103 protein-coding genes, 8 pseudogenes and 1 riboswitch (2 of these 112 running past the window's edge) are annotated in these 113,669 nt (G+C 70.1%); of the genes and pseudogenes, 86 read left to right on the forward strand and 25 right to left on the reverse strand.

Annotation, left to right across the window (positions count from 1 at the left end; all coding sequences use genetic code 11):
* The 3 genes from ACIPEK_RS19690 to ACIPEK_RS19700 all read left to right on the forward strand — a co-directional run.
* A protein-coding gene (locus ACIPEK_RS19690; RefSeq protein WP_401997811.1) for a M16 family metallopeptidase crosses the window boundary here: on the forward strand, nt 1-121 show its 3' end. The gene continues 1,262 nt to the left of window position 1, outside the view; 121 of the gene's 1,383 nt are visible here — the last part of the coding sequence; its start codon lies beyond the left edge, outside the window; the stop codon is at nt 119-121.
* 345 nt (nt 122-466) lie between these two features.
* Nucleotides 467-633: riboswitch (cyclic di-AMP (ydaO/yuaA leader) on the forward strand.
* 13 nt (nt 634-646) lie between these two features.
* Entirely contained in the window at nt 647-1,447 is an 801-nt protein-coding gene (locus ACIPEK_RS19695; protein ID WP_401997564.1) for a M23 family metallopeptidase, read from the forward strand.
* Between the two features lie 224 nt (nt 1,448-1,671).
* Nucleotides 1,672-2,349 (forward strand): GntR family transcriptional regulator, encoded by a 678-nt coding sequence (locus tag ACIPEK_RS19700; protein WP_401997567.1) that lies wholly within the window; start codon nt 1,672-1,674, stop codon nt 2,347-2,349.
* 142 nt (nt 2,350-2,491) lie between these two features.
* Here ACIPEK_RS19700 and ACIPEK_RS19705 read toward each other — a convergent pair whose 3' ends face one another.
* A complete protein-coding gene (locus ACIPEK_RS19705; RefSeq protein ID WP_093898943.1) occupies nt 2,492-2,773 on the reverse strand; it encodes an HPr family phosphocarrier protein in 282 nt (93 codons plus the stop codon).
* 172 nt (nt 2,774-2,945) lie between these two features.
* Here ACIPEK_RS19705 and ACIPEK_RS19710 point away from each other — a divergent pair, with 172 nt between their 5' ends.
* From ACIPEK_RS19710 to ACIPEK_RS19730, 5 genes are all read left to right on the forward strand, one after another.
* Nucleotides 2,946-5,897 (forward strand): GNAT family N-acetyltransferase, encoded by a 2,952-nt coding sequence (locus tag ACIPEK_RS19710; RefSeq protein WP_401997570.1) that lies wholly within the window; start codon nt 2,946-2,948, stop codon nt 5,895-5,897.
* 129 nt (nt 5,898-6,026) lie between these two features.
* On the forward strand, nt 6,027-6,623 hold the full coding sequence (locus ACIPEK_RS19715) for a DUF5998 family protein (protein ID WP_401997573.1): 597 nt from the start codon (nt 6,027-6,029) through the stop codon (nt 6,621-6,623).
* Nucleotides 6,623-7,810, forward strand: coding sequence for an alkaline phosphatase family protein (locus ACIPEK_RS19720; RefSeq protein WP_401997576.1), 1,188 nt, complete (start codon nt 6,623-6,625; stop codon nt 7,808-7,810). The genes ACIPEK_RS19715 and ACIPEK_RS19720 overlap by 1 nt, the downstream gene beginning before the upstream one ends.
* A gap of 81 nt (nt 7,811-7,891) precedes the next feature.
* Nucleotides 7,892-8,542, forward strand: a complete 651-nt coding sequence (locus ACIPEK_RS19725) for a thymidine kinase (protein ID WP_093898947.1) — start codon at nt 7,892-7,894, stop codon at nt 8,540-8,542.
* Between the two features lie 43 nt (nt 8,543-8,585).
* Complete coding sequence (locus tag ACIPEK_RS19730) at nt 8,586-9,464, forward strand: PaaX family transcriptional regulator C-terminal domain-containing protein (protein WP_401997579.1); 879 nt, start codon at nt 8,586-8,588, stop codon at nt 9,462-9,464.
* 21 nt (nt 9,465-9,485) lie between these two features.
* On the opposite strand, the gene ACIPEK_RS19735 is transcribed toward ACIPEK_RS19730, so the two are convergent.
* Nucleotides 9,486-10,262: a VOC family protein gene (locus ACIPEK_RS19735; protein WP_401997582.1), complete on the reverse strand. Its 777-nt coding sequence runs from the start codon at nt 10,260-10,262 to the stop codon at nt 9,486-9,488.
* Between the two features lie 233 nt (nt 10,263-10,495).
* On the opposite strand from ACIPEK_RS19735, the gene ACIPEK_RS19740 reads away from it, so the two are divergent.
* Nucleotides 10,496-11,323: a sulfurtransferase gene (locus ACIPEK_RS19740; protein ID WP_383078761.1), complete on the forward strand. Its 828-nt coding sequence runs from the start codon at nt 10,496-10,498 to the stop codon at nt 11,321-11,323.
* Between the two features lie 191 nt (nt 11,324-11,514).
* On the opposite strand, the gene sepH is transcribed toward ACIPEK_RS19740, so the two are convergent.
* Nucleotides 11,515-12,582 (reverse strand): septation protein SepH, encoded by a 1,068-nt coding sequence (gene sepH, locus ACIPEK_RS19745; RefSeq protein ID WP_401997585.1) that lies wholly within the window; start codon nt 12,580-12,582, stop codon nt 11,515-11,517.
* 496 nt (nt 12,583-13,078) lie between these two features.
* Here sepH and ACIPEK_RS19750 point away from each other — a divergent pair, with 496 nt between their 5' ends.
* Nucleotides 13,079-14,032: a hypothetical protein gene (locus ACIPEK_RS19750; protein ID WP_401997588.1), complete on the forward strand. Its 954-nt coding sequence runs from the start codon at nt 13,079-13,081 to the stop codon at nt 14,030-14,032.
* A gap of 13 nt (nt 14,033-14,045) precedes the next feature.
* Here ACIPEK_RS19750 and ACIPEK_RS19755 read toward each other — a convergent pair whose 3' ends face one another.
* The gene (locus ACIPEK_RS19755) at nt 14,046-15,368 is read right to left on the reverse strand and encodes a D-arabinono-1,4-lactone oxidase (protein ID WP_401997591.1); all 1,323 of its coding nucleotides are present in this window, start codon (nt 15,366-15,368) and stop codon (nt 14,046-14,048) included.
* Nucleotides 15,325-16,572: an MFS transporter gene (locus tag ACIPEK_RS19760; protein WP_327272475.1), complete on the reverse strand. Its 1,248-nt coding sequence runs from the start codon at nt 16,570-16,572 to the stop codon at nt 15,325-15,327. The genes ACIPEK_RS19755 and ACIPEK_RS19760 overlap by 44 nt, the downstream gene beginning before the upstream one ends.
* Before the next feature lie 153 nt (nt 16,573-16,725).
* On the opposite strand from ACIPEK_RS19760, the gene ACIPEK_RS19765 reads away from it, so the two are divergent.
* Both ACIPEK_RS19765 and ACIPEK_RS19770 read left to right on the forward strand, forming a co-directional pair.
* Entirely contained in the window at nt 16,726-17,853 is a 1,128-nt protein-coding gene (locus ACIPEK_RS19765) for a ferrochelatase (RefSeq protein ID WP_401997594.1), read from the forward strand.
* A gap of 37 nt (nt 17,854-17,890) precedes the next feature.
* Nucleotides 17,891-18,709, forward strand: coding sequence for an inositol monophosphatase family protein (locus tag ACIPEK_RS19770; protein ID WP_401997597.1), 819 nt, complete (start codon nt 17,891-17,893; stop codon nt 18,707-18,709).
* Nucleotides 18,710-18,791: 82 nt separating this feature from the next.
* Here ACIPEK_RS19770 and ACIPEK_RS19775 read toward each other — a convergent pair whose 3' ends face one another.
* Complete coding sequence (locus tag ACIPEK_RS19775; RefSeq protein ID WP_176740391.1) at nt 18,792-18,965, reverse strand: hypothetical protein; 174 nt, start codon at nt 18,963-18,965, stop codon at nt 18,792-18,794.
* Between the two features lie 373 nt (nt 18,966-19,338).
* On the opposite strand from ACIPEK_RS19775, the gene ACIPEK_RS19780 reads away from it, so the two are divergent.
* The 4 genes from ACIPEK_RS19780 (at nt 19,339) to ACIPEK_RS19795 (ending at nt 22,904) form a co-directional block, all read left to right on the forward strand.
* Nucleotides 19,339-19,992 (forward strand): response regulator transcription factor, encoded by a 654-nt coding sequence (locus ACIPEK_RS19780; RefSeq protein WP_401997600.1) that lies wholly within the window; start codon nt 19,339-19,341, stop codon nt 19,990-19,992.
* A gap of 6 nt (nt 19,993-19,998) precedes the next feature.
* Complete coding sequence (locus ACIPEK_RS19785) at nt 19,999-21,228, forward strand: sensor histidine kinase (RefSeq protein WP_401997603.1); 1,230 nt, start codon at nt 19,999-20,001, stop codon at nt 21,226-21,228.
* A gap of 404 nt (nt 21,229-21,632) precedes the next feature.
* Nucleotides 21,633-21,929: a DUF4193 domain-containing protein gene (locus ACIPEK_RS19790; RefSeq protein WP_003965732.1), complete on the forward strand. Its 297-nt coding sequence runs from the start codon at nt 21,633-21,635 to the stop codon at nt 21,927-21,929.
* 12 nt (nt 21,930-21,941) lie between these two features.
* The gene (locus tag ACIPEK_RS19795) at nt 21,942-22,904 is read left to right on the forward strand and encodes a hypothetical protein (RefSeq protein WP_401997606.1); all 963 of its coding nucleotides are present in this window, start codon (nt 21,942-21,944) and stop codon (nt 22,902-22,904) included.
* Between the two features lie 99 nt (nt 22,905-23,003).
* Here the strand turns inward: ACIPEK_RS19795 and ACIPEK_RS19800 are convergent, their stop codons facing one another.
* Nucleotides 23,004-23,459, reverse strand: a complete 456-nt coding sequence (locus ACIPEK_RS19800) for a DUF3093 domain-containing protein (RefSeq protein WP_383978395.1) — start codon at nt 23,457-23,459, stop codon at nt 23,004-23,006.
* Nucleotides 23,460-23,517: 58 nt separating this feature from the next.
* On the opposite strand from ACIPEK_RS19800, the gene ACIPEK_RS19805 reads away from it, so the two are divergent.
* The 7 genes from ACIPEK_RS19805 to ACIPEK_RS19835 all read left to right on the forward strand — a co-directional run bounded on the left by ACIPEK_RS19805 (nt 23,518) and on the right by ACIPEK_RS19835 (nt 30,317).
* Nucleotides 23,518-24,102, forward strand: a complete 585-nt coding sequence (locus ACIPEK_RS19805) for a PaaI family thioesterase (RefSeq protein ID WP_266357088.1) — start codon at nt 23,518-23,520, stop codon at nt 24,100-24,102.
* On the forward strand, nt 24,102-24,635 hold the full coding sequence (gene dut / locus ACIPEK_RS19810) for a dUTP diphosphatase (RefSeq protein WP_093898960.1): 534 nt from the start codon (nt 24,102-24,104) through the stop codon (nt 24,633-24,635). The genes ACIPEK_RS19805 and dut overlap by 1 nt, the downstream gene beginning before the upstream one ends.
* A 1-nt stretch (nt 24,636) precedes the next feature.
* Entirely contained in the window at nt 24,637-25,410 is a 774-nt protein-coding gene (locus ACIPEK_RS19815) for a DUF3710 domain-containing protein (protein ID WP_401997611.1), read from the forward strand.
* 347 nt (nt 25,411-25,757) lie between these two features.
* Nucleotides 25,758-25,847: a K(+)-transporting ATPase subunit F gene (kdpF, locus tag ACIPEK_RS19820; protein WP_037701211.1), complete on the forward strand. Its 90-nt coding sequence runs from the start codon at nt 25,758-25,760 to the stop codon at nt 25,845-25,847.
* A 7-nt stretch (nt 25,848-25,854) separates the two neighbouring features.
* Nucleotides 25,855-27,519: a potassium-transporting ATPase subunit KdpA gene (gene kdpA, locus ACIPEK_RS19825; RefSeq protein ID WP_401997614.1), complete on the forward strand. Its 1,665-nt coding sequence runs from the start codon at nt 25,855-25,857 to the stop codon at nt 27,517-27,519.
* A complete protein-coding gene (kdpB, locus tag ACIPEK_RS19830; RefSeq protein WP_401997616.1) occupies nt 27,516-29,642 on the forward strand; it encodes a potassium-transporting ATPase subunit KdpB in 2,127 nt (708 codons plus the stop codon). The genes kdpA and kdpB overlap by 4 nt, the downstream gene beginning before the upstream one ends.
* Nucleotides 29,643-29,648: 6 nt before the next feature.
* A complete protein-coding gene (locus ACIPEK_RS19835; RefSeq protein WP_401997619.1) occupies nt 29,649-30,317 on the forward strand; it encodes a potassium-transporting ATPase subunit C in 669 nt (222 codons plus the stop codon).
* A 198-nt stretch (nt 30,318-30,515) separates the two neighbouring features.
* On the opposite strand, the pseudogene ACIPEK_RS19840 reads toward ACIPEK_RS19835, so the two are convergent.
* Nucleotides 30,516-30,875 (reverse strand): annotated as a pseudogene (locus ACIPEK_RS19840) (M1 family aminopeptidase); the annotation flags it as partial.
* Here ACIPEK_RS19840 and ACIPEK_RS19845 point away from each other — a divergent pair.
* The gene (locus ACIPEK_RS19845) at nt 30,757-31,137 is read left to right on the forward strand and encodes a hypothetical protein (RefSeq protein WP_401997622.1); all 381 of its coding nucleotides are present in this window, start codon (nt 30,757-30,759) and stop codon (nt 31,135-31,137) included. The pseudogene ACIPEK_RS19840 and the gene ACIPEK_RS19845 overlap by 119 nt on opposite strands.
* Before the next feature lie 41 nt (nt 31,138-31,178).
* On the opposite strand, the pseudogene ACIPEK_RS19850 reads toward ACIPEK_RS19845, so the two are convergent.
* Nucleotides 31,179-31,355: pseudogene (locus ACIPEK_RS19850) on the reverse strand (M28 family peptidase); the annotation flags it as partial.
* 9 nt (nt 31,356-31,364) lie between these two features.
* Nucleotides 31,365-31,583 carry a hypothetical protein gene (locus tag ACIPEK_RS19855; RefSeq protein ID WP_401997625.1) on the reverse strand — a complete coding sequence of 73 codons (219 nt, stop codon included), beginning with the start codon at nt 31,581-31,583 and terminating at the stop codon, nt 31,365-31,367.
* 252 nt (nt 31,584-31,835) lie between these two features.
* On the opposite strand from ACIPEK_RS19855, the gene ACIPEK_RS19860 reads away from it, so the two are divergent.
* From ACIPEK_RS19860 to ACIPEK_RS19895, 8 genes are all read left to right on the forward strand, one after another.
* Entirely contained in the window at nt 31,836-35,126 is a 3,291-nt protein-coding gene (locus tag ACIPEK_RS19860) for an FtsX-like permease family protein (RefSeq protein ID WP_401997627.1), read from the forward strand.
* Nucleotides 35,123-37,945: an FtsX-like permease family protein gene (locus tag ACIPEK_RS19865; RefSeq protein WP_401997630.1), complete on the forward strand. Its 2,823-nt coding sequence runs from the start codon at nt 35,123-35,125 to the stop codon at nt 37,943-37,945. The genes ACIPEK_RS19860 and ACIPEK_RS19865 overlap by 4 nt, the downstream gene beginning before the upstream one ends.
* Before the next feature lie 22 nt (nt 37,946-37,967).
* Entirely contained in the window at nt 37,968-38,870 is a 903-nt protein-coding gene (locus tag ACIPEK_RS19870) for an ABC transporter ATP-binding protein (RefSeq protein WP_401997633.1), read from the forward strand.
* 83 nt (nt 38,871-38,953) lie between these two features.
* Nucleotides 38,954-39,703 (forward strand): ABC transporter ATP-binding protein, encoded by a 750-nt coding sequence (locus tag ACIPEK_RS19875; protein WP_401997636.1) that lies wholly within the window; start codon nt 38,954-38,956, stop codon nt 39,701-39,703.
* 155 nt (nt 39,704-39,858) lie between these two features.
* Nucleotides 39,859-42,402: an ATP-binding protein gene (locus ACIPEK_RS19880; protein ID WP_383078802.1), complete on the forward strand. Its 2,544-nt coding sequence runs from the start codon at nt 39,859-39,861 to the stop codon at nt 42,400-42,402.
* Between the two features lie 70 nt (nt 42,403-42,472).
* The gene (locus tag ACIPEK_RS19885) at nt 42,473-43,165 is read left to right on the forward strand and encodes a response regulator (RefSeq protein WP_327277990.1); all 693 of its coding nucleotides are present in this window, start codon (nt 42,473-42,475) and stop codon (nt 43,163-43,165) included.
* Between the two features lie 99 nt (nt 43,166-43,264).
* A complete protein-coding gene (locus ACIPEK_RS19890; RefSeq protein ID WP_093898969.1) occupies nt 43,265-43,681 on the forward strand; it encodes an OB-fold nucleic acid binding domain-containing protein in 417 nt (138 codons plus the stop codon).
* Nucleotides 43,682-43,684: 3 nt separating this feature from the next.
* The gene (locus ACIPEK_RS19895; RefSeq protein ID WP_401997640.1) at nt 43,685-44,449 is read left to right on the forward strand and encodes a DUF3159 domain-containing protein; all 765 of its coding nucleotides are present in this window, start codon (nt 43,685-43,687) and stop codon (nt 44,447-44,449) included.
* 80 nt (nt 44,450-44,529) lie between these two features.
* Here the strand turns inward: ACIPEK_RS19895 and ACIPEK_RS19900 are convergent, their stop codons facing one another.
* Together ACIPEK_RS19900 and ACIPEK_RS19905 are read right to left on the reverse strand one after the other, a co-directional pair.
* On the reverse strand, nt 44,530-45,207 hold the full coding sequence (locus tag ACIPEK_RS19900) for a potassium channel family protein (RefSeq protein ID WP_401997643.1): 678 nt from the start codon (nt 45,205-45,207) through the stop codon (nt 44,530-44,532).
* Nucleotides 45,207-45,875: a TrkA family potassium uptake protein gene (locus ACIPEK_RS19905; protein ID WP_351259033.1), complete on the reverse strand. Its 669-nt coding sequence runs from the start codon at nt 45,873-45,875 to the stop codon at nt 45,207-45,209. The genes ACIPEK_RS19900 and ACIPEK_RS19905 overlap by 1 nt, the downstream gene beginning before the upstream one ends.
* A 262-nt stretch (nt 45,876-46,137) precedes the next feature.
* On the opposite strand from ACIPEK_RS19905, the gene ACIPEK_RS19910 reads away from it, so the two are divergent.
* From ACIPEK_RS19910 to ACIPEK_RS19940, 7 genes are all read left to right on the forward strand, one after another.
* Entirely contained in the window at nt 46,138-46,794 is a 657-nt protein-coding gene (locus ACIPEK_RS19910) for a GntR family transcriptional regulator (protein WP_401997646.1), read from the forward strand.
* Between the two features lie 99 nt (nt 46,795-46,893).
* Nucleotides 46,894-47,919 carry a 1-aminocyclopropane-1-carboxylate deaminase gene (locus tag ACIPEK_RS19915; protein WP_401997814.1) on the forward strand — a complete coding sequence of 342 codons (1,026 nt, stop codon included), beginning with the start codon at nt 46,894-46,896 and terminating at the stop codon, nt 47,917-47,919.
* Nucleotides 47,920-48,031: 112 nt separating this feature from the next.
* Nucleotides 48,032-50,080, forward strand: coding sequence for an APC family permease (locus tag ACIPEK_RS19920; RefSeq protein WP_401997649.1), 2,049 nt, complete (start codon nt 48,032-48,034; stop codon nt 50,078-50,080).
* A gap of 100 nt (nt 50,081-50,180) precedes the next feature.
* Nucleotides 50,181-51,509 carry a class I SAM-dependent RNA methyltransferase gene (locus tag ACIPEK_RS19925; RefSeq protein ID WP_401997652.1) on the forward strand — a complete coding sequence of 443 codons (1,329 nt, stop codon included), beginning with the start codon at nt 50,181-50,183 and terminating at the stop codon, nt 51,507-51,509.
* A 392-nt stretch (nt 51,510-51,901) separates the two neighbouring features.
* Nucleotides 51,902-52,474 (forward strand): hypothetical protein, encoded by a 573-nt coding sequence (locus ACIPEK_RS19930; RefSeq protein ID WP_401997655.1) that lies wholly within the window; start codon nt 51,902-51,904, stop codon nt 52,472-52,474.
* Nucleotides 52,475-52,985: 511 nt separating this feature from the next.
* On the forward strand, nt 52,986-53,291 hold the full coding sequence (locus ACIPEK_RS19935) for a hypothetical protein (protein ID WP_383079884.1): 306 nt from the start codon (nt 52,986-52,988) through the stop codon (nt 53,289-53,291).
* A gap of 21 nt (nt 53,292-53,312) precedes the next feature.
* Nucleotides 53,313-53,732 (forward strand): ankyrin repeat domain-containing protein, encoded by a 420-nt coding sequence (locus tag ACIPEK_RS19940; RefSeq protein ID WP_401997658.1) that lies wholly within the window; start codon nt 53,313-53,315, stop codon nt 53,730-53,732.
* A gap of 8 nt (nt 53,733-53,740) precedes the next feature.
* Here the strand turns inward: ACIPEK_RS19940 and ACIPEK_RS19945 are convergent.
* From ACIPEK_RS19945 to ACIPEK_RS19955, 3 genes and pseudogenes are all read right to left on the reverse strand, one after another.
* Nucleotides 53,741-53,881: pseudogene (locus tag ACIPEK_RS19945) on the reverse strand (IS110 family transposase); the annotation flags it as partial.
* Nucleotides 53,882-54,053: 172 nt separating this feature from the next.
* Nucleotides 54,054-54,227: a hypothetical protein gene (locus ACIPEK_RS19950; RefSeq protein ID WP_383079881.1), complete on the reverse strand. Its 174-nt coding sequence runs from the start codon at nt 54,225-54,227 to the stop codon at nt 54,054-54,056.
* 886 nt (nt 54,228-55,113) lie between these two features.
* Nucleotides 55,114-56,592, reverse strand: a complete 1,479-nt coding sequence (locus ACIPEK_RS19955; RefSeq protein WP_401997661.1) for an MFS transporter — start codon at nt 56,590-56,592, stop codon at nt 55,114-55,116.
* A gap of 148 nt (nt 56,593-56,740) precedes the next feature.
* Between ACIPEK_RS19955 and ACIPEK_RS19960 the strand changes: the two genes are divergently transcribed.
* The 5 genes and pseudogenes from ACIPEK_RS19960 (at nt 56,741) to ACIPEK_RS19980 (ending at nt 60,876) form a co-directional block, all read left to right on the forward strand.
* Nucleotides 56,741-57,331 carry a TetR/AcrR family transcriptional regulator gene (locus ACIPEK_RS19960; protein WP_401997664.1) on the forward strand — a complete coding sequence of 197 codons (591 nt, stop codon included), beginning with the start codon at nt 56,741-56,743 and terminating at the stop codon, nt 57,329-57,331.
* Between the two features lie 355 nt (nt 57,332-57,686).
* Nucleotides 57,687-58,079 (forward strand): annotated as a pseudogene (locus ACIPEK_RS19965) (MFS transporter); the annotation flags it as partial.
* Nucleotides 58,080-58,187: 108 nt separating this feature from the next.
* Nucleotides 58,188-58,877: a 4'-phosphopantetheinyl transferase gene (locus ACIPEK_RS19970; RefSeq protein WP_401997667.1), complete on the forward strand. Its 690-nt coding sequence runs from the start codon at nt 58,188-58,190 to the stop codon at nt 58,875-58,877.
* Between the two features lie 209 nt (nt 58,878-59,086).
* The gene (locus ACIPEK_RS19975) at nt 59,087-60,208 is read left to right on the forward strand and encodes a P1 family peptidase (protein WP_401997817.1); all 1,122 of its coding nucleotides are present in this window, start codon (nt 59,087-59,089) and stop codon (nt 60,206-60,208) included.
* Nucleotides 60,209-60,321: 113 nt separating this feature from the next.
* Entirely contained in the window at nt 60,322-60,876 is a 555-nt protein-coding gene (locus ACIPEK_RS19980; RefSeq protein ID WP_401997670.1) for a hypothetical protein, read from the forward strand.
* Between the two features lie 561 nt (nt 60,877-61,437).
* Here ACIPEK_RS19980 and ACIPEK_RS19985 read toward each other — a convergent pair.
* A complete protein-coding gene (locus ACIPEK_RS19985; protein WP_401997673.1) occupies nt 61,438-62,322 on the reverse strand; it encodes an SIS domain-containing protein in 885 nt (294 codons plus the stop codon).
* A 190-nt stretch (nt 62,323-62,512) separates the two neighbouring features.
* Here ACIPEK_RS19985 and ACIPEK_RS19990 point away from each other — a divergent pair, with 190 nt between their 5' ends.
* From ACIPEK_RS19990 to ACIPEK_RS20085, 20 genes are all read left to right on the forward strand, one after another.
* Nucleotides 62,513-63,313: a DeoR/GlpR family DNA-binding transcription regulator gene (locus ACIPEK_RS19990; protein WP_114247175.1), complete on the forward strand. Its 801-nt coding sequence runs from the start codon at nt 62,513-62,515 to the stop codon at nt 63,311-63,313.
* A gap of 475 nt (nt 63,314-63,788) precedes the next feature.
* Complete coding sequence (locus ACIPEK_RS19995) at nt 63,789-64,124, forward strand: hypothetical protein (RefSeq protein ID WP_401997676.1); 336 nt, start codon at nt 63,789-63,791, stop codon at nt 64,122-64,124.
* Between the two features lie 62 nt (nt 64,125-64,186).
* Entirely contained in the window at nt 64,187-65,359 is a 1,173-nt protein-coding gene (locus tag ACIPEK_RS20000) for a Gfo/Idh/MocA family protein (protein ID WP_401997679.1), read from the forward strand.
* A gap of 334 nt (nt 65,360-65,693) precedes the next feature.
* The gene (locus tag ACIPEK_RS20005; RefSeq protein WP_401997682.1) at nt 65,694-66,695 is read left to right on the forward strand and encodes an MBL fold metallo-hydrolase; all 1,002 of its coding nucleotides are present in this window, start codon (nt 65,694-65,696) and stop codon (nt 66,693-66,695) included.
* 83 nt (nt 66,696-66,778) lie between these two features.
* Nucleotides 66,779-68,161 carry an ATP-binding protein gene (locus ACIPEK_RS20010; RefSeq protein WP_401997685.1) on the forward strand — a complete coding sequence of 461 codons (1,383 nt, stop codon included), beginning with the start codon at nt 66,779-66,781 and terminating at the stop codon, nt 68,159-68,161.
* Nucleotides 68,158-68,583 carry a roadblock/LC7 domain-containing protein gene (locus ACIPEK_RS20015; protein WP_327272400.1) on the forward strand — a complete coding sequence of 142 codons (426 nt, stop codon included), beginning with the start codon at nt 68,158-68,160 and terminating at the stop codon, nt 68,581-68,583. Before ACIPEK_RS20010 ends, ACIPEK_RS20015 begins: the two co-directional genes overlap by 4 nt.
* Nucleotides 68,580-68,933, forward strand: coding sequence for a DUF742 domain-containing protein (locus ACIPEK_RS20020; protein WP_401997688.1), 354 nt, complete (start codon nt 68,580-68,582; stop codon nt 68,931-68,933). The genes ACIPEK_RS20015 and ACIPEK_RS20020 overlap by 4 nt, the downstream gene beginning before the upstream one ends.
* Nucleotides 68,911-69,525 carry a GTP-binding protein gene (locus ACIPEK_RS20025; protein ID WP_401997691.1) on the forward strand — a complete coding sequence of 205 codons (615 nt, stop codon included), beginning with the start codon at nt 68,911-68,913 and terminating at the stop codon, nt 69,523-69,525. The genes ACIPEK_RS20020 and ACIPEK_RS20025 overlap by 23 nt, the downstream gene beginning before the upstream one ends.
* Entirely contained in the window at nt 69,522-70,796 is a 1,275-nt protein-coding gene (locus tag ACIPEK_RS20030; RefSeq protein WP_401997694.1) for a cytochrome P450, read from the forward strand. The genes ACIPEK_RS20025 and ACIPEK_RS20030 overlap by 4 nt, the downstream gene beginning before the upstream one ends.
* Before the next feature lie 104 nt (nt 70,797-70,900).
* Entirely contained in the window at nt 70,901-71,299 is a 399-nt protein-coding gene (locus ACIPEK_RS20035) for a cell division protein SepF (protein ID WP_093899016.1), read from the forward strand.
* Between the two features lie 164 nt (nt 71,300-71,463).
* Nucleotides 71,464-72,747: an ATP-binding protein gene (locus ACIPEK_RS20040; protein WP_401997697.1), complete on the forward strand. Its 1,284-nt coding sequence runs from the start codon at nt 71,464-71,466 to the stop codon at nt 72,745-72,747.
* Nucleotides 72,744-73,112, forward strand: coding sequence for a nucleotide pyrophosphohydrolase (locus ACIPEK_RS20045; protein ID WP_401997700.1), 369 nt, complete (start codon nt 72,744-72,746; stop codon nt 73,110-73,112). Before ACIPEK_RS20040 ends, ACIPEK_RS20045 begins: the two co-directional genes overlap by 4 nt.
* Before the next feature lie 124 nt (nt 73,113-73,236).
* On the forward strand, nt 73,237-73,773 hold the full coding sequence (locus tag ACIPEK_RS20050; protein ID WP_401997703.1) for a DUF6099 family protein: 537 nt from the start codon (nt 73,237-73,239) through the stop codon (nt 73,771-73,773).
* 136 nt (nt 73,774-73,909) lie between these two features.
* Nucleotides 73,910-74,833, forward strand: coding sequence for an LLM class F420-dependent oxidoreductase (locus tag ACIPEK_RS20055; protein ID WP_114247185.1), 924 nt, complete (start codon nt 73,910-73,912; stop codon nt 74,831-74,833).
* 145 nt (nt 74,834-74,978) lie between these two features.
* The gene (gene mmuM / locus ACIPEK_RS20060; RefSeq protein WP_401997706.1) at nt 74,979-75,860 is read left to right on the forward strand and encodes a homocysteine S-methyltransferase; all 882 of its coding nucleotides are present in this window, start codon (nt 74,979-74,981) and stop codon (nt 75,858-75,860) included.
* 80 nt (nt 75,861-75,940) lie between these two features.
* Nucleotides 75,941-77,482, forward strand: a complete 1,542-nt coding sequence (locus tag ACIPEK_RS20065) for a 3' terminal RNA ribose 2'-O-methyltransferase Hen1 (protein ID WP_401997709.1) — start codon at nt 75,941-75,943, stop codon at nt 77,480-77,482.
* The gene (locus tag ACIPEK_RS20070; protein WP_401997712.1) at nt 77,479-80,052 is read left to right on the forward strand and encodes a polynucleotide kinase-phosphatase; all 2,574 of its coding nucleotides are present in this window, start codon (nt 77,479-77,481) and stop codon (nt 80,050-80,052) included. The genes ACIPEK_RS20065 and ACIPEK_RS20070 overlap by 4 nt, the downstream gene beginning before the upstream one ends.
* 92 nt (nt 80,053-80,144) lie before the next feature.
* Nucleotides 80,145-81,377 carry an arginine deiminase gene (locus ACIPEK_RS20075; protein ID WP_401997715.1) on the forward strand — a complete coding sequence of 411 codons (1,233 nt, stop codon included), beginning with the start codon at nt 80,145-80,147 and terminating at the stop codon, nt 81,375-81,377.
* A gap of 192 nt (nt 81,378-81,569) precedes the next feature.
* The gene (gene argF / locus ACIPEK_RS20080; RefSeq protein ID WP_401997718.1) at nt 81,570-82,586 is read left to right on the forward strand and encodes an ornithine carbamoyltransferase; all 1,017 of its coding nucleotides are present in this window, start codon (nt 81,570-81,572) and stop codon (nt 82,584-82,586) included.
* A 176-nt stretch (nt 82,587-82,762) separates the two neighbouring features.
* Nucleotides 82,763-84,202: an amino acid permease gene (locus ACIPEK_RS20085; protein WP_401997721.1), complete on the forward strand. Its 1,440-nt coding sequence runs from the start codon at nt 82,763-82,765 to the stop codon at nt 84,200-84,202.
* 32 nt (nt 84,203-84,234) lie between these two features.
* Here the strand turns inward: ACIPEK_RS20085 and ACIPEK_RS20090 are convergent, their stop codons facing one another.
* Entirely contained in the window at nt 84,235-84,666 is a 432-nt protein-coding gene (locus tag ACIPEK_RS20090) for an ATP-binding protein (RefSeq protein ID WP_383075018.1), read from the reverse strand.
* A gap of 227 nt (nt 84,667-84,893) precedes the next feature.
* Between ACIPEK_RS20090 and ACIPEK_RS20095 the strand changes: the two genes are divergently transcribed.
* A complete protein-coding gene (locus ACIPEK_RS20095) occupies nt 84,894-85,721 on the forward strand; it encodes an enoyl-CoA hydratase family protein (protein ID WP_383075020.1) in 828 nt (275 codons plus the stop codon).
* Nucleotides 85,722-85,725: 4 nt separating this feature from the next.
* Nucleotides 85,726-88,068 (forward strand): bifunctional salicylyl-CoA 5-hydroxylase/oxidoreductase, encoded by a 2,343-nt coding sequence (locus ACIPEK_RS20100; protein WP_401997725.1) that lies wholly within the window; start codon nt 85,726-85,728, stop codon nt 88,066-88,068.
* Here the strand turns inward: ACIPEK_RS20100 and ACIPEK_RS20105 are convergent.
* Genes ACIPEK_RS20105 through ACIPEK_RS20115 form a run of 3 tightly spaced genes read right to left on the reverse strand, consistent with a single transcriptional unit; the run spans nt 88,055 to nt 90,954 of the window.
* A complete protein-coding gene (locus ACIPEK_RS20105; RefSeq protein ID WP_401997728.1) occupies nt 88,055-88,486 on the reverse strand; it encodes a hypothetical protein in 432 nt (143 codons plus the stop codon). The genes ACIPEK_RS20100 and ACIPEK_RS20105 overlap by 14 nt on opposite strands.
* Entirely contained in the window at nt 88,483-89,304 is an 822-nt protein-coding gene (locus ACIPEK_RS20110) for a GNAT family N-acetyltransferase (RefSeq protein WP_401997731.1), read from the reverse strand. Before ACIPEK_RS20110 ends, ACIPEK_RS20105 begins: the two co-directional genes overlap by 4 nt.
* A 48-nt stretch (nt 89,305-89,352) precedes the next feature.
* Entirely contained in the window at nt 89,353-90,954 is a 1,602-nt protein-coding gene (locus ACIPEK_RS20115; RefSeq protein WP_401997734.1) for an AMP-binding protein, read from the reverse strand.
* Nucleotides 90,955-91,058: 104 nt separating this feature from the next.
* Between ACIPEK_RS20115 and ACIPEK_RS20120 the strand changes: the two genes are divergently transcribed.
* Nucleotides 91,059-92,186 (forward strand): acyl-CoA dehydrogenase family protein, encoded by a 1,128-nt coding sequence (locus ACIPEK_RS20120; protein WP_401997737.1) that lies wholly within the window; start codon nt 91,059-91,061, stop codon nt 92,184-92,186.
* Entirely contained in the window at nt 92,183-92,584 is a 402-nt protein-coding gene (locus tag ACIPEK_RS20125) for a RidA family protein (RefSeq protein WP_401997740.1), read from the forward strand. The genes ACIPEK_RS20120 and ACIPEK_RS20125 overlap by 4 nt, the downstream gene beginning before the upstream one ends.
* A gap of 63 nt (nt 92,585-92,647) precedes the next feature.
* Here the strand turns inward: ACIPEK_RS20125 and ACIPEK_RS20130 are convergent.
* Nucleotides 92,648-92,890 (reverse strand): annotated as a pseudogene (locus ACIPEK_RS20130) (FAD-dependent oxidoreductase); the annotation flags it as partial.
* An 82-nt stretch (nt 92,891-92,972) separates the two neighbouring features.
* Here ACIPEK_RS20130 and ACIPEK_RS20135 point away from each other — a divergent pair.
* The 7 genes from ACIPEK_RS20135 (at nt 92,973) to mnhG (ending at nt 99,686) form a co-directional block, all read left to right on the forward strand.
* Complete coding sequence (locus tag ACIPEK_RS20135) at nt 92,973-93,047, forward strand: hypothetical protein (protein WP_383075126.1); 75 nt, start codon at nt 92,973-92,975, stop codon at nt 93,045-93,047.
* A 146-nt stretch (nt 93,048-93,193) separates the two neighbouring features.
* Nucleotides 93,194-96,121, forward strand: a complete 2,928-nt coding sequence (locus tag ACIPEK_RS20140) for a Na+/H+ antiporter subunit A (RefSeq protein WP_401997742.1) — start codon at nt 93,194-93,196, stop codon at nt 96,119-96,121.
* Entirely contained in the window at nt 96,118-96,723 is a 606-nt protein-coding gene (locus ACIPEK_RS20145) for a Na(+)/H(+) antiporter subunit C (RefSeq protein WP_401997745.1), read from the forward strand. The genes ACIPEK_RS20140 and ACIPEK_RS20145 overlap by 4 nt, the downstream gene beginning before the upstream one ends.
* On the forward strand, nt 96,720-98,375 hold the full coding sequence (locus tag ACIPEK_RS20150; protein ID WP_401997748.1) for a Na+/H+ antiporter subunit D: 1,656 nt from the start codon (nt 96,720-96,722) through the stop codon (nt 98,373-98,375). The genes ACIPEK_RS20145 and ACIPEK_RS20150 overlap by 4 nt, the downstream gene beginning before the upstream one ends.
* Nucleotides 98,372-98,995 (forward strand): Na+/H+ antiporter subunit E, encoded by a 624-nt coding sequence (locus tag ACIPEK_RS20155; protein ID WP_401997751.1) that lies wholly within the window; start codon nt 98,372-98,374, stop codon nt 98,993-98,995. Before ACIPEK_RS20150 ends, ACIPEK_RS20155 begins: the two co-directional genes overlap by 4 nt.
* On the forward strand, nt 98,992-99,336 hold the full coding sequence (locus ACIPEK_RS20160) for a monovalent cation/H+ antiporter complex subunit F (RefSeq protein WP_401997754.1): 345 nt from the start codon (nt 98,992-98,994) through the stop codon (nt 99,334-99,336). Before ACIPEK_RS20155 ends, ACIPEK_RS20160 begins: the two co-directional genes overlap by 4 nt.
* Complete coding sequence (mnhG, locus tag ACIPEK_RS20165) at nt 99,333-99,686, forward strand: monovalent cation/H(+) antiporter subunit G (RefSeq protein ID WP_383075043.1); 354 nt, start codon at nt 99,333-99,335, stop codon at nt 99,684-99,686. The genes ACIPEK_RS20160 and mnhG overlap by 4 nt, the downstream gene beginning before the upstream one ends.
* A 113-nt stretch (nt 99,687-99,799) precedes the next feature.
* Here the strand turns inward: mnhG and ACIPEK_RS20170 are convergent, their stop codons facing one another.
* Nucleotides 99,800-100,618: a DUF6597 domain-containing transcriptional factor gene (locus ACIPEK_RS20170; RefSeq protein ID WP_401997757.1), complete on the reverse strand. Its 819-nt coding sequence runs from the start codon at nt 100,616-100,618 to the stop codon at nt 99,800-99,802.
* A gap of 73 nt (nt 100,619-100,691) precedes the next feature.
* Here ACIPEK_RS20170 and ACIPEK_RS20175 point away from each other — a divergent pair, with 73 nt between their 5' ends.
* The 5 genes and pseudogenes from ACIPEK_RS20175 to ACIPEK_RS20195 all read left to right on the forward strand — a co-directional run.
* Nucleotides 100,692-101,267, forward strand: a complete 576-nt coding sequence (locus ACIPEK_RS20175) for a TIGR03086 family metal-binding protein (protein ID WP_401997760.1) — start codon at nt 100,692-100,694, stop codon at nt 101,265-101,267.
* Nucleotides 101,268-101,447: 180 nt separating this feature from the next.
* Nucleotides 101,448-102,041 (forward strand): DUF5994 family protein, encoded by a 594-nt coding sequence (locus ACIPEK_RS20180; protein ID WP_401997763.1) that lies wholly within the window; start codon nt 101,448-101,450, stop codon nt 102,039-102,041.
* Between the two features lie 60 nt (nt 102,042-102,101).
* Nucleotides 102,102-102,575 carry a DUF5994 family protein gene (locus ACIPEK_RS20185; protein WP_383075051.1) on the forward strand — a complete coding sequence of 158 codons (474 nt, stop codon included), beginning with the start codon at nt 102,102-102,104 and terminating at the stop codon, nt 102,573-102,575.
* Nucleotides 102,576-102,848: 273 nt separating this feature from the next.
* Entirely contained in the window at nt 102,849-103,673 is an 825-nt protein-coding gene (locus ACIPEK_RS20190) for a hypothetical protein (protein ID WP_401997766.1), read from the forward strand.
* Nucleotides 103,674-103,926: 253 nt separating this feature from the next.
* Nucleotides 103,927-104,301: pseudogene (locus ACIPEK_RS20195) on the forward strand (recombinase RecQ); the annotation flags it as partial.
* Nucleotides 104,302-104,491: 190 nt separating this feature from the next.
* Here the strand turns inward: ACIPEK_RS20195 and ACIPEK_RS20200 are convergent.
* Entirely contained in the window at nt 104,492-105,139 is a 648-nt protein-coding gene (locus tag ACIPEK_RS20200; RefSeq protein ID WP_401997769.1) for a LysR substrate-binding domain-containing protein, read from the reverse strand.
* 609 nt (nt 105,140-105,748) lie between these two features.
* Here ACIPEK_RS20200 and ACIPEK_RS20205 point away from each other — a divergent pair.
* Nucleotides 105,749-107,794, forward strand: a complete 2,046-nt coding sequence (locus ACIPEK_RS20205) for a discoidin domain-containing protein (RefSeq protein ID WP_401997772.1) — start codon at nt 105,749-105,751, stop codon at nt 107,792-107,794.
* Between the two features lies 1 nt (nt 107,795).
* Here the strand turns inward: ACIPEK_RS20205 and ACIPEK_RS20210 are convergent, their stop codons facing one another.
* Nucleotides 107,796-108,389, reverse strand: a complete 594-nt coding sequence (locus ACIPEK_RS20210; protein WP_376294315.1) for a TetR/AcrR family transcriptional regulator — start codon at nt 108,387-108,389, stop codon at nt 107,796-107,798.
* A 319-nt stretch (nt 108,390-108,708) separates the two neighbouring features.
* On the opposite strand from ACIPEK_RS20210, the gene ACIPEK_RS20215 reads away from it, so the two are divergent.
* Both ACIPEK_RS20215 and ACIPEK_RS20220 read left to right on the forward strand, forming a co-directional pair.
* Nucleotides 108,709-109,050, forward strand: coding sequence for an FAD-dependent monooxygenase (locus ACIPEK_RS20215; protein WP_401997775.1), 342 nt, complete (start codon nt 108,709-108,711; stop codon nt 109,048-109,050).
* Nucleotides 109,043-109,654, forward strand: a pseudogene (locus tag ACIPEK_RS20220) (FAD-dependent monooxygenase); the annotation flags it as partial. The gene ACIPEK_RS20215 and the pseudogene ACIPEK_RS20220, both read left to right, overlap by 8 nt.
* A gap of 87 nt (nt 109,655-109,741) precedes the next feature.
* Here the strand turns inward: ACIPEK_RS20220 and ACIPEK_RS20225 are convergent.
* Nucleotides 109,742-110,299 (reverse strand): annotated as a pseudogene (locus tag ACIPEK_RS20225) (transposase); the annotation flags it as partial.
* On the opposite strand from ACIPEK_RS20225, the gene ACIPEK_RS20230 reads away from it, so the two are divergent.
* The 3 genes in view from ACIPEK_RS20230 to ACIPEK_RS20240 are tightly spaced (at most 56 nt apart) and all read left to right on the forward strand, a layout consistent with a single transcriptional unit that may run on beyond the window.
* On the forward strand, nt 110,211-112,196 hold the full coding sequence (locus ACIPEK_RS20230; protein ID WP_401997778.1) for a protein-arginine deiminase family protein: 1,986 nt from the start codon (nt 110,211-110,213) through the stop codon (nt 112,194-112,196). The pseudogene ACIPEK_RS20225 and the gene ACIPEK_RS20230 sit on opposite strands and share 89 nt — an antisense overlap.
* A 56-nt stretch (nt 112,197-112,252) precedes the next feature.
* A complete protein-coding gene (locus ACIPEK_RS20235; RefSeq protein WP_401997781.1) occupies nt 112,253-113,608 on the forward strand; it encodes a sensor histidine kinase in 1,356 nt (451 codons plus the stop codon).
* Nucleotides 113,605-113,669: the start of a response regulator gene (locus ACIPEK_RS20240; RefSeq protein ID WP_401997784.1), read on the forward strand. It continues 613 nt past the right edge of the window; only the first 65 of its 678 coding nucleotides appear in the window; it begins with the start codon at nt 113,605-113,607; its stop codon lies beyond the right edge, outside the window. The genes ACIPEK_RS20235 and ACIPEK_RS20240 overlap by 4 nt, the downstream gene beginning before the upstream one ends.

A 113,669-nucleotide genomic window follows, 5' to 3' on the forward strand; every position in this document is an offset into this window, starting at 1 on the left:
TGCGGTGGTCAACGCCTTCCCGGGTGACCGGCTGGTCACGATCCTCGTCGGTGACGCGTCACAGATCGAGGAGCCGGTCCGGGCCCTGGGCATCGGAGAGGTGTCGGTGGTGGCCGGCTGACGGGCATACCCGACACCGGACGACCGTCCGGGCAGAGGCGGGCGACCCCCGCCCGGCCGGCCCGTTGCGTGTAACAGTCCACCGGTCGACTTTCACATTCGACCGAGCGCCGAAGGCAACGGCCGGCCCATCGACCCGTCATATGTCCGCATATCGGGACTAAAGGAAGACTCCTGTGAGCGAAATCTCTCCGGAGTCTTCCTTTTTGTCCATTTCGGTAGGGAGGTTGCCTGTCTGCCCTGTGGGATGCGCTACAAAACGGCCTGTCCGTTTGGTGAATGTAAGTCACCCCGCTTAGCGTCGGCTGGGCTGTCCGTCACTCGTATGCCGCATCCGTGACGTACCGGGCAGCCATCGCCGAGTCCCCGTCAGGCGCGAGCCTGGGGAGCCGGGGACCCATGCAGTCCCTGGGGTGAATCGGATGCCTGAGCCCGGATGGGGCCAGGGCGTCCGTAGGAGACCTTCCTGCTCCGAACCCGTCAGCTAACCCGGTAGGCGAGAAGGAAGGAAAGGATCAGCCACTTCATGGCGTTCACCCGTGCCACCGGGAAGCATCGTGCCCCGAGCCGACTGACGCGCAGCAGCGCGAAGATCGCCGGCGTCGCCGCTCTGGCCACCACCGGCGTCATAGGCAGCATGGCCTCTCCGGCCCTCGCCGCGGACTCCTCCGTCAGCGAGACCGGCCTGAACCAGGTCATCGCCATCGAGGGCACCCTCGCCGGCCAGATCGAGGCCCAGGCCGACGCGCAGAAGCGCCAGGCCGATGTCGCGGCGAAGGCGAAGGTGGAGGCCCAGCGGAAGGCCGAGGCCAAGAAGAGGGCCGAAGCCAAGAAGAAGGCCGATGTCGACGCGAAGCGCGCGGCCGAGGCGCGCGCCGAGAAGGCCCGCGCCGCCCGGTCCGCCGAACGCACCCGCCTGGGTTACTTCCAGCTCCCGGTCGCCGGTTCGTACGTCACCACCGGCTACAAGTCCAGCGGCTCGCTCTGGTCCTCAGGCAGTCACTCGGGCATCGACTTCCACGCCGCGTCCGGTACCTCCGTCGTCGCCGTCGGCGCCGGTACGGTCGTCGAGGCCGGCTGGGGAGGTGCGTACGGCAACAACATCGTGCTCCGGATGACGGACGGCACGTACACGCAGTACGGCCACCTCTCCTTGATCGGCGTCTCCGTCGGCCAGAGCGTCGGCGCGGGCCAGCAGATCGGCCTCTCCGGCTCGACCGGCAACTCCACCGGCCCGCACCTCCACTTCGAGGCCCGGACCACGCCGTCGTACGGCTCCGACATGGACCCCGTCGCGTACCTGCGCGCCCACGGCGTCAACGTCTGACCGACGCTCCACTCGCAGCACCCCTTCGAAGGCCCCGCACGCCGGGGCCTTCGCCGTGCCCGGCCCCCGCGCCCGCCTGCGGTACCTGCTCCCCGAACCGTCCCGTGGCCAAAAGATATTCATGAATTTCCACCCGGCATCGGAAATTCGGCCGCATTGCAATAGGGTCACAGAGCAGGCGTCGGTCGGCCGCGTTTCGCGGGGATTAAGGCGGAGGTTCGGACATGCGCATTCCGGCGCATTCGGTATGCATGGCAATCCGTGACGACATCGTCTCGGGTGTCTTCGAACGCGGCAGCCGGCTCACCGAGGAGTTGCTTGCGCGCCGTTACGGGGTCTCCCGTGTCCCGGTACGGGAGGCGCTGCGCACCCTGGAGTCCGAGGGGTTCGTGGTCACCCGCCGGCACGCGGGCGCCTGCGTTGCCGAGCCCACCGAGCAGGAGGCCGCCGACCTCCTGGAGGTCCGGATGCTGCTGGAGCCGCTGGGCGCCGCCCGCGCCGCGCAGCGCCGCACCGAGGCGCATCTCAAGGTATTGCGTGGTCTGGTCAGGCTCGGCCAGGAACGGGCCCGGCGCGGCGAGGGGGAGGATCTGCGCTCGCTGGGCGGCTGGTTCCACGAGACGTTGGCGCAGGCCTGCGGCAGCCCCGGCCTGATCGGGCTGCTCACCCAGCTCCGCCACAAGATCGCCTGGATGTACACGGTCGAGCAGTCGGCCCGCCCGGTGGACTCCTGGGCCGAGCGCGGGGCCATTGTGGACGCGGTGGCGCGGCGTGACGCGGAACGGGCCAGGGCACTGGCCACCCGGCACGCCGAAAGGGCCGCGGCCGCGCACCGGCTGCGCCGCGCCGACCGGGTGAGGACTTCGCAACATTCCGCAAATATCGCGGGCATTCGGAATTAACAATTACGCCGTATGCAAAGAGTCGTAATTCTTCGAGGGCTTCCTTTGGGTTGCCTGAATTTGCTCCGGTCGTCCCGGGTCAGGGATGCGAAAAAGCCGCAGCCCTCAATAAGGGTGCCGCGGCTCTCTTGCGGAAAATGGTTCAGACGGTCTCCGGAAGCTCGTCGAGCCCTTCGGCGACCAGTTTCGCCAGACGGTCCAGGGCGGCTTCGGAGTCGTCGGCCTCGGACGCGAGCACGATCTCCTCGCCGCCGTGCGCGCCGAGACCGAGCACCGCGAGCATGGAGGCGGCGTTCACCGGGTTGCCGTCGGCCTTGGAGATCGTCACGGGGACGCCGGAAGCCGTAGCGGCACGGACGAAGATGGAAGCGGGGCGGGCGTGCAGGCCCTCGGCCCAACCGACGTTGACGCGGCGCTCAGCCATGGTTCTGCCCTTCACGAATCAATGGTTGTCTAGACCAGTCTCTCATGTGGTGCGCGATGCTCCGGCCGGCCTGCGGAACGCCCACAACCCGTGCTCCACCGCAGATCGGCCCCCTCAGACTGCCCCGGCCCCAAGACCTACGCGACCGCTGACGGAGCCGTAGTCTTTGCGCATGCAGCCCTCGCCGGAGCAGAGTCCGCATCACGCGTACCCCGACCACTGGGAAGCGGACGTGGTCCTCCGCGACGGAGGAACCGCCCGGATCAGGCCCATCACCACGGACGACGCCGAACGGCTGGTCAGCTTCTACGAGCAGGTCTCCGACGAGTCGAAGTACTACCGCTTCTTCGCCCCGTACCCGCGTCTGTCCGACAGGGACGTGCACCGCTTCACCCATCACGACTACGTCGACCGGGTGGGGCTCGCGGTCACGGTCGGCGGCGAGTTCATCGCGACCGTCCGCTACGACCGGATCGACGAGCGGGGCAGGCCCGCTTCCGCGCCCGCCGACGAGGCCGAGGTCGCCTTCCTCGTTCAGGACGCGCATCAGGGCCGGGGCGTGGCATCGGCGCTCCTCGAACACATTGCGGCCGTCGCCCGCGAGCGCGGCATCCGCCGCTTCGCTGCCGAGGTGCTGCCCGCAAACAACAAGATGATCAAGGTGTTCCGGGACGCCGGGTACACCCAGCAGCGGAGTTTCGAGGACGGCTCCGTCCACCTCACTCTGGACCTCGAACCGACTGCCGAGTCGCTCGCCGTGCAGCGCGGCCGTGAGCAGCGGGCCGAGGCGCGCTCCGTGCAACGGCTGCTCGCCCCCGGATCCGTCGCCGTCATCGGCGCGGGCCGTACTCCCGGCGGGGTCGGCCGCACGGTCCTGCGCAACCTCCTCGGGGCCGGCTTCACCGGCCGTACGTACGCGGTGAACCGCGCCTTCGCCGCCGGCCAGGGCACGATCGACGGTGTCCCTGCCCACCGTTCCGTCGGCGAGATCGACGAACAGGTGGATCTCGCGGTCGTCGCCGTCCCCGCCGACCGGGTTCCGGAGGCCGTCGCCGACTGCGGCGAGCACGGTGTCCAGGGCCTGGTCGTCCTCTCCGCGGGGTACGCCGAATGGGGCGCCGAAGGCAGGGAACGGCAGCGTGAACTGGTCCGCCAGGCCCGCTCGTACGGGATGCGGATCATCGGCCCGAATGCCTTCGGTGTCATCAACAACTCCGAAGCCGTCCGGCTGAACGCCTCCCTCGCCCCCGAGCCGCCCGCCCCCGGACGCATCGGCCTCTTCACCCAGTCCGGAGCGATCGGTATCGCGCTGCTCTCCGGGCTCTACCGGCGCGGCGCAGGCCTGTCCACCTTCATCTCCGCCGGCAACCGCGCCGACATCTCGGGCAACGACTTCCTGCAGTACTGGTACGAGGACCCGGACACCGACGTCGCCCTTCTGTACCTCGAATCGCTCGGCAACCCGCGCAAGTTCACCCGCCTCGCGCGGCGCACCGCGGCCGTGAAGCCGGTGGTCGTGGTGAAGGGGGCCCGGCACAGCGGCTCCACCCCACCCGGCCATGCGGTGCCGGTCAGCCGGATCCCGGACGCGACGGTCTCCGCGCTCATGCGGCAGGCGGGCGTGATCCGCGTCGACACCGTTACGGAGATGGTCGACGCGGGTCTCCTCCTCGCCGATCAGCCCCTCCCGGCGGGCCCGCGGGTCGCGATCCTCGGCAACTCCGAATCGCTCGGCCTGCTCACGTACGACGCCTGTCTGGCCGAGGGGCTGCGCCCGCGCCCGCCCCGCGACCTCACCACCGCCGCCACCCCGCAGGACTTCCGGGATGCCCTGGCCCAAGCCCTCGCCGACGAGGGCTGCGACTCGGTGGTCGTGACGGCGATCCCGTGGGTGGGCGAGAACGGCGAGGCGGAATCGGGCGACGGCGAGGTGCTGGCGACCGCGCTGCACGCGGCCGCCGCGGCCGGTCCCGCCAAGCCGGTGGCCGTCGTCCATGTGGAGATCGGCGGCCTGGCGGAGGCCCTCGCCGCGGCCACCAGCACGGTCGCACTGCCGCGTCCTTCGACACAGTCCTCCGCAGCCGCAACACCCCCGCGCGCCGGAGCCGCCACCACGACCGGCCCCGCCCTTGCGCATACCCCCTCACCCGGAGCCGGCAGCGGCACAGCCGGCGCCGCCACCGATGCGGGCAGCGACGAGGGCGCTGGTGCCGCCGCGGGCACTGACAGCGGCCCCGGCATCCGGAGCGGCCGGATTCCCGCCTACCCCGCCGCCGAACGGGCCGTGCGTGCCCTGGCCGAAGCGGTGAGATACGCGCAGTGGCGACGGCAGGCCGCCGTGCCCGGCAAGGTACCCGAGTTCCTCGACGACACCATCGACGAGCCGGGTGCCGCCGACCTGATCGGAACCCTTCTCGGCCCCGACCCCGACCCGCGGGGCAGACCGCTCGCACACGACGAGGCGCGCGAACTCCTGGGCCGCTACGGCATCACCGTACGGCCGACGCTTCCGGCCCCCGACCCGGAAGCCGCTGTCGCCGCGGCGGCACAGCTCGGCTATCCCGTGGCGCTCAAGACCACGGCGCCCCATCTGCGTCACCGCGCCGATCTCGGCGGTGTCCGGCTGGACCTCGCCAACGAGAGCGTGTTGCACCGGGCGTACGGCGAACTGACCGAACTGCTCGGCAAGCCCGCCGAACTCCAGCCCGTCGTCCAGGCCATGGCGCCGCGCGGCGTCGATACCGTCGTAAGGGCCACGATCGACCCGGCGGCGGGTGCCGTCCTCTCCTTCGGGCTCGCGGGCGCGCCCTCCGAACTCCTCGGCGACACCGCCCACCGCCTCGTTCCGGCCACCGACCGCGACGCCGCCGAGCTGATCCGGTCCATCCGGGCGGCGCCGGTGCTGTTCGGCTGGCGTGGCGCGGCGCCCGTGGACACCGCGGCGCTGGAAGAGCTGCTGCTGCGGGTGTCCCGGCTGGTCGACGACCATCCCGAGGTGGTCTCCATCGCCCTGGAACCGGTCGTGGTCGCCACTCAGGGGCTGACCGTCCTCGGCGCGAGCGTCCGGCTCTCGCCGCCCCCGGCCCGCACCGACCTCGGCCCCCGCCGCCTCCCCAACTACTGACCGGCGGCGCACCGTCTCGTCCCCGATCGCCGTACGGGCGCCAAGCCGGGTTCCTTCACCGCTGGGGCCCCGGTCCGCCCTGCCGCACAACGTCCCCGGCAGTCATCTGTCCCCCGTAGGATGGTCCTCATGGCAAAGACCGGTACGACGACCCAGGGGCTGCGCGCGGCGATCGAGCGCAGTGGCTACTACCCGGCCCTCGTGGCCGAGGCGGTGGAGGCCGCCGTGGGCGGTGAGCCGGTCGTTTCGTACCTGGTGCACCAGGAGACCACCTTCGACTCCAACGAGGTGCGCCGCCACGTCACGGTCCTGGTCCTGACGGACAACCGTTTCATTGTCAGCCACACCGACGAGCAGAACGCGGACACCAGCTCCCCGACGCCGTACGCCACCACCTCCACCGAGTCGGTCAAGCTCGACCGGATCTCGTCGGTCGTGGTGAGCCGTGTCGTGGCCAACCCCGAGAAGTACGTTCCGGGCACGCTGCCCCGCGAGGTCGTCCTCACCATCGGATGGGGAGCGGTCTCCCGGATCGACCTGGAGCCGGCCGCCTGCGGCGACCCCAACTGCGAGGCCGACCACGGCTACACCGGCAGCTCCACCGCCGACGATCTGAGCCTGCGGGTCAGCGAGGCCGGTGACGGCCCGGACACCGTGCGCCAGACCCTCGCCTTCGCCCAGGCGCTCTCCGAGGCCACGGCCGCGACTGCGGCGACCGGTCGCTGATGGCCCAGCCGGCCTGGCAGGACCCCGTTCTGCTCCCCGTCGACACCGCCCCCGTGCCGGAGTACGGCAGCGGCTCGCTCTGCGATCTGCTGCCCACGATCGCCGCCGGACAGGGTGTACCCGGCTTCACCGCCGCGATCCCCGAACTCACCCCTGCCGACCGGAACTGCGTGTTCCTGATAGATGGTCTCGGTTGGGAGCAGATCAAGGCCCACCCGGACGAGGCACCGTTTCTGCACTCCCTGCTGCCCACCTCGCGCGGCGGCACCGGCCGTCCGATCACGGCGGGCTTCCCGGCCACCACCGCGACCTCACTGGCCTCGGTAGGTACCGGGCTTCCGCCGGGGGAGCACGGCCTTCCCGGCTACACCGCGCGCAATCCGGAGACCGGCGAGCTGATGAACCAGCTCCGCTGGCAGCCCTGGACCTCGCCGAAGGCCTGGCAGCCGTACCCCACCGTCTTCAAGCTCGCCGACGCCGCCGGTGTGCGCACCGCCCAGGTCTCCGCCCCCGCCTTCGAGCAGACTCCGCTCACCAAGATCGCGCTCAGCGGGGGCTCGTTCCTCGGCCGGCTGTCCGGCGAGGAGCGGATGGACGTCGCCGCCGAACGGCTTGCCGCAGGTGACCGGTCGCTCGTCTACACGTACTACAGCGAGGTCGACGGCAAGGGCCATCGCTTCGGCGTCGACTCCGACGCCTGGCGCGGACAGCTGATGTACGTGGACGGCCTGGCCCGGCGGCTGGCCGAACAGCTCCCGCCCCGCTCGGCGCTGTACATCACCGCCGACCACGGCATGATCGACATCCCCTTCGACGAGCAGTCCCGGATCGACTTCGACGAGGACTGGGAACTGCGCGCGGGCGTCGCCCTGCTCGGCGGCGAGGGCCGGGCCCGTCATGTGTACGCCGTCCCGGGGGCCGAGAACGATGTGCTGACCGTCTGGAGGGAAGTGCTCGGCGAGCAGTTCTGGGTGGCGAGCCGGGACGAGGCGGTCGCGGCCGGCTGGTTCGGCCCGAAGATCGATGAACGTGTCCACGGCAGGATCGGCGACGTCGTCGCGGCGGCCCGCGACGACGTGGTGATCACCGCTTCGGTCAATGAGCCGCACGAGTCCGCCATGGTCGGCATGCATGGTTCGATGACCCCCGTCGAGCAGCTCGTCCCGCTGTTCGAAGTACGCTCGTAGGCGCGTTTTCCCTCTCCAGCGTTCCCCCACCACCATTTCCCCTGCCCCGCTTCGCCCCGCCCGAAAGGTGCTCAGCCCCTCATGCCCGAGCTTGTGTTCTTCTCCGGAACGATGGACTGCGGAAAGAGCACGCTGGCGCTGCAGATCGGCCACAACCGTTCGGCGCGCGGCCTGCAAGGCGTGATCTTCACCCGTGACGACCGGGCGGGGGAGGGCAAGCTCTCCTCACGTCTGGGGCTGGTCACCGAGGCAGTCGAGGCCGATGAGGGCATGGATCTGTACGCGCACCTCGTCGACCTCATCAGCCGGGGCGGCCGGGCGGACTACGTGATCGTGGACGAGGCGCAGTTCCTGGCTCCCGTCCAGATCGACCAGCTCGCCCGTATCGTCGACGACCTCGGCATGGACGTCTTCGCTTTCGGCATCACCACCGACTTCCGGACCAAGCTGTTCCCCGGATCCCAGCGGCTGATCGAACTGGCCGACCGGGTCGAGACGCTCCAGGTCGAGGCGCTCTGCTGGTGCGGTGCACGGGCCACGCACAACGCCCGAACGGTCGGCGGCGAGATGGTCGTCGAAGGTGCCCAGGTGGTCGTGGGAGACGTCAACCAGCAAGCGGGCGAGGTCGGTTACGAGGTGCTGTGCCGGCGTCACCACCAGCGCAGGACGACCAGCGCGAGCGCCCGCGCGGCCGCACTCTCGCCCGACGTGCTGCCCGTCACCTCTGCCTGAACCGTCCCCTCGGGCGTCGGGTGCGGATGCTTAGGATGACGCTGTGAACACGGTGAGCGGAAAAGAGGCCGAGTCCGAATCGGGCCCGCTGGGCAAGGTGCAGCCGAGGCAGCTGATCGTGACGGTCTACGGGCTGTACGCGCGCGACACCGAAGGCTGGATGTCCGTGGCCTCGCTGATCCAGCTGCTCGCCGACCTCGGCGTCGAGGGGCCGACCGTACGGTCCTCGGTCTCCCGGCTGAAGCGCGCCGGACTGCTCGAAGCCGAATCGGTCTCCGGAGCTGCCGGATACCGGATCTCACCCGAGACCGAGCGGATTCTGCGCGACGGCGATCCGCGGATCTTCGCGGCCCGGCGGGCCACCGCGGACGAGGGCTGGGTGCTGGTCGTCTTCTCGGTGCCCGAGTCCGAACGCGCCAAGCGGCACACCCTGCGCACCCAGCTCACCCGGCTCGGCTTCGGTTCCGTGTCCGCGGGGGTGTGGATCGCACCGGGACATGTGCACGACGAGGCGGAGGACATGCTGGCCCGGCACGGGCTGCGCTCGTACGCCGACCTCTTCCGGGCCGACTATCTGTCGGTGGGCGGGGGCACGGACGGGAGCGGGGACCTTGCGGCGAAGGTGCGCTCCTGGTGGGACACCGTCCGGCTGCAGCAGCTGTACGTCGAATTCCTCGCGGTGCACCGTCCGGTGGCCCAGCGGATCGCGAGCGGAAGTCCGGTGACGGACCGCGAGGCGTTCACGACGTACATCAGGGTCCTCACCGACTGGCGCCGGCTTGTCTACCTCGACCCCGGTGTCGCGCGTGAACTGCTGCCGGCCGAGTGGAGCGGAACCGAGGCGTCCGAGCTCTTCGACGAGTTGCACGCCCGGCTGGCCGGCCCCGCCCATCGGCATGTCGAACGGGTCCGGGCCGGCTGACCCGCTCTCGCAGCCGGCGGCTCAGCGAGCGGCCGTCCGTACGATTGTGAACACCGCACCCTCCGGATCAGCGACGGTCGCCACCCGGCCGTTCGACCCCTCCCGGACCGGCTGCAGGATGTATCCGCCGAGTTCCACCACGCGGTGCGCGGCCGCGTCGGTGTCGGTGACCTCGAAGTACGTCATCCAGTGCGGGCCCCGGTCGCGCGGCAGGGCGTGGCCCACGCCGTGCAGCGAGGCCACCGGACGGCCGTTCAGATGCAGGGTCTGGTAGTCGAAGTCGGCTGAGACGACCGCCTCCGCCTCGTAGCCGAAAACCGTCTGGTAGAACTTGCAGACCGTCGAGGTCTCGCTGGTCATCAGCTCGTTCCAGACCGGTGTGCCGTGGGCTCCCGCAAGCGCCGTCCCGACGTGCGCGGCGGCCTGCCAGATCCCGAAGACCGCACCGCTGGGATCGGAGGCGATGGCGAGCCGGCCTGCCTCGCCCGCGTCGAGCGGTCCGACGGCGACCGTGCCGCCGCAGGAGCGGATCATCTCCGCCGTGACATCGGCGTCGTCGGTGGCCAGATAGGTCGTCCAGGCGACCGGCAGATGGCGGTCGGACGGCAGCTGTCCGATGCCCGCGACCACTTTCCCGTCGATCAGCGCGCGGACGTACGGACCCAGCTGGTCCGGGCCGGGTACGAACTCCCAGCCGAACAGATCGGCGTAGAAGTCCTGGGTCGAGCTCAGGCCGTGCACAATCAGACTCACCCAGCATGGTGTTCCGGGCGTGCGCCGGGCGGCAGCCTCGGTCATCGTCACTCTCTCCTCGGACCATCGTGGTGGCCGTACGGGGGGAACGGGGCCGGTGTGCCGCCGTGCGGTACAGGATGTGTACGCCCCGTGCAGATGCTTGCACCACCCGGCGCACGATGTGCCCCGGCCGCGCCGCACTTTCCGGGATCTCGACAGAGAGAGACCGGTTTAATGCGATACGTCCGTTTCAAAGGTGTTACGGGTGGGGCGGCTCCTGCGCGAGGATGGCACCCATGAAGCCCATCATCACCGCATCCGAATGCGCGAGCGAGTCGGCGGGGCCACGTCCGCCGGTGCTCCTGGACGTACGTTGGCAGCTGGGCGGCCCGCACGGCCGTCCTGGCTACGAGGCCGGGCACATCCCCGGTGCGGTATTCGTCGATCTTGATGCGGAACTTGCCGGTCCGGCAGGCAGCGGCGGCCGTCACCCGCTGCCCGATCCGGAGGAATTCGGCGCGGTGATGCGCCGGGCCGGTGTCTCCCGGGACACTCCCGTGGTCGTGTACGACGGCGGCCAGGGCTGGGCGGCGGCGCGCGCCTGGTGGCTGCTGCGCTGGACGGGGCACGAGGACGTCCGGGTCCTGGACGGCGGTCTCGCGGCCTGGGAGGGGGAGCTTCAGACGGAGACCCCGACCCCGGCCGAGGGGGGCTTCCTGCCTGCACCCGGTGCTCTGCCGCTGCTGGACGCGGACGGGGCGGCGGTGCTGGCCCGCTCGGGTCTGCTGCTCGACGCGCGAGCCGCCGAACGCTACCGGGGCGATGTGGAGCCGATCGACCGGGTGGGCGGCCACATCCCGGGTGCCGTCTCGGCCCCGACTTCGGAGAATGCGGGGGACGACGGCCGATTCCTGCCCGCCGAATCGCTGGCGGCACGCTTCGAGAAGCTCGGTGCCGGCCGGGCGCCGGAGGTGGGCGTCTACTGCGGCTCCGGCGTCTCCGCCGCCCATGAGGTGCTGGCCCTGGCTGTTGCCGGGATCCCTGCGGCACTGTACGCGGGCTCCTGGTCCGAGTGGTCCGGTGACGAGTCCCGCCCGGTCGCAAAGGGCCCCGACCCCCAGTAACGGAGCGCGCACCGGTAGTAATGGAGTGCGCACCGGTCCGAGGGCAAGGAACCGCCTCAACAGGTTCCGTACGCGCACGGCACGAGTGGCGCACGCGGTACGAGGGATGCATGCGCCACGAGGCTCGCATGCCGCACGAGGGCCCGTACGCAGCGGCGTACGGGCCCTCGTCATGCTGCGGTCACCCCGCCTCAGTCCTGCTTCTTCCGGCGTGTACCGAAGACGATCTCGTCCCAGCTCGGCACGGCGGCACGGCGGCCCGGTCGGACGCCGTCCGCCTCGGCCTGGCGGTCCGTCGTCCCGGTCAGCCGGTCGCGATGGCCGGCTACCGCTCGTGGCATGAGCACATCCGCGTAGGCGGAACCGGCGCCTGCGGAGGCTGCCGCGGCCGGCGGCTCATCGGCCTCCGGCTGTTGCACGGCGGGCTCGATGGCCGGAGGCTCGGGCGGTGCGGGCCGCTCCGGCACCACCATGTCGCCGCGGAAGCTCGGCACCGCCTCCAGCAGGCTGGTCAGCGAATCGCGCTCGCCGGCCGAGATGCCGCCGATGTGTTCCTCCGGCTCGGGCACGGGTGCCGGCGCCGTGGGGCGCTCCATCTGGCGGTCCAGGGCACGGTCCAGCGGACGGTCGCGGGGCAGCCGGGCGATCCGTGGCACGAACGGGAAGCTCGGTTCGGGCGCGGCGACGTCGTCGGTCTCGCCGATCAGTGAACGCGCCTCGTCATCCACGGCCTGGACCAGTCGGCGCGGCGGGTCGTATGTCCAGCTTGCCGAGTGCGGCTCGCCCGCGACCCGGTAGACCAGCAGGACTTCCCAGGTGCCGTCGTCACGGCGCCAGGAGTCCCACTGGACGGTCTCCTTGTCGGCACCGCGCAGCAGCAGCCGCTCCTGCACCGCCTCGCCGAGCTGGGGGCCGGTGTTCTCGCCGGGACGGCGCACAGCAGTCTTCCGGGCCCGCTCGGCCATGAAGGCACGCTCCGCGAGCACGGGGCCCTCGAAGCGGCGGACACGGTCGACCGGAATCCCGGCGAACTGAGCTACTTCTTCCGCGGAGGCGCCGGCTCGTATCCGGGCCTGGATGTCGCGGGGGCGGAGGTGGCTCTCCACCTCGATCTCGATCTGGCCGAGCCGCGCGCGGTCGTTGCGCACGGCGGCTCGCAACCGCTCGTCGATCGGAAGCGTGTACTCCGTGCTGTCCGCAGCCTTGAGCACCAGTCGTGTGCCGTCGTTGGAGACGGCCACGACACGCAGTTCGGGCATGGGGACCTCCCGGGTGGTGCCTGCCGACGTCACGTGCGTCGCTGCTTCCGCTAGTCGAGTGTGGCCTGCCCGGGTGCAGCCTGCCACAACATTGCCGTGTTGCCCGGCGTGTCGGGCGTGAGCCCTTGATCGCCGATGTGACACGGTGACCTATTGTTCAACACAAAGTGACGAATGGTCGCTTTGTGTAGCCAGTCCCCGTGCGATGCCGTGGCGCCGCCGGATCGAGTGCCTCCTTCGGCCCCCTCCCGAAGATCCCGGACACCCGCGTGGGAGTCCGGCCCCAGGGCTCGCCACAGTACTCCATTCGGGCCATGTGGGTGGACCGCCGCGCCGCCGAAGTTCTCGTGAGGTGGGGGGTTGGGCTACCCGGCAGGGTGTGGGGCGGCCTTCATACGTGTCCTGCTTCACAGAATCTCCCGAAGCGGAACTATTCACTTCGCTCAAATGTCCCTTCCTGTTGCATGGTGGGAGAGATGTCAATCAAGGGCTGGAAATGGTGCAGAAGCCGGAAAGTGACATAGAACCCAAAGAAAAGCGTATAGATCTGAGCCTGCCGCAGGTGGCGGGCAGCGCCGTGGCAGCAGTCGCGGCAGCGGTGGCGGCCTCCCAACTGGGCGTGTACGGAACGATCCTCGGTGCCGGGGTGATGAGCGTCGTCGCCACGTGCGGCGGTTCGGTCTTCCAGCACTTCTTCCGCCGCACGGGGGAGCAGATCCGCGAGGTCACGGTCCAGGTGAAGCACCCGGGCCGCGAGGTGACCGTACATACGCGTGAGACGGGTGGCGCGCGCGTCGCCGCGACCGTGCAGCGCGAAACGGACGCCACGACCGTACTGCGCAACGTGGCAGACGATCCGGACCGCACGCAGCTGCTGAGGCCGCTCGACGGGACCCGGTTGCTCACCACGGGGCACCCGGACCCGGACGAGGAGTTCTCCGAAGCCACCACCCACGGCACCCGCATCCGCGGCTGGAAGCGCTCGGCGCTCGGGGCGGTCGTGGTCTTCGCCGTGACCATGGCCGGCATCACCACGTTCGAACTGGTCTCCGGCAACGGCCTGAGCGGTGGCAAAGGAACGACCGTCGGCTCCGTCGTACGCGGCGGGGAGCGGAGCTCCGGGTCGAAAGACCCGGCGCCGGCCACCAGCACCGACCCCGGCCAGGGGCAGACCCCGGGCCAGAAGAGCGGCGCGACGCCCGGTACGGATTCGCAGGGCGGACAGAGCCGGAACCCGGACTCCGGTCAGGGCGACGGCTCCTCGGCCGATCCGACGCCCAGCCCCACGCCGTCCGACAACACCGGTGGCCAGACGAATCCGTCCCCGGCGACCACGCCCTCCCCGGCAGCGCCCGGCGACGGCAGCACAGTCGGCCCGGACCCGGCGGGTGCGGGCGACGCCCCGGTGCAGGGCGACCGCGCCGCCACCGGCACGGATACCGCGCAGTGAACGGCCGCGACGCTCAGTCGCCCAGCACCCGGCGCAGATAGTCGTTGCCGAAGAGGCGGTCCGGGTCCAGCCGGTCGCGTACGGCGGTGAACTCGCCGAACCGCGGGTACACCCCGGCGAGGTACTCGGCGTCGCGGGTGTTGACCTTGCCCCAGTGCGGGCGGCCGGCGTGGGCGGTCATGATCCGCTCGACGGCAGTGAAGTACGCCTGGTAGGGCGTGCCCTTGTACAGATGGACGGCGATGTACGCGCTCTGACGGCCCGAGGCCGTGGAGAGCGCGATGTCGTCCGCGGGGGCGGTACGGACCTCCACCGGGAAGCTGATCCGCAGGGGTGAACGCTCGACCATCGCCTTGACCTCGCGCAGCGCCTCCACGACGGCCTCGCGCGGCAGCGCGTACTCCATCTCCACGAAGCGGACCCGGCGTGGGCTGGTGAAGACCTTGTACGGGATGTCGGTGTACGTACGGGCCGACAGGGCGCGGCTGGAGAGCTTGGCGATCGACGGAATGGCGGCGGGGACCGCCCGGCCGAGCGAGCAGGCCACCTGGAAGATCCCGTTGGAGAGGAGCTCGTCCTCGATCCAGCCGCTGACCCTTCCGGGCGGGGCGGCGGGGCCCGCGCTGCGGTTGTTGCGCTTGGTGTTGCAGTTGCCGGTGTGCGGGAACCAGTAGAACTCGAAGTGTTCGTTCTCGGCGACCAGCTCGTCGAAGTCGTCCGTGACCCGGTCGAAGCTCATCGGCTCCTCACGGGCCGTCAGCAGGAAGACGGGCTCCACGGTGAAGGTGATCGCCGTGACGACACCCAGGGCGCCGAGCCCGATCCGGGCGACGGCGAAGATGTCGGCGTTCTCCTTCTCCGAGCAGGTCAGCACTGTGCCGTCGGCCGTCACCAGTTCGAGGGCACGGATCTGCGCGGATATGGACGCCGAGTCGCGGCCGGTGCCATGGGTGCCGGTCGAGGTGGCGCCGGCGACCGTCTGCTCCATGATGTCGCCCATGTTGGTGAGCGACAGGCCCTCCCGCGCCAGGGCGGTGTTCAGCCGCTTCAGCGGGGTGCCCGCCTCGACGGTCACCGTCATCGCCTTACGGTCGATCTCCCGGATGCCGGTGAGCAGATCCGGACGGATCAGCACACCGTCGGTGGCCGCCGTCGCGGTGAAGGAGTGCCCGGTGCCGACCGGCTTCACCCGCAGACCGTCCTCGGACGCGCGGCGCAGCACCTCGGCGAGCTCCGCCACGGAGGCGGGGGACACGGCCCGTACCGGACGGGCGCTGACGTTCCCCGCCCAGTTACGCCACGCGCTCGTCGTCGTCCGTGCGTCGGTGTCGGTCATCTTCCCCGCGCCCTTCCGTAGGAACCGGCCCGCTGAGCCGGCGATACCCCAGGAACGCCACCGCGGCCGCGAGCGCTCCCGCCACGGCGGGCACCGCGTACCCCGCCTCGGCTCCGGACGCGTCGACCACCCAGCCGGCGGCCGAGGAGCCGAGCGCCACACCGACGGCGAGCCCGGTGCTGGTCCAGGTCATGCCCTCGGTCAGTTCGGTGCGCGGTACGTGTTGCTCGACGAGGGCCATGGTGGTGACCATCGTCGGTGCGATGGCGAGGCCCGCGACAAAGAGCGCCACGGCCAGAAACGGGAGGTTCCCGGCCAGTTGGAGGGGGATCATACTCACGGCCATCGCACACACACCCACCAGCCACCGGGTGGACGGCTTCCCCTTGAGGTGCAGCAGACCGAAGACCGCTCCGGCCAGGCAGGACCCCAACGCGTACACGGCCAGCACGAGGCTCGCCGCGGCCTTGTGACCCTGCTCCTCGGCGAAGGCCACCGTCACCACGTCGACCGCCCCGAAGATCGCACCGGTCGCCACGAACGTGACCACGAGCACCTGGAGGCCCCGCGAGCGCAGCGCGGAACCGCCGGTGTGCTGCTCGCGCGGATGCGGCACCGGCTCGGTGGCGCGCTGGGCGGTCAGCCAGAAGACACCGACCAGCAGGAACCCTGCGGCGAGAAGCGGCCCCGCCTCGGGGAACCAGGCGGTGGACAGACCGATCGAGATGATCGGCCCGAAGATGAAGCACACCTCGTCGACGATCGACTCCCACGAGTACGCGGTGTGCAGCTGCCGCGGTGAACCGCGGTAGATCTCCGCCCAGCGGGCCCGGATCATCGAACCCACGCTGGGGACGCAGCCGGCGCCCGCCGCGAAGACGAAGAGCGTCCAGTCCGCCAGCCGCTGCTGCGCGCAGATCAGGAGACCGGCCACCGCCGCCAGCGCGACCAGGGTGGCGGGACGCAGGACGCGGCGCTGCCCGTGCCGGTCGACGAGCCGGGAGATCAGTGGCCCGATCACCGCCGCCGACATCGCCAGCGTCGCGGAGAGAGCGCCCGCGAGCCCGTAACGGCCGGTGAGCTGGGAAACCATGGTGACCACACCGATGCCCATCATGGACAGCGGCATCCGGCCGAGGAATCCGGCCGCCGAGAACCCCTTGGTGCCGGGGGCGGCGAAAATCGCGCGGTAGGGACTGGGCAAGGAGGGCTCCGGAACAGCGTGATCACACGCGCTTGTAATGCGTGAACGTAGCCGATACAGCTTACGGTTCGGGCGGTCCGTCCGACACCGGGGCAGTACCGGGAGCCGATGTCGGTGGGAGCACTGTCCGAGGCGAGTGGCAGGATCGATGCCATGTCCGATCTGCGCGATCCCGCTCCCTATGACGCCCTGCTGCTGCTCTCCTTCGGCGGCCCCGAAGGCCCGGACGACGTGGTCCCGTTCCTGGCGAACGTGACCCGTGGCCGTGGCATCCCCGAGGAGCGGCTGAAGGAAGTCGGCAAGCACTACTTCCTGTTCGGTGGCGTCAGCCCGATCAATGCCCAGAACAGGGCCCTGCTGGAGGCCCTGCGCAAGGACTTCACGGAGCACGGACTCGATCTGCCGGTGTACTGGGGCAACCGCAACTGGGCGCCGTACCTCACCGATACCCTGCGTGAGATGACCGCGGACGGACACCGCCGCATCGCAGTCCTCGCCACCAGCGCATACGCCTCCTACTCCGGCTGCCGGCAGTACCGCGAGAACCTCGCGGAGTCGCTGGCCGCCCTGGAGGCCGAGGGGCTGCGGGTGCCCCGGGTCGACAAACTCCGGCACTACTTCAACCATCCCGGGTTCGTACGGCCCATGGTGGACGGCGTCCTCGCCTCCCTGGCCGACCTCCCCGAGGACGTACGGACGGGGGCGCACCTCGCCTTCACCACGCACTCCATCCCCATCTCCGCCGCCGACACCTCGGGCCCCGTGGAGGAGCACGGCGACGGCGGCGCCTATGTCGCCGAACACCTCGACGTCGCCCGCCTGATCATCGACGCGGTGCGCGAGGAGACCGGCGTCGAGTACCCCTGGCAGCTCGTCTACCAGTCGCGCAGCGGCGCCCCGCACATCCCGTGGCTGGAGCCCGACATCTGCGACCACCTGGAGGCGTTGCACGACGAGGGCGTCCCCGCCGTGGTGATGGCCCCCATCGGTTTCGTCTCGGACCACATGGAAGTGCTGTACGACCTCGACACGGAGGCCACCGCGAAGGCCGCCGAACTCGGACTTCCGGTGCGCAGGTCCGCGACCGTGGGCGCCGACCCGCGCTTCGCCGCGGCCGTGCGTGAACTGGTGCTGGAGCGCGCCGCCACCGAGCAGGGACGCGCCGCGCAGCGGTGCGCGCTCGGCGCGCTCGGCCCGGGCCATGACCTCTGCCCGGTCGGCTGCTGCCCCGCCCGGGCCCTCAAGCCGGCCGCTGCGGGCGTCGACAGCCCGTACGCGTAAGAGCCCCTGCCATACGCCTAGAGACCCCTGGAGCGCCGTGACCGACCCGAACCTGTCCGAACTGCTCGACCTCGCCCGGGAGGCCGCCCGCCGTGCCGGTGCGCTGCTGCGCGACGGCCGCCCGGCCGACCTGGGGGTGGCTGCGACCAAGTCCAGCCCGATCGACGTCGTCACCGAGATGGACATCGCCGCCGAGAAGCTGATCACCGGCTTCCTCACCGAGCGCCGTCCCCAGGACGGCTTCCTCGGCGAGGAAGGGGCGAACACGGAGGGCAGCAGCGGTATCCGCTGGGTCATCGACCCGCTCGACGGCACCGTGAACTACCTGTACGGACTGCCGACCTGGGCCGTCTCCATCGCCGCTGAACGGGACGGCGAGCGGGTCGTGGGCGTGGTGGAGGCCCCGATGCGCCGCGAGACGTACCAGGCGGTGCTCGGCGGCGGTGCATATGCGAAGGGCGGTGCGTACGGCGAAGGCACCGCGCTGCACTGCCGGCCCGCGCCACCGCTCGACCAGGCGCTCGTCTCGACCGGCTTCAACTACGTCAGCCACGTCCGTACGCACCAGGCGGACGTGGCCCAGAAGCTGATCCCGCGGCTGCGTGACATCCGGCGCAGCGGCTCCGCCGCCGTGGACCTCTGCGATGTGGCATCCGGCCGCCTCGACGGCTACTACGAGCGAGGGCTCCACCCGTGGGACCTGGCGGCCGGCGACCTCATCGCCCGCGAGGCGGGTGCCCGCACCGGCGGCCGTCCCGGGCTGCCCGCCGACGGTGATCTGACGGTCGCCGCGACGCCGGGTGTCTTCGAGCCGCTGCAGGGTCTCCTGGAGGAGTTCGGAGCCTGGCACGACTAGGGCCGAGGCCGATCGGGTCCTTCCGGCATGTGAGAAGGACCCCTGACGCCGGTTGCGGCATCAGGGGCCCTTCTCACGTGAATCAGACGCTGGTGGCGCCGATTTCGACGCCGTGCTCGGCGGCGAGGCGGTGCAGGTCGTCCAGCTCGCCCTGCTCGACATCCGCGAGGAAGTCGTCGCCCGTCTCCCGAGCTTTCGTGAGGTCGGACTCGGTGGTCTTGATTCGTTGCAGCAGACCTGCGGTGAAAGCGTCCATAATGCGCCCCCTCATCGTGGGTCGGTGGCACGGGGGTGTGCCCGGGTTTCCCTCCGCACGGAGGCGGTAGGGCGGGTGATCACGCGCTCTCCGGGGACGGAGTGGCCTGTGGCACGCCACATTCAAGGCGTGATCGCGGGTGTGAATGCGTCCTCCCCAGCCCAAGGCTCAGAGAAACCTCAACTGGCCCGGAAATCCGGCGCATTCCCCGGAGCCGCCGGCCGGCCAACGCCGTCTTACCGCCGGTTTATACGCGTTGCGGGCAGGATGGAGCCGCACAGACCAGTGCCGATGAGCGGTTCGGATCACGGACCGTGGTCACATCGGGACGTTCTGAAGCCACCTACTGAAGTTTCTAAGGAAGGACAGCGCCGTGCGCGTACTCGTCGTGGAGGACGAGCAACTGCTCGCCGATGCGGTGGCCACCGGATTGCGCCGTGAGGCCATGGCCGTCGATGTCGTGTACGACGGTGCGGCGGCCCTGGAGCGCGTCGAGGTCAACGACTACGACGTCGTGGTGCTGGACCGGGACCTCCCCCTGGTGCACGGCGACGACGTCTGCCGGCGGATCGTCGAACTGGGCATGCCCACCCGGGTGCTCATGCTCACCGCGTCCGGGGACGTCAGCGACCGGGTGGAGGGGCTGGAGCTGGGCGCCGACGACTATCTGCCCAAGCCGTTCGCCTTCAGCGAGCTCACCGCGCGGGTACGGGCGCTGGGCCGGCGTGCGACAGTGGCCCTGCCGCCCGTCCTGGAGCGCGCAGGAATCAAGCTCGACCCCAACCGCCGCGAGGTCTTCCGGGGCGAGGCGGAGATCCAGCTCGCGCCGAAGGAATTTGCCGTGCTGGAGGTCCTGATGCGCAGCGAGGGCGCGGTCGTCTCGGCCGAGCAGCTGCTGGAGAAGGCCTGGGACGAGAACACCGACCCGTTCACCAATGTCGTCCGGGTGACCGTCATGACACTGCGCCGCAAGCTCGGCGAACCGCCGGTGATCGTCACCGTGCCCGGCTCCGGCTACCGGATCTGACGGCCGATGCCCACCGTCCCGGCGCCGCCGACGGCGCCCCCGAAGCCCACCTGGGAGCCCAAACAGCAGGAGCCGCCGTACTGGCTGCGCCCGACCATCCGGATACGGCTCACACTGCTGTACGGCGGCATGTTCCTGATCGCCGGCATCCTGCTGCTGGCGATCATCTACATGCTGGCCGCCCAGGCCCTCCAGGTGGGCAGTGAGCTGCCGTTCAAGATCGTGAACGGCCGGGTCGTCAGTGACGTGTGCAACTTCAGCGGCTTGACCACACCCGACGCCGCCAACGCGGCCATGAACACCTGCGTCAACCACCAGCGCCAGCAGGCGCTGGACACCCTCCTCAACCGGTCGCTGCTGGCCCTCGTCGGCCTCAGCGTCATCGCCTTCGCCTTCGGCTACGCCATGGCGGGCCGGGTGCTCTCCCCGCTGGGCCGGATCACCCGCACCGCACGCCGGGTGGCCGGAACGGATCTGTCCCGCCGGATCGAACTGGACGGCCCGGACGACGAGCTGAAGGAGCTCGCCGACACCTTCGACGACATGCTCGACCGTCTGGAGCGGGCCTTCACCGCCCAGCAGCGGTTCGTCGGGAACGCGTCGCATGAACTGCGCACCCCGCTCGCGATCAACCGCACGCTGCTGGAGGTCCATCTCTCCGACCCCCAGGCCCCGCCGGAGCTGAAGCAGCTCGGCAAGACCCTGCTGGCCACCAACGAGCGCAGTGAGCAGCTCGTCGAGGGTCTGCTGCTGCTGGCCCGCAGCGACAACCAGATCGTCGAGCGCAAACCGGTCGACCTCGCCGAGGTGGCCTCGCGCGCGATCGACCAGACGCGCGGCGAGGCCGAGGAGCGGGGTGTGGAGATCCGCGGCGAGCGAGCCCCGGCCATCGTCCAGGGCAACGGCGTGCTGCTGGAGCGGATCGCGCTGAACCTCGTACAGAACGCCGTGCGCTACAACGTTCCCGAGCAGGGCTGGGTGGAGGTCACCACCGATCTGCAGTCCGGCCAGGCCGTGCTCGTCGTCGTGAACACGGGACCGGTGGTGCCCGCGTATGAGATCGACAACCTCTTCGAGCCCTTCAGACGGCTGCGTACGGAGCGAACAGGCAGCGACAAGGGGGTGGGGCTCGGACTGTCGATCGCGCGGTCCGTGGCGCGCGCTCACGGCGGCCGTATCGTCGCGGAGCCCCGCGAGGGCGGTGGTCTTGTGATGCGCGTCTCACTGCCGGCCTGAGAGGCCGGGCGCGGCGATTCGTGCTCAAATTATTTTGTTCGCTTTGAGCGGAATTTTCGGGACCTGTGCCCGAAGTTGCCGTGTGTGATCGATCACAGGAGCGAATTTCTCTATGTCAACGCTGCGTGATCAGGGTCGTCACCGGAAAACCCGCAAAAGTCGGGGTTTTCGGGGTTCGATATCACGGGAAGTACACGGGGTGGCGCCCGTGAAGCGCGAGACCGGGACCGTGTACGGTCCCCATCGCCACCCAAGACGACCACTCCCGAGCGGTCCTTTTGGGTGTCGATTGAGTAACAGACCTTGATGTGAGGCAAAATCTCCGCCTCAGGTCGGGCACAAGTCCGGCCTCTCACGCGTTACGTGCGCTGAGACACCGCAGACACCCAGAGGGGGAGAGCGACATGGCAACGGATTACGACACCCCACGCAAGACCGATGACGACGTCGACCAGGACAGCCTTGAAGAGCTCAAGGCTCGCCGGAGCGACAAGACGGCGTCTGCCGTCGACGTCGACGAGTTCGACGCGGCCGAGGGACTGGAGCTGCCCGGAGCAGACCTGTCCAACGAAGAGCTGGCCGTAAGGGTCCTGCCCAAGCAAGCCGACGAGTTCACGTGCATGAGCTGCTTTCTTGTGCACCACAGGAGCCAGCTGGCGCGCGAGAAGAACGGCCAGCCGATCTGCCGCGACTGCGACTAGGTCGAACCGACCGTGGCAGGCGACACACCGTTCCGGAAGCGACGCTTGCGGCGCAAGAGGTCGTCGGAGGCGAACCAGGGCGGCACAGGCCCGGCAGAAGGCGTAGCAGCGCCTGCTGAGCGGTCCGCCCTGCCACCCTCCCCGGGTGAGCGGGACGACGAGCGGGGCCGGTCGGCCTCGCTCGAAGCAGTCACGGCAGTCGAAGGGGTCGAAGGAGTCGACACGGCCGATGGGGCCGGACAGGTCGACAGGACGGAGTCCGTGACCGGGGCAGGCCGTCTGAGTTCAGTGAAACGGGGAGTACGCAAGGGTGGGGAGAGCGCAAAGGCAGCGATCGGTCATGTCGCCGACCTGATCATCGAGACCGCTCCCCGCATCCCTGTGCGCGATCTCGCGACCCTGCGCAAGCAGTTCCCGGGCCTCGGGCCCGAGGAGCTCGCCGACAAGCTCATCGCAGGCGCGAGCAAGGCGTCGGCCACCGTCGGTGCCGGAATCGGCGCGGCGGCCATGATGCCCGTACCGCCCGCCATGCTCGCCGAGCTGGCGGCGGAGATCACCGGTGTGGCCGCGATCGAGATGAAGCTCGTCGCCGAGCTGCACGAGGTCTACGGGCTGCGCCCGCCGGGCGGGCTCACCCAGCGTTCCACCGCCTACCTCACGTCCTGGACGGAGGAGCGCGGTATCGATGTCGCCCACCCCGCGACGGTCGATTCGGCGCTGGGCGGCCAGATGAAACGGGAGCTGCGCCAGCAGATCACCAAGCGCATGGTGCGCAATCTGCCGAACCTCGTGCCGTTCATGCTCGGCGCCGCCGTAGGCGCGATGATGAACCGGCGCGACACCAGAAAGCTTGCCGAACGGGTCAGGAAGGACCTGCGCAAGCGCCGGATCCCCTGGGACCGGCTTGCGGAGCTGCCTCCGCTGGAGCGGCAGGAGGTCCTGCGCAAGGATCTCCCGGGCGAGCTGGAGAGCTAGGGCGTCCAGGCGCCCGTGGGGGCAAGTCCCCGCCCGACAGGGCCTGTGGGGGCCGAGAGGGCCCGCGAGGGGTCCTCCTGGAGGGGAGAGATCCCGAAGCTAGGCCCGCACCGCGCTGAGCGCTGCGACCAGGGCCTGCGGCTCGCGGGTCGACAGATAGACGTACGGAGTCGGGTCCTGCGGGTCGGTGACCTCCACCCGGACCGCCGTCGGGATGTAGCTGCGCAGCAGCATGAACGCGCGGGTGTCCGCCTTGTACGAGCGCCACGCGCGCGCCTCCTCCGCCTCCAGCACCTCGGCCTCGCCGAGCGCCGTCACCGGAATCCGTGCGTCGCCGGCCACCAGGGCGCCCGCGACCACCCGGATCCTGGCCGAACCGTAAGAGCTCACCGCGACCGCCGACAGGGCCGTTCCGCCCACCAGGCCCGCCAGCAGGGGCAGGGTGCCGAGCGGCAGCAGCATCAGGGCACAGGCGATGCCGACCAGGAAGGCGATGAGCCACCACGAACGGGGCGCGGTCAGTCGTTCGTCGAAAGGCGGGGTGGAAGGCTGCATGGACCCAAGCTTGGCACGGCGCGACCTGCGGATGGCCGCGCGGGTAAGGTCTGCGCCTGTGAGTGGAACATCTGTGGCTCTGAAGCCCCCGGCCGACGCGGTGAAACCGGTCCGGCACCCCGAAGCCCCGGCCCCCGGTGAACTCCTCGGCGCGCACTACGATCACTGTTTCGGGTGCGGCGAAGGACAGCCGCACGGGCTGCACCTCCAGGCGCGGGCCGGCGAGGGTGTCAGAATCACCGCCGAGTTCACCGTGAAGGCCGCCCACCAGGGCGCCCCGGGGCTGGCCCACGGCGGCGTCCTGGCCACCGCGCTGGACGAGACGCTCGGCTCGTTGAACTGGCTGTTGCGGGTGATCGCGGTGACCGGGCGACTGGAGACCGACTTCGTGCGCCCGGTGCCCGTGGATACCGTGCTGCACCTGGACGCCGAGGTCACCGCGGTGCACGGCCGGAAGATCTACTCCCGGGCGACCGGCCGGATCGGTGGCCCGGACGGACCGGTGGCGGTCCGCGCCGAGGCCCTCTTCATCGAGGTCAAGGTCGATCACTTCATCGAGAACGGCCGCCCGGCCGAGATCCAGGCAGCGATGGCCGACCCGGACCAGACCAAGCGCGTCCGTGCGTTCGAGGTGAATCCCTGATGCGTCACCCCGTAGACGTGCTTATTCGCCGTGTCGACCCGGACGTGCCGATTCCGGCCTACGGACACCCGGGCGACGCCGGGGTCGATCTGGTGACCACCGAGGCCGCCGAACTCGCCCCGGGCGAGCGGGCTGTGCTGCCCACCGGGGTGTCGATCGCCCTGCCCGACGGATACGCCGCGTTCGTGCACCCGCGGTCCGGCCTCGCCGCGCGCTGCGGAGTCGCTCTTGTGAATGCCCCGGGGACGGTTGATGCCGGGTACCGTGGAGAGATCAAGGTAATCGTCATCAATCTCGACCCGCGCGAGCCCGTGCGGTTCGAGCGGTTCGACCGGATTGCCCAACTGGTCGTCCAGCAGGTCGAGAAGGTGCGCTTCCACGAGGTGGCGGAGCTACCCGGCTCGGCCCGCGGTGAGGGAGGCTTCGGATCCACCGGAGGGCATGCCTCCGGTGATGTTGATGGCGTCAGGGGCGGGATTACCCAGGGCGGGAACAGCTACGCTTCGGTCGTACCCGACCGGGAAGGACAGTGACGTGTTCGGACGTCGCAAGAAGAGTGGTTCCGCCGAGGACGTGGCGGACGAAGCGCGCGAGGCCGAGCAGGTCGTCGACGAGCTCGATGACGCCGATGGAGCCGACAGCGGCTCGCGTCGGGTGAATCTCCCGCCGGCGCCGCGGCCGGACGGACCGTGGGACATCACCGAGGTCTCCCAGCCCGGCGAGGGCCGTGTCGACCTGGGTGGCGTCTTCGTGCCCGGTGTCGAGGGCATGGAGCTGCGCGTCGAGGTGGCCGGTGACGCGATCGTCGCCGCGACCGTGGTGCTGCGCGACAGCGCCATCCAGCTGCAGGCCTTCGCCGCCCCCAAGAAGGAGGGCATCTGGGGCGAGGTCCGCGAGGAGATCGCCTCCGGCATCACCCAGCAGGGCGGGATCATCGACGAGGTCGAGGGTCCGCTGGGCTGGGAGCTGCGTGCCCAGGTCCCCGTACAGCTCCCGGACGGGACGAACGGCGTGCAGCTGGTGCGCTTCGTCGGTGTCGACGGTCCGCGCTGGTTCCTGCGCGGGGTGATCTCCGGCCAGGGTGCTGTGCAGCCGGAGGCCGCAGGGCTGCTGGAGACGGTCTTCCGGGACACCGTGGTCGTCCGTGGCGAGGGCCCGATGGCGCCGCGCGACCCGATCGTCCTCAAGCTCCCCGACGACGCCCAGATGGTGCCCGAGGGCGTCCAGCAGGAGAACCAGGAGGGCTCGAAGTTCTCCGGTGGCATGGGCCAGCTCCAGCGTGGACCCGAGATCACCGAGGTGCGCTGAGCTGATACGGGCAGCCGCCCGGCACAGCTGAAGGCCGGTGGGCCGTACCCCCTGGGGAGGGGGTACGGCCCACCGGCCTTTCTGCGCGCCGAGGGCGGGCTCCGGGGCGTACGACAGGGGCGCGTATGGAGCGCGTATAGGGCACGTATGTGCACCGTCAAGGGCTCGCCCTTCCCCGTAAGGAAGCCATCAACGCAGGCCAGGACGGCTGTGACGCAAGGTTTGCTCATGAGGTCCAAGAATCCGTACCTCATCTAGGAGCACACGATGGCCGATGTGGCCTTCGTCGTCACCACGATCGCGGTGTTCGCGTTGGTGGCTCTCGTCGCCAGGGGGGTGGCGAAGCTGTGACTGCCGAGAACATTGTCGGTCTGATCGTGGCCGTTGCCCTGTTGGGCTATCTCGTCCTCGCCCTTCTGTACCCGGAGAGGTTCTGAGCCCGACATGAGCCCCGTCCTCGCTGGTGTGCTCCAGCTGCTCGCGCTCGTTGTGGCGCTGGGTCTGGCGTACCGTCCGCTCGGTGACTACATGGCCGGCGTCTACTCCTCGAAGAAGCACCTCCGGGTCGAGAAGTGGATATACAAGGCCATCGGCGCCAATCCGAACACGGAGATGCGCTGGCCCGCGTATCTGCGTGGGGTGCTCGCGTTTTCCGCGGTGAGCGTCCTCTTCCTCTATCTGCTGCAGCGGCTCCAGGGCAGTCTGCCCGGCTCGCTCGGCTTCGTCTCGATCGACCCGGATCAGGCGTTCAACACGGCGGCGTCGTTCGTCGCGAACACCAACTGGCAGTCGTACTACGGCGAGCAGGCCATGGGCCATGTCGTCCAGACCGGTGGCCTGGCGGTGCAGAACTTCGTCTCGGCCGCCGTCGGTATCGCGGTTGCGGTGGCGCTGGTACGCGGCTTCGCCCGTTCCCGCACGGGTGAGCTGGGCAATTTCTGGTCCGACCTGGTGCGCGGCACCCTACGGATCCTGCTGCCGATCTCGGTGATCGGTGCGGTCCTCCTCGTCGCCTGTGGCGCCATCCAGAACTTCTCCGGCATCCATGAGGTCGGGCAGTTCATGGGCGGCTCGCAGCAGTGGAACGGTGGCGCGGTCGCCTCCCAGGAGGCCATCAAGGAGCTGGGCACCAACGGCGGCGGCTATTTCAATGCCAATGCGTCCCACCCGTTCGAGAACCCCAACGGGCTCTCCAACCTCCTTGAGATCTTCCTGATCCTGGTCATTCCTTTCGCGCTGACCCGCACGTTCGGCCGGATGGTCGGCTCGCTGAAGCAGGGCTACGCGATTCTGGCGACGATGGGCTTCATCTGGCTCGGGTTCACCGCGCTCATGATGTGGACCGAATTCGCCCACCACGGGCCCGCGTTCGACATTGCGGGCGGGGCGATGGAGGGCAAGGAGACCCGGTTCGGGATCGGCGGCTCTTCGATCTTCGCGGTGGCCACGACGCTGACGTCGACCGGTGCGGTGAACTCCTTCCACTCCTCGTTCACCGGTTTCGGCGGCGGGATCACGATGCTGGGAATGCAGCTCGGCGAGATCGCTCCTGGTGGTACGGGGTCGGGCCTGTACGGCATGCTGATCATGGCGATCATCGCGGTGTTCATCGCCGGTCTCATGGTCGGCCGCACCCCGGAATATCTGGGGAAGAAGATCGGTACCCGGGAGATCAAGTTCGCGGCCTGCTACATCCTGATCACGCCGGCTCTGGTGCTGTGCTTCACCGCCGCGGCGATGGCCCTGCCCACCCCGCCCCACTCGATGACCAACACCGGCGCGCACGGATTCTCCGAGATCCTGTACGCCTACACCTCGGGTGCGAACAACAACGGTTCGGCGTTCGCCGGACTCAACGCGGACACGCAGTGGTTCAACACCACGATCGGGCTGGCGATGCTGCTGGGCCGGTTCCTGCCGATGGTGTTCGTCCTCGCGCTGGCCGGCTCGCTCGCCGAGCAGAAGCCCGTACCGGCGACCGTGGGAACCCTGGGCACGCACAAGCCGCTGTTCAGCGGGCTGCTGGTCGGCACGATCCTGATCATCACCGGGCTGACCTACTTCCCGGCACTCGCGCTGGGGCCGCTGGCCGAAGGGCTGGCGTCATGACCACTCGTCTGAAGCAAGAGGACTCGATGTCCACTGTCACGCCCACCCGGGCACCGCACCAGGACGTGCCCACGGGCCACCAGAGCGAAGGGCGTGTCGGCGGGGGCCTGTTCGACCCCAAGCAGCTGCTCAAGTCCTTCCCGGACGCGGTACGCAAGCTCGATCCCCGGGTGATGGTCAAGTCACCCGTGATGTTCGTGGTGCTGATCGGCTCGGTGCTCACCACCGTGCTCGCGGTGCTGGATCCGGGCGACTGGTTCGGCTGGGCGATCGCGGTCTGGCTGTGGCTCACGACGATCTTCGCCAACCTGGCGGAGGCGGTCGCCGAGGGGCGCGGCAAGGCGCAGGCCGACACGCTGCGCAAGGCCAAGACCGACACCGTCGCCCGGCGGCTGACCGGCAAGAACGAGGAGCGGGTGCCGGGGACCGAGCTGCGTATCGGTGATCTGGTGGTCTGCGAGGCCGGTGACATCATTCCCGGTGACGGGGATGTCGTCGAGGGCGTCGCGAGTGTGGACGAGTCCGCGATCACGGGCGAGTCGGCGCCGGTCATCCGGGAGTCGGGCGGTGACCGCTCGGCCGTCACGGGGGGTACGAAGGTGCTCTCCGACCGGGTCGTCATCAAGATCACGACGAAGCCGGGTGAGACGTTCATCGACCGGATGATCGCCCTGGTCGAGGGCGCCGCCCGGCAGAAGACACCCAACGAGATCGCGCTGAACATCCTTCTGGCGTCCCTCACCATCGTCTTCCTGCTCGCTGTCGTCACTCTGCAGCCCTTCGCGATCTACGCGGGCCAGAAGCAGTCGATGATCGTGCTGACCGCCCTGCTGGTCTGCCTGATCCCGACGACCATCGGTGCGCTGCTCTCGGCGATCGGTATCGCCGGTATGGACCGGCTGGTGCAGCGCAACGTCCTTGCCATGTCGGGGCGTGCCGTCGAGGCCGCGGGGGATGTCTCGACCCTGCTCCTCGACAAGACCGGCACCATCACGCTCGGCAACCGCCAGGCCGCCGAATTCCTCCCGGTCAAGGGCACGACCGAGGCCGAACTGGCGGACGCCGCCCAGCTGTCCTCACTGGCCGACGAGACTCCCGAGGGGCGTTCCATCGTCGTGCTCGCCAAGGAGAAGTACGGGCTGCGCGAGCGTCATCAGGGCGAACTGCGGCACGCCGAGTGGGTCGCGTTCACCGCCCAGACACGGATGTCGGGTGTGGATGCCGACGGACGCAAGGTCCGCAAGGGCGCGACCGGTTCGGTCGTCGCCTGGGTGAAGGAGCGCGGCGGGAGCGTCTCGCAGGACGCGCAGGCGCTCACCGACCGGATCTCCCAGGCCGGCGGCACACCGCTGCTGGTCGCCCTGGAGGACGAGCACGGCGCCCGGGTCCTGGGTGTCATCCACCTCAAGGACGTCGTCAAGGAGGGCATGCGGGAGCGGTTCGACGAACTGCGCCGCATGGGCATCAAGACGGTCATGATCACCGGGGACAACCCGCTGACCGCGAAGGCAATCGCCCAGGAGGCCGGCGTCGACGACTTCCTCGCCGAGGCCACCCCCGAGGACAAGATGGCCCTCATCAAGCGGGAACAGGCCGGCGGCAAACTCGTCGCGATGACCGGTGACGGCACCAACGACGCCCCCGCGCTGGCCCAGGCGGACGTCGGCGTGGCCATGAACACCGGTACCTCGGCCGCGAAAGAGGCCGGGAACATGGTGGACCTGGACTCCAACCCCACCAAGCTGATCGAGATAGTCGAGATCGGCAAGCAGCTCCTCATCACCCGCGGAGCCCTGACCACCTTCTCGATCGCCAACGACGTCGCGAAGTACTTCGCGATCATCCCGGCAATGTTCGCGGTGGCCTACCCCGGCCTGGACAAGCTCAACATCATGCAGCTGTCCTCGCCCCAGTCCGCGATCCTGTCCGCGGTCGTCTTCAACGCGCTGATCATCATCGCGCTCGTACCGCTCGCCCTGAAGGGCGTGCGCTACCGGCCCAGCAGCGCCGACTCGATGCTCCGGCGCAACCTCGGGATCTACGGACTGGGCGGCCTGATCGCCCCGTTCATCGGCATCAAGATCATCGACCTGATCATCTCCCTCATCCCCGGAATCGGCTGACCTGCCATGAACAACTCCGTAGGAAACACCACCCGGCTGCTCTGGGCCGGGCTGCGCGCCCTGCTCGTCCTCACCGTCGTCTGCGGCGTCATCTACCCGCTCGCCGTCACCGCTGTCGCCCAGGGCATCTTCCCCGACAAGGCCAACGGCTCCGAGATCAGCTCCAACGGCAAGGTCGTCGGCTCCGAACTCATCGGCCAGCGCTACGACCTGCCGCTCAAGAAGGGACAGGAAACCGCGGCCCCGGACCTCAAGTGGTTCCAGCCGCGCCCCTCCAACGGCCTGGGCACCAACAGCGTCAACACCCAGTACAAACTGATCCTCTCCGGCGCGACCAACCGCTCCGGCGACAACAAGGAACTCATCGACTGGGTCACCGCCGCCAAGGCCGCCGTCGTCAAGGACAACTCCGTCCCCGGCCACCCCGTCAACCCCGCAGATGTGCCGGCCGAGGCCGTCACCTCCTCGGGCTCCGGCCTCGACCCCGCCATCTCCCCGGCATACGCACAGCTCCAGGTACGCCGCGTCGCCGAGCGCAACCACCTCGACGCCGCCCAGGTCGAGAAGCTCGTCGAGCAACACACCGACGGCCGGATCCTCGGCTTCGTCGGAGAGCCCAGGGTCAACGTCCTCCAGCTCAACATCGCACTCAAGCAACTGGTGAACGGGGCTTGAGGAATTGAGGGCACTGAGGCCGGCCGTGGTGGCCGGCCTCAGGCCGTTGGGCCCCCGTTGCACGCCGGCCCAGCGGGTCGGCGTGCCCAGGCTGCCCGGATACAGGTACTTCTGCGGCGGGATGACCGTGCCGTCGACCCACGCCCCGAAGAATCCCTTGAGGTCCTTGCCCGAGACCTTCGCCGCCAGCGCCTCGAACTGCCGGAACGAGGCATTGCCGTACGCGTGGTCGCGGGTCCAGGTCCTGAGCGTCCGGAAGAACGCGTCGTCACCGACCATGCGCCGCAGAGCGTGCAGCATCAGGGACCCCTTGAAGTACAGCGCGCGATCCAACTCCTTTCCCTGGCCCGGGTCATAGAGCTTGGTGGACCAGAAGGACGGGTCGTTCCTGTTGTTCTCGACCTCGGGCCGGTAGTAGTAACTGTCGAGGTCGGCGCCCTTGTGTTCCTCCCACAACTGCCCGGCGTACTGGGCGAAGCACTCCGCGACGCAGCCGTCCCGCCAGTCCTCGAACGACACGCTGTCGCCGAACCACTGGTGGGTGTTCCCGTGGACCACCGAGGCGTCGAAGAGCATCGCGCCGTACGTGGGGCGGCTCTGCGTCTCCAGGTCGAGAGGGCCGCCGGTGGGCTCCTTCGTGGCGCCGACGACGATGGCGCCCGCCGAGGAGAAGGGGTACGGGCCGAACTTCGCGGTCAGGAAGTCCAGAATCTCCGTCTGCTCGGCCTCCGCGTCCGGGTCGATGACGGCGTCCGGGCTGTATACCGTGATGACCGGTGTTCCGGCGGCCGTCTTTCCCGGACGGGACTTGGCCACCTGAAGGGCGGTGGCCAGGACCGCGGCCGAGCCCGAGCCGTTGTCGTTGATCCCCGGGCCCTCCTTGACGCTGTCGAGGTGGGCGCCGGTCAGCAGCACGTGATCCGGGTCGCCGCCCGGCCAGTAGGCGATCAGGTTGTCGCCGGTGGCGCCGTTGTGGGTGAAGGGGACCAGTTTCGTGCGGAAGCCGGCCCGGTCCAGGGCGTTCTTCACATACGCCACCGATTCCGCTTATCCCTGCGTGCCGTGCGCGCGGTTGCCGCCGTTGCGGTCGGCGATGCGCTGCAGCGCGCGCAGGTGGGGCATCACCTGCTGCTCGGAGACGGTGGGAGCGGTGGGGGCCTGCGCTTTCGCGGTTGCGGCTGCGGTTGCGGCGGGGAGCGCGGACAGGGTCAGGGATATCCCGAGGGCTCCGGCGACAAGCCCGGGAAGGCTCCTTCGTAACGTCATGCGCACCCTTTCAAGGACGGGGCACTCGCCCCGGTGGACCCTGGCAAGGCTGGTCAGCCGGTGTCAGGAAGTTGTCGGGAAGCGGTTGTACTCCGATAAAGAGAACGTCCGTGCCGTTCGGCGCTGTGAAGTGACTGTCCGTCAAGTGCACGCCCGGCGATGGTGTCCGACTTGTCCAGACCATTGCGGCACGTGTGGTGTCCACCCATACTGGCTTGATCATCCGGGGGGATGAAGTGACCAGGGGGACTGGTGAGGAATCGGGGCGGGCGGACGCCTGCGCTGCTGCGCCGCAGCAGGCACCACGGTCTGGTGCTCTGCGCTGCCGGACTCGCGGTGCTGCTCGCGGCCACCGTACTGGCGGCGCTGGCCGCGCTCACCGAGCGCGCGGTCGAGGGCGGGGTGCAGCGGCGGCTCGCCGCGGACTCCGGAGCCGCCGTCCAGGTCGCGGGCCGTCACGGTGCCGGGAAGGACGCGGCATACGTCCGTACCGACAAGGCCGTACGTGCCGCGATGGACGATGTCTTCGCCGGTGTGCCGCAGCACACCTGGGCGGCGCACCGGGCGCCGGCGGCCATGTCCAGCGGCTACCCCGTAAGCGGCGCCGACGGCCGTACGGCCGAGGACCTGACCGTCTCCGTCGTCGCGCTCCAGGACCAGTCGCGCCATGCCCGGCTGCTCTCCGGCCGTTGGCCGCGCGGCTCCACCGCAGGTGGTGCGACGGAGGCGGCACTGCCCAGAGTCCTCGCCGCCCGGCTCCAGCTGCGCCCCGGCAGCCGGTTCACCGTCGACGCCAACGGCAGGGGCCGGGTGTCCCTGCGGCTGAGCGGGATCTACTCCGCCCAGGGCCGGTCGCCCGCCGTCTGGGCGGCCCTCGCCGGGGACTACGGAAGCATCGGGAACCTGGTCCTTCTCGCTCCCGACGCCTTCACCGCGAACCCCCGGCTGGCCGGGGACTCCAACGATCTGTGGCTCGGCGTACCGGTCGCCTCGGGTCTGCGGCTGGACGGCATCGACGCACTCGCCGGACGGCTGGACACCTTCAGCGGCAGCGACACCAGCCGTTCCGTCTTCCACGGCGGGCCGGCCCCCGGCTCCGAACTCGCCGTACTCGACGGACTCGCGGACACCCTGCGTGAACTCGACACCCCCATCGCCGTCGCCCGCGCCGGCCTCTACATCCCCGCCACGCTGCTGGCGGCGCTCGCCGCCGCCGCGCTCGTCCTCACCGCCCGCCAACTCGCCGAACACCGCAGGCCCGAACAGGCCCTGCTCGCGGCACGCGGCGCCGGGGCCCTGCGGATCACCGGCGCGGCCGCCGCCCAGTGGGCGGCCGTAGCCCTCCCGGCGGGCTGCGCCGCACCGTTCCTCGCCGGACCGCTGCTACGACTTCTGGACCGGGGCGGGCTCGTCCCCGGAGGCGTCCCCGACGAGCCGTCGGCACTCACCCTCGCCCGGGCCGTCGCACTGCTCGCCGTCGTGCTGCACGGCGCCGCGCTGCTGCTGCCGACCGTGCGTGCGGCACGCGACCGGCGCACCGTCTCCCGGCTGCGACAGCGCCTGAGCCGGTACTCCGGCGCACAGCGCACGGGAACCGATGTCGCCCTGGTCGCGGTCGCCGTGCTCGGCTGGCTCCAGCTGCGGCAGTACCGGTCCCCGGTCCTGGCGGGCAATGGCAGCAGCGGTGTCGATCCGGTGCTCGTCCTGGCGCCCGTCGCGATGACCACCGCGGCCGTCCTGCTGGTCCTGCGGCTGCTGCCACTGGCCGGTCGGCTCCTCGACCTGATGGCCCGGCGCGGCACCGGACTCGTACTCCCGCTCGGCGGCTGGCAGATCGGCCGCCGCGCCTCCCGGCACGCCGGACCGACCCTGGTCGTCGCCCTGGCACTGGCCGTCGGCGCGCTCAGTGCCACCGCCCTGGCGATCCTCGACCGGGGCGACCACGACCAGGCCGTGTTCGCCGTCGGCTCGGACCTGAGGATCACCGCGGGGCCCGAGGGCGCCGGGGGTGTACCGGCGGGGGAGCGCAGAGCGGCCTACCGGAAGCTGCCGGGCGTCGACGCGCTCACCCCCGTACTGGAGGCGCCCGGCTACGTGGCGGACAAGCCCGTCGCGGTCACCGGAATCAATACCGCACGCGGTCCCGTGCCCACCCTGCGCCCCGACCTCTCCGACCGGCCGCTCGCCGATCTCCTGCGCCCGCTCGGACGCACGGTCCCACGCCATGGACTGGCGCTCGCCGGGACTCCCCGCACCCTGCCGCTGCGGGTGGCGCTCAGCGCCGACGGCCCCGGCACACCCGTACCGATCACCCTCACCGTCACCTTCGAGGACGGCGACGGACTCGCCCACGAGAGCTCCGCGGCGCTGCGCACCACGGGCACTCGGGCCCGCACCGTACAGCTGCCCGTGCCCGCGCGCACCGGGCCGCTGCGGATCCTCCGAGTCAGCCTGAACATGCGAGGTGAAACGGTCCGCCGCACCTACCGCCTGACGGTCGACCAGATCCCGGGCGCGACCGCGTCGGCGTCCCTGAAAGATGTCACCGGCACCGACGTGTCCGATCCGGGCACCGTGGGCTGCCCCGGCGCGGAACCCGATACGTTCGCCCCGACCCCCGGTACCGGGCCCGTGCTCTGCAGCAACCGGCCGAGGGCCGGCGCACTCCTCGACGCGGTGCTGCGCGGCCCCGATGTCGCATCGACCTCGCCCCTGTGGGACATCCGGCTGGCGGTCGGCACCGTGCGGGTCACTCCCGATGTGCCCGCCCTGGCCGATGCGGCGCTGCTCGCCCAGGGCACCGTCAGGATCGGGGACACCGTGGACGTGGAGCCGCCCGACGGGGGCGCCCTGTCCTTCAAGGTGATCGGCCGGATCGAGGCCGTTCCCGGCGTCGACCGAAACTTCCCGCGCCTCCTCGTCGACTCCCGGGCGCTGACCGGTCTGCTCGCGGCCCAGGGCCGGCTGCCCGAGGCCGAGACGGGCTGGCTGGCCTCGGTCCGGGGGCACGATGCGAGCGCCGCGCTGCGGGCGGTGGGCGCGGATCCGCGGCTCGGTGTCGCGACGGACGTGCCCCGTGAACGAGCCCGGCTCGCCGACGATCCGCTGCGGCACGGCGCCCGCGGCGCCCTCACACTCTGTCTGCTGCTGGCCCCCGCCTTCGCGGTGATCGCCTTCACGCTGCACACCGCGCTCTCCGCGAGGGACCGGCGCCGGGAGTTCGCGCTGCTGCGGGCCATCGGCGTACGGCGCGGCCAGCTCGCCGGGTACCTCTGGACCGAACAGCTGGGGCTGTCAGCCGTCGCCGCGCTGCTGGGCACCCTGCTCGGCACGTTGCTCGCGGCCGCGATCATGCCGGTGGTCACGGTGAACACCGACGGACAGCAGGTCTTCCCCGTCCTGCTGACGTCCGTGCCCTGGGCGCGGGTGGCGATGACCGGGGCGGCCACGACCGTACTGATCTGTGTGGTGGTCGGTTTCGCCGCCCGGTTCCTGGCACGGGTGGATCTGGCACGGGTACTGCGAGCGGGGGACGACGGATGAGCGACCGAGCACCGGGCACGGAGCCCGCCTTCACCGGTGGCCTCGTCGACAGGCTTCGCGCGCTCCGCTCCTGGCGACCCGACGTGCTGACGATCCGTGAGGCGCGTTCCGACGCCGTACTGCTGGCCTGTCTCGCCGCGCTCGTCGCCCTGCTCACCGCCGCGGCCGCCGCCGCACCGCCGCTCATGGACCGGCTCGCCGGACGTGCCCTGCTCGACCGGGTGGCCGCCGTCCAGGCGAACGGGCCCGGCCTGCAGTTCAGTTCGGCGCTTGAAATTCCCCACACCAAGAGGACCGGACCGGTCACGTTCGGGCGAGATCTCGACGACTCGGGCAAGCACATCATGAGTGCCGCGCCCGTTGTGCTCACCGACCGCCTGGTGGCCCGGTCCGCCCGCGTGGAACTCCCGCCGGTGGCGGCCACGATCGGCGACGAGTCCGTCTCGCTCGGCCTGCTGTACGCGAACGACGCGCCCCGGGTGCGTTCCTACACCGCGGGCCGGGCACCGGGCGAGAACCGTAGCCGGGTCGAGATCGCCGTATCGGCCAGGACGGCGGAGGTACTGGGGCTCCGCGTCGGACAGCGCCTCACCCTCCGGCAGGGCCGCCTGCCCGTGACGACTCCGGCCGTGGTGGCCGGTGTCTTCGAGCTGGACGCGCAGCGGATGGGCCGTGAAGTGCCTTTGCTCGGAGCTCCGTTGAAGGTGCCCGGCGCCACCACCGGCATCGACCGGCAAGCCGCCGCACTGACCTCACCCGGCGCGCTCGAAAGGCTCCAGAGGTCAGGACAGGTCCAGCTCTCCGCCACCTGGAACCAGCAGCTCGACCTGACCGGTGCCGAAGCGATCCGGTTCAGCGGTGCACACGGCAGCGCGGAGCTTCAGCGCGGGCTGTACCAGTACGGACAGCTGGTGGACGACTCGTTCTGCCGGCAGGGCGCCGACGGGTACCAGGTCTGCACCGTCGGTGCGCACGGCGCTTCCTCGCTGACCATGTCGAGCCAACTGCCGGGCATGACAGGACGGTTCACCACCGAATGGCACCGTGCCGAGGCCGTCATCTCGTTCTCGCTCGTCTCACTGATCAGCGTGGGCCTGGCCACCTGTGTCGTCACGGCCCTGCTCGCCGTACGCCGCAGACTCGACGCACACCGGCTCCAACGGGCCCGGGGGGCCGCCGCGCTCGGCCTCGCCGCCACCCGCGCCGGACAGACCGCCCCGGTCGTGCTGATCGGCATGCTGGTGGGCCTCGCAGTGGCCTGGTCCGTCGCACCTTCGGGCGCGAGCAGCCCGGCCTACGGCACGGCGGCGGTCGTCGCGGCACTCGCCTGGCTGGTACTGCCCGCGCTGACCTGGAACGCGGTACGGGACAGAGCGCCGCGACAGCCCGCCGACGGCCGGGACGGGGCACGCGCCGGCGCACGCCGGATCACCGCCGAGGCCACCGTGCTGCTGCTCGCCGCCGCAGGTGTCCTCGCCCTGCGGACCCGGGGCATGCAGGATGCGACCGATCCCCAACTCGCCGCTGTGCCGGCCCTGCTGGGGCTGGCGACCGTTCTGTTGCTGGTGCGCTGCTACCCGCCCCCGGTGCGGTTCCTGGCCCGCTGGTCCGCGCGCCGTCGCGGAGCCGTCCCGATGATCGCGCTCGCCCGGGCCGCCAAGGACGCCCCTGCGCGCGCCCTCGCACTCCTCGTCCTGGTCATCACCCTGGGCACCGCCGTCTTCAGCAGCCTCGTCGCCGGGACGATCGCCGAAGGACGCCGCACCGCCGCCGACTGGCACGTCGGCGCCGATGCCTCCTATGCCGGCGCCCAGGCCGACCCGGAGACCGCGCAGAAGCTGTCCCGCGCCCCCGGGGTCCGCCACCGGGTGACCGTCTCCCGTACCTCCGCGGCGCTCATCGGCGCCGATGACGGCGGCAACTACGGCCGGGCCGACCTGGTCTCCCTCGACGCCTCCGCGCTCGGTGCAGCGGCACCGGGCTCCCCGGCCTCGACAGCTCTGTCCCGAGCCCCGCGCGCCGGCCACGGAGCCGTCCCGGTGCTCACCGGACCCGGGCTGCCGGTCGGGACGACGTACACCAGCACCCTGCGCGGCCGGACCCTCACCTTCACCGTAGTCGGCAGGCTCACCGACGACGCGGCCCACGACCAGGCGCTCGGCCCGGTGCTCGAAGACCGCGACAACCGTGTGCTGCTCGCCGACGCGGCAGCGCTCACCGGGTTCCGCGCCAAGGACCAGGAGGAGAAGACGCTCCTGCTGTACGGCTCCGCAATCGACGCGGACGTGCTGCGCGGCATCGCGCCACGGGCCACCGTCGAGGACAGTGCGGGCGAGCTGCGCATCCGCTCCGAGGCGGAGGCCCGGGACCGGGACGACGGTGTGCTCGTAGCCCTGTCCACCGCGCACACCGTCTGCTCGCTGCTCGCGGCCCTGCTGGCCTTCGTCGCGCTCGTACTCGATCTGCTGCTCTCCGCGCCCGAACGCGGCCGCACCGCGGCGAAGCTCCGTACGCTGGGCCTCGGTACCCGCGCCGTCGGAGGGCTGCAGATCCTGCAACTGCTGCCGATGGCACTGGCCGCCGCGGCCGGCGGGGTCGCTCTCGGCGCGGCGCTCCCGGCCCTGCTCGGACCGGCCCTGAAACTGCGTGACTTCACGGGCGGCCCCGCCGAACCGGCCCTGCACGCCGATTACGCACCGGTGGCCCTGCTGGGCGTCGGATTCGCCGTACTGATCGCGGCGGCCGTCGCCGCGGAGACCTGGCTGGCCCGCCGCCGCGGACTGGGGGCGGTCCTACGAGTGGGGGAGAACGGCACATGACGGATGACGAGGAGAAGACCGCATGACGGACCTCCGTGAACTTGAGGCGCGCGCCAGGGCAGGCAGCGTGCCCACCCCCGACGAGGGCCTGGTCGTCTGCGACAACGTCGTACGCGTCTACCGCACAGAGGATGTCGAGGTGCAGGCGCTCCAGGGCCTCGACCTCGTCGTGCGGGAGGGTGAGTGCATGGCGCTCGTCGGAGCCTCCGGCTCCGGCAAGTCGACCCTGCTCGCCATCCTGTCCGGCCTCGACACCCCCACCGCGGGATCGGCCAGGGTCGCCGGGCACGACCTGCTGTCCATGCGCCGCCGCGAACGCCTCGGCTACCGGCGGCGCACCGTCGGCTTCGTCTGGCAGCAGACCGGACGCAACCTGCTGCCGTATCTCACCGCCGTGGAGAACGTCACCCTGCCGATGAAGTACACCGGTGTCCCGCGCGCCCGGCGCGAGGCACGGGCCACCGAACTCCTCGGCGTCCTCGGCATCGCGCACTGCCGCGACCGCAGACCCGCCGAGCTCAGCGGCGGCGAACAGCAGCGCGTCGCCGTCGCCGTGGCCACCGCCAACAGCCCCCGGGTCCTGCTCGCCGACGAGCCGACCGGCGAACTCGACACCGCCAGTGGCGAGGACGTCTTCGCCGCCCTGCGCCGCGCCAACGACGAACTCGGCGCGACCGTCCTGGTCGTCACCCACGACCCGATGGTCTCCGGGCAGGTGCGGCGTACGGTGCGCATCCGCGACGGCCGGACCTCCACGGAGACCCTGCGCGACGGCGGCCCCGACGGCGGCGCGGAGGAATTCGCCGTACTCGACCGGGTGGGGCGGCTGCAGCTGCCCGACGACTATCTGCGACGGTACGGGCTCCGCCACCGGGTGCGCCTCACCGCCGAGAACGACCACATCGGTGTCTGGCCGGACGCCTGACCACCGCCCTTCGGCCATTGCCCAGCCCTGTGTCCAATGCACATACTGGCGGCCGACAGGACCGAGCACGTACGGGGAGAGACATGACCGACAACACCGGCCGGACGAACACCGGCGGGCAGAGCGGCGCGGCAGTAGCCGAGGCCCCGGCCCGCGGGCCCATGGTCCGGGTCGAGGACCTGCACCGCTCGTACGGCACCGGCGCCGCGGCCGTGCACGCGCTGCGCGGGGTGTCCTTCGAGGTGCCGCGCGGTGAACTCGTCGCGCTCAAGGGACGCTCGGGCTCAGGCAAGACGACGCTCCTCAACCTCGTCGGTGGCCTCGACAGACCCGACGGCGGCCGGATCACCGTCGGGGGCACGGACCTCGCCGAACTCGGCGAGAACGGGCTCCTGGAGCTGCGCCGGGACCGGATCGGCTTCATCTTCCAGTCGTTCGGCCTGATCCCGATCCTGACCGCCGCGGAGAACGTCGGCGTACCCATGCGGCTGCGCAAGGCGGACCCGCGCGAGCGCGAGGACCGGGTGGCGCTGCTGCTCTCGATGGTCGGCCTCGCCGACCACGCCGCTCAGCGCCCCGGCGAACTCTCCGGCGGCCAGCAGCAGCGCGTCGCGATCGCCCGCGCGCTGGCCAACCGCCCCGCGCTGCTGATCGCGGACGAGCCGACGGGGCAGCTCGACGCGGAGACCGGACTCGCGGTGATGGAGCTGCTGAGGGCGGTGGTGCGGAGCGAAGGCGTCACAGCGCTGGTGGCGACGCATGATGCGCAGCTGCTGGGGCTGGCGGACCGGGTGCTGGAGCTGAGCGACGGGCGCATCGTCGAACACGAGTAGTGGGGCGGGGCGGGGGCTGGGTCCCTCCGAGGCGTCAGAATCCTGTCAATTCGGTCCCTCGCCCCACCCCCCGTCCCATTTGTCGAGAATCCTCGGGGTAGCTTCGAACCGGCTGCCGCGTCTGCGGCAGCCGGTTCAGAGAAGACAATGGGGCCATGGCACGCGGCAAACTTCGGATCTACCTGGGTGCGGCACCCGGCGTCGGCAAGACGTACGCGATGCTCTCCGAGGCCCACCGCCGTGTGGAACGGGGCACCGACTGCGTCGTCGCCTTCGTGGAGCACCACGACCGCCCGCGCACCGAGGTCATGCTGCACGGCCTGGAGCAGATCCGGCGACGTGAGATCGAGTACCGCTCCGCCGTCTTCACCGAGATGGACGTCGACGCGGTCCTGGAGCGCGCCCCGGCCGTCGCCCTGGTGGACGAACTGGCGCACACCAATGTGCCGGGCTCCCGCAACGCCAAGCGCTGGCAGGACGTCGAAGAGCTCCTCCAGGCCGGCATAGACGTGATCTCCACCGTCAACATCCAGCACCTGGAATCACTCGGCGACGTCGTCGAGGCCATAACCGGCGTACGGCAGCGCGAGACCGTCCCCGACGAGGTCGTGCGCAGGGCCGACCAGCTCGAACTCGTCGACATGTCGCCCCAGGCGCTGCGCCGCCGGATGGCCCACGGCAACATCTACAAGCCGGACCGGATCGACGCGTCCCTGTCCAACTACTTCCGCCCCGGCAACCTGACCGCCCTGCGCGAGCTGGCCCTCCTCTGGGTCGCCGACCGGGTCGACGAATACCTTCAGCAGTACCGCGGCGAGCACAACATCCGCACCACCTGGCAGGCCCGCGAACGCATCGTCGTCGGGCTCACCGGCGGTCCCGAGGGCCGTACGCTCATCCGCCGCGCGTCCCGGATGGCGGCCAAGGGCTCCGGCAGCGAGATCCTCGCCGTCTACATCGCCCGCAGCGACGGACTGACCTCCGCCTCGCCCAAGGAACTCGCCGTCCAGCGCACCCTCGTGGAGGACCTCGGCGGCACGTTCCACCATGTCATCGGCGACGACATACCGTCGGCCCTCCTCGAATTCGCCCGTGGGGTGAACGCCACGCAGATCGTCCTCGGCTCCAGCCGACGCAAGGCCTGGCAGTACATCTACGGACCGGGCGTGGGAGCCACCGTCGCCCGCGAGTCCGGCCCCGACCTCGACGTACATATCGTCACCCACGAAGAGGTCGCCAAGGGCCGCGGTCTGCCCATCGCCCGCGGCGCCCGGCTGGGCCGGGTCCGGATCATCTGGGGCTGGCTGGTCGGTGTCGGCGGCCCGGCCCTTCTCACGCTGCTCCTGACCCGCCTGAACAGCGGCCCCGGGCTCGCCAACGACGTCCTGCTCTTCCTCTTCCTGACCGTCGCGGCGGCCCTGATCGGCGGGCTGCTGCCCGCACTCGCCTCGGCCGCCGTCGGCTCCCTGCTGCTGAACTACTGGTTCACCCCGCCCACCCACACCCTGACCGTGCAGGACCCGGAGAACTTCGTCGCCATCGTGATCTTCTTCGCGGTGGCGGTCTCGGTCGCCTCGGTTGTCGATCTGGCGGCCCGCCGCACCCATCAGGCGGCCAGGCTGCGCGCCGAGTCGGAGATCCTCTCCTTCCTCGCCGGCAGTGTGCTGCGCGGCGAGACCACCCTGGACGCACTCCTGGACCGGGTCCGCGAGACCTTCGGCATGGAGTCCGTCGCCCTGCTGGAGCGGCAGAGCGACGTCGATCCGTGGACCTGCGCCGGGAGCGTCGGGCCGAGCCCGGTGGCCCGGCCGGAGGACGCGGATGTGGACATGCCCGTCGGCGACCACATGGCGCTCGCGCTCTCCGGCCGGGTGCTGCCCGCCGAGGACCGCCGGGTGCTCGGCGCGTTCGCCGCCCAGGCCGCCGTCGTACTGGACCGCCAGCGCCTGGTCGGCGAGGCGGAGGAGGCCCGGCGGCTCGCCGAGGGAAACCGGATCAGGACGGCCCTCCTCGCCGCCGTCAGCCACGATCTGCGCACCCCGCTCGCCGCTATCAAGGCCGCCGTCAGCTCCCTGCGCTCCGACGACGTCGCCTGGTCCGACGAGGACCAGGCCGAACTCCTGGAGGGCATCGAGAACGGCGCCGACCGCCTCGACCACCTCGTGGGCAACCTCCTCGACATGTCCAGGCTGCAGACCGGCACCGTCACGCCGCTGATCCGCGAGATCGACCTCGACGAGGTGGTCCCGATGGCGCTCGGCGGCGTCCCCGAGGGCAGCGTGGACCTGGACATCCCCGAGACCCTGCCGATGGTCGACGTGGACCCCGGGCTGCTGGAAAGGGCCGTCGCCAACATCGTCGAGAACGCCGTCAAGTACAGCCCCTGCGCGGAACGCGTCACGGTGGCCGCCAGCGCGCTCGGCGAACGCGTCGAGCTACGGGTGGCCGACCGCGGCCCCGGCGTCCCCGACGATGCCAAGGAGCGCATCTTCGAGCCGTTCCAGCGCTACGGCGACGCCCCGCGAGGCGCAGGCGTCGGACTGGGCCTCGCCGTCGCCCGCGGCTTCGTGGAGTCCATGGGCGGCACGCTGGACGCCGAGGACACCCCCGGCGGCGGCCTCACCATGGTGCTGACCCTCAAGGCGGCATCGGGATACGTTCCCGTCAGCCCCGAACTGCCCGCGCGGGTCACCTCATGACCTCGCAGGTCACCTCATGATCTCCGCAACGTCCCAGGAGATCGCCGTACAGCAGAAAGGCAGGGCCCCCATGACCCGGGTGCTTGTGGTCGACGACGAGCCGCAGATCGTACGCGCCCTCGTGATCAACCTGAAGGCGCGCAAGTACGAGGTGGACGCCGCGCCCGACGGCGCGACCGCCCTCCAGCTCGCCGCCGCCCGTCACCCCGATGTCGTCGTCCTCGACCTCGGACTCCCGGACATGGACGGCGTCGAGGTGATCAAGGGGCTGCGCGGCTGGACCCGGGTGCCGATCCTGGTGCTCTCCGCCCGCCACACATCCGACGAGAAGGTCGAGGCCCTGGACGCCGGAGCCGACGACTACGTCACCAAGCCGTTCGGCATGGACGAACTGCTGGCCCGGCTGCGTGCCTCCGTCCGCCGCGCCGAACCCGTCGGCCAGCACGGCTCCGACGACGTCGTGATCGTCGAGACCGACGGGTTCACCGTCGACCTGGCGGCGAAGAAGGTCCACCGCGAGGGACGCGACGTACGGCTGACCCCCACCGAATGGCACCTGCTGGAGGTCCTGGTCCGCAACAGCGGCCGGCTGGTCAGCCAGAAGCAACTGCTCCAGGAGGTCTGGGGGCCCTCGTACGGCACCGAGACCAACTACCTGCGGGTCTACATGGCGCAGCTCAGGCGCAAGCTGGAGGCCGACCCCTCGCACCCCCGGCACTTCGTCACCGAGCCGGGGATGGGCTACCGCTTCGAGCGCGGCTGAACGGGTCACCGGGTCCTGTCCCGTATCCCTTGCGAGTATCCCGTTCGAGTGAGACCCGGGACGCCCGCTCGGAGTACGGGAGACCGGTACCCTTCGGATATGAGTGCTGTTCCTCGATTCGAGAAGCCCGGCAAGGCTGTGAAGCCGTCCGGCCGCTTCCGGCGGATGCTCGACCGGCTGTCCAGCTCCCAGGAGGACCTGGAGTCCGAGGAGCTGCAGGAGGACTCGCAGGCCTCGGGGTGTACGCGGATCTCCGAATGCACCGACCGCCAGATCGTCAAGGTGACTGGTACGTTGCGGACCGTCACCCTGCGGCCGCGCGCCGGAGTGCCCGCCCTGGAGGCGGAGCTCTTCGACGGCACCGCGCCGCTGGACGTGGTCTGGCTGGGCCGGCGCTCCATCGCGGGCATAGAACCGGGCCGCAAGCTCATCGCCTCGGGCCGGATCGCCATGAGTCATGGACGCCGGGTGCTGTTCAATCCCAAATACGAACTCCGACCGCTCGGCAAGGAGTAGCCGGTGACGTCTCTCGACAAGCCGACGTCCGACAAGGACCGCACCACCCGCACCGACCAGCAGGAGGCCGACGCGAAAGCGGTCACCGAGGCCGCGCTCTTCGAGGCGTTCGGCGGTGTCCGGGGGATGGTGGAGACAGTCCTTCCCGGGCTGCTCTTCGTCACGATCTTCACGATCAACAAGGATCTGCACCTCTCGGCCATCGCGGCCCTGGTGGTGTCCCTGGTCCTCGTCGCCGTACGGCTGATCCGCAGGGACTCCGTCAAGCACGCCTTCAGCGGTGTCTTCGGCGTGGCCTTCGGTGTGGTCTTCGCGAAGATGACGGGCAATGCCAAGGACTTCTATCTGCCGGGCATGCTCTACACGCTCGGCCTGGCACTCGCCTACCTGATCACCACCCTCGCCGGAGTGCCGCTGATCGGTCTGATCCTGGGCCCGGTGTTCAAGGAGAACCTCTCCTGGCGCACCAGGAACCCCGGCCGCAAGAAGGCGTACGCCAAGGCCAGTTACGCCTGGGGGCTGATCCTGCTCGCCAAGTGCGCGATCCTCTTCCCGCTGTACTGGTGGGCCGACACCACCCAGTTCGGCTGGGTCCTGGTCGCCCTGAAGATCCCGCCGTTCCTGCTCGCGGTCTATCTGACGTGGGTCTTCCTCGCCAAGGCGCCGCCGCCCATCGATGTGTTCGCCGAGATGGAGGCGCAGGAGCAGGCCGAGGAGGCCCGCAAGGCGGAGGCGGCCGCCACCGCGACGCGCCACCAGGAGTTCTGAACCGCCCGCGACAGACGGAAGGGGCCCGGCACCGTGCGAAAACGGTCCCGGGCCCCTTCCGTCCGCCTGCCCTGCGTCGGTCAGTCCTCCGAGTCGCCCCGGCGCACCGACAGCAGGTCCTCCAGCTGCTCCTCGCGTGCCTGTGCGGCCACGAACAGCAGCTCGTCACCGGCCTCCAGCGTCTCCTCGGTGCTCGGCGTCAGAACGCGCTGCCCGCGGATGATGGTGACCAGCGAGGTGTCCTCGGGCCAGGCCACATCGCCGACCTGGGTGCCGGCCAGCGCCGACTCCGGGGGCAGCGTCAGCTCGACCAGGTTGGCGTCGCCATGGCTGAAGCGCAGCAGCCGGACCAGATCGCCGACGCTCACCGCCTCCTCGACCAGGGCCGACATCAGACGCGGCGTGGAGACCGCCACATCGACGCCCCAGGCCTCGTTGAACAGCCACTCGTTCTTCGGGTTGTTGACCCGGGCGACGACCCTCGGCACGCCGTACTCGGTCTTGGCGAGCAGCGAGACGACCAGATTCACCTTGTCGTCGCCGGTCGCGGCGATCACGACGCTGCAGCGTTGAAGCGCCGCCTCGTCGAGTGAGGTGATCTCGCAGGCGTCCGCCAGCAGCCACTCGGCCATCGGCACCCGCTCCACCGAAATGGCCGTCGGCGCCTTGTCCACGAGCAGCACCTCGTGCCCGTTCTCCAGCAGCTCGCCCGCGATGGAACGGCCCACCGCACCGGCCCCGGCAATCGCGACACGCATCAGTGCCCGCCCTCCTCTGGACCCTCGGCGAAGGCCGCCTCGACCTTTGCGATCTCCTCCGTACGCATCATCACGTGGACCAGGTCGCCCTCCTGCAGCACCGTCTGCGAGGTGGGCAGAATGGCTTCGCCCAACCGGGTGAGAAACGCCACTCGGACGCCCGTCTCCTCCTGCAGCGTGCTGATCTTGTGGCCGATCCAGGACGGTGTGGTGTGCACCTCCGCGAGCTGCACACCGCCGCTCGGATCCCGCCACAGCGGCTCGGCGCCCGAGGGCAGCAGCCGCCGCAGCATCTGGTCCGCGGTCCAGCGCACGGTGGCGACCGTGGGGATACCGAGGCGCTGGTAGACCTCGGCGCGCCGGGGGTCGTAGATGCGCGCCGCGACATTCTCGATGCCGAACATCTCACGGGCCACCCGGGCGGCGATGATGTTCGAGTTGTCGCCGCTGCTCACCGCGGCGAACGCACCGGCCTCCTCGATCCCCGCCTCACGGAGGGTGTCCTGGTCGAAGCCGACACCGGTGACGCGCCGCCCACCGAATCCGGACCCGAGGCGCCGGAACGCCGTGGGGTCCTGGTCGATGACGGCGACCGTGTGCCCCTGCTGCTCCAGGGTCTGCGCGAGAGCGGCTCCTACTCGCCCGCAGCCCATGATGACGATGTGCACCTTGCGCCTACCTCGCACTCCTGGTCGTCCGGCTGACCTGCGAAAACACCGTGCTCACACTTCTTCCTCAGCTTGCCGGGCAAACAACGGGGCAACGGTCTGTCCCGTTGCCCAGGATGAGCTTATGCGGCCGGGAGTGCGAAGCCTCATCCGAGTGCGCTTTCGCCGCGCCCCGTGATGTGGACGGGGCAGCCCGCCGGATTCAGACACTGCGGGACGGACCCTTGAGTACGACGACTGCAGACATCTAACATGTCAGTTCATGGAGACCCTGCGCCCCGTCCGACGGACCCTGCTGCGGGACACCGCGTACGAGGCGATCCGTGACGCCATCGTCCGCGGCGACATCCCGCCCGGGGCCCCCGTCCGCGACGCCGACCTCGCCGAACGGCTCGGACTCTCCCGGGCCCCGGTCCGCGACGCACTGTCCCGGCTCTCCGGCGAGGGCCTCGTCGAATCCAAACCGCAGAGCTACACCCGGGTGACCCGGCTGGTGCCGCGCGACGTCCGGGACGCGGCGGCGGTCGTACGGGCCATGCAGGAACTCGCCGCCAGGACTGCCGTACCCCTCCTCACGGATGCGGACATCACCGCGATGCGCGAGGCGAACGACCGCTTCCGGGACGCGACCCGCCGCGGCGACGTGGCGGACGCACTGCGCGCCGACGACCGGCTCCACGACGTCCTCGTCACCGCCTGCGGCAACCGCGCCGTGGCCGCCACCGTCGGGCGCTACACGCCCTTGATCCGCCGCCTGGAGTGGCGGCAGTTCGGCACGGCCGGCGCGGCACACGGCTCGGCGGAGCTGCACGACCGGCTGATCGAGGCGTGCGCGGCGCGTGACGCCGAGGCCGCGGTCCGGATCACCGCCGAGATCTGGCGGGCGCTCGAAGAACTGGCCGACGAACCGCTCGAGTAGCCCGCAGCGCGCGATGCCCACCGGCCGAGCGATTCCGAGCGCGAGTGGACCCACCCCACCCCACCTCACCCCACCCCGACCAAGGGAGCCCCAGTGTCGATCTCGATCTCTTCGTACGACCGCTACCCCCTCCTCTTCGGCCCCTCGCCCGTGCACCGGCTCGACCGGCTCACCGAGCACCTCGGCGGCGCCGAGGTCTGGGCCAAGCGGGAGGACTGCAACTCCGGCATCGCCTACGGCGGCAACAAGACCCGCAAGCTCGAATACCTCGTCGCCGACGCCCTCGCGAAGGGCTGCGACACGCTCGTCTCCATCGGCGGCGTCCAGTCCAACCACACCCGCCAGGTCGCGGCGGTCGCCGCCCGCGCCGGTCTCAAGTGCGTACTCATCCAGGAGAGCTGGGTCGAGTGGCCCGACGCCGTCTACGACAAGGTCGGCAACATCCTGATCAGCCGCCTGGCGGGCGCCGACGTCCGTCTGGTGCGCGCCGGGTTCGGTATCGGGGTCAAGGAGAGCTGGGAGCAGGCGCTGCGCGAGGTGGAGGAGGGCGGCGGCAGGCCGTACGCGATCCCCGCGGGCGCGTCCGACCACCCGCTGGGCGGGCTCGGCTTCGCGAACTGGGCGTACGAGGTGGCCGAGCAGGAACGCGCGCTCGGCGTGTTCTTCGACACCGTGGTCGTCTGCTCGGTGACCGGCTCCACCCAGGCCGGCATGGTCGCAGGCTTCGCCGCGCTGGAGGAGGCGGGCGCCCGCCCACGACGCGTACTGGGCATCGACGCCTCCGCCGAGCCCGCCCGTACCCACGAGCAGATCGCCCGGATCGCGGCCGGCACCGCACGGCTCATCGGGGTGCGCCGGGAACTCACCGTGGAAGACATCGAGCTCGACGAGCGCTACCACGCGGGCACCTACGGCATCCCCGACGACACGACCCTCGACGCCATGCGGCTGGCCGCCCGTACCGAGGGCATGGTCACCGACCCCGTGTACGAGGGGAAGTCGATGGCGGGAATGGCCGATCTCGTGGCCCGCGGCGAGATCGCCCGCGATTCCACCGTCCTTTACGCACATCTCGGCGGTCAGCCCGCATTGAATGGTTACAGCGCACTTTTCGCGGACGCTTAGTGCAAGGATTTCGTTAAGGATTTCGTGGCTTTTTCGTCCGAGCGCAGGAGATTGCGGGGCCACGGGGGTGGTGGGTCCGCGGCTTCCATACGGAACGCTTACGATCCTCTGCGTGTCCAAACTGACCGACGTGCCCAAACGGATCCTGATCGGGCGCGCACTGCGCAGTGACCGGCTCGGAGAAACACTCCTGCCGAAGCGCATCGCCCTCCCCGTCTTCGCCTCCGACGCCTTGTCCTCCGTTGCCTACGCGCCTGGCGAGGTTCTGCTCGTCCTGTCTGTCGCGGGCGTGTCGGCGTACCACTTCAGCCCGTGGATCGCCCTGGCGGTCGTGGTGGTGATGTTCACCGTGGTGGCGTCGTACCGGCAGAACGTGCACGCGTACCCCAGCGGCGGCGGCGACTACGAGGTCGCCACCACCAACCTCGGCCCCAAGGCCGGCCTGACGGTCGCCAGCGCGCTGCTCGTGGACTACGTCCTCACCGTCGCCGTCTCCATCAGCTCCGGCATCGAGAACCTGGGCTCGGCGATCCCGTTCGTGGTCGAGCACAAGGTGCTGTGCGCCGTCGCGGTGATCCTCCTGCTGACGCTGATGAACCTGCGCGGCGTCAAGGAGTCCGGGTCGCTCTTCGCGATTCCGACGTACGTGTTCGTCGTGGGCGTCTTCATCATGATCGCGTGGGGTGCCTTCCGCACTCTCGTGCTCGGCGACACCATGCGCGCGCCCACCGCCGACTTCCACATCAAGGCGGAGCAGGAGGGCCTCGCGGGCTTCGCTCTCGTCTTCCTGCTGCTGCGCGCCTTCTCCTCCGGCTGTGCCGCGCTCACCGGCGTCGAGGCGGTCTCCAACGGCGTCCCGGCCTTCCGCAAGCCCAAGTCCAAGAACGCGGCGACGACGCTCTCGATGATGGGCGTGCTCGCCATCACCATGCTCGTCGGCATCATCGCCCTCGCCCTGGTCACCGACGTCCGGATGGCCGAGAACCCGGCGCAGGACCTGCTGAAAGGCGGTGTGCCGGTCGGCCCCGGCTATGTGCAGGACCCGGTGATCACGCAGGTCGCCGAGGCCGTCTTCGGCAACGGCAGCTTCCTGTTCATCGTGCTCGCCGCTGCCACCGCCCTGGTGCTGTTCCTCGCGGCGAACACGGCGTACAACGGCTTCCCGGTGCTCGGCTCGATCCTCGCCCAGGACCGCTACCTGCCGCGCCAGCTGCACACCCGCGGCGATCGCCTCGCCTTCTCCAACGGCATCGTGCTGCTCGCCGGCGCGGCCGCCCTGCTCGTCGTCGTCTACGGCGCCGACTCGACCCGGCTGATCCAGCTCTACATCGTCGGCGTGTTCGTGTCCTTCACGCTCAGCCAGACCGGCATGGTCCGCCACTGGAACCGGCACCTGCGCACCGAGAAGGACGCCGACAAGCGCCGCCACATGATCCGCTCCCGTGCGATCAACGCCTTCGGCGCCTTCCTGACCGGCCTCGTCCTCGTGGTCGTCCTGGTCACCAAGTTCACCCACGGTGCCTGGGTCGCCCTGCTCGGCATGTGCATCTTCTTCGCGACGATGACCGCGATCCGGAAGCACTACGACCGGGTCGCCGAGGAGATCGCCGCGGAGGAGACCCCGGCCGACGAGACGATGCGGCCCTCCAGGGTCCACTCGATCGTCCTGGTCTCCAAGCTCCACCGGCCCACGCTGCGCGCCCTCGCCTACGCCAAGCTCATCCGCTCCGACCGTCTGGAGGCGCTCTCCATCAGCGTCGACCCGGCCGAGACCAAGGCGCTCAAGGAGGACTGGGAGCGGCGCGGCATCGACATCCCGCTGAAGATCCTCGACTCCCCGTACCGCGAAGTCACCCGCCCGGTCATCGACTACGTGAAGGGCCTGCGCCGGGACAGCCCGCGCGACGTCGTGAGCGTGTACATCCCGGAGTACGTGGTCGGCCACTGGTACGAGCACATCCTCCACAACCAGAGCGCCCTGCGCCTCAAGGGGCGGCTGCTGTTCACCCCGGGCGTGATGGTGACCTCCGTGCCGTACCAGCTGGAGTCCTCCGAGGCGGCGAAGAAGCGCGCCAGGAAGCGTGCCGAGTGGAACGCACCGGGCTCGGTGCGCCGCGGACCCGTGGAGCGCAGGCCCAAGGAACCCGCCAACAAGGGCTGACCGCGCCCGCCCGCTCGTGGTAAACGGCCGGACGACACCCACGTAGACTCGTGGGTTGTTGTCCGGCCGTTTTTTCCTTGATCTCTGGAGCCACCCCCTCATGCAGAACGAACCCACGTCGTCGCTGGTCGGGGAGGAGTACGAGGTCGAGGTCGGGCCCGTCGCACACGGCGGCCACTGCATCGCCCGTACCTCGGAGGGCCAGGTCCTCTTCGTACGGCACACGCTTCCCGGCGAGAAGGTCATCGCCAGGGTCACCGAGGGCGAGAGCGACTCCCGCTTCCTGCGCGCCGACGCGGTACGGATCCTCGAGGCGTCCAAGGACCGCGTCGAGGCGCCCTGCCCGTACGCCGGTCCCGGCAAGTGCGGCGGCTGCGACTGGCAGCACGCCAAGCCCGGCGCCCAGCGCAGGCTCAAGGGCGAAGTGATCGCCGAACAGCTTCAGCGCCTCGCGGGCCTCACCCCCGAGGAGGCGGGCTGGGACGGCACCGTCATGCCGGCCGAGGGCGACAAGCTTCCGGCGGGCGAGGTACCGGCCTGGCGCACCCGGGTCCAGTACGCCATCGACGAGGACGGCCGGGTCGGCCTGCGCAAGCACCGCTCGCACGACGTGGAGCCGATCGAGCGCTGCCTGATCGCGGCCCCCGGCGTCACCGAGCTCGGCATCGAGAAGCGGGAATGGCCCGGTATGGCCTCGGTGGAAGCCATCGCGGCCACCGGCTCCCACGACCGCCAGGTGATCCTCACCCCGAGGCCCGGCGGCCGACTGCCCCTCGTCGAGCTCGACAAGCCCGTCTCGGTGATGCGAGTCGACGAGCGCGACGGCGGCGTCCACCGCGTGCACGGCCGCGCCTTCGTCCGCGAGCGCGCCGACGACCGCACCTACCGGGTCGGCTCGGGCGGCTTCTGGCAGGTCCACCCGCAAGCCGCCAACACCCTCGTCCGCGCCGTCATGCAGGGCCTGCTGCCCCGCAAGGGCGACACCGCCCTCGACCTCTACTGCGGCGTCGGCCTGTTCGCGGGCGCCATCGGCCAGCGCATCGGCGAGAAGGGCGCCGTCCTCGGCATCGAGTCCGGCAAGCGCGCCGTGGAGGACGCCCGGCACAACCTGAAGGACCTGGAACGGGTCCGCATCGAGCACGGCAAGGTCGACCAGGTCCTGCCGCGCACCGGCATCACCGAGACCGACCTGATCGTTCTCGACCCCCCGCGCGCAGGCGCCGGCAAGCAGACGGTCAAGCACCTGACCGGCCTCGGCGCCCGCCGCATCGCCTACGTCGCCTGCGACCCGGCGGCCCTCGCCCGCGACCTGGCGTACTTCCGCGACGGCGGCTACCGGGTGCGGACGCTGCGGGCGTTCGATCTGTTTCCCATGACGCACCATGTGGAGTGCGTGGCGATTCTTGAGCCTGCTGAGAAGGGCGCCTGACCTGCAGGTTCAGGTGATGTGCGTTATGTGCGTTATGTGCGTTATGTGCGCTGTGGGCGTTACGGGCGATATCTTGACGCTGAAATGACGCTCTCCGAGGCATCTTGACGCTCATTTGACGCTCGTCCTGATGTTCTGTCAGGTAATCGAAGTGGCTGGTCAGGGCCTATGCCGCTTGGGCTGATGGTGGCGCCTGGTTAAAGAAAAGCAACAGCGCGCGGGGGCACTGGCGTGGTCAGTCATTCCTCAAGAGACCAGCGAGGCCCGTGGCCTGATCGTCGACTGTGAGGCGAGGGACGGGGTCGTCCGGCCTGCCGCAGCCCCGAGCCGGATCGGCGATCCCCTTACAGCACACGCCACCACGCCCCTACACGGGCACGGAGCAGGAGAAAGTGGCTCTGGAGGTGGTGCGCAAGGCACTCGCCACCGACGACGACTGGCTGCGCGACCTGCGGGCCCAGCGCGGCCTCGGCGCCGACGCGATGGACGCACTGTCGCGGTTCTACGAACTCAAGGCATACAAGGACGCTGAGCCGGACACGGTGCTGTTGACACCGGCGGAGTTCCGGCGAGCAGCGGAGAGCGACGACTTCTTCCTCGTCATCGTCTCCGGGCTGGAGGCCGGAACCGCCCCCGTCCCCGTACGCATCATCCCGCAGCCGCTCCAACAGTTGACCTGTCGTCCGAGCAGCAGCGTGACGGTCACGGGCATCAGAGGCACACGCAGCCGTGTGTACCAACTCGAGGAGGACATAGGCCAGTCGGCCGTGACGCTCCGATACGGGGCGCCAAGGGCGATCGCAACCGCACTGAGACGCGTGCGCAGCTCCGGCATGCCCGTCACGCGGCTGTCCGGGTGCCGTTATCTCCACGTAATTCGGTGCTGGACGAAGTCGGCTGGGGCCGGCGGCCTCGGGCACAGCTTGCTCTCCGCCCCCTGTCCCACAGCCATCGCAGCCTGGTAGGCGGAGGAGAGGCCGGCATCTCTTGGCCCCCGACCGTGGCCTGAAATATCGTCAGGTGTCCGGGCATCTCGTAGGTCCGTCGTGCAGCGGCCACAGCGCTTTCAGCTCGTCTGGCAGGGGGCAGCCGACGACCTGCTCGGCACTGTCCAACTGCTCGCAGGTCGCGGGCGGTCGGAGCGTCGCGCGCGACGTGGGGGCGTGCGCCTGCAACCACGTCTCTATGCGGTCCCACGCCACTGTCACGGCAGTCCCACCAGCCAGGCAAAGACAGCCGCGGCCTCTGCCGCGGGCCTTCAGCCCGAGGTAATGCGAACGCCCCTTCGGTCTACCTCATGCGAACGTGTGAAACCACCACGCCCCGTAAAAGCCGCCCACCCCCGTAACAACGGGCGAAGAACCGTTCCGCACGTCAACTCCAGCCTTGAACGGCCACACAATCCCATCCTCAGCGCATGCCATCGTGTCCGCTGGGCGCCACCACGCCCACCCCACCAACCGAAAGTGAGGCACCGTGAAGAAGCCCGTCGCCTGCTGGACCGCAGCAGCGGCATGCGCCCTGCTCGCCCTCACCGGAACCGCCGAAGCCTCCGATGCCACCATGGCCAAGCCCAAGACGTGGTACTCCACCGCCGTCTGTGGTGTCGAGAAGATCGGAAGCGGCGACCACGGAAAGAAGCAGCTCAAGGGCACCGGAAAGGGAAAGAGCAAGTCGGAGGCCGAAAAGACCGCCCAGCGAGATGTACAAGCCCAGATCAGTAAGAAGTACGGAAAGGGGTACCGGGCGCACCACTGCACCTTCCGCAGCTCCAGGCGGTAGGCCGCGCGCCCGTGGAAACACGTGAACAACAGAAAGCGTAAGAAGCTGCCGAAGCGGCTTGCCGCGGCTGCCGGTGACGGACACGTCGAACTTCTCCAGCGACTCCTCGCCCAAGGGGCCGATCCCGACACCCGCGACCCTGACGGAGCCACACCGCTCTACCTCGCCGCCGTCCAAGGCGAAAACCGCTGTGCCGAGCTGCTCCTGGCGGCCGGGGCCTTGCCCAACGCCGAATCCCGGGGATGGCGCAGCGGACTGCCACTCGCCGCAGCCGCTACCAAAGCGAACCTGTCCCTCGTCGAGCTGCTGCTACGTCATGGAGCCGACCCGCACCTTCGGGAGTCGGAGGGCGGCTCGGCGCTTGACTGGGCACAGGGCTGGAGCGACGACACCGAGGAGCGGCAAGCCGTCCTGGACCGGCTGCGCAACCTCACCTCCTAATGATGTCGTCAAGCCGCTGCTGTGACCGGGAGTTCGCTTTGGTAGCACCGTCCGTCACGGATCAGGGCCCACAGGACGTTGACCCGTCGCCGGGCCAGCGCGAGCACAGCCTGGGTGTGCCGTTTGCCTTGGGCGCGCTTGCGTTCGTAGGACCTGCATGAGTACCGTCGCGCCTTCCTGGCCCACCCCGGTGACAGCAGACACCCCCCGTTGTCACCGTAGTTCGGCCGCGGTCAGCGGGAATCGGGGACTCCGTTGCTGACCGAGAGCGAGCAGCCGCCGTTGCACCTTGCAACGGCGGCCGCATCCAGAGGGCCGTTACTACAGCTCCCGCTCGATCTGGTTTTCGCTGATCTTCTCTTCTCGCATGGTCTTCTCGTTCTGGACGGCGTAGCGAGTCTGCGCCCCGCTGCCCTCGGTCTGCCGGATCTCGCCCTGCTGCTTCTGGTTCTGCTGGTCCCGGTACTCGACGCGCTGTCCCTGGCGGTATGACATGGGAATCTCCAAGTCTCGTGTACGTTGACGGAGGGTCGGCCCCGCTCGTTCGGCGGGGATACGCCTCCTCGGCGCCTGCGACTATCGCTCGGCGTCCTCTGACAGCCCACCCCCACATCCGCGCTACAGCAACCACTACGAGGCGAATGGGGTATGGCTCGCCCCCGGCCGAGGTCGCGCCAGTGGTGATCAACTTTCGGTGACAGCGGTCAAGGAATGCTGATGCGGGACAGTCGAGCTTCGAGGCCATCGAGGGTGGCGTCCACTACCAGCAGGGCTGCTACGAAGACCGCAGCCCCGACGAGGGCGGCGGTGCCGGCGGCGCCCCTGTCGTGCGACTCTGCGCTCGAGCGCGGATACGACAGCCCGTCCGTCCTGGGCCAAGCGGCTACTGAGCTTGTAGCCGTGGTGTCGTCAGCTTGAGTCTGGTCCCGGTGAGACAGCCGTCGATGATGTCGCTGCGGTGTTGAATCCGGCGGAGGACGCGTCGTAGTGCATGGATATCGCCTCCGCTTGAGCCGGGTCGGCCACCTCATCGGTGTGAACAGCTGCGGCACCCCGGGTGTTGGGGCGGGATCCCGCGGCTGTGCGCCTGAGGGCGCGGGCCCCCGGAGGCGCGGAGGGGCGCGGCCGCGCCGGGGTTGCCTTCCCGGAGTGGATCGACGTCGAGGTGTCTGTCACGTACAACGATTTCTGTCGTCGTGGAACGAGCGTCGTGCCCGCAGCAGGCCGGCAGGGTCGGCTTCTTCACGGCGCTGCTGCGCGATCGCCGACTGTCGCGCGCCGATTGGCCCGCCACTGCGGCCGAAGTCGACCCTACCGGCCTGCTGCGGGCGCCCGCCCGCGGACGCGTACGGGGCCCCCGGGGTCGGGGCCTGCCTCGCCGTCAGGCGTCGGCCTTCGGCTCGGGGATGCGGATTGCGAACACTGCGACGAGCAGGGCCAGCAGGGCGAAAGCCGTTCCGGCGCCGAACGCGCTGGACATGCCGTCGGCCTCGGCGATGCGGGCGTGGGCCTGCAGGCTCTGGCCGACGGCCCGCGGTTTCTCGGCGGAGTCGCGGCTCACCGAACCGAAGACGGTCACGAGCACCGCCAGGCCCACCGAGCCGCCCACCTGTTGCACCGCCTGGAGCAGCCCCGATGCGGCGCCCACGTCACGCGGGGACGCGCTGCCGAGGATGGTCAGGTTCAGGGGCATGAAGCTGAAGCCGATACCGGTGCCGAACAGGATGAGCGGGCCCAGGACTCCGGCGGCGTACGAGGTGTCTGCGGAAATGGTGGCCAGCCAGGCGATGCCGGCGACGATGGCGACCGCGCCACCGGTCATGACCTTCTTGGCGCCGAATTTCGGCAGCAGCTTGGGCGCGGTCCGGCCCGAGATGAACAGGGCGCCCGCCATCGGCAGGAAGGCGACCCCGCAGGCCATGGCGCTGAACTCCAGTATGTCCCCCATGAATTGGACCAGGAAGAAGAACATACTGGTCATCGTCGCGACGAGGAGCAGCATATTGAGGTAGGCGCCGGCCCGGGTCCGGTCGGCGAACAGGCGCAGCGGCATGATCGGCTGCTGGGCACCGCGCTCGACGAGTACGAATGCCGTGAGCAGAAAGACCCCGGCGGCGGCGAGGGACACGGCGAGCGTGTTGCCCCAGCCGACTTCGGCGACGCGGATCAGGCCGTAGACGAGGAGACCCATTCCGGCAGCCGACAGCAGGGTGCCGCTCATATCGAACCGGCCGGGCTGCCGGGGCGGCTCCTTGACGTACTTGGGGGCCAGCGCGGCGATGGCGATGCCGAAGGGCACGTTGATGAGGAGGGCCCAGCGCCATGAGGCCCATTCGGTCAGCACACCGCCGAGGATGAGACCGATGGCCAGCCCGAGCCCCGCGACCGTGGAGAACACGCCGAGTGCGTGATTGCGCTGAGTACCTTCGGAGAAGTTTGTGGTGAGGAGGGCGAGCGTGCTGGGGGCGCACAGGGCCGCGCCGGCGCCCTGCAGGACACGGGCCGCGATGAGCCAGTCCGCCGTGGGCGCGAGACCACCCAGCAGCGAGGCCAGGGTGAAGACCAGGACGCCGGTGACGAAGACCCGCCGACGGCCGAGAGCGTCGCCCGCCCGGCCGCCGAGCAGTAGTAATCCGCCGAAGGCCAGGGTGTAGGCGGTCGGAACCCACGAGAGACTCGTCGCCGAGAAGTTCAGGCTCTCCCGCAGCGATGGCAGGGCCACGTTCATCACGGTGCCGTCGATGGCGACCATGAGCTGGCAGGTGACGATTACGGCCAAGGTGATTCCGAGCCCTTGGCCGGGCAGGGCTCCGGATCGTGTCCGACCTGTGTCGACCGGGGTCTTTTCGGATGTGGACATGTCGTACGCCAACCCCTCAGCGAGAGCCGCGTTCGTGCGCGGGCAGCGCGTAGCGTGCCCGACGAACGAAACGGGGAGTGTCCCCGTTTATGGCGCGTACGATACGGGGACATGGTCCGCTTATCAAGGAGAGCCCATCGTGGAGCCCATGGGACGCACGGCCGCCACGGGAGGGGCCAAGCCTCTGCGGGCCGATGCGCGCAGAAATTACCTCCGCCTGCTCGAAGCCGCGGGGGAGGCTTTCGCCGAGAACGGCGCGGATGCCCCGTTCGACGACATCGCCAAGCGTGCGGGGGTGGGGTCGGCGACGCTCTACCGGCACTTTCCGACCAGAGAGGCGCTGCTGGACGCGGTCTTCCGGGACCGGGTGGATGCGCTGTGCGAGCAGGCGACGGCGCTGCTCGACAGTGCCTCGCCCGGCGCAGCGCTGGAGGAGTGGCTCCGCGCGGTCATCGAACACTCCCGTACGTACCGCGGTCTCGCCGCGGAGCAACTGGCCATGGAAATCGACGACGGACCCTCCTTGAGCGCCGCGCGGCACACGCGGATCACCGAGGCCGGCCGCGGACTGTTCGTCAGGGCGCAGGAGTCCGGAGAGATCGCCGCGGAGTGCGACATCACGTCCGCACTCAAGCTCGTCAACGCCATCGCCTGGGCGACCGAACAGTCTCCCGCGCCCGCGGAGCAGACCGAGCGGCTGCTGAGCATCGCGATGAAGGGACTGTGCTCCCGCACCTGAGGGGCCGGCCGGTCGCGGAGGGCCTGTTCTCCCCAGGTCGGCCAGGGGCGTCGGCGGGCCCGTGAACGATGAGGACGAGTGCTGCCGCACTGAGCCGCTCGCGCGCAAGGGCGCACTCGTCGGACGGCCGCCGGCCGATGAAACCGTCGAGCCCGACCAGTACGGCTCCCTGGGGGCCGACGCCGTAGGACGACAGGAACATTCCCTCGACATCGACGTACACTGGCCCCTTGCCGGCCGCCGCCCGGTGGTCCGGGCCGGCGATCCTGCGTACGGTCACCGCGGGTTCCCACACGTCGAGCGGTTCGAGCGCAGAGTCCCGGGCATGGCCCGGAGCGCCGGTCAGCAGGACGAAGCCGACGGCTGGCGCAGCCGCTGGGACGACGGACGCATCCGAGTCGGCAGCACTGTGGCCGGTGCGGGGCCGGCGTTGGCCCTGCTGGTCGGTGGCGTGGTACCGACGTTGACCGGGTTCGCCTGCGTCGGGCTGGGCGTCGCAGCCGTGACACCGTGCATCCATGTGGCCGCCGCAGGACAGGGCGCGGACGCATTGGCCATGGTGGCTGCCATGGGAACAACGGGTTTGCTGGCCGGACCCGCGGTGATCGGCTTCATAGCGAGCGCCGGCAGCCTGGTGTGGGGCATGGGCGTTGTCGCCGTCTCGGCCGTCCTCGTATCCCTGTGTGCCACGCAGACCCGTTGGCCGAGCCTCGCCGGGACGAAACCCGATCCCTCAGTCCTGATGTGACAGTTGCAACACCGGTCCGGTTCGCCACGAACTGAAAATTCTTCAGTCTTCGGGCAGGCTTCGGAGACGATGCAGAGGATGGATCAACCAGCCGGTACGAGGGGGAACATGATCGAGAAGATTCTGCCGTCCCAGGTGGCCGTTGCCGAGGCGCTTTCCGACCCGCCCGACGCGGTTCTCTTTCCCGGCGAGGAAGAGCTGATCCGTAATTCCGTGGAGGGCCGGCGCAAGGAGTTCACCACCGCGCGCTGGTGCGCCCGGCGCGCGCTCGGCGAGCTCGGTCTCGCACCCGCTCCCATCCTGAAAGGCGAACGTGGTGCGCCGACATGGCCGGGAGGAGTGGTCGGAAGCATGACCCACTGCGCGGGCTACCGAGCAGCTGCAGTCGCCCGCCGGGTGGATGTGCTCACCGTCGGCATCGACGCCGAACCGCATGAACCACTGCCCGACGGGGTGCACGAGACGATCGCGCTCGCGACGGAACAGCGGCGCGAGCGCGAGCTGCGTCGGGCGTGTCCCGAGATCTGCTGGGACCGGCTGCTGTTCAGCGCGAAGGAGAGCGTCTACAAGGCGTGGTTCCCGCTCACCCACCGCTGGCTCGGCTTCGAACAGGCCGACATCGTGCTCCACTCGAACGGCGGCTTCACCGCCGGGCTGCTGATCTCCGCCACGGAGCCGGACCTGGCCGCGGGGTCAACGGCGCCCCCTACGGCTTTCAGTGGCCGCTGGCTGGTCGCGGACGGTCTCATGGTGACCGCCATCGCTGTCGGGAGCGAGCCGAAAGCGCCCACCGGGTAGCGGGGCGCCGCATGCGGTCACCGCCGCGCTACAGGGCACGGCGCGCAGTCCGGGGTGACGCGTGAGGAGACCCGGGAGAATCATGCCGGTACCGAACGCGTCGTCTCGAACATCAGCGGCGGGGAGACCGGATATGACGGAACGTCGGTTCGCACCTCGTCCGACGTGCGGGTGTTCCCGTAATCTCTGACCGCATGAGTGCAGACCGCATGGGCGAAGACCGTAAGCGTGCACGTGAGTTGGGCATCCCTCTGACAGGTGAGCCGGGGCCGTGGAACGCGATCACGGATGTGCCCGGTGTCGAGGTCGGGTACGTCACCCTGGTCGAGGGCGAGGACGTACGCACCGGAGTCACGGCGCTCCTGCCGCGCGGGCGGGACGGTGTGGGTACGCCCTGCGCGGCCGGCTGGCACTCGTTCAACGGCAATGGTGAGATGACCGGAACCGCCTGGATCGAGGAGAGCGGCTCGCTCGCTGTGCCGGTGGTCATCACGAACACGTACGCGGTCGGCCCGGTGCACCGCGGTGTGGTCGAGTGGGTGCGCGCCAACCGTCGTGGTATGGCACCGGAGTGGCTGCTGCCGGTGGTCACCGAGACCTGGGACGGCCATCTCAACGACATCCATGGCTCGGCCGTGGAGTCCCGTCATGCGGCGGACGCGATCGAGGCGGCGGCCTCCGGCCCGGTCGAGGAGGGCTGCGTCGGCGGCGGAACGGGCATGCGCTGCTACGGCTTCAAGGGCGGCTCGGGGACCGCATCGCGGGTGGTGCAGTACGGCGAGGACCGCTACACCGTCGGCGCCTTCGTGCAGGCCAACTTCGGCGCACGGCGCGAACTGATGGTCGCCGGTGTGCCGATGGGACGTGAGCTGTCCGATCCGGCCGAGACGCCGGCCCCCGAACCGGTGCCCGGTGGGGAGCCCCAGGTGCCGCCCGGCGCGGGCTCGGTGATCGTTGCCGTGGCGACCGACGCGCCCCTGCTGCCGGGGCAGTGCAAGGCGTTGGCCCGCCGAGTGACGCTGGGCCTCGCCCGCACCGGCACCACTGGAAGCCACTTCTCCGGGGATCTCTTCCTGGCCTTCTCCACGGCCAACCCGTCCGCGCTGACCAGTACGTTTCCCGCGGACGACGGCAGCGCGCCGTACGAGTCGATGCGCTTCGTGCCATGGGGCCGGATGGATCCCTTCTACGGTGCGGTGGTCGAGTCGGTGGAGGAGGCGGTGCTCAATGTGCTCACCGGCGCACACTCGATGACCGGCCGGGCGGGTCACCACGTCCCGGCCCTCCCGCTGGACCAGGTGACTGAACTTCTGGCGGCGCGCAGACAGTGACGCAGCGCGGAAGGCGTGGCTGACGGCGCATTCGGAGGTCACGGCCGACGGAGACAGGCGCAGAGCGTGGCGGTCACTGGTCTCGTACAGGTTCGTCGGCCATACTGCCCGCCGTGGAGCAGCGCATAGATCCGAACACTCAGCCCGGGTACGCCGCGGGGACAGACCCGGCGTACATCCCTGGTCTCACGGCCCCTGTTATTGCCGGAAAGCCGGATACGAACCAGGAGCAGACGGACCAGGAACAGATGGACCAGGAAAGGACAGAGGAGCGGGCGCCCGGCGCCGTCGCCCCCGACGATGCCGTTGCGGAGGCCGTATCCGAGGATGCGACAGCCGACGGGGAGGACGCTGCCGAAGCGGCGGCTGAGGACAAGGAGGCGGAGGACGGCCCCGTATTCGAGGTGAGCGACCGCCGTGGGTCGATCACCGCCGACCGTGACGGCGTCCGGTTCCGGCTGGACGACCAGGAGGCCGAGTTCCACTGGGACGAGATCGGTGCCGTTGAGGTGAAGACTCCTCGGTTCGGCCGCCGGTTCACCATTACGGTCCATATGTCGACTCGTCGATGGTTCAACGCCGAGGTCGAGGCACCGGCCAGGAGCAACCTCAAGCAGTGGGCGGAAGAAATCGACGCGGTCCTGGACGTCTACTTCGAAGAGTCCTGACCACGGCGGCGACTTTCGAGAGGCTGGGCCGGCGGCCGAAACGACCGTCGGCCCCCTCGCGACCGCCATGCATGGCCCCGACCCCCGACCTGCCGACCGCGCGGATGCCGGGCGGTCTGAAGCACCTCACGCCCCGGGACGAGAAGGTTCTGCGTGCGGTCGGTGAGCATCAGGGCCGTCTGGCTTCGCGTGATCTCGGGCACCCGGTCCGGGATGGGGTATCCCCTGCTCGAACGGAGTTGAGAGCTTGGGGAAGGACGGCACCGCCCCCACACGACCGGAGCGATCGTGCGGGGCATCGGACCGCCCAGGCCGGACCAGACACCCGGGGGCGTGAGGGAACCCGCCCACCCGCAACGGACCACGCCCCCAGAGACGTGCCGCCGAACGGGAAGAGAAAGCGGCAACCCAGCGCATCCAACACCGTTCGGGATGCGCCCAGAACGCAGCAGCGGGTCCAGGACTCACTTACGCACACTGGTTAGGAACGGTTCCGTGGGCAGCCCTGCGAGCGCCCCGCCCAGGCCGTCGAAGGTGCGCTCGACGATGTCCATCGGTAGGTCAGGCGCCCGCGAGCACCACCGAGCGCGTCAGGTGGCGCGGGCTGTCCGGGTCCAGACCGCGGGCGGCGGCGCGGGCGATCGCCAGACGCTGGACGCGTACCAGCTCGGCCAGCGGGTCCAGGCCGCTCTCCACCCAGCGGGCGCCGGTCGAGAGCACCTGCTCGGCAAGTCCCTCGGGGGCGGTGCCGAACATCCAGGTCGCGGTGCCGGTGGTGGCGATGCTGATGGGACCGTGGCGGTACTCCATCGCGGGGTACGCCTCCGTCCAGGACAGGGACGCCTCCTTCATCTTGAGCGCGGCCTCGTTGGCGAGACCTGCCGTCCAGCCACGGCCGAGGAAGGTGAACTGGGTGCAGTCCAGCAGGCCTTCGGGCAGCGGCTCTGCCAGCGCGGTCTCCGCATCGCGGACCACGGCGTCGGTGTGCAGACCGAGGTGGGCGCGGAGCAGTGTGAGCAGGGTGGTGGCGAACCGCGTCTGTACGACGGACTGCTCATCGGCGAAGTCGAGCACCACAACCTCGTCGGCGGACGTCATGACCGGGGTGTCCGGGTCGGCGGTGATGGCCACTGTGCGGGTGGTACCACGGAGCCGGTTGAGTAGTTCCAGCACCTCGGTCGTGGTCCCCGAGCGGGTGAGGGCGACGACCCGGTCGTAGCTGCGGCCGAAGGGGAACTCCGAGGCGGCGAAGGCATCGGACTCGCCCTGCCCGGACTCCTCACGGAGCGCGGCGTATGCCTGAGCCATGTAGAAGGAGGTGCCGCAGCCGACGACCGCGATGCGCTCACCGGTGGCGGGCAGAGCGGCCGCCTGCGTCTGGGCCAGCTCAGCGGCGCGGCGCCAGCACTCCGGCTGACTGGCTGTCTCGATCTCGACAAATGACACTCTTGCACTCCGTACTCGTAGTGGCTGGGATGCTCGTTTGTGCACGTTATACGTGATGTATAAGCATTATCAAGCATCCTGCTGACAGGAGGCTTGACTGGACGAAGCCTTGTGCGACGCTTGCGCGTGTCCGGTGACACGTACCCAAGGGGATGGGTGCCCGAAGCCCGGGCTCGTAAGGAGATTTCTCTTGTCCAGGGATGCCCGGTGGAACGCGCTGCTGGAACTTGTCGGTAAGAACGGCCGGGTGGAGGTCGAGGGCGCCGCCGCGACGCTGGATGTCTCGGCCGCGACCATCCGTCGTGACCTGGACCAGCTCGCCGAGCAACAGTTGCTCACGCGTACCCGCGGTGGCGCGGTCGCGCACGGTGTCAGTTACGAACTGGCTCTTCGCTACAAGACCGGCCGTCACGCCCCGGAGAAGCAGGCCATCGGCCGCGCCGTCTCGGAACTGGTGGCGGTCGGCGAAGTGGTGGGACTGACCGGCGGTACGACACTGACCGAGGTGGCCCGTTCGCTGGCGGTACGCTCCGATGTCGTCGGTGACACCGCGGCCGGGATGGGCGGTCAGCCGACCCTGACCGTTGTCACCAACGCCCTCAACATCGCCAACGAGCTGGTCATCCGGCCGCAGATCAAGATCGTGGTGACCGGCGGAGTGGCCAGGCCGCAGTCGTACGAGCTGACGGGCCCGCTGGCCAGCGGGGTACTGGGTGAAATCACGCTGGATGTCGCCGTGCTGGGCGTCAATGCGATCGACACCGAGCGCGGTGCATACGTACACCACGAGGGCGAGGCCAGCATCAACCGCCTGCTCGCCGAGCAGGCGCAACGGGTGGTCGTGGCTGCCGATTCCTCGAAGATCGGCAAGCGGGCCTTCGCGCGGGTCTGCGATCTCGGGCAGGTCGATTTCCTGGTCACCGACAAGGGGATCACGCCCGAGGCGACCGCACGCTTCACGGAGGCCGGCGTCACCGTCATCGCTGTCTGAACCAGTCGTCCGAACGGCGGGTCGCCACCACGGGGGTGGCGACCCGCCGTTTCCGTTTCTGCGTGGCCGGAACCGGGTGCGGCCACGCAGAAAGGCGTAGGGGCGACGTGCTTGAGGATGTCGTTATAGGCGATCTTGAACGCATGATCGTGCACGATTGAGCATGCGGGACCGGCTCCGGGCTTGCAGGCACGGCTTCCTGACGGTCTCTTCGTGCCGCTTCCCTACCGCTTCTGTGCCCTTTTCGAGTCTCAGGCAATGTCGAGGGGTGCTCATGGGGTCCACGTAGAAACGTTTTTGTGTCAACAAATGTTCGTTACCTCTGTGAAATGAACAAGTCTTGCCATCAAGGCGCGCGGTCGTGAACTATGTGCCTGTCGCCGTGAAGGAGCGCCGGCCACATCCACCGTGGCGCGGGCCGTCTCCGTGGATGCGGGACACTCCCTTGCTATCAGCCCTGGAGGTGCCTGTGACGATGGCGGATGCGCCGGTCTCGGCCGTGCGGTCGCCTGTGCCGCAGCCCCGTGATCCCGAGGACGCGGATCGTTCCGCCGGGAAGAAGCATGGCGAGATCCGCGGCCGGCGGCAGGAACTTCTCAGGATCAGCCAGACGAACCCGGCCGGCGGTCATTTCTCCGGCACATGCACCCGCACATATGCGTCTCTCACCACGGTCGTGCGAGACGTCCAGAAGGACATCGTCGCGGGCCGCAAGCCGATCTCCGCCTACAAGGAGGAGCTGCGCAAGTGGCGCTCCGGCGGCGGCGACAAGATGCGCGCCGAGTACGAGGCATCGCTTGCCGGTAATTAGCCTCCGTCCGCACCACCAGCACGGACACGCCCGCACCACCAGTACAGACAGAAGGGACCACCGTGTCAGACCTGCGACTCGGCGTCATCGGGCTCGGCCTGCGCCGTTCCATCGCCATGTCCGCCCACCACCCCGGACAGGGTTCGGCGATCACCGCCGTCTGCGACCTCGACCCCGAGGTGCGCCGGCGTGAGGCCGAGCGCTTCGGCACCGATGTCGCGGTCGAGGACTACAAGCTGCTCCTCGGCCGGGACGACCTCGACGCGATCATCATCGCCACGCCGGACGACACCCACGAGGCCATCGCCATCGATGCGCTCCGGGCCGGCAAGGCCGTCTTCGTCGAGAAGCCGCTCGGCATCACCGTCGAGAGCTGCGACAACGTCCTGCGTGCCGCTTACGAGACCGGGACCCGGCTGTACGTCGGACACAACATGCGCCACATGGGTGTCGTACGGCTGATGCGCGACATCATCGCCCGCGGTGACATCGGCGAGCCCAAGGCCGTGTGGGTGCGGCACTTCGTCGGCTACGGCGGTGACTACTACTTCAAGGACTGGCACGCCGACCGGACCCGTACCACCGGCCTGCTGCTCCAGAAGGCCGCCCACGACATCGACGTCCTGCACTGGCTGGCCGGCGGCTACACCCGCCGTGTCAACGCGCTCGGCGACCTCCTCGTCTACGGCGACCTGCCGCGCCGCGAGCCGGACACCCCGCGCCCGGCGAACTGGCTGCGCGAGTTCGACTGGCCGCCGACGGCCCGCAAGGACCTGCACCACATCGTGGACGTCGAGGACGTCTCGGTGATGAACATGCAGCTCGACAACGGCGTCGTGGCCGCCTACCAGCAGTGCCACTTCACTCCGGACTACTGGCGGAACTACACCGTCATCGGCACCGAGGGCCGTCTGGAGAACTTCGGTGACAGCCCCGGTGACGAGGTCAAGGTCTGGAACACCGGCCCCAGCGGATACCGCCGCGACGCCGACATCACCTACCGGGTGCCGGACGCCGGCGGTTCGCACGGCGGCGGGGACACCCGGATCATGGAGGAGTTCTGCCGGTTCGTGCGCGACGGGGGCGTCACCGACACCTCGCCGGTCGCCGCCCGGATGAGCGTCGCCGCCGGTGTGCTCGCGACCCGTTCCCTGCGCGAGGGCGGTGCACCGTACGACGTACCGGCCCTCGACCCGGAGCTGATTGCGTACTTCGAACGTGGTCAGGTCCGCTAGGAACCGGCACGAGGCTTTCGACGACCTTCGGTGACAGCGCTTCCGGCGCCGTCACCGGAGGTCTCGGTACGGCTGTTTTCAGCCATGCTCGGTGGGTAGTCGGCTCTTTCTGGTTTGGCGACGGCTCGATCGGTGTCCGCCGCTGTGTGTGACACCGTCGGGTGAATTGTGGGTGATCATCCGAAAGGTGTCGTATGGGAGTGCGGGGTGCTGGTCTCGTACGGTCACCGAGCCTGCGGCACCGGAGAGCGTGAGCGGCGATTTTGCGCCAATGGGATCTCATGGTGGCCGAGTTCGAACGCATGGCCGGATCGTGGTCGGCATAATCGCGTCCATGTCGATCACGGGTGGAGACGTCGTTGACCTGGGACGGGGCCTGTACGCATGGCTCCCGCCGAAACGGGGCTGGGGGCTGGCGAACTGCGGTCTCCTCGTCTCGCCCCGTGGCGCGCTCTGGATCGACACCCCGTACGACACCGCGCTGGCCGGCCAGTTCCTGGCCGAGTCCACGAAGCGGCTGCCCGACGGTGCCTCCATCGACCGGGTGATCGTCACCCACGCGAACGGCGACCACTTCTGGGGAGCGGGCGTACTCCCGGACGCGGAGATCATCGCGACCCGGGAGGCCCGCGAGCACATCCATTACGAGCCCACGCCCATGCAGCAGCACGCGCTGGTCGCCACCGGCGATCCGGCCACCGCGCTCGGGGCCTACCTCGGACGTCACTTCGGCCCCTTCGACTGGTCGCAGACCGAGCCGGTGCAGCCGACGACGTACTTCACCGGGGAGCTCGAACTGACCCTGGGGGAGTACCCGGTTCAGCTCTCCGCCCTGCCGTCCGCGCACACCACGGGCGACCTGATGGTCCATCTGCCCGCGCAGCGTGCCGTGTTCAGCGGGGACATCATCTTCTCCTCCACCCCCGCTCGGCCGGGCGATCACCCGGTGCACTGGGCGGGTCCGCTGAGCAATGTGATCGCGGCCTGCGAGCGGATGCTGGCCACCGGCGCCGAGATCGTCGTCCCGGGCCACGGACCGGTCCTCGACCCCGTCGGGGTGCGCGATCACATCGTGTATCTGGAGTACGTGCGCGAGCGCGCCCACGCCTTTCACGCAGCCGGGATTCCCGCCCTTGAAGCGGCCCGCCGGGTCATCGCCGAGGGGCGCTACCCGGAGCTCGGCCTCCCCGAGCGGCTGGTGGTGACCATCGGAAGCGAGTACCGGCAGCTCGACGGCTCCGAACTGCCCGGAGTTCTCCAGGTGATGACCGACGTCGCCGTGGTCGCTCAAGAGGTGGAGCAGGCCCGTGAGTCGGCGGGTCCGGCGGAGAAGTAAGCAGGCCCGGTGGAGAAGTGAGCGGAGCTTTTGCCGCCGCTTCGGCCGGAAGACCGATCCGACAACAGAAATGCGGTGACGGCATGGGATGGATCGTGGCGGTGATCGCCGTCGCCGCTGCCGTGGCGTCGGCTGTCCGCGCACAGAACGCTGCGCGCTCGGAGCACCTGGCCCTGGCCCGCGCCGAGCTGGCCGAACGACAGTCGAAGGCCGCCACGGCCCGTACCGCCGCCCTCACCGACGAGATCCGGCAGCTGGCCCGCAAGCGGATACCCGCCGCGGCGCTCGCCCTCTCCCACCCCACCGCCCAGGTCCCCGGACTGCGGGAGGCGGCCGGGGTCGACGGCGATTCCGCCCGGCTGCTCACCGAGGCCGTACAGGCCGCTCGCACGGCGGTCGTCGAGGAGCGCGGGCGCGTCGACGCGGCCGCCCGGGCGGCGATGCGCGGCACCTCGGCCAAGATCCAGTCCCTGCTCAACCAGTCCCAGCAACTGCTGCACGAACTCCAGCACGAGTACGACGACCCACGGATCCTGCAGCTGGACTTCCGTAATGAACTGGCCTTGCGGCGTACCCAGTCCACCGCCGTGCTCTGCGACGCCTGGCCGGGGCTCGCCCGCCAGAACTCGCCGCTCGTCGAGATCGTGCTCGGCGCCCAGTCCCGGGTCGCCGGCTATGAGCGGATCAAGGTCGCCAACCATCTGCGCGACGAACGGCTCGCGCTCGTCGCCCGCGCCGCCGAACCCCTCGCGATCGCACTCGCCGAACTGCTGGCCAACGCCACGGCCTACTCGCACCCCGACACCGATGTACAGGTGACCGTCCAGCAGAGCGGTGGCCGTGGCGCGTTCCTGGTCGTGGACGACGCGGGCATCGGCATGGACGACGATGCGCTCGACCGGGCCCGCGCACTGCTGGCGGGTCCGTCCGAGGTGCTCCTGACCGAGCTGGGCGACCCACCGCAGACCGGTTTCGCAGTCGTCGGCCGGCTCGTCGTGCAGTACGGCTTCACCTGCCACATCGAGGCATCGCCGTTCGGCGGAATGCGTACGATCCTGCGCGTCCCCGCCCATCTGCTCACCGTGATGGAGGACGACCACAGCCTCTCCGCCCTCGCCCCGAAGCCGATGCAGGCGCACGCCACTCCTTCGGTTTCCGCCCCCGCCGAGCCGGAACCCGCGCCGGCACCGCAAGCCGCCGGCGGGCACCCTGCCGAGCTGCCCAGCCGGCGCCGACGTTCACCACGCCCGACCCCGGCCCGGTCCGCATCCGCCGCCCTCACCCGGGACCGGGAACAGGTGTCCCGTACACCCGAGCAGGCCGAGGCTTCCTGGGCGGCACTCCAACAGGGCACCCTCAACGGCAGGAGCGTCGCCGGTCGGTCATCCGCACCGGCAGCGGACGTTCACCACCCGGACGATCACCGCCCGGACGACCACGACGACCAAGGAGACGACGAGAAGTGAGCGCCCCCACTCCCACCACCGGTGACCTCGCATGGGTGCTGACCCCTCTGCTGGAGCTGCCCGGAGTCCAGCACGCCGTGGTCGCCACCGGGGACGGCCTCGTCGAGGGAGCCTCACCCGGCCTGGACCGGGCGTCCGGCGAGCGGGTCGCCGCCATGACCGCCACGGTGCACGCCGCGGCCCGCGCGTTCACCACGGCCTTCACCGACGTCGAGGCGCCGCGCCTGGCCCAGACGGTTGTCGAGTCCGACCAGGGCTTCGCCATCGTCGTACCGGCCGGGAACAACACCACACTCGCCCTGTTCGCGGAACCCGGAGCCAAACTCGGCGACATCGCCTACCAGATGCAGGTGCAGGTCACCGCCCTGACCCGGGCGATGAACGCGCCCGCCCGCCAACCGGACACCGCCGCCCGGCCATGACCTCCGGCCGCGGACGCCGTCTGATCCCCGCCTATCTGGTCACCGGCGGCCGGACCCGGCCCGCCGGTCCCGCGCTCGACCGGCTCGCCGTGCTCGTACGCACCGACACGGACCTGCCCCCGGACACCGGCTCGGAACAGCGCAGGCTGTGCGAGCTGCTCGAACCGGGCGCGCTCACCGTCGTCGAATCCGCGGCCCACCTGGGTCTGCCGGTCAGCGCCACCGTCTTCCTGGCCACGGACCTCGCGGCCGCCGGACATCTGCACACCCGACCGCCCATCCCCAGCGCCGGGGAGATCGACCGGTCGCTCGTCGAGAGGCTGCTCGTTGGACTCCGCTCCCTCCACTGACCGGACCGGCATCGGCTATCTGCCGCCTGCCGCCCGGACCCTGATGAAGCTCGTCGTCACGGGTCCCTTCGGCGTGGGCAAAACCACCCTGATCCGTACGCTGTCGGAGATCGCCACGCTCCACACCGAAGAGGCGATGACCCAGTCCAGCACCCGGCTCGACAGCACCGCAGGCCTGCCGGACAAGACCACGACCACCGTCGCCATCGACTTCGGCCGGCTCACCGTCCTCGACGACCTGGTGCTCTACATGTTCGGCACGCCGGGCCAGCAGCGGTTCCTCCCACTCTGGGAGGACATCGCACGCGGTGCGCTCGGCGCACTCGTCCTGGTCGACACCCGCAGGCTCGCCGACTCCTTCGCGGTCATGGACATGGTCGAGGAGCAGGGACTGCCGTACGCCGTCGCCGTCAACCGTTTCCCCGACGCCCCCGCCCACACGGACGAGGTTCTGCGCAAACACCTCGACCTCGCCCCCGAGACCCCGCTGGTGCAGTGCGACGCCCGCGAACGCCGCGGCAGCATCGACGCACTGATCGCGCTCGCCGAGCATGTGCTGGCCGGAATGCCCCGGCCCGAGGACCCGTCATGACCCCGCCCGTACAACCGCCGCAGCCCCTCGCGCTGTACGGCCCGGACTTCGCCGCCGACCCGCAGAGCCACTATCGGCGCCTGCGTGAGCACGGCCCCCTGGCCCCCGTCCGGATCGCGCCCGGCATGGACGCCCTGCTGGTCACGGACTACCAGGCCGCCGTCGACCTGCTGCGCGACACCCACACCTTCACCAAGGACCCGCGCGCCTGGCAGGCCACCGTCCCCGACGACTCGCCGGTCCTGCCCATGCTCGGCTACCGGCCCACCGCGCTCTTCAGCGACGGCGACGTACACGCCCGTTACCGCGACGCCATCAACGACAGCCTCGCCCTGATCGAGCCCCACGTCCTGCGGGCCGAGGTCGCCCGGGTCGCCCAGATGCTCATCGGTGAATTCGCCGCCACCGGCAGCGGCGACCTGATCGCCCAGTACGCCCGACGACTCCCGGTGCATGTCTTCGTCACCTGGTTCGGCGTACCGCCGGGCGACAGTGAACGCATCGTCAACGGCATCGCCGGCATGTTCAACTCCGCCGAGGACGCCGCCACCGCGTACGCCGACCTCGTCGAGGTCGTCACCGATCTGGTCGCCGACCGGCGCGCCCGGCCGCGCCGCGACCTCACCTCGTACCTCCTCGCCCATCCGGCCAATCTCGACAACGACGAGACTGTGCGTCAGATCACTCTGATCATGAGCGCGGGCCACGATCCGACGACCAATCTGATCGGCAACGCGCTGCTGCACATGCTCACCGACGTGCGCTACGCCGGCTCGCTTCACGGCGGCGCGATGACGGCACACGAGGCGATCAACGAGGTCCTCTGGCAGGACCCGCCGCTGGCCAATTTCGCGGCCCACTACCCGCGCCACGACACGGAGTTCCACGGCGTCCGACTGCGCGCCGGACAGCTGCTCCTCGTCTCCTACGCCGCCGCCAACACCCAGTCCGTGCCAGACCTTTCGGACCCCGGGGTCCGCTCCGGAGCCAGTGCCCATCTGGCCTGGTCGGCCGGTCCGCACCGGTGCCCGGCGAAGCAGCCGGCGCTGCTCATCGCCATGACCGCGATCGAGCAGCTCACCAGTCAGCTGTGCGACGCAGAACTGGACGTTCCGGTCAACGGACTGAAGTGGCGGCCGGGACCGTTCCACCGTGCTCTGGTGCGGCTTCCGGTACGTTTCACGCCCGTCGACATGACTGCGGAGACGGACCGGCACGACGCGGCCGAGGGTGCTTCGGACGGGCCGTCAGCGGTGTCGATCGGCCCGTGAACCGTGTCGGTGGTACGCCGAACGGGTGAGGGGCGAGAGAATTGCCCGATGAACAGCGAGCGCAGCGGGCGCAACGCCGACCGAAGCACAGACGGGGTGGTCCGGTGAGCAGGTACGACAGGTACGACGTCACGGACGAGCAGTGGGAGGGGCTTGCCCAGGTCGTACCTCTGCGCGGCCGTGACCAGTGGCCTTCCAGGGTCGATCACCGTACGGTCCCCGACGAGAGCGCGGCAGCCGAACAGCGGCGCCTCGTCGTGCTGCGGGTCCAGGTCTTCGCGGACGCGCGGGAGGTGGCGGAGTACCTGGTCGCACAGATCCCGGTGCTGCTCGATCTGACCAGCGCGGAGACGGATGTGGCCAAGCGCATCCTGGACTTCACCAGCGGGGTGGTCTTCGGTCTGGGCAGCGGAATGCACCGGGTCGACCGGAATGTCTTCCTGCTGTCGCCGCTCGGCATGGAGGTCGAGGGGGTTACGGCGGCGGGCGTACCCGGGTCGTAGGAAGGCTGCCGGGCGGGTGTTGGCAGGGTGGGTGCGGCGGTCGGCGTCCTTCGATCGTGGGAATGCCGTCCGGGGCGGGATTGCCGCGGCAGGCGTAGCCCGATCGTAGGAAGGTCGTTCAGGCGGAACGGTTCGCCGCTTTGCGGTCTGCGTACGGTCCGCCCATGAGTGCACTCCGCCCGGGGACCACCCCGCAACCGTCCGCCCGTACAGCCGTGCTCGGTGAAGCTCTTGCCGCTACCGGCACGTCCGTGTTCGGTGACGGCCCCGCCGCTACGGATACGTCGGCCCGCCCGGAGGCCGTGTGGCGTTCCGGCGGTCCTGTCCGCTCCGCCGGACCTGTCGTCACCGAACTGCGGTTGTCCGCCTTCGCCTCGCATCGGGGCGCCAACTTCCCCATCGGCCCGGTCACGCTCTTCGCCGGACCCGGCGGCAGCGGCAAGTCGAGTGCGTTGCGGGCGTACGAGGTGCTGTCGCGGCTGGGCAGCGGAGACCCGCTCGACGAGGTCTTCCCGGACCCGGCGGGGTGCGTACCGGAAGGCGCCGCGGCCGATGCGCAGGGCCGCCGCGGATTCCGGATCGGCTGCACGACGGACGGTCCGGCAGGACCGGTACGGCTCGACGTGGCGGTCCAGGCGGAGCCCACCCTCCGTATCGTCGGTGAACGGCTCACCGGCGGTGGCGAGACCCTGCTCACCACCGCATTGCGCGACCCGGGGCGCTCGACGGTCCAGGCGGCCTGGCACACAGCGGGTGCGGTCCCGGTGACGCGTGCGCCGCTGCCGGACGACCGCCTCGGAACGGCCCTGCTGCCGCTGCGGGTGGCGGGCAGGACCGAGGGGCAGTTACAGGTCCTGGCCGCCGCCGAACAGATGGTCGTGGCCCTGCGGTCGGTCTTCGCCTGTGAACCGCAGCCGCCACGGATGCGTGCGCCCGTACCTGCGGGCGACGGCCGGCTGCGCCGCGGCTGCGACAACCTCGCGGCGGTGCTGGAGCGCACGCACACGCAGTGCGCCCAACGCCACGCCCGGCTGGTTGCGGCGACTCACGCAGGATGCGCGGGGCCGGTGACCGCACTCGGTGTCGAGCGGCTCGCGGACGGGTTGCTGCGCGCGACCGTCGGGCGCGGCGGGGGGCATGAGACGCCGGTCGGCCGGCTCGGCGACGGTGAGCTGAGGTATCTCGCGCTTGCTCTGGTACTGCTCACCGGCCCCGGGGTGCTGGCGGTGGACGCCGCCGGCGAGGTGCCGTGGGCCATGCAGACCCTCACCGTGCTGGCCGACGGAATCGACCGGGACCTGGACGGACGGCAGTTGCGCGGACTGCTGGATCTGGCGGTGTCGATCGGGGCGGCCGGGCATCTCAGGCTGGTGGGGACGGTCACGGAGTCGGGTGCGGTGCGAGCCCGGGAGACGGCCGGGGTGACGGTGGTAGACCTGAAGCCGTGACAGAACTTGATGTACGCGCCCTGCAGCAACGGCTCGCCGCGTTCGCGGCTGCACGGGACTGGGAGCAGTACCACAACCCGAAGAACCTGGCGGCGGCGCTGAGCGTCGAGGCGTCCGAACTGGTCGAAATCTTCCAGTGGTTGACGCCGGAGCAGTCGGCGCGGGTGATGGAGACACCCGAGACGGCGCACCGGGTGGCGGACGAGGTCGCGGATGTTCTCGCTTATCTGCTGCAGTTCTGCGAGGTGTTGGGGATCGACGCACTGACGGCGCTGGCGGAGAAGATCGACCGGAATGAGGCCCGATTCCCGGTGCGGGAGCGCCCGGACACCCTTGATTCGCCAGATCGTCACTCTTCGGAGTGATCCACTTATTCACAGTCGACTTCCTGTCCACAGATTTCCGAATTCCCCTGGCTTTTCGGTAGGGGCGCCCTCACTGTGGGTAATGAATGAGTTGAGCGGCTTTTCGTACGGACTGGGGTAACGCATGGAAGCGGAGCGGCTTGTGGGAGTCAGTCGGCGTGCTCTGGCACAGAGCCGCTGCACACCGGACATCATCGCCGAGGCATGGCAGGCCCAGGCGCTCGCTCAGGCGATCGGCAGCCGGTTGGCGGCGGACGGGCCCAAGGAGCTACGGGGAGAGGCACGCGGGCTCAGCGAGATCGGCGGAAGGAGCGGCGGGGCGCTGGACCACCCGGCGGCGCGGGCCGGAGTGGCGCGGGCCGCGCAGCTCTCCGGGCTCGCCGAACCGCGGGCGACGCTGACGGGGCTGGGCACACTGCTCGGAGAGGTGGGGATAGCCCTGGTCGGGGTGGCCTGCGAGACCGACGAGCAGGGGCTCTACTGGCAGTGCATGGAGGCGATCGACGCGGCCGACGAGTCCATGGACCGGGTGCACGGAATGCTCCGGCGCCTCGATGAGCAGGACCGGGAGCGGCAGCAGGATCTGGAGCGAGGCCGGGAGCGGGACGGCCCCTACGGTGCGATCCGCGGACCGGCGGGCTCGGCGGCGGGCCAGCCGTGACCGCGCAGGATTCAGGGAGTGACGAGGGACGGGACGGTGTACGGGACGGCCGTGACCGTAGAGGGCTTCGGCAGGGGCGGCGCGTGGGAGGGAGAAGGAGGGGAACGACCGGCATCCGGAGGTGCAGGATGGATGCATGGATCTTCGAATCTTCACCGAGCCCCAGCAAGGGGCCGACTACGACACCCTGCTCACCGTCGCCAAGGCGGCCGAAGACCTCGGCTTCGACGCCTTCTACCGCTCCGACCACTACCTCCGCATGGGCCCGGGGGACGGGCTGCCCGGCCCGACCGACGCGTGGATCACCCTGGCCGGGCTGGCGCGCGAGACCAAGCGGATCCGGCTCGGCACGCTGATGACCGCGGGGACCTTCCGGCTCCCCGGCGTGCTCGCCATCCAGGTCGCGCAGGTCGACCAGATGTCCGGCGGGCGCGTCGAGCTCGGCCTCGGCGCAGGCTGGTTCGAGGAGGAGCACAAGGCCTACGGCATCCCGTTCCCCAAGGAGAAGTTCGGCAGGCTGGAGGAGCAGCTGGAGATCGTCACCGGACTCTGGGCGACCGAGATCGGCAAGACGTTCAGCTTCGACGGCACGTACTACCAGCTGACCGATTCGCCCGCGCTGCCCAAGCCGGCGCAGGCCAAGGTGCCGGTCCTGATCGGCGGTCACGGTGCGACGCGCACACCACGGCTGGCCGCCCGGTACGCGGACGAATTCAATATTCCCTTCGCGTCGCTGGAGGACAGCGAGAAGCAGTTCGGCCGGGTCAGGGAGGCGGCGAAGGCGGCCGGCCGCGGACCGGACGACCTGGTGTACTCCAACGCCCTGGTGGTCTGCGTCGGCAAGAACGACGCCGAGGTGGCGCGGCGCGCCTCCGTCATCGGTCGTGAGGTGGCGGAGCTGAAGGCGAACGGGCTCGCGGGCTCACCTGCCGAGGTGGTCGACAAGATCGGCAGGTACGGCGCGATCGGGTCGTCCCGGATCTACCTCCAGGTCCTGGATCTGGACGACCTGGAGCACCTGGAGCTGATCTCCTCCCAGGTCCAGTCCCAGTTCACCTGAGCCGGGAACCATCCCGGCTCACCCGAGTCAGGGATCGGTCGCCGCTCACCCGAGCCAGGTCCGGGCCCGGCTCACGAGGGAGTCACCCGTGCAACCTGTCCGGTCAGTCAACGGTCCGCCCACCCGCGCGCTCGATCGTGCCCTCTTGGAGCGGACGGTCCTGCTCGACGGTGGTCTCTCCAACCAGCTGGAGGCGCAGGGCTGCGATCTGTCCGACGTTCTGTGGTCGGCCCGGCTGCTGGCCGACGGGCCGGGGCAGATCGAGGCCGCGCACACTGCTTATGTGCGGGCGGGTGCGCAGGTGCTCATCACGGCCAGTTACCAGGCGACCTTCGAGGGATTCGAGAGGCGGGGGATCGGACGGGCCCAGGCGGCGGAGCTGTTCGCCCGCAGCGTGCGGCTGGCGCGGCGGGCCGCGGGTGCGGTGGAGCGGGAGATCTGGGTCGCCGCCTCGGTCGGCCCGTACGGGGCGATGCTGGCGGACGGCAGCGAGTACCGGGGCCGTTACGGGCTCTCCGTCCGGGAGCTGGAGCGGTTTCACCGGCCGCGGGTGGAGGCGCTGGCCGCCGCAGGGCCCGATGTGCTGGCGCTGGAGACGGTGCCGGACATCGACGAGGCCGAGGCGTTGCTGCGTGCGGTCGAGGGGTGCGGGCTGCCCGTCTGGCTCTCGTACAGCGTGGCGGGGGACCGGACCAGGGCGGGGCAGTCGCTGGAGACGGCCTTCGCTCTCGCCTCGGGGCATGACCGTGTGCTGGCAGTCGGGGTGAACTGCTGTGATCCGTCGGACGCGGACCGGGCGGTGCGGGTGGCGGCGCAGGTGGCCGGGAAACCGGTCGTGGTCTATCCGAACAGCGGTGAGCGGTGGGATGCCGGCGGCCGGGAGTGGGCTGGTGCCCCCACCTTCGATCCCGGGAGAGTACGGGCCTGGGAGGACGCCGGCGCCCGGCTGGTGGGCGGCTGCTGCCGGGTCGGCCCGGGAGACCATCGCGGAGCTGGCCGGGCTGCTCGGCGAAGCGACGGCAGGTGAAGGGAAGGGAGGGGCAACAGTGCCGTAGACAGATGAAAATACCTGGTGGGGGGCGAGTGAAGCGGACCATACTCGGACGTGTGTTCCTGACAATCAGCACGACCGGCAACCCGGAACGTCCCGCGACCGATCTCGGCTTTCTGCTGCACAAGCATCCCGAGAAGGCGCAGACGTTCTCCACCTCCCATGGCACCGCGCATGTCTTCTATCCCGAGGCATCCGCCGAGCGCTGCACAGCGGCGCTCCTGCTGGAGGTGGATCCCGTGGCGCTGGTGCGGCGCGGCAAGGGCAAGGGCCGGGGCGGCGCCCCCGATGCGGCGCTCGCGCAGTACGTCAACGACCGTCCGTATGCGGCGTCCTCGCTGCTCTCCGTCGCGATGAGCACGGTCTTCAAGACCGCGCTGAACGGTGTGTGCCGCGCACTGCCCGAACGTGCACAGGCGCCGCTTCCGCTGAGGATCGAGGTGCCCGCACTGCCGGCGCGCGGCGGCGCGGAACTGGTGCGCAAGCTCTTCGGGCCGCTCGGCTGGAAGAGCGTGGACGCCGTGGCCGTACCTCTGGACGAGCAGTTCCCGGAGTGGGGGGACTCGCGGTATGTACGGCTGGTGCTGGAAGGCGAGTTGCGGCTGGCGGACGCGTTGCGGCAGCTGTATGTCCTGCTGCCGGTGCTCGACGACGCCAAGCACTACTGGGTCGCACCGGACGAGGTGGACAAGCTGTTGCGGGCCGGTGAGGGCTGGCTGGCCGACCACCCCGAGCAGAAGCTGATCACCAGCCGCTATCTGTCCCGACGCTGGGGGCTGACCCGGCAGGCGATGCAGCGGCTCGAACTGGTGCGGCTCGCCGAATCGGACGACCTGGACGTCGAGAGCATCGACAACGCAGTGGACGAGACGACCGACACCGAGGAGAAGCCGGTGCCGCTCGCCGAGCAGCGGCGCATCGCGATCCTCGACGCGCTGCGCACCGCCGGGGCGAGCCGGATCCTCGACCTGGGCTGCGGTCAGGGCCAGTTGGTGCAGGCACTGCTCAAGGACGCGGGCTTCACGGAGATCGTCGGCGTCGATGTCTCGATGCGCGCCCTCACGATCGCCTCACGACGACTGAGGCTGGACCGAATGGGGGAGCGGCAGGCCGGACGGGTCACGCTTCAGCAGGGCTCGCTCACCTACACCGACAAGCGGCTCAAGGGGTATGACGCGGCCGTGCTCAGCGAGGTCATCGAGCACCTCGACCTGCCGAGGCTGCCCGCGCTGGAGTACGCCGTGTTCGGTTCGGCCCGACCGCGGACCGTGCTCGTGACGACACCGAACGTCGAGTACAACGTCCGCTGGGAGACCCTTCCGGCCGGGCATGTACGCCACGGTGACCACCGGTTCGAGTGGACCAGGGCCGAGTTCCGCGACTGGGCCCAGGAGGTGGCACAGCGGCATGGATACGGGGTCCATCTCGTCCCCGTGGGGCCCGACGACCCCGAGGTGGGGCCGCCCACACAGATGGCCGTTTTCACGATGACCCCGGCCGATGAGGGCACGACTAAAAACGAGAGCAAGAACGAGAGCAAGAACGAGTCCTGGCACGAGAGCGCCAACGAGACCGAGAAGGAGGCGAAAGTCGCATGACCAGTACTTCGCGCACGTTGCCGGTGACCGACCTCTCCCTCGTGGTGCTCATCGGAGCCAGCGGTTCCGGCAAGTCCACCTTCGCCCGTAAGCACTTCAAGCCCACGGAGATCGTCTCCTCGGACTTCTGCCGTGGCCTGGTCGCCGACGACGAGAACGACCAGAGCGCCAGCCGTGACGCCTTCGACGTCCTGCACTACATCGTGGGCAAGCGGCTCGCCGCCGGGCGGCTGACCGTCGTGGACGCCACCAGCGTCCAGTCCGAGAGCCGCAAGCAGTTGGTCCAGCTGGCCAGGAGCCACGACGTGCTGCCCATCGCGGTCGTTCTCGACCTGCCCGAAGAGGTCTGCATCGCGCGCAATGCGGCCCGCCCCGACCGCGCCGGCATGCCGCGCCACGTCATCCAGCGCCACCGCCGTGAACTGCGCCGCTCGCTGCGCGGCCTGGAGCGCGAGGGCTTCCGCAAGGTGCACATTCTGCGCACCGAAGAGGAGGCGGAGTGCGCCGAAGTGGTGCTGGAGCGCCGCTACAACGACCTCCGTCACCTCACTGGACCCTTCGACATCATCGGCGACATCCACGGCTGCAGTTCCGAGCTGGAGGCCCTGCTCGGCAAGCTCGGCTACGTCGACGGTGCGCACCCCGAAGGGCGTACGGCGGTCTTCGTCGGCGACCTCGTGGACCGCGGCCCCGACAGCCCCGGGGTACTGCGCCGCGTCATGTCCATGGTGTCGGCGGGCAACGCCCTGTGCGTGCCGGGCAACCACGAGAACAAGCTCGGCCGCTACCTCAAGGGCCGCAAGGTCCAGCACACCCATGGACTCGCAGAGACCATCGAGCAGTTGGACCGCGAGGACGAGAAGGACCCCGCCTTCCGCGAGCAGGTGCGGGAGTTCATCGACGGGCTCGTCAGCCACTACGTGCTCGACGAGGGCAAGCTCGTCGTCTGCCACGCCGGACTGCCCGAGAAGTACCACGGGCGCACCTCCGGGCGGGTCCGCTCGCACGCGCTGTACGGGGACACCACCGGTGAGACCGACGAGTTCGGTCTGCCCGTGCGCTACCCGTGGGCGGAGGAGTACCGCGGCCGTGCCGCCGTGGTCTACGGCCACACCCCGGTGCCCGACACCTCCTGGGTCAACAACACCATCTGCCTGGACACCGGTGCGGTCTTCGGGGGAAAGATGACCGCGTTGCGCTGGCCGGAGCGCGAGCTCGTCGACGTACCGGCCGAGAAGGTCTGGTACCAGCCGGCCAAGCCGCTGACCACCGAGGCGCCCGGGGGCAGGGAGGGCAGGCCGCTGGACCTCGCCGATGTGCACGGCCGCCGGGTCGTGGAGACCCGGCACATGGGCCGCATCTCGGTCCGCGAGGAGAACGCCGCGGCGGCGCTCGAAGTCATGAGCCGGTTCGCCGTCGACCCGCGGCTGCTCGGCTACCTCCCGCCGACCATGGCGCCCACCGCCGCCTCGCACGAGGACGGTTATCTGGAACACCCGGCCGAGGCCTTCGCCCAGTACCGGGCGGACGGTGTCACCAAGGTCGTGTGCGAGGAGAAGCACATGGGTTCGCGTGCGGTGGCACTGGTCTGCCGGGACGCGAACACCGCCCGTGAGAGGTTCGGCGCAGGAGGAACCTCCCACGCTTCCGGCGGTGAAGGAGGTCCGACCGGGGCTCTCTACACCCGCACCGGAAGGCCGTTCCTCGACGACGTCGCACTCACCGAGGTGATCCTCGGCAGGCTGCGCACCGCCGTCACCGCCGCCGGACTCTGGGAGGAGTGGGACACCGACTGGGTGATGCTCGACGCCGAGCTGATGCCGTGGTCTCTCAAGGCGGCCGGGCTGCTGCGCTCGCAGTACGCCGCGGTCGGTGCCGCATCCGGGGCGGTCTTCCCGGAGGCCAACGCGGCACTCGCGGCAGCGGTGGCCCGTGGGGTGGACGTGGGCGCGCTCGCGGACCGCCAGCAGGGACGGGCCGAGGACGCGACCGCGTTCACCGAGGCGTACCGCCGCTACTGCTGGAGCACCCAGGGCCTGGACGGGGTGCGGCTCGCGCCGTTCCAGATCCTCGCCGTGCAGGGCCGCTCGCTGGCCTCCGTACCGCACGACGAGCAGCTGGCCTGGCTCGACCGGCTGGTCGAGCACGATCCGACCGGTCTGCTCCAGGTCACCCGCAGGCTCGTCGTCGACACCGGTGACGAGGCGTCGGTGCGCTCCGGCGTCGACTGGTGGCTGGAGATGACCGGCCGCGGCGGCGAAGGCATGGTCGTCAAGCCGCTCGCCGCGCTCGTACGGGACGACAAGGGCAGGCTGGTCCAGCCGGGCATCAAGGTGCGCGGCCGGGAGTACCTCCGGATCATCTACGGCCCCGAGTACACCCGCCCGGAGAATCTGGAGCGGCTGCGCGGCCGGTTCCTCGGCCACAAGAGGTCGTTGGCGCTCCGGGAGTACGCGCTGGGGCTCGAAGCGCTGGACCGGCTGGCCGACGGAGAGCCGCTGTGGCGGGTCCACGAGGCGGTGTTCGCGGTGCTGGCCCTGGAGTCGGAGCCGGTCGACCCGCGGCTGTAGGCAGTGGCGTCAGCAGGTTTTCCGATGAGATCAACGGAAAACCGCTGGCGATTCGCCGGGTGAACGGCGCTCCGCGCGGTGAGGATGGATGCATGGGATTCCATGTCGACTCCGAGGCCGGGCGGCTGCGCCGCGTCATCCTGCACCGCCCCGATCTTGAACTGAAGCGGCTCACCCCCAGCAACAAGGACGCGCTCCTGTTCGACGACGTGCTCTGGGTGCGCCGCGCCCGCCAGGAGCACGACGGCTTCGCGGACGTGCTGCGCGACCGCGGAGTGGAGGTGCACCTCTTCGGCGATCTGCTCCGCGAGTCGCTGGAGATTCCGGTGGCCAGGCGGCTCGTCCTGGACCGGGTCTTCGAGGAGAAGGAGTACGGCCCGCTCGCCACCGAGCATCTGCGGGCCGCCTTCGAGGAGTTGCCCAGCGCCGAGCTGGCCGAGACGCTGGTCGGCGGGATGACCAAGCGCGAGTTCCTGGAGCGGCACAGCGAGCCGACCTCCGTCCGTTTCCATGTCATGGACCTGGACGACTTCCTGCTCGGCCCGCTGCCGAACCATCTCTTCACCCGGGACACCTCGGCCTGGATATACGACGGGGTGTCGATCAACGCGATGCGCTGGCCGGCCCGGCAGCGCGAGACCGTCCACTTCGAGGCGATCTACCGCCATCACCCCCTCTTCACCGGCCCCGACGCAGGCGTCTTCCACCACTGGTCGGAGGGGCAGGGCGACTACCCCTCCACCATCGAAGGCGGCGACGTACTGGTCATCGGCCACGGCGCGGTACTCATCGGGATGAGCGAGCGCACCACCCCGCAGGCGGTGGAGATGCTGGCCCGTGGACTGTTCGACGCCGGCTCGGCGCACACGATCGTGGCGCTCGACATGCCCAAGCGCCGGGCGTTCATGCACCTCGACACGGTCATGACGATGATCGACGGCGACACCTTCACCAAGTACGCGGGCCTGGGCATGCTCCGCTCGTACACCATCGAGCCCGGTGAAGGGCCGAGGGACCTGAAGGTCACCGACCATCCGCCCGAGCACATGCACGACGCGATCGCGCACGCCCTGGGCCTGGACTCGATCCGGGTCCTCACGGCCACCCAGGATGCGCACGCCGCCCAGCGCGAGCAGTGGGACGACGGCTGCAATGTGCTGGCCGTCGAGCCGGGCGTCGTCGTCGCGTACGAGCGCAACGCCACCACCAACACCTATCTGCGCAAGGAGGGCATCGAGGTCATAGAGATCCGCGGCAGTGAACTCGGCCGGGGCAGGGGCGGCCCCCGCTGCATGAGCTGCCCCGTGGTGCGTGATCCGGTGTAGCGGTGCACGGCCTGGTGCAGCGGTGCGCGACACGGCGCGAGGAAAGTGACTCTGCACAACGAGTCTCCGCACGAACAGACTCCACACGAAGAATCGTCGCGCAAGCCAAGGGCTCCGTATAGCGATGCAATGCTTCGTATAGACTTCCAGGGTCACCGTATGCACGACCTCACCCGACCCAGGAGCAGTCTCATGGCCATAGACCTCGCAGGTCGCCACTTCCTCAAGGAGCTGGACTTCACGGCCGAGGAGTTCCGCGGCCTGATCGATCTCGCGGCCGAGCTCAAGGCCGCCAAGAAATCGGGGACCGAAGTGCAGCGGCTGCGTGGCAAGAACATCGCGCTCATCTTCGAGAAGACCTCGACCCGTACCCGCTGCGCCTTCGAGGTGGCTGCCGCCGATCAGGGTGCGTCCACGACGTATCTCGACCCCTCCGGCTCGCAGCTGGGGCACAAGGAGTCGGTGAAGGACACGGCCCGCGTCCTCGGTCGGATGTTCGATGGCATCGAATACCGCGGTGACAGCCAGTCGGCCGTCGAGGAGCTGGCCGCGTACGGCGGCGTTCCCGTCTTCAATGGACTCACCGACGACTGGCACCCGACCCAGATGCTCGCCGACGTCCTCACCATGGCCGAGCACAGCGAGAAGCCGCTGGAGCGGATCGCCTTCGCCTACCTCGGCGACGCCCGCTTCAACATGGGCAACTCCTACCTGGTCACCGGCGCCCTGCTGGGCATGGACGTGCGGATCGTCGCGCCGAAGTCGTACTGGCCGGCCGAGGAGATCGTCACCGGGGCCCGCAGGCTGGCCGAGGTCAGCGGGGCGACGGTCACGCTCACCGAGGACATCGCCGAGGGCGTCACGGGCGCGGACTTCGTCGCCACCGATGTCTGGGTCTCCATGGGCGAGCCCAAGGAGGTCTGGGGCGAGCGCATCGAGGCCCTCGCGCCGTACGCCGTGACCATGGACGTCCTGCGCGCCACCGGCAACGCGGACGTGAAGTTCCTGCACTGCCTCCCGGCCTTCCATGACCTCGGCACCGAGGTCGGGCGGGAGATCGAGGCCGCCCACGGACTGACGGAGCTGGAGGTCACCGACGAGGTCTTCGAGTCCACGCACTCGGTCGTCTTCGACGAGGCCGAGAACCGGATGCACACGATCAAGGCCGTTCTGGTGGCAACCCTGGCGGCCGCACCGACTACTGCATGATCATGCGCTCGATTGGGTGAACATGCGCGAAGGCGACTAATATGTTGTCTCTTGGTGGGGTTCGAGCTCGCACGCTCGAACCCCATTTTCATGGGTGTCACCAGCACCCGGAGCTCCCCCACAGGGCCCCGGGTGTACATCCCCCCACATGCTCCACCAGAGAAGAGACCATCCCCGTGAGTCCGCTGCGCCCACCGAGCTCCCTGCGCCCCTCCGGGCCACGCATCAAGAGCCCCCACCAGCTGATCGCCGAGTCCGGCGCCGACCTGGAGGGGCACGGCCTCAAACGCACGATGGGACTCTTCCAGCTGGTGTGCTTCGGTGTCGGCGCCGTCGTCGGCACCGGAATCTTCGTCGGCCTCTCCGACAGCGTCGCCGAGGCGGGCCCCGCGGTCGTGCTGTCGTTCGTGCTCGCCGCGATCACCTGCATCTTCACCGCGTTCTCCTTCGCCGAGCTGGGCAGCGCGATCCCGGTGTCCGGCAGCTCGTACTCCTTCGCCTACGCGACCCTCGGCGAACGCATCGCGTTCCTCGTCGGCTGGTGCCTGCTGCTGGAGTACGGAGTCTCGGTCTCCGCGGTCGCCGTCGGCTGGAGCCAGTACGTCAATGAGCTGCTGAACAGCTTGTTCGGCTGGCAGCTGCCGGCGGCCCTTTCGGCGGGACCCGGCGACGGCGGAGTGATCAATCTGCCCGCGGTCCTGGTGGTCATGATGGCCGCCACCCTGCTGGTGCGCGGCGTCCGGGAGAGTGCGGGGGCCACCACCGCGATGGCGGTCCTCAAGATCGCCATTCTGATCATGTTCTGCGTCATCGCCTTCACGGCCTTCGAACACGGGAATCTCACGCCGTTCGTCGCCCACGGGGCGGGCGGGGTCACCGCCGGTGCGTCGCTGGCCTTCTTCTCGTACATCGGCTTCGACGCCATCACCACCGCGGGCGAAGAGGTCAAGAACCCGCGGCGGAACATCCCGATCGCGATCATGGTCTGCATCGGCCTGGTCACCCTGCTCTACTGCGCCGTCGCGCTCGCCGCCATCGGTGCCCTCGGCCCGGAGGCCGTCGCCGACAAGCCGGCCGCGCTCTCGATCGTCGTCGACCAGGTCACCGACTCGACCGTCGGTGGTGGAATCATCGCTTTCGGAGCGGTCGTCGCGATCGCATCCGTCGTGCTCGCGGTGATGTACGGGCAGACCCGCATCCTGATGTCGATGTCCCGCGACGGTCTGATCCCGCGGGTCTTCGAGCGGGTCTCGCCGCGGACGGCGACACCGGTTGCGAACACCTGGATCGTGGCGGTCGTTTTCGCGATCCCGGCGGCCTTCTCGTCGCTCGGCGTGGTGGTGAATCTGACGACCATCGGCACGCTGGGCACCATGGTCGCGGTGAACATCGCGGTGATCGTGCTGCGCCGCCGAAACCCTGAGGTGACGGGCTCGTTCCGGGTGCCGCTCTACCCGGTGAGCCCGCTCCTGGGTGTCGTCTTCTGCCTCTATCTGATGTACGGGACGGGCTGGGCGACCTGGGTGCAGTTCGCCGTCTTCCTGATCATCGGTGCGGCGGTGTACGCCTTCTACGGCCGCAGCCGTTCCCGGCTGGCCGCTGCCGACGCGGGTTGATGCGGGCGGCCGGTCAGCTCCGAGACGGCCGGTCAGCTCCGAGGCGTGCGGGACGGCAGGGTGAACCACACCGCCTTGCCGTGCTCCGTCGTGCGGTGACCGCAGGACGAGCTGAGCGTACGGATCAGCAGCAGACCCCGGCCGTGTTCCTGCCAGGGGTCCGGTGCGCTGCCGGGCTCCGGATGGGAGAGATCGCCCGGCGAGGCCGGGTCGCGGTCGTGCACCTCCACCTGGCAGCCGGTCGGCAGGAGCTCCACCACCAGCTCGATGGGTTCGTCGCTGCGGGTGTGCTCCACGGCGTTGGCGACCAGTTCGGCGGTGAGGAGCTCGGCGGTATCGGAATCGGCCGGTGCGTCGATGTCCGCCAGTGCCGTACGGATCAGGGCGCGAGCGACCGGTACGGCCACCGTCGAATGCGGCAGGGCGATCCGCCAGGAGGCGGGGAGGGGGGCATCGGAGGGCACGGCACGGTTTCCGTTCCGGAGTTCACGAACTTTCTGGAGGTCAAGACTTCTCGGTTTCAACCTTACGAAGTGCAACGACACGGGCAAGGGCCCGCCGACCGGTACGAAGGGGACGTTAGGCATTGAGTTCTCACGCTCCGCCTATTGCGTGCTCGTGACGGGAGTCACGTACGAGTGATAAGTTCGTTCGCAGGTAGCAGCCCGACGGCTGAAGGGGAGCCCCCTCGATGAGCCCGTTTCCCAGCTCCGCCCCCCGTACGGATGACTGGCGCCATCTGCGGCTGACGACGGACGACGGAGTTGCCACCGTCACCCTCGCCCGCCCCGAGAAGCTCAACGCTCTCACCTTCGGTGCCTACGCCGACCTGCGCGACCTGCTTGCCGAGCTGTCCCGCGAACGCACCGTGCGCGCTCTGGTGCTCGCGGGGGAGGGCCGCGGTTTCTGCTCAGGCGGAGATGTCGACGACATCATCGGCGCGACACTCGCCATGGACACCGCCCAGCTCCTCGATTTCAACCGCATGACCGGCCAGGTGGTGCGGGCCCTACGTGAAACCCCCTTCCCCGTCATCGCCGCCGTACACGGCGTGGCCGCAGGTGCCGGCGCGGTTCTTGCGCTGGCCGCCGACTTCCGGGTCGCCGATCCGTCCGCCCGCTTCGCCTTCCTCTTCACCAGGGTCGGTCTCTCCGGCGGCGACATGGGCGCCGCCTATCTGCTGCCGCGCGTCGTCGGCCTCGGCCATGCCACCCGGCTGCTGATGCTCGGCGAACCGGTCCGCGCACCCGAAGCGGAACGGATCGGACTGATCAGTGAGCTGACCGAAGAGGGCCAGGCGGATGTGCGCGCGGCAGCGCTCGCCCGCCGCCTCGCCGACGGACCGGCCCTCGCCCTCGCCCAGACCAAGGCGCTGCTCACCGCCGAACTCGACATGCCGCTCGCCGCCGCGGTCGAGATGGACGCCGCGACCCAGGCCCTGCTGATGCACGGTGACGACTACGCCGAATTCCACGCCGCCTTCACCGAGAAGCGGCCGCCGAAGTGGCAAGGCCGGTAGCACGATGCCGCCCGACACGAGCGTGACCGGAACCGGGCCGTCCGCCGCGACGGCGCCCGCCGTGAATCGGACCGGCGTGAAGCGGATCGCGGTCATCGGCGGCGGCCCCGGCGGACTCTACGCCGCGGCGCTGCTCAAGCGGCTCGACCCGGAACGCGACATCACCGTCTGGGAGCGCAACGCACCCGACGACACGTTCGGCTTCGGCGTCGTCCTCTCCGACGAGACCCTCGGCGGCATCGAGCACGCCGACCCCGTCGTCCACCGGGCACTCCAGGACGAATTCGTACGGTGGGACGACATCGACATCGTCCACCGCGGCGTGACCCAGACCTCCGGCGGCCACGGCTTCGCGGCGCTGGGCCGGCGCAGACTCCTGGAGATCCTGCACGAACGCTGCGACCGGCTCGGCGTACGGCTCCGCTTCCGCACCGAGGCACCGCCGGCCGCCGAGCTGGCCGCCGCATACGACCTGGTGATCGCTGCCGACGGCGTGCACAGCCTCACCCGCGCCGCGCACGCCGACACCTTCGGCCCCCGCCTCACCACCCACCGCTGCCGCTACATCTGGCTCGCCGCCGACTTCGCCCTCGACGCCTTCCGCTTCGAGATCGCCGAGACCGCGTACGGGGTGATGCAGCTCCACGGCTACCCCTTCTCGGCCGACGCCTCCACCGTCATCATCGAGATGCGCGAGGAGGTCTGGCGCGCCGCCGGATTCGACACCTGCGACGTGGAGCACTCGACCGTACGCTGCGCCAAGATCTTCACCGAGGCGCTCGGCGGCCGGCCGCTGCGCTCCAACAACTCCTCCTGGCTCACCTTCCGTACCGTCGTCAACGCCCGCTGGTCGCACGGCAACACCGTCCTCATCGGCGACGCCGCCCACACCGCGCACTTCTCCATCGGCTCCGGCACCAAACTCGCCGTCGAGGACGCCCTCGCGCTCGCCGCCTGCATCGAGGAACAGCCCGACCTGCCGGGCGCACTGGCCGCGTACGAGACCGAGCGCCGACCGGTCGTCGAATCGACCCAGCGGGCCGCCGCGGCCAGCCTGCGCTGGTTCGAGGAGCTCGGCACCTACGTCGACCAGCCGCCCCGCCAGTTCGCCTTCAACCTCCTCACCCGCAGCCGCCGCGTCACCCACGACAATCTGCGGCTGCGCGACGCCTCCTTCACCGCCGCCGTCGAGGAGGAGTTCGGCTGTGCCCCGGGCACCCCGCCGATGTTCACCCCGCTGCGGCTGCGCGGCCTCGAACTCCGCAACCGCGTCGTCGTCTCACCCATGGACATGTACTCGGCCGTCGACGGCGTCCCCGGCGACTTCCACCTCGTCCACCTGGGCGCACGCGCACTCGGCGGCGCCGGGCTCGTCATGACGGAGATGGTGTGCGTCAGCGCCGAGGGCCGCATCACCCCCGGCTGCACCGGCCTCTACACCCCTGAACAGGCTGCCGCCTGGACCCGGATCACCGACTTCGTCCATGCGAGCGCACCCGGTACGGCCATCGGCGTCCAACTCGGCCACTCCGGGCGCAAGGGCTCCACCAAACTGATGTGGGAAGGCATCGACCAGCCACTCGACCACGGCAACTGGCCGCTCACCGCCGCCTCCCCGATCCCTTACGCCGACGGCGTCAACCAGGTCCCGCACGCCCTGGACCGGGCCGGCCTCGACGCCGTACGCGAACAGTTCGCGGCGGCGGCCCGGCGCGCCGACCTCTGCGGCTTCGACCTGCTCGAACTCCACTGCGCCCACGGCTACTTGCTCTCCGGCTTCCTCTCGCCGCTCACCAACCGCCGCACCGACCGCTACGGCGGGTCGCTCCGAAACCGGCTCCGCTTCCCCCTCGAAGTCTTCGACGCGATGCGCGCCGACTGGCCCGACGACCGGCCCATGACCGTCCGTATCTCCGCCACGGACTGGGCCGAGGGCGGCACGACGGCCGAGGACGCCGTGGAGATCGCCCGCGCCTTCGTCGCCCACGGGGCCGATGCCATCGACGTCTCCACCGGTCAGGTCGTCCCCGACGAGCGCCCCGAGTACGGCCGCTCCTACCAGACCCCGTACGCCGACCGGATCCGCAACACGCTGTGCGTGCCCGTCATCGCGGTCGGTGCCATCTCCTCCTGGGACGACGTGAATTCACTCCTGCTCGCGGGCCGGGCCGACCTGTGCGCCCTGGCCCGTCCCCATCTCTACGACCCGCACTGGACGCTGCACGCGGCGGCCGACCAGGGCTACAGCGGACCGGGCGCGCCCTGGCCGCTCCCGTACCGCGCAGGCAGCCGCACCCCGCCGACGGGCCGCACGGACGCACCGAAGCCGCGGCTCACTCTGGGGTGACGGGCAGGCACTCGTGGCACCGGCACCGGTCCGGGCACGGTGCCCCGTGGTGGGCGCGCCGCTCCTCGCGGGCGACCCGCTCCAGCAGCGCGGCCAGTTCCTCGGCCTCCTCCCGGGTGGCGGAACCCCGGCCGGCACACCGCTTCAGCACGGCCGGTACGTACACCAACCGCGCCCGGAAGGTGTGCAGATGGCGGGTCCCCGTGTCGATGGTGATCCAGTGACCGGTGTGCCGCCCGTGCCCCACCGTGGTCAGCTGCTGGTGCCCCATGCCCGGGTAGGTGTCGACGACGTACACCTTCGCCCCGCCCCGGTACGCCTTCGTGCCGGGACGGAGCTCCTGCCCGAGGTCCCCGTACCGCCGCCACAGCACCACGTTCGCGGCGACCAGCCAGACGGGTTCCGGCGGCCCGCTCACTGCTCCGCCGCGCTGATCAGCAACCGGTCCGAGACCGCCCGGTAACCGATGCGCTGATACACGCCGTTGCTGGTCGGGTTCGCGAGGTCGGTGAAGAGCAGCACCTCCTGCGCGCCGTCCTCCCGTGCCGCCCGGCTGACCTCCGCCGTCACCGCGGCCGCGTAGCCCCGGCCGCGGTGCTCGGCAGGCGTGTAGACCGGCGCGATCCGCACCGTGCCCGCGATCCGCGGGGAGACGCCCGCCATCGACACCGGGACGCCGTCGGCCTCCCAGAGGGTCAAGCTGCCGGACGCCGTCCGTTCGTCCACCTGCCGTTCGGCATGGGCGGAGGGCTGGCCGACCTCGTCGGCGAACGCGCGGTGCCAGCGGACCAGCAGCTCCCGGTCGGCGGCGGTGGCGGTCCTGGGCCGGCCCGAGGGGGCGGGGGAGGGCGGGATCAGCGTCCCCAGCCGGTAGAGCCGCTGCTCCTGGACGACCCGGTGGCCGGGCCAGTTGGCGGCCAGCGCCTCGGCGATGGCCCGGTCCGCGTTGACCGCGGTCAGGGGGAGCGAGGCGGCCAGTGGACCGACCGCCTCCGGGGCGACGGCTGTCAGTACCGGCGGATACGGCGGGGTCTGCACCAGCGTCCCCGCGACCTCGCCGTCCGCCCCGCGCCACCAGCCCAGCAGCGGGTCGGCGTCACCGTAGGCGTGCGGGCCGCTGCGGCGCAGGGTCGCGGTCACGGTCAGAACCAGGGTGTTCTCGGCGGGCCGGGCGGCCAGCGAGGCGCCGGCCGCGTCGAGAAAGACGCTGACGTCATCGGTGAAGGTCCAGGTCATGCCTCATCCTGCCGGGTGTGCGTGGAGCGAGGCACCCGCATTTCCGGGTCAGTCGCCCCGCAGCCGGAAGCGCTGCAGCTTCCCGGTGGCGGTGCGGGGGAGGGCGGGCAGGAACTCGATGACGCGCGGGCACTTGTGCGGGGCCAGTTCGCTCTTCATGTACGTGCGCAGCTCGTCGGCGTCCAGTTCCGCGCCCTCGCGCAGCACCACGTACGCCACCACGATGTGGCCGCGCAGCTCGTCCGCCCGGCCCACCACCGCGGCCTCGGCCACCGCGGGGTGGTGCAGCAGGGCGTCCTCGACCTCGGGTCCCGCGATGTTGTAGCCGGAGGAAATGATCATGTCGTCGGCGCGGGCGACGTAACGGAAGTAGCCGTCCGGCTCGCGCACATAGGTGTCACCGGTGAGATTCCAGCCGTGCGCCACATAGTCCCGCTGGCGCTCGTCGGCGAGATAGCGGCAGCCGACCGGACCGCGGACGGCGAGGAGTCCGGGCTCCCCGTCCGGCACCTGCCTGCCCTCGCGGTCCAGCACCCGGGCCTGCCAGCCGGGCACGGGAACTCCGGTGGTGCCGGGGCGGACCGCGTCGTCGGCGGCGGAGATGAAGATGTGCAGCAGTTCGGTGGCGCCGATGCCGTTGATGATGCGCAGACCCGTCCGCTCGTACCAGGACCGCCAAGTGGCGACCGGGAGGTTCTCGCCGGCCGAGACACAGCGCCTCAGCGCACTCAGATCGTGCTCGTCGATGTGGTCGAGCATCACGCGGTAGGCGGTCGGCGCGGTGAACAGCACCGAGACACGGTGGGCCGCGAGCGCGGGCAGCAGCTGCGCCGGGCCGGACTGTTCGAGCAGCAGGGAACTGGCACCGGCCCGCAGCGGGAAGACCACCAGACCGCCGAGCCCGAAGGTGAAGCCGAGCGGCGGACTGCCCGCGAACACATCGTCGGACGTGGGGCGCAGGACATGGCGCGAGAACGTGTCGGCGATGGCGAGCACATCCCGGTGGAAGTGCATACAGCCCTTGGGGCGCCCGGTGGTGCCCGAGGTGAACGCGATCAGTGCGACATCGTCCGCCGCCGTGTCCACCGGACGGTACGGCCCCGTCCTGGCCTCGGCCAGGTGCAGCAGATCGTCCGGGGCGTCACCTCCGTACGCCGTGATCCGCAGCCCCGGCACCTGAGCCTTCACCAGGTCGTCGACCGCCCGGACGTCGCACAGTGCGTGGCTCACCCGGGCGATCGAGCAGATCGTGGCGAGCTCGGCGGACCGCTGCTGGGCCAGCACCGTGACGGCGATCGCGCCCGCCTTCAGCACCGCGAGCCAGCAGGCGGCCAGATGGGGTGTGGTGGGGCCGCGCAGCAGGACGCGGTTGCCGGGTACGACCCCCAGATCGGAGGTGAGGGCATGGGCGATCCGGTCCACCCGGTCCCGCAGCTCCCCGTAGCTCCAGACCCCGCCGTCGGGGGTACGGAAGGCGGGGCGCCCGGGGCCGAAGCGGTCGACCGTACGGTCCAGCAGTTCGGCCGCGCAGTTGAGGCGGGCCGGATACTGCAGTTCGGGAAGGTCGAAGAGCAGTTCCGGCCACTGGTCCGAGGGTGGCAGGTGCTCCCTGGCGAAGGTGTCGAGGTGCGCTGAGGTCTTCGGGTCCATGACGGATCGCCCCCTTGTCGCCTCTGGAGCGTATCGTTTGGGTGACGGTAGTCAACGGTCCGCGATAAGAAGAGAAGACGAGACGCGACAAGAGAGGCGCCGGTATGACGGCATTCTCGCTCGATCCGGCACAAATCGCCTGGTGTGAAGAGCTAAGAGCCCTTGCCGAGCAGCAACTGCGCCCCCTCGCCGAAAAAGGCGACCCGGGCCACGTCAACCGCCCCCTGGTCGCCGCACTCGGTGAGTCCGGCCTCCTCGACCGGCTGCTGAACTCCGGCGCCCTCGACCTCTGCCTGCTCCGCGAGTCCCTGGCCCGCGGCTGCACGGAGGCCGAAACCGCACTGGCCCTCCAGGGACTCGGCACCCACCCCGTGGTCCAGGCAGGCACCCCGGCCCACCGCGAACGCTGGCTCCCCGAGGTGCGCGCCGGCCGCGCCGTCGCCGCCTTCGCGCTCAGCGAACCGGGCGCGGGCTCCGATGCGGCCGCCCTGGCCCTGAACGCCGAACACGCCCCCGACGGCTGGCGGCTGACCGGCGAGAAGTGCTGGATCTCCAACGCACCCGAGGCCGACTTCTACACCGTTTTCGCCCGTACGACCCAGGGCGCCGGATCGCGTGGCGTCACCGCGTTCCTGGTCCCCGCCGACCGACCCGGACTGACCGGCACCGCGCTCGACATGCTTTCGCCGCACCCCATCGGGGGCCTGGTCTTCGACGGCGTCCCGGTCACCCCCGACGATGTGCTCGGCGAACCGGACCGCGGCTTCCGGGTCGCCATGAGCACCCTCAACCTGTTCCGTCCCAGCGTCGGCGCCTTCGCCGTCGGCATGGCCCGTGCCGCCCTCGATGCCACGGTGGCGCACACCGCCGAACGCACCGCGTTCGGCGGTGTGCTGAAGGACCTTCAGGCCGTCTCCCACCAGGTGGCCGAGATGGCCACCCGTACCGAGGCCGCCCGGCTCCTGGTGTACGCGGCCGCCGCCGCGTACGACGCCGGGGAGGCCGGAGTACCGCGCCGCGCGGCCATGGCGAAGCTGTACGCCACCGAGACCGCGCAGTACGTCGTCGACACCGCCGTCCAACTGCACGGCGCCCGCGCCCTGCGCCGCGGCCACCTCCTCGAACACCTCTACCGGGAGGTCCGCGCCCCACGGATCTACGAGGGCGCCAGCGAGGTCCAGCGCACGATCATCGCCAAGGAGCTGTACGCGAACCGGGAGGCCTCCGCATGAGTCCGCTCCACCGGATCAACCCCGCCGAACTCTCGCCGCCCGCGGGTTTCTCGCACGCCGTCACGGCCACCGGCGGCCAACTGGTCTTCCTGGCCGGGCAGACCGCCCTCGACCAGGACGGCAAGGTCATCGGCGCCGCCCTGCCCGAGCAGTTCGCGACGGCGCTCACCAATCTGTTGACCGCCCTGCGCGCGGCGGGCGGCGCCCCGGCGGACCTGGCCCGGGTCACCGTGTACGCCACCGACGTGGCCGACTACCGGGCCCATGCCGGGGAACTCGGCCGGATCTGGCGGCAACTGGCGGGCCGCGACTATCCGGCGATGGCGGTCATCGGAGTGGCGAGACTCTGGGACGAGCAGGCGCTCGTCGAGATCGACGGGGTGGCGGTGCTGCCGTGAACGCGCCGGGCGGGCCGGGCACCGTGTGCCCGGCCCGCCCGGCGACGCGCGGTTCGGCGCGGGTCAGTACGGCTTCACCGGCACATGCGCCGCGCCCGGAATGCCGACCTTCAGCAGCTCGTCCTCCTCGGGCGTGGTCCCGGTGCCCGTCTCCTGCTTGAGCACCGCACGCGACATGGCCTGCACCCACATGGCGCGCGGACGGCGGCGCGCCTCCCCCGCTTCGAGGGCCGGGGCCACACCGGCCTCGGCGTCCAGTGGCTCGGCGAGCACCAGCGCGTCCTCGACGGCCGGTCGGGCCCCTTTGCGCGCGTCTTCGGGGCGCTCAAAGCCCTGACCGACTGGGTCGACGCCTGCCCCCGAGGGGCCGCGCCAGGAGACCCGGGTGATGCTGTGCGGCTGCGGACGCACCGGGAACGCGCCGTACTGCGACCACAGCGGGGTCTGCGGCGAGCACAAGTGAACTCACCGCGCCGAGCGGGGCGCGGCGCGCCGTACGGGTGAAGCGCGGTCGGGGATATATCTGTATTTAGTGCCCTTTGCCCGAGATGCATCGCCCAGGCCCCGGACGCCCGACCGGGGCGGGCGCGGGACGCCGCCCGGGGCCGTATGACCGCGCTCGTCGTCTGCCACTTCGTCCTGGCCGCCTGCGCGCGCCCGTTGGTACGAGCGCTGGGCAGGCGCGCCTTCGTCGTGCTCGCGCTGCCACCGGCCGCCGCCACCGTGTGGGCCGCCACACAGTGGAACACCGCGGCGTCCGGCGGCTCGGTCATCTGGTCGTGGCAGTGGATGCCGGCGTACGACGTCACCGCCGATCTGCGGCTCGACGCACTGGCCGAACTGATGGTGCTGCTCGCGGCCGGAATCGGCACGCTCGTCCTGCTGTACTGCGCCTCGTACTTCACGGACGAGACCCCGCAGCTGGCCGGCTTCGCCGGGAACCTCCTGGCGTTCGCGGGCGCCATGCTCGCCCTGGTCCTCGCCGACGACCTGATCTCGCTCTATGTGTTCTGGGAACTGACCACGGTCTTCTCGTACCTGCTGATCGGGTACGACAGCGAGCAGAAACACAGCCGCCGCTCCGCGCTCCAGGCGCTCACCGTGACCACGCTCGGCGGCCTCGCGATGTTCGTCGGCTTCCTGATCATCGGTCAGTCGGCGGGCACCTACCGGATCTCCGCCATCCTCGCCGACCCGCCCGGGGCGAGCCTCGCCGTCTCGGTCGCCGTGGTGCTGATCCTGTGCGGGGCGCTGTCGAAGTCGGCGATCTGGCCGTTCAGCCTCTGGCTGCCGAACGCCATGGCCGCGCCCACCCCCGTCAGCGCCTATCTGCACGCCGCCGCGATGGTGAAGGCCGGTGTCTACCTGGTCGCCCGGCTTGCGCCCGGCTTCGCCGACGTACCGGTCTGGCGCCCCGTCGTGATCGTCCTCGGCGCCGCGACCATGCTGCTCGGCGGCTGGCGGGCGCTGCGCCTGAACGACCTCAAGCTCGTCCTCGCCTACGGCACCGTCAGCCAGCTCGGCTTCCTCACCCTGCTCGCCGGGGTCGGCAACCGGGACGCGGCACTGGCCGCCGCCGTCATGATCCTGGGCCACGCACTGTTCAAGGCCCCGCTGTTCCTCGTCACCGGCATCGTCGACCACGCGGCCGGCACCCGCGATCTGCGCAAGCTCTCCGGTGTGGGCCGGGCGCTGCCGCACGTCTGCACGGTCGCGGTGGTGGCCGCGGCGTCCATGGCCGCCCTGCCCCCGCTGCTCGGCTTCGCCGCGAAGGAGGCCGCGTTCGAGGCGCTGCTTCACGGAGACACCGCCGACCGCTGGGCGCTGGGCATCACGGTCGCGGGCTCGGCGCTGACCGTCGCGTACACCGTGCGGTTCGTCTGGGGCGCCTTCGCCCGCAAACCCGGCGTCGAGGACACTCCGGTCCACCGGGTCGGCTGGGCGTTCCTCGCGTCGCCCGCTGTGCTCGCGGCGGGCGGGCTGGTGCTGGGACCTGGCGTCGGATGGACCGACCGGCTGCTCAGCGCGTACGCGGACACGTTCCCCCCGTCCGCGCATCCGTACCATCTCTCGCTCTGGCACGGATTCGGGACCGCCGTCCTGCTCTCGGCCGTCGCCGTGGTGGGCGGCGTCGCGCTCTTCGCCGTACGCACCACCGTGACGAGGCTCTCCCGGCGTATCGCCTGGCCGACCGCCGACAGCGTCTTCGGGCACCTGCTGCTCGGTCTGGAACGGCTCTCCCTCCAGCTCACCGGCCTCGTCCAGCGCGGCTCGCTCTCCGTCTACCTCGCCACCACCCTGCTCGTGATGCTGGCCGGCCAGCTCACCGTCCTCGGAGTGGACCGGCCCTGGCACGGGGCGGCCGTCCCGAGGGTCTGGGACGTCCCGCTGCAGGGCGCCGTCGCCGTGCTGACCTGTGCGGCCGCACTCCTCTGTCTCACCGTCAGGCGCCGGATGAAGGCCGTGGTCCTGGCCGGGCTGACCGGGTACGGCGCGGCGCTGCTCTTCGTGGTCCAGGGCGGTCCGGACCTGGCGCTCACCCAGTTCTGCGTCGAGACCGTGTCGATGATCGTGTTCGTGCTGGTGCTGCGGCGGATGCCGGTGCACTTCCAGGAGTCGGTCAGTACCTGGCGGCGTGCCGTACGCATTCCGGTGGCGCTGGCCGCAGCGGCGACGCTCGGCGTGGTGGTGTGGGTCGCCGCTGCCGCCCGCAGGGCCGCCCCGGCGGGCGCGGCCATGGTGGAGGAGACCGCCCACCACGGCCTCAAGGACGTCGTGGCCACCATCCTGGTCGACCTGCGCGCCTGGGACACGATGGGGGAGTCCGCCGTGCTCGCCGCGGCGGCGATCGGGGTCACGAGCCTGATCTACCTGCACCGCCGCACCGAGGGATCGTCACTACGGGAAGAGCTGCACGGGCGTACCGCCTGGTCGCTGACGGCCCCTGAGATGACGGGACTTCCGCACGGCGACGAAGGGGCACCGGAGCGCAGCTGGCTGGCGGCCGGATCGACGCTCGCACCCGAGCACCGCTCGATCGTCTTCGAGGTCGTGGCCCGGCTGCTGTTCCACCCGATCCTGGTGCTCTCGGTCTATCTGCTGTTCTGCGCCGAGAACATGCCGGGCGGCGGCTTCGTCGGCGGGCTCGTCGCCGGGCTCGCCCTGATCACCCGCTACCTGGCGGGCGGCCGTTTCGAACTTGCCGAAGCCGCGCCGCTGCAGCCCGGACTCTTCACCGGCCTCGGCCTGTTCATCTCCACCGGCGTCGCCCTGCTCGGCCTCGGCGAGGGAACGGTCCTGCACGCCTGGACCCACCACGGCCGGCTGCCCCTGATCGGCGAGTACCACCTGGGCACCCCGGTTCTCTTCGACTTCGGCGTCTATCTGCTGGTCCTGGGCGTGGTGCTGGACATCGTGCGCGCCCTCGGCGCCAAGATCGACCGGCAGATCGAGCGAGCAGCGGTCGAAAAGGCAGCTGCGGCGAGCACCTCCACCCGACCGGGAACGGCACCCGGGACGGGAGGAACGCCCGGATGACGGTCAGCTTCTCGCTCCTGGCCACCGCCGCGGTGCTGTGCGCGGTCGGCGGCATCCTCATGCTCACCCGGCCCCTCACCCGCATCCTGCTCGGCGCGGTGATCGCGGGCAACGGCATCAATCTGCTCGTCCTCGCCGCGAGCGGATCGGCCGGCCGGGAACCGCTCCTCTACGGCGTCCCGCTGGGACAGGTCACCGACCCCCTGCCGCAGGCCATCGCACTCACTGCGATCGTCATCACCCTCGCCACCACGGCGTTCCTCCTCGCCATGGCCTACCGCAGCCACCAGTTGACCGGCACGGACGAGGTCCACGACGACCTGGAGGACCGGCGCATCGCGCTGCGCTCCGAGGTACTGGGGGAGCGGGACGAACTGCGTGAGCGGTACCGGGCCGCCCCGGACGTCACGGACGAGGAACGCGCCCGCTACCGCGAAGAGCGCCGCCGCCTGAGGGCCAGGCTGCGTGCCGACCGAGCCCTGCAGGCCCGCGGCCGGTACGCCACCGGGGACCTCTGGCACGACGTACTGGGCGCGGACCCCGCGGACTACGCCCAGCAGCAGGCCCACCCCGCCGACGCCGACCCAGGAGCCACCGGATGAACGCACTCGTCCCCCTGCCGGTGCTGCTGCCGCTCTGCGCCACCGGCCTGAGCCTCGCCTTCGGCACCCGGTTCAAACAGGTCCAACGCCTCATCAGCGTCGCCGTGCTCACCGCCGTACTGGGACTCTCCCTCACCCTGATGATCGTCGCGGACACCAGCGGCCCGCTCTCCGTCCACCTCGGCGACTTCGCACCACCGCTCGGCATCACCCTGGTCACCGACCGGCTGTCCGGCCTGATGCTGACCGTCTCCTCCGCCATCACGCTCTGCGTGCTGGTCTACTCCCTGGGGCAGGGCATGGCCGACCGGGACGAGGTAACACCCGTCGCGGTCTTCCACCCCGCGTATCTGATCCTGGTCGCCGGGGTCTCCTGCACCTTCCTCGCCGGTGACCTCGTCAACCTCTATGTCGGCTTCGAGATCATGCTGGTCGCCAGCTTCGTCCTGCTCACCCTCGGCGGCACCGGACCCCGCGTCCGCGCAGGCTCCACCTACGTGATCATCTCGCTGTTCTCGTCGATGCTGTTCCTCACCGCCATCGCCATGACATACGCGGCGACCGGCACCGCCAACTTCGCCCAGCTGGCCGGACGGCTCGCCGAACTCCCGCTCGGGGTACAGACCCTGATCCAGGCGATGCTGCTCACCGTCTTCGCCATCAAGGCCGCCGTCTTCCCGCTCGCCGCCTGGCTCCCCGACTCGTATCCGACCGCGCCCGCACCCGTCACCGCGGTCTTCGCCGGTCTGCTCACCAAGGTCGGTGTCTACTCCATGCTGCGTACGGAGACCCTGCTCTTCCCCGGCAACCGGCTCGGCGACCTGCTGATGGCCGCCGCACTCGCCTCGATGGTCGTCGGCATCCTCGGAGCCGTCGCCCAGACCGACCTGAAGCGGCTGCTCTCCTTCACCCTCATCAGCCACATCGGCTACATGGTCTTCGGTATCGGCCTCGCCACCCGGGACGCGTACGGCGGCGCGATCGTCTACGTCGCCCACCACATCACCGTCCAGACCACGCTCTTCCTGGTGGCAGGGCTGATCGAACGCCGGAGCGGCACCACCGAACTCACCCGGATCGGCGGACTGGCCAAGGCCGCCCCGCTGCTCGCCGTCCTCTTCTTCGTACCCGCCATGAACCTGGCCGGCATCCCGCCGCTGTCCGGATTCATCGGCAAGCTCGGGCTGATGCGGGCCGGTGTCGCCGACGGCAGCGTCTGGGCGTGGATCCTCGTCGTCGGGTCGGCCGTGACCAGCCTCCTCACGCTGTACGTGATCGCCAAGGTCTGGAACCTGGCGTTCTGGCGGGCCGCGCCCCCCGGACAGGCCGCATACGGCACCGTCCTGGAGTCCGACGCCGACGAGGACGACAACGACGCCGACGAGGGCCCCGACCACATCCCGGGCAGCGGCGACGAACCGGTCCGCCCCCGCCATCAGCCCGCCGGACGCGCGGTCGCCGCCACCCTGCACGGACACGCCGTCACCACCACCACGAAACTGCCGCGGCCGATGACCGCGGCCACCGCCGCAGCCGTCGCCCTCGGACTCGCCTTCACCGTGTTCGCCGGTCCGCTGACCTCCTACACCGACCGCGCGGCCGCCGAACTCCTCGCACGCGCCCCCTATGTCGAGGCGGTGCTCGGCCGGTGAAACGCCTGATCAAACTGGACTTCCGGAACAAGGACCTGCCGCCCTTCAGCTGTGAGTTCGGCGGGCGGGGACGTGTGCTCGACCTCCCGCTGATCGCCTGGCTCACCCTCATCTGGGTGCTGCTGTGGTCCAGCCTGAACTGGGCCAACCTACTGACCGGTGTGCTCGTCGCGGTCGCCGTCTGCCTGGCCTTCCCGCTGCCCCGGGTCGACCTCGGGCTCCGCCTGCACCCATGGGGCATCCTGATGCTCGCCGGCTATCTGCTCTACGACATGTACACCTCGGGTGTACGGGTCACCCGGCAGATCTTCGTCGACCATCCGCACCGGGCCGCCGTCATCGCCGTACCGCTGCGCTGCCGCTCCGACCTGATGCTCGCGGCCACCGCCGTCGCCGTGTCGAATGTGCCCGGCGGATCGGTCGTCGAAGTGCGCCGCGCCACGGCCACCGTCTTCCTGCATGTCCTCGACGCGGACAGGCCCGCCGCACTCGACGCGGCGCGGCACTCCGTCTGGCGGCTCGAGGAGCTGACGGTACGGGCCTTCGGCACCCCCGACGAGATCGCCCGCGTCGCCGAACCACCGCCACCGGTCAGGCACGACAGGGGGGAGGGCGCATGAGTGTGCCGGAGACCGTCGACCGGGGGCTGCTCACCGCGGCCGTCGTCGTGATCACCATCGCCGGAGCGGGGCTCCTCACCCGGATCTGGCGAGGCCCTTCCATGCTGGACCGGGCCATCTCGCTGGATGTGTGCGCCGCCCTCATCATCGCGGGCCTCGGCGCCAAGTCCGCCTTCGCGCGCGACCCGTTCTACTTCCCGATCATGCTGGTGCTGGCCTTTCTCGGGTTCACGGGGTCGGTCGGCATCGCCCGCTTCATCGCCGCACGCGACCGGCCGGCGCCGCGGCGAGATGCGGACGGAACCGAAAGCAGCGGCGGACGCGAGGGGGAAGCACGGTGAGTGTCCGGCTCCAGATCCTCGACACGGCCGGTGCGGTGCTGGTCTTCATCGGTGCGGCCATCTGTCTGCTCGGTGTGATCGGGATGCTGCGGCTGCCGGACGTGCTGTCCCGCAGCCATGCCGCCACCAAACCGCAGACGCTCGGCATGCTCCTGGTCCTGGCCGGAGTGGCCCTGCGGCTGCGCAGCGGCATGGATCTCGCCACCCTCGCGCTGATCGGCTTCTTCCAGCTGATGACCGGCCCGGTCGCCGCCCACCTGGTGGCGCGATCCGCGTACCGGACCGGCCAGACCGGCCACAGCGAGCTGCTCTTCGACGAACTGGACGAGCAGCTGACCGAGGAGCGCTGACACTCTCCCGCTGTCGGCAGTCGTGGCGCGCCGCGCTCCGGCCGGGAGCGGGCGCGGTCGGTACGGGTGACATCGGGGCCGTCCGGCGTCCTGAACGTGAGGCGGGGTGACGGTCAGCGCGTCGGGGTTCGCGCGGCCCGGCGGGTGTACTGGTCCGGGGATGTGCCCACAGTGGAGGTGAAGTCACGGACGAGGTGGGACTGGTCGCTGTAACCGAGTTCGGTGGCCAGTTCGGCCCAGTCGATGGATGCCCGGCGCATGGCCGCCTCCGCGGCTTCGTGGATCCGGCACCGGTTGATGACCCACTTGGGGCTGAGGCCCACATGATCGGCGAACAGCCGTTGCAGCTTGCGCGTGTTCATTCCCAGCCGATCGGCGAGATCGCCGACTCTGGTCAGCGACCTGTCGGCGACGATGAGGCCGACCACGGCGTTCAAAGGCCCGGTCGCGGGCAGCGGTTGTACGTCCAGGGAACGGAGAAGGCCCTCGACGACGGCCGTCGACCCGTTCACGTCGTCGGCCCCGGCCAGCACACGCGCCGTGCCGTCGGCCTCCGTGCCGAACACGGCCGACGCCGCGAACCGCTGCCCGGCGACGGCGGACACCCGGCCACGCAGAAAGGGCCGGAATCCCGCCGGCCGGAATTTGACGCCGAAGACCTGGCCACGGCGCTCCAGCCGTCGCACGAACTCGTGCGGCGAAATGGCCTCGATCGTGGCGGCACCGGCCTCGAACACCAGATGTACGGCGGCGTGCGGGATCACGCGCTGCTCGTGGGACTCCCCGTCCGGCATGTCCCAGCGAACGACCCAGTAGCAGTCCACCGCCCAGGCCAGGTCGGGCGAGGGCAGGTGCCGGGTCAGCTCGAAGTGCTCGAATCCGGCGCGGAAGTCGACGATGCCGCGGGTGTCCTGATCGGTCGGCCGGGTCACGGAACCATGCTAGCGAGGCCGCGGTGTCGTGTTTCTTCAAGACTGCGTCCACAGCGCCGCCTAGGCTCCGGCCATGAGTGAAGTCGATCTTCTTGCGGGTGTGCTGTCCAAGACCGGCGACGTCATCGAGGGGGTCGGAGCCGACCAGCTGAGCCTTCCGACGCCGTGCGGGGACTACGACGTCGAGGCTCTTGTCAATCACATCGTCGGGTGGCTCCTCGTGTTCGAGGCCGGCGCCCAGGGCCGGTCCCACGACGCCGACGCGGCAAACCACAGATGCGGTGCCGACCCCGCCCGCGAGTTCCGCGCCGCCGCAGCCGGTGTCGTCGCCGGATGGGAGAAGCACGGCTTCGACCGTCAGGTCACCTTCACGGGCGGCGAAATGCCGGGCGAAACGGTGTTCAGCATGACCGTCATGGAGTACCTGACCCATGGATGGGACCTGGCGGTCGCCACCGGGCAGCCGATTCCCTACACCGACCAGGAAGCGGCAGAAACCCTCGCCCGCGCGGAGGCCACCCTGCTGCCGCAGTACCGGGGCGAGAACATGCCCTTCGGTCAGATCGTTCCGGTCGACGCGGCCGCGTCGGCCGTGGACCGGCTCGTGGCATTCCTCGGACGCCGGCCGGTGCCGTCCCCGACGAGGTAGCCGCTCTCCGGACACGGCCCATGGTCATGCGGCAGCGGAACGGCCCGGCCCGGATCGGTCCGGCCAGCAGTACCCTGGAGTTACCGAGGGCAATTCGCGCATCCGCTTTCAGGTTGGTGCCGCTCTCGGCGATTCACGAAACCGGGCCGGTCATGACCGGCCCGGGGCAGGGTTCGCGTCATGACCGCGACCATTCAGGACACATCCGCGGTCGAAGACCGGACCCCTTCTTCGTTGCCGCTGCGACTCATGCTGGCGCCCGCCGGCACCTCTCCGGCTCTGGTCGACGGTGCATGGTGGCCCCGCTCCCGCGACCTGACGGCGGAACTGCCGTCGCTGACGGCCGTACTGGATCCGTTGTGGGGCCGGATCACCCGGGTCACCGTGAACCCCACGTTCTGGCCGGTCGTCCCGCGCAAGGTGCGCGTCGCCGGGCATCTGGTCCATGTCGGCTGGTTCAAGGCCGAACAGGACCCCCATAAGCTCCTGCTGCTCTCCTACACGACCGGTCGCTGGGACCTGCTGGTGATCCCGCCGGAAACCGGCCCGGCCACAGCTGCCCGGCTGATGACCGCAGCCACCGATCCCTTGCGGGTTCTCACCGCGAGCGGTCTGATGCGGGAGGCGGAGTTCTTCCGGATCGCGGCCGAGGCCGACTGGGACTCGACCCGGGAACTGGTCTGGGACTCCGAGGGTGGCCAGGGCGCATCTCCCCGGATGCCGGCCGCCCGACGAGCCGTTCCCGAGGGAACGGTCCCGGGCGGAGGGGCGTGAAGACCTTCGGCACCAAGGGTTGCCGGCTCCAGCAGGTGATCTCCAGACAGGTGGCAACTCATGACTGCCGACGAACGTACTCCGGAGCTTCTCCTACTCCTGGCGGACACCGGTGATCAGCCGGTGCCTGGTAGCGCCGTTCTGCGGATGGAGACGACCTCCAGCCGCGCCGGGTTCTTCGACGGCGCCTGGTGGCCGCGCTCCCGTGACATCAAAAGCCAGTTGCCCGACCTGATCGACGCGCTGACGGTCAGGCTGGGCCCCATCGCGCGGGTCGGCCTCGACGCGAGTGCCTGGGACGAAGCCCCGGGACACCTGGTCATCGGCGACCGCAGGATTCGTATCGACTGGTCCGCAGTCGACGACAGCACAATGATCATCACCCGCGGCCATCAGGACCACTTCTCGTTCCTGGTGATCCCGCCGCACGCCTCCGCCTCGGCCGCACACACCGCGATGACCATGGCTGTACGGGACGGTAACTGCACATCGGCAGAGCAGATTCTCGACGCCGCCGGCATCGTCGCCACGTAGCCGGGAGGCAATACACGACAACGACCCCGGCAATACGCACCGGGGCCGCCCTTCCGGGCCGTGCACGTGAGCGTGCACCAACCCGAACCTCCTGATACGCCTGGGAGACGCCTGGGAGACATTTCCGTCATAAGGCGTCAATGGCGCGGACTGGTGGACTGAAACGGCGCGGGCCCGTCATTCCCGCCCCACGTGCTGCTCCATGATGTGCAACACCGCCGCCCCGACCGGTTTCTCCCACGTGCGGGTGGTGCCCGCGACTAGCCTCCGAACATGCTGCGTATCGCCGACACCCGCACCGGTCACCTCGTGGAGATCCCCGCCGCACCCCGCCGCCTGCTGCGCAGCTGCGTCCATCTGCCGGCCGTCGGCACCGGCAGCGGTCCGGTGTACCTGCGTGTGCCGCTGGTCGGCGACGTACTGGCGCGCACCGCGGAGCTGAACGGCCTGCAGGTCGTCACGGTCCTCACCACCCCGGACCTGACGCACGATCAGGTCCAGGCGCTCGAGCGCGTCATGACGGTGCTCGGCATCCATCCGCCCCTCCTCGTCGGAGGCCACCATCCGGACGGGGCACTCGGCGGCCCCGCCGACGTGCACGTGGTCGCCCAGGGCGCCGACACGGACGACGTCACGGGCGGGGTCCGGATCGATGTGGGGCAGGTCGGTACGGAGCTGCTGGACGATGGTGTCCCAGACCCCGGTCACCTTCTCTCCCCGGATCTTCCCGACGTACTCGTACCGGAGGTCGCCGATCCACTGGCCGTGCGCCTGCTGTTGCTCGGCCGTCCCTACGGCACACCTGTCACGGTCACCGGTGGAGCGCTGGCCGACGCCCGGCGCACACTGCGGCAGTGGCGTCAGCAGGTGGCCGACTGGGCGCAGAAGCCGTCCAGGCCGATCCCTGCCGACCTGCTGCGACAGTCGCACGCAGCGCTCGTCGACGATCTCGGTGTCGACGCCGTACTGGATCTGCTGGCCGATGTGGCGGGACGGTCCGATGTGCCGGCCGGTGCCAAGTTCGAGACCTTCGCCCATCTCGACCGCGTCCTCGGCCTGGACCTCGTCCGCGACGTCGGCCACCAGAGCCGTCCGTAACGGCCGACGGCCCCGTGAACAGGCAGACTGCCTGGACCGGGGCACCGTCGGATCACACCCCTGGATGTCGCGGAAGAGACCAGCGAGGCCCGTGACCTGCCGGTCTTGGTGTTTGAGAGTCGCTGACCTGCGGATATCGTCTTTCGGTTGTTTCAGGGTCGTGCCGGTTGATGCGGCCGAAAGTCCCAGAAAAGTCCCAGGGGTATCCCAAGGGCGATGGCTGATCTTTCGGCTTTGTGTAGTGGTTGGGTCCAGGTTGGCGGACATCGGCTGGGGCAACCGGCTGTGGCCGATCCTGTGGGCGCCGACGGCGAACGGGCAGGTTCCGGGCGACGCGCTGAACGCTGTCGTGGCCGTGTTGGCGGACTGGGCCCGTTCGCCGGGCGGCTGGGCCGGTGGCTCTCCTGACGCGGTGGCGCGGCCCGTGAAGGTTGTCGCCCTGCCATCCCGTACCCGCCCGCAGCTGGTCGCCTGACTGGCTGGGTGTGGCCCGTGTGGGCAGGCTGCCGCTGCTGGGCAGCCTGGGCTACACCCCGCACGCCGACGAACATGGTGCGCACCGCAGCAACTCCGCCCAGCGACTGCGTGCCCTGGCCAATCGTTCACCGTGCCCGACGAACTCGCCGCTGAGTTCACCCCGACGCAGTACGCGGGCCACCCTCGGGGTGGCTGAGGAGGGGCCGGGTCGCGACCCGGTTCGCCAGGCCCCTCAACACGGATTCACGGGTGGCCATCTTCTGGTTCCGGCCCAATGCCACGCTCGGTCACGCAGGCGACCCGGGGAAGACCGATCTGCCGATGCCGGGTTTAGACGCGGTCTATAGCAGCTCGAAGCCGGGTTCCTCGGTGGCGACGTGTTCGGCGGCCGTACGCAGCAGTTTCCGCAGCCACTGGTGCCCGCGGTCGTGGCCGTGATGTGGGTGCCACCAGAACGCCAATTCCAACGGGTTCGTCGGGAAGGGCGGGGTGAAGACCCGCAACCCCATCGTCCGCGCAGCGTGCTCGGCCAGCGATCGGTGCACCACCGCGACCCGATCGGTGCCACGCACGAAAGCCGGCATCGCCGAGAAGGTTCCGGCGGAGACCTCCACGCGCGGGGTGAGCCCGGAGAGCCGGACCTGCCGCATGACGATCGACGTGAAGTGGTCGGCCGTCGACGATCGGTCAGCGAAGACGGCCCAGGGCAGGGCTGCCGGCGTGTCCAGGTCGAGCACGTCCCCCACCCGGGGGTTGTCCGCGCCGACGACGCACCGCCACTCGGTGCTCAGCAGTTCCAGACGCGGGGGGCCGTGCAGCGCGCCGCGCGGGGCCAGCGCACCGTCCACGTTGCGCAGGCCCTCCATCGGCGCTTCGAGCTGGAAGTCGCGAGGCAGCTCGAAGCGGATCGAGGCGGACGGCGACTGCTCACTGAGCAGGCGACTGGTCGCCGGGCCCATCGCCTCGAGCCAGAAATCGCTGGCCAGCACCGTGAATTCGCGATGCGCCGTAAGGGGATCGAACTCGGCCTGGCTGTGGGGGCCCTCCTGTTGCGTCGGTGATGTCCGTCCTTGAAGAGGGGCAGACGGAGTATTCAAGAGGACCCGGACTTGAGGAAGGTGGCCGAGGTGACGGTCGAGCAAAATGTGGGCGGCTGGTGTGCGGGCCGTCAGCGCGTCGTGGGGGGAGGGATTCCGGAGCCGTTCGGCCGCCGGGGCCAAGGCGCTGATCAAATGTTCGGGACCGTTCATGGGCTGGATGCTGCTCGTCGCTCCGGCGGTCGGCGCTCTGAAGATCGTGCCGCAGCCATGGAACGTGGAGGCCGTCCCGTTCGCGTTCGGAGCGCGGGAGGCACCCCAATGTCACCCCCCACCGACATCGGCCGGCACCCGCTTGCGCGAGGTGCCATCGCGTGAGTTCCCCGGCCCCGAAGACAGGCCGTCCCGAGAGGGCTTTCTTCAGCCGGCCGAGTTGACGGGATATCAAATAGGTCATCTGTCCGGAACTCTTGACTCGTTGTCAGGTCCGCGCCATCCTCGATGGGACCTACGCGCGAGTAAGTTGGCGCGCGCCCATCCCGGACAGCGAAGGTAGCCCGGATGACCCCCCTCCGCAGACGTGGACTGTTTGCCGTTGTCGTCACCCTCCTGCTGGCTCTCGGTGTGGGCTCCCCGCCCGCCGTCGGAGCCGACACCCCCTGGTGGGAGCCCACGGCGCGGCCGACCGCCGATTCACAGATCAACGTCACCGGCGAACCCTTCCGCGGCACGGACAGTCAGGGCCGGGTCCGTGGCTTCGTCGACGCGCACAATCACGTGATGTCCAACGAGGGCTTCGGCGGCCGCATCATCTGCGGCAAGCCGTTCTCCGAAGCGGGCATCGCCGACGCCCTCGCGGACTGCCCCGAGCACTATCCCGACGGCTCGCTCGCCCTCTTCGAGAACGTCACCGGTGGTTCGGACGGCCACCACGACCCGGTGGGCTGGCCGACGTTCAAGTCCTGGCCCGCCCACAACTCCCTGAGCCATCAGCAGAATTACTACGCGTGGCTGGAGCGCACCTGGCGCGGCGGCCAGCGGATCCTGGTCAACGACCTGGTCACCAACGGCCTGTTGTGCTCGATCTACGTCAGGGACCGCGGCTGCAACGAAATGGACGCCATCCGTCTCGAAGCCCGCAAGACCTACGAGATGCAGGACTACATCGACAAGATCTACGGCGGAACGGGTAAGGGCTTCTTCCGTATCGTCACCGACTCCACCCAGGCCCGCCAGGTCGTCGCGGAGGGCAAGCTCGCCGTGGTGCTCGGCGTCGAGACCTCGGAGCCCTTCGGCTGCAAGCAGATCCTCGACGTCCCCCAGTGCAGCCAGGCCGACATCGACAGCGGTCTGGACGAGCTGTACAAGCTCGGTGTGCGCAGCATGTTCCTGTGCCACAAGTTCGACAACGCCTTGTGCGGGGTGCGGATGGACTCCGGCACCATCGGAACGGCCGTGAACATCGGCCAGTTCCTCTCCACCGGCACCTTCTGGAGTACGGAGAAGTGCAGCGGTCCGCAGCACGACAACCCCGCCGGTAACGTGGCCGCCCCGGCCGAGGTGACCAAGCTGCTGCCCGCCGGCACCAAGGTGCCCGCATACGACAGCAGCGCGCAGTGCAACACCCGTGGGCTGACCCGCCTCGGCGAGTACGCCGTCAAGGGGCTGATGAAGCGCAACATGATGTTCGAGGCCGACCACATGAGCGTCAAGGCGGCCGGCCGCGCCCTGGACCTGCTGGAGTCGGCGAACTACCCCGGCGTGCTCTCCAGCCACAGCTGGATGGACGACGGCTGGCTGGAGCGCGTCTACCGCCTCGGCGGCTTCAAGGCCTCGTACATGTCCAGCGCCGACAGCTTCGCCAAGGAATCCGCCGCCACCAGGGCGCTGCGCCAGAAGTACGGCGTCGGAGTCGGCTACGGCACCGACATGAACGGCGTCGGCGGCTGGCCGGGACCGGTCGGACCCAGCGCCCCCAACGCGGTCAAGTATCCCTTCCGCAGCGCCGACGGCGGCTCCGTCATCGACCGTCAGCAAACCGGCCAGCGCACCTGGGACTTCAACACCGACGGTGCGGCCCATGTCGGGATGGTGCCCGACTGGATCGAGCAGATCCGGCTCAGCGGCGGCAAGGACACCGTGCAGGACCTGCTCGACGGCGCGGAGTCCTACCTCCACACCTGGAAGGCGACCGAACTCCACAAGCCCGCACCCAACCTCGCCGCCGGCGCCGCGGCGAGCGCCGGTGAAACGGAGTGGAACCCGTTCACCAGCTACGCCGCCGAGAAGGCCGTGGACGGCGACACCGGCACGAGATGGGCGAGCGGCTGGTCGGACGACCAGTGGCTGCGGCTCGATCTGGGCAGCTCCCGTACGGTCGGCAAGGTCTCCCTGGACTGGGAACAGGCCTATGCGCGGGCCTACCGGATCGAGGTCTCGGACGACGGGACCACGTGGCGGACCGTGTGGTCCACGGACAGCGGGGACGGAGGCCTGGACAACGCGGTGTTCAGCCCGGTGCAGGCGCGGTACGTCCGTATCCAAGGCGTGACGCGGGCTACCAAGTACGGCTACTCGATCAACGAGGCAGCGGTGTACAGCCGCTGAGCTACTCCCGCACCAACGTCAGGATCTGGTCCGCGACGATGTCCAGCACGTCGCCCGCCTTCTCCTCGTCGCCCAGCACGAGGAAGTTGAGGGTGAGCCCGTCGGTCAGCGCGGCCAGATACCTGGCGGCCGCGGGCTCGGGCACCGTCAGCTCCACGCCGAGGACCGAGGGGAGCTGACGGATCACTTTGGTGTGTGCCGTGAGATAGCGCTCGTACTGCCGCCGGGCGAGATGCTCATAGCCGGGCTCCCGCAGGGCGTACTGGGTGAGTTCGTACGTCAGCATGTGCTCGCCGGGATTGGCCAGCACATGATCCCAGTACGCCTGGAGCCCGGCGCGGATCGTCTCGCGCAGGGTGGGCCTGCGGATGAGCGTGGTGAGGACATCCGACTCGGAGTGCTCGGAGATGGTGTCCATCACCGCTTCGAGCAACTCCTGCTTGGAGTCGAAGCAGTAGTGGAAAACGCTCAGCGAGACACCCGCCTCCGCCACGACGGACCGCGTCGTGGTCTTCGCGACGCCGTCGCGGGCCATCACCCGGATCGCGGCCTCGACCAGTTGCCTGCGCCGCTGCGCCGACGGCATCCGCCCCATGGCGCCTCCTCCCCTGACCGGCGCAAGCATACGCCGCGGGGGGCGCGCGGCAGCGGGCTGCGAGGCCATGCGGCCCCACAGGTCATCGAACACCCGACAGATCCTGCCGGTGCATCACACAACCGCCAGGAATCACAACGAACTTCATTCCGAAGCGATCAGTCAGCAGCGGATCAGGGACCGGGGCCGACAGGCGGTCAGGGACAGAGCTGCTGCGGCGCCGAACCGGCCCCGTCCGGCGCGGTGGCCCCGTCCGGCATCATGGTCGTGCGTCTCACCGAGGTGCTTCGGTCGCAGTGAAAAAGGCAGGGGCAGGCGGATGAGGGTCACCATCGTGGGCGGCGGCATCGCCGGGCTGACCTGCGCCCTGGGCCTGCACGCCGCCGGTTTTGAGCCGCGGGTGATGGAGGCGGCGCGGACCATCGAGGCCGTCGGGGTGGGGATCAACCTGCTGCCGCATGCCGTACGGGAGCTCGCCGAGCTCGGTCTGGCCGATGAACTGGCGGCCGTCGCGCTGCCTCCGCATCGGCTGAGTTACCGCGACCGGGCGGGCGAACCGGTGTGGGAGGAGCCACTCGGACTCGCGGCCGGCTACCACTGGCCGCAGTACTCCGTTGCACCGTGGCCGCCTGCACGTGATGCTATTGGCGGCGATGCGTGAGCGCCTGGGGCCGGACGCTGTCCGCACCGGTCTGAAGTTCCAGCGCCTCGATCAGGCGGCGGGCGGCGTCCGGGCACACTTCCTGGACCGGTCGAGCGGCGAGTCGACGGTTGAGGACGCCGACTTGCTGGTCGGCTCCGACGGCATCGACTCCGCGGTCCGTGCCCAGCTCCACCCGCACGAGACTCCTTCCCACTGGAACGGCGTCCACATGTGGCGCGGTGTCGCACGGTACCGGCACATCTTCGACGGCCGTTCGATCGTGGTCGCCGGGGGCACCCCCGGTGCGAAATTTGTCGCCTACCCGATCGAGGACCCGTCGACCGAGGGCGGCGAAGCCCTGATGAACTGGGTGCTGGAGGTACGGCACGGGCCGTCCGGCAGACCGCTGGACCGCTCGAACCGTCGCATCACGACGGCGGAGGCCCGCGCCGGCCTGGCGGACTGGAGCCTGCCGTGGATAGACCTGACGACGCTGGTCGAGCGTTCCCCGGCGATCTTCGAGTACCCGATGCTCGACCGCGACCCACTGCCGCGCTGGAGCTTCGGACGGGTCACCCTGCTCGGTGACGCCGCACACCCGATGTTCCCGATGGGCATGAACGGCGGATCGCAGTCCCTCATCGACGCCCGCGTACTGGCCCGGTGCCTGGCCCGGGAGTGTGACCCCGTAGCCGCGCTCCGCCGCTACGACAGAGATGTCCCAGTCGATCTCACCAACCGCGTCGGCCTCGGCCTGGACCTGCTGGAGCAGACGTTCCCAAGTTCCGTCGCCCGACCACAGGCGATGGCGCTCGTAGACGGTCTTCCACGGTCCGAACCGCTCGGGCAAGTCACGCCACTGCACCCCAGTCCGTACCCGGTGCAGAATCCCGTTGATCACCTGCCGGTGATCCCGGACCGAGCAACAGCCGTGGGAGGTCGGCGAGGACCTCACGCTGGGTGTCGTCAAGCGGTCCGAGGCGCTCCTGGTGTGACGGGGCGGCTGGAGGAACGGTGGCTGTGGACGGTGCTGCCGGCGGGATGCTGCTTGCCTCGCCGGGCCCGCGCACGTCCCGGTCGGCCGATCCGCCGAAAGGATGAGGCGGCCGTCGCCTCCGGCGCGGGAACCAGCCATCGGGTGGATGTCCCGTCCACGGTCCGTGGCCGAGGGTGGGGCCATGGACGACGAAACACTGTTGGCTCTCTCGGCCACCGGCTCCGGCACGGTCGGGCGCCCGCGCCACCGGCGCTGCCGCCTTGTGCCCATGAGCGCGGGTGCACTGGGAACCGCTCTCCTCACGGTCGTGACCGGGACGTTCCCGGCACAACCGGCGCACGCCGCGCCTCCCGGACCGGTGATCCGAGCGGATACGAACCGGGACGGCCTGATCACTCCGGACGACGATGCCGGCAAGGGCACCTGGACCCGCCGCCGCGGTGCGCTCATGCTGCCCAACGTGGACGACGACCAGCGGCGTTGCCCCACCGCGGGCCCCGGAGGCGCGCGGTTGCCCGACAAGCGCCTGGCGGACTGCAACGATGCCACGGACACCGTGGTCAACGGCCCTGCCGACCTCGCGGACCTCGCGCCGGTGCACACCAACGCCGTCCCGCGCGCCATGGCCGGCACCACCGCCACCGTCGCTGCCGACCCGGCCTCCCGGAAGCATGTCCGGATCTTCGCCGAGCGCCGTGGCCGTATGGTTCCGCTGAGGCCCGACGACCGGCTGACCACCGACGAACTGCGCCACGGCATCCGGCTGGGCGTGGAGGCCAAGGATTTCGTACGCGACCCCAAGAAGTGGGCGGGCTTCACCGACATCGTTCTCAAGGTGGAACGCGGTGGCGCCATGACCGAGGACCGAGTACGACTACGGGTCGCGCCACTCGTGTTCCAGCACGACCTGATGCCGATACAGCACATGATGACGGCCGATCACAGCACTGAGCCGGCCGAGGTGGAGCGCGGCAAGCACTACGATCCCGCCGTGCAGCCACGGCCCGTGCGACCGGGGGAAGCCGCGTTCCGCCGCGATCTGCGACGCGGTCTCGACCGGGCCGGGCTGCCCGCCCCGCTGTACAACTACCCCACCGGCGGCGATGTCTGGATGCAGGACCTGTTCAAGGCCGCCTACGCGTCCATCCCCGCGCCGGGCGGCCGTGAACACCGCGTCACCGTCATCCTGCGGTCCGCGGACGTGATGCCCGGCACGGCCACACCCGCTTTCCCGCTCAGGGACGCCTCGCGGAGCGTGTTCCCGCTGCTCCGCGGTCCCGGCACGGGTGTGATTCAGCAGTACGATCCCCAGCGCGTCGGCAGCGACGACAGCCTCTACTACGGTTCGTTCAGCTCCACCGGAAACTTCGGCACCGTCCCGCCGTACACCTGGCGAGGCCACCGCTACCCGGTGGGCCGGGTCATCTACGGTGGTACGGGAGGCAAGGAATCCCCGGACGCCTCCTTCACCCGGATGCTCGCCGCGCAGGGCTACCAGCGGCCGATATCGGTGGACACCAGCTGGCTGGGGGTCGGTCACATCGACGAGTTCCTGTCCTTCGTCCCGGCCAGGAACGACCGGGGCTGGGTGGCCGTTGTCGCCGACCCCGACTTGGGACGGAAACTGCTGGAAGATCTCGTGGAGCGCGGCCAGGGCGGGGAGTCGCTGGTCCGCGGAATCGCTCCGGAGGACACCGAGGATCCCCGTCTCACGGTCGCCGACGCGTTGCGCAAGCCCTCACTGACCCAGGGCACGGAGATCGCCCGCAAGGGCATCGACTCCGCTCTGCGTACCCTTCGCGAGCAAGCGGGGCTGACGGAACGCCATGTCGTCCGTGTTCCCGCTCTCTTCAACCGGCTCGACGTGCCCGCCGGGTATCCGCGCCGGGACGTGGTTGCCAACTACCTGCCCGGCGCGGCCAACGGCGTGAGCACCGGCACCGGGGTCTACCTGGCGCCACGCCAGCACGCCCCGGAAAGGGACGGCCGGGACGTCTTCGAGCGGGCGGCCGAGAAGGCCCTGAGCGGCACGGGCACCCGGATCATCTGGGTGGAGGACTGGGCCTACTCGCACCACCTCGGCACCGTCGGCGGGGAAGTGCACTGCGCGACCAACGCTCTGCGAAGCCTGTCCGGGACCCGGCCGTGGTGGACCGAGCGGGACTGATCCCGGTCCCGGGGCGCCATCCGCGCGAACCACCGCGTCTCATAGGGTCGATGCTCATGAGCGATCGACACCTGCCCGTCCTGCGCGTCCTCGGCGGGCTTCTGTTCCTGGGCCTGTCCACCGCCGCGTGGGCGACCGCGTCCACCGCGGGTGAAGCGATCGTCGCCGTGGGTCTGGTGACGGCCGGTACGGCAGTGGCGGCGGCGGCCCGCCTGCCGCTGCCTCCTGCAGCCCGGCGGCCGTGGCTTGCCGCCGCTGCCTCCTTGGTGTTGACGGCCTGCTTCCAGGGGCCGGTTGTCAATGCCACGGGCTGGTGGTGGGCCGTGGAGACGTGCGCGCTGCTCGCTCTTCTGGTGCCGACGGTGCGCCGGATGAACGGGCGGGCCGGGGCGATCGCATGCGCCATGGTGCTCGGCGCGGCGGTCGCGGTGCTGCCGCTGCGGATCGGCCTGCATCTGACGCCGCCTGCGGCAGCGGCGGAGATCGGCGTGCTGTGCCTGTTCTGGTCCCTGCTGGCGGCGGGCGCCGCGGCGCTGGGCGGGTATTTGCGCGGCCAGGACTCCAGGAGGCGCCGGGCGCTCGCGGACCAGCGTCGTGAGCAGCTTCTCGAAGTGGCCCGTGATCTGCACGACTTCGCTTCGCACGATGTCATGGGGGTGGTGGTCCTTGTCCAAGCCGCTCGGCTCCTGGCGCGCGAGGACCCCGAGCGGGCCGTGGAATTGCTGCCGCGGATGGAGGAGGCGGGTATGCAGGCGCTGGCCGCGATGGACCGCACGGTCCGGACGCTCAACGCACAGGAGGACCGGGACCGTGAAGGGGATGCTGCCGGTTCGGGCGACGCCGCCGAGCCGTCCGGACGGCCGCCCCGCGCGCAGTGCGCCGCGCGCACCCGCGACCGTCAGCGCGACCTCGGCGAACTGCCCGTCCTGGCAGCCCGGTTCACCCGCACCGGCACCGTTCCGGCCCGGCTCGATGTGCCCGCCGGTGTGCTGGAAGGGTTACCCGCACAGGTCAGCGCGACCGGATACCGCATCGTGATGGAATCCCTCACCAACGTGCGCCGCCACGCTCCCGCTGCCGTCACCGTCCGCATCGCCGCCCGGCGGGTTCCGTACGGCGGCGGTACGGCCCTTCATCTCACTGTCACCGATGCCGCTGAGGCCGGGGCCCGGGCCCGGGCCGCCGAGCGGACCTCTCCGCTCCCGGAGCGCTCACGGGGCGGTCTCGGACTGGCGGGCCTCACCGACCGCGCCGAGGCTCTCGGCGGCACGCTGACTGCGGGGCCGCACGGGACCGCGGGCTGGCAGGTCGCGGCCACGCTCCCGCTGCCCGACAGCGCGGCACCGACCAGCGGCCGGCACGAACGTACGGCCGCCGCCCGGCACACGGCACCCGAGGGGACCGTCGTATGAGCGGCAACGGCACCATCCGGATTCTGCTGGCGGACGATCAGGAGACCATCCGCGCCGGTTT

Source organism: Streptomyces sp. NPDC088246, assembly GCF_044741025.1.
Classification (GTDB): Bacteria; Actinomycetota; Actinomycetes; order Streptomycetales; family Streptomycetaceae; genus Streptomyces.

What these genes read in the sequence shown, in the direction of transcription:
- ACIPEK_RS19890 (WP_093898969.1), top strand. Translation starts at nt 43,265, where the DNA reads ATGAGTGCTGTTCCTCGATTCGAGAAGCCCGGCAAGGCTGTGAAGCCG.
- ACIPEK_RS20185 (WP_383075051.1), top strand. Translation starts at nt 102,102, where the DNA reads ATGACTGCCGACGAACGTACTCCGGAGCTTCTCCTACTCCTGGCGGAC.
- ACIPEK_RS19725 (WP_093898947.1), top strand. Translation starts at nt 7,892, where the DNA reads ATGCCCGAGCTTGTGTTCTTCTCCGGAACGATGGACTGCGGAAAGAGC.
- ACIPEK_RS20120 (WP_401997737.1), top strand. Translation starts at nt 91,059, where the DNA reads ATGACGGCATTCTCGCTCGATCCGGCACAAATCGCCTGGTGTGAAGAG.
- ACIPEK_RS19910 (WP_401997646.1), top strand. Translation starts at nt 46,138, where the DNA reads ATGGAGACCCTGCGCCCCGTCCGACGGACCCTGCTGCGGGACACCGCG.
- sepH (WP_401997585.1), bottom strand. Translation starts at nt 12,582, where the DNA reads ATGCCCGAACTGCGTGTCGTGGCCGTCTCCAACGACGGCACACGACTG.
- ACIPEK_RS19765 (WP_401997594.1), top strand. Translation starts at nt 16,726, where the DNA reads ATGTCCGATCTGCGCGATCCCGCTCCCTATGACGCCCTGCTGCTGCTC.
- ACIPEK_RS19710 (WP_401997570.1), top strand. Translation starts at nt 2,946, where the DNA reads ATGCAGCCCTCGCCGGAGCAGAGTCCGCATCACGCGTACCCCGACCAC.
- ACIPEK_RS20115 (WP_401997734.1), bottom strand. Translation starts at nt 90,954, where the DNA reads ATGGACCCGAAGACCTCAGCGCACCTCGACACCTTCGCCAGGGAGCAC.
- ACIPEK_RS20020 (WP_401997688.1), top strand. Translation starts at nt 68,580, where the DNA reads ATGACCTCCGGCCGCGGACGCCGTCTGATCCCCGCCTATCTGGTCACC.
- ACIPEK_RS19865 (WP_401997630.1), top strand. Translation starts at nt 35,123, where the DNA reads ATGAGCGACCGAGCACCGGGCACGGAGCCCGCCTTCACCGGTGGCCTC.
- ACIPEK_RS20190 (WP_401997766.1), top strand. Translation starts at nt 102,849, where the DNA reads ATGCTGCGTATCGCCGACACCCGCACCGGTCACCTCGTGGAGATCCCC.
- ACIPEK_RS19835 (WP_401997619.1), top strand. Translation starts at nt 29,649, where the DNA reads ATGAACAACTCCGTAGGAAACACCACCCGGCTGCTCTGGGCCGGGCTG.
- ACIPEK_RS19800 (WP_383978395.1), bottom strand. Translation starts at nt 23,459, where the DNA reads ATGCAGCCTTCCACCCCGCCTTTCGACGAACGACTGACCGCGCCCCGT.
- ACIPEK_RS20180 (WP_401997763.1), top strand. Translation starts at nt 101,448, where the DNA reads ATGACCGCGACCATTCAGGACACATCCGCGGTCGAAGACCGGACCCCT.
- ACIPEK_RS20215 (WP_401997775.1), top strand. Translation starts at nt 108,709, where the DNA reads ATGAGGGTCACCATCGTGGGCGGCGGCATCGCCGGGCTGACCTGCGCC.
- ACIPEK_RS20150 (WP_401997748.1), top strand. Translation starts at nt 96,720, where the DNA reads ATGAACGCACTCGTCCCCCTGCCGGTGCTGCTGCCGCTCTGCGCCACC.
- ACIPEK_RS20095 (WP_383075020.1), top strand. Translation starts at nt 84,894, where the DNA reads ATGAGCCCGTTTCCCAGCTCCGCCCCCCGTACGGATGACTGGCGCCAT.
- ACIPEK_RS19955 (WP_401997661.1), bottom strand. Translation starts at nt 56,592, where the DNA reads ATGTCCACATCCGAAAAGACCCCGGTCGACACAGGTCGGACACGATCC.
- argF (WP_401997718.1), top strand. Translation starts at nt 81,570, where the DNA reads ATGGCCATAGACCTCGCAGGTCGCCACTTCCTCAAGGAGCTGGACTTC.
- ACIPEK_RS19900 (WP_401997643.1), bottom strand. Translation starts at nt 45,207, where the DNA reads ATGCGTGTCGCGATTGCCGGGGCCGGTGCGGTGGGCCGTTCCATCGCG.
- ACIPEK_RS20030 (WP_401997694.1), top strand. Translation starts at nt 69,522, where the DNA reads ATGACCCCGCCCGTACAACCGCCGCAGCCCCTCGCGCTGTACGGCCCG.
- ACIPEK_RS19875 (WP_401997636.1), top strand. Translation starts at nt 38,954, where the DNA reads ATGACCGACAACACCGGCCGGACGAACACCGGCGGGCAGAGCGGCGCG.
- ACIPEK_RS19880 (WP_383078802.1), top strand. Translation starts at nt 39,859, where the DNA reads ATGGCACGCGGCAAACTTCGGATCTACCTGGGTGCGGCACCCGGCGTC.
- dut (WP_093898960.1), top strand. Translation starts at nt 24,102, where the DNA reads ATGCGTCACCCCGTAGACGTGCTTATTCGCCGTGTCGACCCGGACGTG.
- ACIPEK_RS19925 (WP_401997652.1), top strand. Translation starts at nt 50,181, where the DNA reads ATGCAGAACGAACCCACGTCGTCGCTGGTCGGGGAGGAGTACGAGGTC.
- ACIPEK_RS20040 (WP_401997697.1), top strand. Translation starts at nt 71,464, where the DNA reads ATGAGTGCACTCCGCCCGGGGACCACCCCGCAACCGTCCGCCCGTACA.
- ACIPEK_RS20055 (WP_114247185.1), top strand. Translation starts at nt 73,910, where the DNA reads ATGGATCTTCGAATCTTCACCGAGCCCCAGCAAGGGGCCGACTACGAC.
- ACIPEK_RS19700 (WP_401997567.1), top strand. Translation starts at nt 1,672, where the DNA reads ATGCGCATTCCGGCGCATTCGGTATGCATGGCAATCCGTGACGACATC.
- ACIPEK_RS19740 (WP_383078761.1), top strand. Translation starts at nt 10,496, where the DNA reads ATGAAGCCCATCATCACCGCATCCGAATGCGCGAGCGAGTCGGCGGGG.
- ACIPEK_RS19785 (WP_401997603.1), top strand. Translation starts at nt 19,999, where the DNA reads ATGCCCACCGTCCCGGCGCCGCCGACGGCGCCCCCGAAGCCCACCTGG.
- ACIPEK_RS20075 (WP_401997715.1), top strand. Translation starts at nt 80,145, where the DNA reads ATGGGATTCCATGTCGACTCCGAGGCCGGGCGGCTGCGCCGCGTCATC.
- ACIPEK_RS20210 (WP_376294315.1), bottom strand. Translation starts at nt 108,389, where the DNA reads ATGGGGCGGATGCCGTCGGCGCAGCGGCGCAGGCAACTGGTCGAGGCC.
- ACIPEK_RS20005 (WP_401997682.1), top strand. Translation starts at nt 65,694, where the DNA reads ATGTCGATCACGGGTGGAGACGTCGTTGACCTGGGACGGGGCCTGTAC.
- ACIPEK_RS19695 (WP_401997564.1), top strand. Translation starts at nt 647, where the DNA reads ATGGCGTTCACCCGTGCCACCGGGAAGCATCGTGCCCCGAGCCGACTG.
- kdpA (WP_401997614.1), top strand. Translation starts at nt 25,855, where the DNA reads ATGAGCCCCGTCCTCGCTGGTGTGCTCCAGCTGCTCGCGCTCGTTGTG.
- ACIPEK_RS20050 (WP_401997703.1), top strand. Translation starts at nt 73,237, where the DNA reads ATGGAAGCGGAGCGGCTTGTGGGAGTCAGTCGGCGTGCTCTGGCACAG.
- ACIPEK_RS19885 (WP_327277990.1), top strand. Translation starts at nt 42,473, where the DNA reads ATGACCCGGGTGCTTGTGGTCGACGACGAGCCGCAGATCGTACGCGCC.
- ACIPEK_RS20125 (WP_401997740.1), top strand. Translation starts at nt 92,183, where the DNA reads ATGAGTCCGCTCCACCGGATCAACCCCGCCGAACTCTCGCCGCCCGCG.
- ACIPEK_RS19870 (WP_401997633.1), top strand. Translation starts at nt 37,968, where the DNA reads ATGACGGACCTCCGTGAACTTGAGGCGCGCGCCAGGGCAGGCAGCGTG.
- ACIPEK_RS20230 (WP_401997778.1), top strand. Translation starts at nt 110,211, where the DNA reads ATGGACGACGAAACACTGTTGGCTCTCTCGGCCACCGGCTCCGGCACG.
- kdpB (WP_401997616.1), top strand. Translation starts at nt 27,516, where the DNA reads ATGACCACTCGTCTGAAGCAAGAGGACTCGATGTCCACTGTCACGCCC.
- ACIPEK_RS20070 (WP_401997712.1), top strand. Translation starts at nt 77,479, where the DNA reads ATGACCAGTACTTCGCGCACGTTGCCGGTGACCGACCTCTCCCTCGTG.
- ACIPEK_RS20160 (WP_401997754.1), top strand. Translation starts at nt 98,992, where the DNA reads ATGAGTGTGCCGGAGACCGTCGACCGGGGGCTGCTCACCGCGGCCGTC.
- ACIPEK_RS19735 (WP_401997582.1), bottom strand. Translation starts at nt 10,262, where the DNA reads ATGACCGAGGCTGCCGCCCGGCGCACGCCCGGAACACCATGCTGGGTG.
- ACIPEK_RS19775 (WP_176740391.1), bottom strand. Translation starts at nt 18,965, where the DNA reads ATGGACGCTTTCACCGCAGGTCTGCTGCAACGAATCAAGACCACCGAG.
- ACIPEK_RS19705 (WP_093898943.1), bottom strand. Translation starts at nt 2,773, where the DNA reads ATGGCTGAGCGCCGCGTCAACGTCGGTTGGGCCGAGGGCCTGCACGCC.
- ACIPEK_RS19790 (WP_003965732.1), top strand. Translation starts at nt 21,633, where the DNA reads ATGGCAACGGATTACGACACCCCACGCAAGACCGATGACGACGTCGAC.
- ACIPEK_RS19755 (WP_401997591.1), bottom strand. Translation starts at nt 15,368, where the DNA reads ATGACCGACACCGACGCACGGACGACGACGAGCGCGTGGCGTAACTGG.
- ACIPEK_RS20110 (WP_401997731.1), bottom strand. Translation starts at nt 89,304, where the DNA reads ATGACCTGGACCTTCACCGATGACGTCAGCGTCTTTCTCGACGCGGCC.
- ACIPEK_RS19720 (WP_401997576.1), top strand. Translation starts at nt 6,623, where the DNA reads ATGGCCCAGCCGGCCTGGCAGGACCCCGTTCTGCTCCCCGTCGACACC.
- ACIPEK_RS20140 (WP_401997742.1), top strand. Translation starts at nt 93,194, where the DNA reads ATGACCGCGCTCGTCGTCTGCCACTTCGTCCTGGCCGCCTGCGCGCGC.
- ACIPEK_RS20145 (WP_401997745.1), top strand. Translation starts at nt 96,118, where the DNA reads ATGACGGTCAGCTTCTCGCTCCTGGCCACCGCCGCGGTGCTGTGCGCG.
- ACIPEK_RS19750 (WP_401997588.1), top strand. Translation starts at nt 13,079, where the DNA reads ATGGTGCAGAAGCCGGAAAGTGACATAGAACCCAAAGAAAAGCGTATA.
- ACIPEK_RS19970 (WP_401997667.1), top strand. Translation starts at nt 58,188, where the DNA reads ATGATCGAGAAGATTCTGCCGTCCCAGGTGGCCGTTGCCGAGGCGCTT.
- ACIPEK_RS20205 (WP_401997772.1), top strand. Translation starts at nt 105,749, where the DNA reads ATGACCCCCCTCCGCAGACGTGGACTGTTTGCCGTTGTCGTCACCCTC.
- ACIPEK_RS19975 (WP_401997817.1), top strand. Translation starts at nt 59,087, where the DNA reads ATGGGCGAAGACCGTAAGCGTGCACGTGAGTTGGGCATCCCTCTGACA.
- ACIPEK_RS19855 (WP_401997625.1), bottom strand. Translation starts at nt 31,583, where the DNA reads ATGACGTTACGAAGGAGCCTTCCCGGGCTTGTCGCCGGAGCCCTCGGG.
- ACIPEK_RS19995 (WP_401997676.1), top strand. Translation starts at nt 63,789, where the DNA reads ATGGCGGATGCGCCGGTCTCGGCCGTGCGGTCGCCTGTGCCGCAGCCC.
- ACIPEK_RS19715 (WP_401997573.1), top strand. Translation starts at nt 6,027, where the DNA reads ATGGCAAAGACCGGTACGACGACCCAGGGGCTGCGCGCGGCGATCGAG.
- ACIPEK_RS20175 (WP_401997760.1), top strand. Translation starts at nt 100,692, where the DNA reads ATGAGTGAAGTCGATCTTCTTGCGGGTGTGCTGTCCAAGACCGGCGAC.
- ACIPEK_RS19960 (WP_401997664.1), top strand. Translation starts at nt 56,741, where the DNA reads ATGGGACGCACGGCCGCCACGGGAGGGGCCAAGCCTCTGCGGGCCGAT.
- ACIPEK_RS20235 (WP_401997781.1), top strand. Translation starts at nt 112,253, where the DNA reads ATGAGCGATCGACACCTGCCCGTCCTGCGCGTCCTCGGCGGGCTTCTG.
- ACIPEK_RS20100 (WP_401997725.1), top strand. Translation starts at nt 85,726, where the DNA reads ATGCCGCCCGACACGAGCGTGACCGGAACCGGGCCGTCCGCCGCGACG.
- ACIPEK_RS20010 (WP_401997685.1), top strand. Translation starts at nt 66,779, where the DNA reads ATGGGATGGATCGTGGCGGTGATCGCCGTCGCCGCTGCCGTGGCGTCG.
- ACIPEK_RS19950 (WP_383079881.1), bottom strand. Translation starts at nt 54,227, where the DNA reads ATGTCATACCGCCAGGGACAGCGCGTCGAGTACCGGGACCAGCAGAAC.